Annotated in this window: 97 protein-coding genes and 3 pseudogenes (2 of these 100 only partly in view); 35 read left to right on the forward strand and 65 right to left on the reverse strand. The window is 37.6% G+C overall.

Going from position 1 to position 115343, the window contains the following annotated elements; genetic code table 11:
• The 7 genes and pseudogenes from HL290_RS05070 to HL290_RS05100 form a co-directional block, all read right to left on the reverse strand.
• Nucleotides 1-1176, reverse strand: the 5' portion of a protein-coding gene (locus HL290_RS05070) for an ABC transporter ATP-binding protein (RefSeq protein WP_198495794.1). 642 nt of this gene lie to the left of the window's left edge; the window shows 1176 of its 1818 coding nt (coding positions 1-1176); the start codon lies at nucleotides 1174-1176; its stop codon lies off the left edge, out of view.
• A 2-nt stretch (nucleotides 1177-1178) separates the two neighbouring features.
• Nucleotides 1179-2027, reverse strand: a complete 849-nt coding sequence (locus tag HL290_RS05075; RefSeq protein WP_198495795.1) for an ABC transporter permease — start codon at nucleotides 2025-2027, stop codon at nucleotides 1179-1181.
• Nucleotides 2024-3175 (reverse strand): ABC transporter permease, encoded by a 1152-nt coding sequence (locus tag HL290_RS05080; protein WP_198495796.1) that lies wholly within the window; start codon nucleotides 3173-3175, stop codon nucleotides 2024-2026. The genes HL290_RS05075 and HL290_RS05080 overlap by 4 nt, the downstream gene beginning before the upstream one ends.
• A 5-nt stretch (nucleotides 3176-3180) precedes the next feature.
• Complete coding sequence (locus tag HL290_RS05085; RefSeq protein ID WP_198495797.1) at nucleotides 3181-4752, reverse strand: ABC transporter substrate-binding protein; 1572 nt, start codon at nucleotides 4750-4752, stop codon at nucleotides 3181-3183.
• Nucleotides 4753-4762: 10 nt separating this feature from the next.
• Nucleotides 4763-5957 (reverse strand): annotated as a pseudogene (locus tag HL290_RS05090) (LLM class flavin-dependent oxidoreductase).
• 33 nt (nucleotides 5958-5990) lie between these two features.
• Nucleotides 5991-6701, reverse strand: a complete 711-nt coding sequence (locus tag HL290_RS05095) for a class II aldolase/adducin family protein (RefSeq protein ID WP_045432357.1) — start codon at nucleotides 6699-6701, stop codon at nucleotides 5991-5993.
• A 12-nt stretch (nucleotides 6702-6713) separates the two neighbouring features.
• Nucleotides 6714-7772 (reverse strand): ABC transporter substrate-binding protein, encoded by a 1059-nt coding sequence (locus HL290_RS05100; RefSeq protein ID WP_198495798.1) that lies wholly within the window; start codon nucleotides 7770-7772, stop codon nucleotides 6714-6716.
• Between the two features lie 1015 nt (nucleotides 7773-8787).
• Here HL290_RS05100 and HL290_RS05105 point away from each other — a divergent pair.
• The 6 genes from HL290_RS05105 (at nucleotide 8788) to HL290_RS05130 (ending at nucleotide 15641) form a co-directional block, all read left to right on the forward strand.
• Nucleotides 8788-9078 (forward strand): hypothetical protein, encoded by a 291-nt coding sequence (locus HL290_RS05105; protein WP_198495799.1) that lies wholly within the window; start codon nucleotides 8788-8790, stop codon nucleotides 9076-9078.
• A 492-nt stretch (nucleotides 9079-9570) separates the two neighbouring features.
• Complete coding sequence (locus HL290_RS05110) at nucleotides 9571-10104, forward strand: fimbrial protein (protein WP_198495800.1); 534 nt, start codon at nucleotides 9571-9573, stop codon at nucleotides 10102-10104.
• Nucleotides 10105-10191: 87 nt separating this feature from the next.
• Nucleotides 10192-10923, forward strand: coding sequence for a molecular chaperone (locus HL290_RS05115; RefSeq protein ID WP_005040701.1), 732 nt, complete (start codon nucleotides 10192-10194; stop codon nucleotides 10921-10923).
• A gap of 58 nt (nucleotides 10924-10981) precedes the next feature.
• Entirely contained in the window at nucleotides 10982-13543 is a 2562-nt protein-coding gene (locus tag HL290_RS05120) for a fimbria/pilus outer membrane usher protein (RefSeq protein ID WP_198495801.1), read from the forward strand.
• The gene (locus HL290_RS05125; RefSeq protein WP_005305233.1) at nucleotides 13540-14556 is read left to right on the forward strand and encodes a fimbrial protein; all 1017 of its coding nucleotides are present in this window, start codon (nucleotides 13540-13542) and stop codon (nucleotides 14554-14556) included. Before HL290_RS05120 ends, HL290_RS05125 begins: the two co-directional genes overlap by 4 nt.
• A gap of 113 nt (nucleotides 14557-14669) precedes the next feature.
• Complete coding sequence (locus tag HL290_RS05130; RefSeq protein WP_198495802.1) at nucleotides 14670-15641, forward strand: DUF4882 family protein; 972 nt, start codon at nucleotides 14670-14672, stop codon at nucleotides 15639-15641.
• A gap of 55 nt (nucleotides 15642-15696) precedes the next feature.
• On the opposite strand, the gene HL290_RS05135 is transcribed toward HL290_RS05130, so the two are convergent.
• Both HL290_RS05135 and HL290_RS05140 read right to left on the reverse strand, forming a co-directional pair.
• A complete protein-coding gene (locus tag HL290_RS05135; protein WP_003651772.1) occupies nucleotides 15697-16806 on the reverse strand; it encodes an S-(hydroxymethyl)glutathione dehydrogenase/class III alcohol dehydrogenase in 1110 nt (369 codons plus the stop codon).
• A 229-nt stretch (nucleotides 16807-17035) separates the two neighbouring features.
• A complete protein-coding gene (locus HL290_RS05140) occupies nucleotides 17036-18907 on the reverse strand; it encodes a phage capsid protein (RefSeq protein ID WP_198495803.1) in 1872 nt (623 codons plus the stop codon).
• A 184-nt stretch (nucleotides 18908-19091) separates the two neighbouring features.
• On the opposite strand from HL290_RS05140, the gene HL290_RS05145 reads away from it, so the two are divergent.
• Nucleotides 19092-20249: a catalase family protein gene (locus HL290_RS05145; protein ID WP_198495804.1), complete on the forward strand. Its 1158-nt coding sequence runs from the start codon at nucleotides 19092-19094 to the stop codon at nucleotides 20247-20249.
• A gap of 59 nt (nucleotides 20250-20308) precedes the next feature.
• Here the strand turns inward: HL290_RS05145 and HL290_RS05150 are convergent, their stop codons facing one another.
• The 3 genes from HL290_RS05150 to HL290_RS05160 form a co-directional block, all read right to left on the reverse strand.
• Complete coding sequence (locus HL290_RS05150) at nucleotides 20309-20617, reverse strand: hypothetical protein (protein WP_198495805.1); 309 nt, start codon at nucleotides 20615-20617, stop codon at nucleotides 20309-20311.
• Between the two features lie 349 nt (nucleotides 20618-20966).
• A complete protein-coding gene (locus HL290_RS05155; RefSeq protein ID WP_004642822.1) occupies nucleotides 20967-21422 on the reverse strand; it encodes a hypothetical protein in 456 nt (151 codons plus the stop codon).
• 190 nt (nucleotides 21423-21612) lie between these two features.
• Nucleotides 21613-22047: a GFA family protein gene (locus tag HL290_RS05160; protein ID WP_198495806.1), complete on the reverse strand. Its 435-nt coding sequence runs from the start codon at nucleotides 22045-22047 to the stop codon at nucleotides 21613-21615.
• 223 nt (nucleotides 22048-22270) lie between these two features.
• Between HL290_RS05160 and HL290_RS05165 the strand changes: the two genes are divergently transcribed.
• Nucleotides 22271-23836, forward strand: a complete 1566-nt coding sequence (locus tag HL290_RS05165; protein ID WP_198495807.1) for a phospholipase D family protein — start codon at nucleotides 22271-22273, stop codon at nucleotides 23834-23836.
• A gap of 17 nt (nucleotides 23837-23853) precedes the next feature.
• Here HL290_RS05165 and HL290_RS05170 read toward each other — a convergent pair whose 3' ends face one another.
• The 3 genes from HL290_RS05170 to adeR all read right to left on the reverse strand — a co-directional run bounded on the left by HL290_RS05170 (nucleotide 23854) and on the right by adeR (nucleotide 26348).
• Nucleotides 23854-24441, reverse strand: a complete 588-nt coding sequence (locus HL290_RS05170) for a uracil-DNA glycosylase family protein (protein WP_198495808.1) — start codon at nucleotides 24439-24441, stop codon at nucleotides 23854-23856.
• Nucleotides 24442-24559: 118 nt separating this feature from the next.
• A complete protein-coding gene (gene adeS, locus HL290_RS05175; RefSeq protein ID WP_198495809.1) occupies nucleotides 24560-25627 on the reverse strand; it encodes a two-component sensor histidine kinase AdeS in 1068 nt (355 codons plus the stop codon).
• A complete protein-coding gene (adeR, locus tag HL290_RS05180; RefSeq protein WP_017390702.1) occupies nucleotides 25617-26348 on the reverse strand; it encodes an efflux system response regulator transcription factor AdeR in 732 nt (243 codons plus the stop codon). Before adeR ends, adeS begins: the two co-directional genes overlap by 11 nt.
• 143 nt (nucleotides 26349-26491) lie before the next feature.
• Between adeR and HL290_RS05185 the strand changes: the two genes are divergently transcribed.
• Nucleotides 26492-27658, forward strand: a complete 1167-nt coding sequence (locus tag HL290_RS05185) for an efflux RND transporter periplasmic adaptor subunit (protein ID WP_198495810.1) — start codon at nucleotides 26492-26494, stop codon at nucleotides 27656-27658.
• Nucleotides 27655-30762, forward strand: coding sequence for an efflux RND transporter permease subunit (locus HL290_RS05190; protein ID WP_198495811.1), 3108 nt, complete (start codon nucleotides 27655-27657; stop codon nucleotides 30760-30762). The genes HL290_RS05185 and HL290_RS05190 overlap by 4 nt, the downstream gene beginning before the upstream one ends.
• Nucleotides 30763-30845: 83 nt before the next feature.
• Here HL290_RS05190 and HL290_RS05195 read toward each other — a convergent pair whose 3' ends face one another.
• The 9 genes from HL290_RS05195 to ppk1 form a co-directional block, all read right to left on the reverse strand.
• Nucleotides 30846-31082, reverse strand: a complete 237-nt coding sequence (locus HL290_RS05195; RefSeq protein ID WP_005040740.1) for a hypothetical protein — start codon at nucleotides 31080-31082, stop codon at nucleotides 30846-30848.
• 240 nt (nucleotides 31083-31322) lie between these two features.
• Complete coding sequence (locus HL290_RS05200; protein ID WP_198495812.1) at nucleotides 31323-31499, reverse strand: hypothetical protein; 177 nt, start codon at nucleotides 31497-31499, stop codon at nucleotides 31323-31325.
• A gap of 577 nt (nucleotides 31500-32076) precedes the next feature.
• Nucleotides 32077-33129, reverse strand: a complete 1053-nt coding sequence (locus HL290_RS05205; RefSeq protein WP_198495813.1) for a dipeptidase — start codon at nucleotides 33127-33129, stop codon at nucleotides 32077-32079.
• Nucleotides 33130-33146: 17 nt separating this feature from the next.
• Nucleotides 33147-34301: a pyrroloquinoline quinone biosynthesis protein PqqE gene (gene pqqE / locus HL290_RS05210; RefSeq protein ID WP_198495814.1), complete on the reverse strand. Its 1155-nt coding sequence runs from the start codon at nucleotides 34299-34301 to the stop codon at nucleotides 33147-33149.
• Nucleotides 34298-34582, reverse strand: coding sequence for a pyrroloquinoline quinone biosynthesis peptide chaperone PqqD (gene pqqD / locus HL290_RS05215; RefSeq protein WP_004792407.1), 285 nt, complete (start codon nucleotides 34580-34582; stop codon nucleotides 34298-34300). The genes pqqE and pqqD overlap by 4 nt, the downstream gene beginning before the upstream one ends.
• Nucleotides 34579-35337 (reverse strand): pyrroloquinoline-quinone synthase PqqC, encoded by a 759-nt coding sequence (pqqC, locus tag HL290_RS05220; RefSeq protein ID WP_198495815.1) that lies wholly within the window; start codon nucleotides 35335-35337, stop codon nucleotides 34579-34581. Before pqqC ends, pqqD begins: the two co-directional genes overlap by 4 nt.
• A gap of 8 nt (nucleotides 35338-35345) precedes the next feature.
• A complete protein-coding gene (pqqB, locus tag HL290_RS05225; RefSeq protein ID WP_198495816.1) occupies nucleotides 35346-36257 on the reverse strand; it encodes a pyrroloquinoline quinone biosynthesis protein PqqB in 912 nt (303 codons plus the stop codon).
• Nucleotides 36258-36332: 75 nt separating this feature from the next.
• Nucleotides 36333-36407, reverse strand: coding sequence for a pyrroloquinoline quinone precursor peptide PqqA (gene pqqA, locus HL290_RS05230; protein WP_001982218.1), 75 nt, complete (start codon nucleotides 36405-36407; stop codon nucleotides 36333-36335).
• 224 nt (nucleotides 36408-36631) lie between these two features.
• Nucleotides 36632-38707 carry a polyphosphate kinase 1 gene (gene ppk1, locus HL290_RS05235; RefSeq protein ID WP_198495817.1) on the reverse strand — a complete coding sequence of 692 codons (2076 nt, stop codon included), beginning with the start codon at nucleotides 38705-38707 and terminating at the stop codon, nucleotides 36632-36634.
• 300 nt (nucleotides 38708-39007) lie between these two features.
• On the opposite strand from ppk1, the gene HL290_RS05240 reads away from it, so the two are divergent.
• Nucleotides 39008-40786, forward strand: a complete 1779-nt coding sequence (locus tag HL290_RS05240) for a bifunctional metallophosphatase/5'-nucleotidase (RefSeq protein ID WP_198495818.1) — start codon at nucleotides 39008-39010, stop codon at nucleotides 40784-40786.
• 60 nt (nucleotides 40787-40846) lie between these two features.
• Here the strand turns inward: HL290_RS05240 and HL290_RS05245 are convergent, their stop codons facing one another.
• On the reverse strand, nucleotides 40847-41248 hold the full coding sequence (locus tag HL290_RS05245) for a transcriptional repressor (RefSeq protein WP_004642804.1): 402 nt from the start codon (nucleotides 41246-41248) through the stop codon (nucleotides 40847-40849).
• 139 nt (nucleotides 41249-41387) lie between these two features.
• Complete coding sequence (locus HL290_RS05250; RefSeq protein WP_198495819.1) at nucleotides 41388-43340, reverse strand: TonB-dependent receptor plug domain-containing protein; 1953 nt, start codon at nucleotides 43338-43340, stop codon at nucleotides 41388-41390.
• A gap of 217 nt (nucleotides 43341-43557) precedes the next feature.
• Here HL290_RS05250 and HL290_RS05255 point away from each other — a divergent pair, with 217 nt between their 5' ends.
• On the forward strand, nucleotides 43558-46719 hold the full coding sequence (locus HL290_RS05255; RefSeq protein WP_198495820.1) for a multidrug efflux RND transporter permease subunit: 3162 nt from the start codon (nucleotides 43558-43560) through the stop codon (nucleotides 46717-46719).
• 53 nt (nucleotides 46720-46772) lie between these two features.
• Here HL290_RS05255 and HL290_RS18595 read toward each other — a convergent pair whose 3' ends face one another.
• The 5 genes and pseudogenes from HL290_RS18595 to HL290_RS05275 all read right to left on the reverse strand — a co-directional run bounded on the left by HL290_RS18595 (nucleotide 46773) and on the right by HL290_RS05275 (nucleotide 51378).
• Entirely contained in the window at nucleotides 46773-46961 is a 189-nt protein-coding gene (locus HL290_RS18595; RefSeq protein ID WP_371864194.1) for a phosphopantetheine-binding protein, read from the reverse strand.
• Nucleotides 46962-46991: 30 nt separating this feature from the next.
• Nucleotides 46992-47642 (reverse strand): annotated as a pseudogene (locus HL290_RS05260) (isochorismatase family protein); the annotation flags it as partial.
• Between the two features lie 21 nt (nucleotides 47643-47663).
• Nucleotides 47664-49328, reverse strand: coding sequence for a (2,3-dihydroxybenzoyl)adenylate synthase (locus HL290_RS05265; RefSeq protein WP_198495822.1), 1665 nt, complete (start codon nucleotides 49326-49328; stop codon nucleotides 47664-47666).
• The gene (locus tag HL290_RS05270; RefSeq protein WP_198495823.1) at nucleotides 49325-50563 is read right to left on the reverse strand and encodes an isochorismate synthase MenF; all 1239 of its coding nucleotides are present in this window, start codon (nucleotides 50561-50563) and stop codon (nucleotides 49325-49327) included. Before HL290_RS05270 ends, HL290_RS05265 begins: the two co-directional genes overlap by 4 nt.
• A gap of 44 nt (nucleotides 50564-50607) precedes the next feature.
• On the reverse strand, nucleotides 50608-51378 hold the full coding sequence (locus HL290_RS05275) for an SDR family oxidoreductase (protein WP_198495824.1): 771 nt from the start codon (nucleotides 51376-51378) through the stop codon (nucleotides 50608-50610).
• Between the two features lie 267 nt (nucleotides 51379-51645).
• Here HL290_RS05275 and fes point away from each other — a divergent pair, with 267 nt between their 5' ends.
• The 4 genes from fes to entS are packed head-to-tail and all read left to right on the forward strand — an operon-like array spanning nucleotide 51646 to nucleotide 61507.
• The gene (gene fes, locus HL290_RS05280) at nucleotides 51646-52848 is read left to right on the forward strand and encodes an enterochelin esterase (RefSeq protein WP_198495825.1); all 1203 of its coding nucleotides are present in this window, start codon (nucleotides 51646-51648) and stop codon (nucleotides 52846-52848) included.
• A gap of 29 nt (nucleotides 52849-52877) precedes the next feature.
• Nucleotides 52878-53093, forward strand: coding sequence for an MbtH family protein (locus tag HL290_RS05285; RefSeq protein ID WP_198495826.1), 216 nt, complete (start codon nucleotides 52878-52880; stop codon nucleotides 53091-53093).
• Nucleotides 53094-53105: 12 nt separating this feature from the next.
• Nucleotides 53106-60260 carry a non-ribosomal peptide synthetase gene (locus HL290_RS05290; RefSeq protein ID WP_198495827.1) on the forward strand — a complete coding sequence of 2385 codons (7155 nt, stop codon included), beginning with the start codon at nucleotides 53106-53108 and terminating at the stop codon, nucleotides 60258-60260.
• Complete coding sequence (entS, locus tag HL290_RS05295) at nucleotides 60257-61507, forward strand: enterobactin transporter EntS (protein WP_198495828.1); 1251 nt, start codon at nucleotides 60257-60259, stop codon at nucleotides 61505-61507. Before HL290_RS05290 ends, entS begins: the two co-directional genes overlap by 4 nt.
• A gap of 41 nt (nucleotides 61508-61548) precedes the next feature.
• Here the strand turns inward: entS and HL290_RS05300 are convergent, their stop codons facing one another.
• On the reverse strand, nucleotides 61549-62292 hold the full coding sequence (locus HL290_RS05300; protein WP_198495829.1) for a 4'-phosphopantetheinyl transferase family protein: 744 nt from the start codon (nucleotides 62290-62292) through the stop codon (nucleotides 61549-61551).
• Nucleotides 62293-62692: 400 nt separating this feature from the next.
• On the opposite strand from HL290_RS05300, the gene HL290_RS05305 reads away from it, so the two are divergent.
• Together HL290_RS05305 and HL290_RS05310 are read left to right on the forward strand one after the other, a co-directional pair.
• Nucleotides 62693-62983 (forward strand): hypothetical protein, encoded by a 291-nt coding sequence (locus HL290_RS05305; protein ID WP_003651724.1) that lies wholly within the window; start codon nucleotides 62693-62695, stop codon nucleotides 62981-62983.
• Nucleotides 62984-62986: 3 nt separating this feature from the next.
• Nucleotides 62987-64591, forward strand: a complete 1605-nt coding sequence (locus HL290_RS05310; protein ID WP_198495830.1) for a PepSY-associated TM helix domain-containing protein — start codon at nucleotides 62987-62989, stop codon at nucleotides 64589-64591.
• A 46-nt stretch (nucleotides 64592-64637) separates the two neighbouring features.
• Here HL290_RS05310 and HL290_RS05315 read toward each other — a convergent pair whose 3' ends face one another.
• The 4 genes from HL290_RS05315 to HL290_RS05330 all read right to left on the reverse strand — a co-directional run bounded on the left by HL290_RS05315 (nucleotide 64638) and on the right by HL290_RS05330 (nucleotide 67574).
• Complete coding sequence (locus HL290_RS05315) at nucleotides 64638-65258, reverse strand: ATP-binding cassette domain-containing protein (RefSeq protein ID WP_198495831.1); 621 nt, start codon at nucleotides 65256-65258, stop codon at nucleotides 64638-64640.
• Nucleotides 65259-65262: 4 nt separating this feature from the next.
• Nucleotides 65263-65955 carry a molybdate ABC transporter permease subunit gene (modB, locus tag HL290_RS05320; RefSeq protein WP_198495832.1) on the reverse strand — a complete coding sequence of 231 codons (693 nt, stop codon included), beginning with the start codon at nucleotides 65953-65955 and terminating at the stop codon, nucleotides 65263-65265.
• Nucleotides 65952-66737 (reverse strand): molybdate ABC transporter substrate-binding protein, encoded by a 786-nt coding sequence (gene modA, locus HL290_RS05325; RefSeq protein ID WP_198495833.1) that lies wholly within the window; start codon nucleotides 66735-66737, stop codon nucleotides 65952-65954. The genes modB and modA overlap by 4 nt, the downstream gene beginning before the upstream one ends.
• A gap of 486 nt (nucleotides 66738-67223) precedes the next feature.
• A complete protein-coding gene (locus HL290_RS05330) occupies nucleotides 67224-67574 on the reverse strand; it encodes a winged helix-turn-helix domain-containing protein (RefSeq protein WP_045432433.1) in 351 nt (116 codons plus the stop codon).
• 222 nt (nucleotides 67575-67796) lie between these two features.
• Here HL290_RS05330 and antA point away from each other — a divergent pair, with 222 nt between their 5' ends.
• From antA to HL290_RS05350, 4 genes are all read left to right on the forward strand, one after another.
• Complete coding sequence (gene antA, locus HL290_RS05335; RefSeq protein WP_198495834.1) at nucleotides 67797-69212, forward strand: anthranilate 1,2-dioxygenase large subunit; 1416 nt, start codon at nucleotides 67797-67799, stop codon at nucleotides 69210-69212.
• A 2-nt stretch (nucleotides 69213-69214) separates the two neighbouring features.
• Nucleotides 69215-69706, forward strand: a complete 492-nt coding sequence (gene antB / locus HL290_RS05340) for an anthranilate 1,2-dioxygenase small subunit (RefSeq protein ID WP_003651713.1) — start codon at nucleotides 69215-69217, stop codon at nucleotides 69704-69706.
• 5 nt (nucleotides 69707-69711) lie between these two features.
• Complete coding sequence (antC, locus tag HL290_RS05345) at nucleotides 69712-70746, forward strand: anthranilate 1,2-dioxygenase electron transfer component AntC (protein ID WP_198495835.1); 1035 nt, start codon at nucleotides 69712-69714, stop codon at nucleotides 70744-70746.
• A 450-nt stretch (nucleotides 70747-71196) separates the two neighbouring features.
• Entirely contained in the window at nucleotides 71197-72255 is a 1059-nt protein-coding gene (locus HL290_RS05350; RefSeq protein ID WP_198495836.1) for an AraC family transcriptional regulator, read from the forward strand.
• Nucleotides 72256-72310: 55 nt separating this feature from the next.
• Here HL290_RS05350 and HL290_RS05355 read toward each other — a convergent pair whose 3' ends face one another.
• From HL290_RS05355 to HL290_RS05375, 5 genes are read right to left on the reverse strand one after another with little or no spacing between them, the layout of a single operon-like run.
• Nucleotides 72311-73258: a transporter gene (locus tag HL290_RS05355; RefSeq protein ID WP_198495837.1), complete on the reverse strand. Its 948-nt coding sequence runs from the start codon at nucleotides 73256-73258 to the stop codon at nucleotides 72311-72313.
• Nucleotides 73259-73311: 53 nt separating this feature from the next.
• Nucleotides 73312-73842 (reverse strand): flavin reductase family protein, encoded by a 531-nt coding sequence (locus HL290_RS05360; protein ID WP_017389597.1) that lies wholly within the window; start codon nucleotides 73840-73842, stop codon nucleotides 73312-73314.
• Nucleotides 73843-73869: 27 nt separating this feature from the next.
• Complete coding sequence (locus tag HL290_RS05365; RefSeq protein ID WP_017389596.1) at nucleotides 73870-75108, reverse strand: styrene monooxygenase/indole monooxygenase family protein; 1239 nt, start codon at nucleotides 75106-75108, stop codon at nucleotides 73870-73872.
• A 43-nt stretch (nucleotides 75109-75151) separates the two neighbouring features.
• Complete coding sequence (locus tag HL290_RS05370) at nucleotides 75152-75937, reverse strand: SDR family oxidoreductase (RefSeq protein WP_017389595.1); 786 nt, start codon at nucleotides 75935-75937, stop codon at nucleotides 75152-75154.
• 12 nt (nucleotides 75938-75949) lie between these two features.
• Nucleotides 75950-77200: a dienelactone hydrolase family protein gene (locus HL290_RS05375; protein ID WP_198495838.1), complete on the reverse strand. Its 1251-nt coding sequence runs from the start codon at nucleotides 77198-77200 to the stop codon at nucleotides 75950-75952.
• Nucleotides 77201-77571: 371 nt separating this feature from the next.
• On the opposite strand from HL290_RS05375, the gene HL290_RS05380 reads away from it, so the two are divergent.
• Both HL290_RS05380 and HL290_RS05385 read left to right on the forward strand, forming a co-directional pair.
• Nucleotides 77572-78783: an OprD family outer membrane porin gene (locus HL290_RS05380; protein ID WP_413784447.1), complete on the forward strand. Its 1212-nt coding sequence runs from the start codon at nucleotides 77572-77574 to the stop codon at nucleotides 78781-78783.
• 17 nt (nucleotides 78784-78800) lie between these two features.
• Nucleotides 78801-80144 (forward strand): MFS transporter, encoded by a 1344-nt coding sequence (locus tag HL290_RS05385; RefSeq protein ID WP_198495840.1) that lies wholly within the window; start codon nucleotides 78801-78803, stop codon nucleotides 80142-80144.
• A gap of 72 nt (nucleotides 80145-80216) precedes the next feature.
• Here the strand turns inward: HL290_RS05385 and HL290_RS05390 are convergent, their stop codons facing one another.
• From HL290_RS05390 to HL290_RS05405, 4 genes are all read right to left on the reverse strand, one after another.
• On the reverse strand, nucleotides 80217-81203 hold the full coding sequence (locus HL290_RS05390; protein ID WP_003651695.1) for an AraC family transcriptional regulator: 987 nt from the start codon (nucleotides 81201-81203) through the stop codon (nucleotides 80217-80219).
• 324 nt (nucleotides 81204-81527) lie between these two features.
• A complete protein-coding gene (locus HL290_RS05395) occupies nucleotides 81528-82313 on the reverse strand; it encodes a 3-hydroxybutyrate dehydrogenase (protein WP_198495841.1) in 786 nt (261 codons plus the stop codon).
• 33 nt (nucleotides 82314-82346) lie between these two features.
• Nucleotides 82347-83768, reverse strand: coding sequence for a GntP family permease (locus tag HL290_RS05400; protein WP_198495842.1), 1422 nt, complete (start codon nucleotides 83766-83768; stop codon nucleotides 82347-82349).
• Nucleotides 83769-84301: 533 nt separating this feature from the next.
• Nucleotides 84302-84745 carry a BLUF domain-containing protein gene (locus tag HL290_RS05405; RefSeq protein ID WP_198496392.1) on the reverse strand — a complete coding sequence of 148 codons (444 nt, stop codon included), beginning with the start codon at nucleotides 84743-84745 and terminating at the stop codon, nucleotides 84302-84304.
• Between the two features lie 229 nt (nucleotides 84746-84974).
• Between HL290_RS05405 and HL290_RS05410 the strand changes: the two genes are divergently transcribed.
• Nucleotides 84975-85238, forward strand: a complete 264-nt coding sequence (locus HL290_RS05410) for a hypothetical protein (RefSeq protein WP_198078539.1) — start codon at nucleotides 84975-84977, stop codon at nucleotides 85236-85238.
• A 178-nt stretch (nucleotides 85239-85416) separates the two neighbouring features.
• On the opposite strand, the gene HL290_RS05415 is transcribed toward HL290_RS05410, so the two are convergent.
• From HL290_RS05415 to HL290_RS18600, 4 genes are all read right to left on the reverse strand, one after another.
• Nucleotides 85417-85755 (reverse strand): hypothetical protein, encoded by a 339-nt coding sequence (locus HL290_RS05415; protein ID WP_198495843.1) that lies wholly within the window; start codon nucleotides 85753-85755, stop codon nucleotides 85417-85419.
• Between the two features lie 439 nt (nucleotides 85756-86194).
• Nucleotides 86195-86854, reverse strand: coding sequence for a YajG family lipoprotein (locus HL290_RS05420; protein ID WP_198495844.1), 660 nt, complete (start codon nucleotides 86852-86854; stop codon nucleotides 86195-86197).
• Between the two features lie 181 nt (nucleotides 86855-87035).
• The gene (locus tag HL290_RS05425; protein ID WP_198495845.1) at nucleotides 87036-87452 is read right to left on the reverse strand and encodes an energy transducer TonB; all 417 of its coding nucleotides are present in this window, start codon (nucleotides 87450-87452) and stop codon (nucleotides 87036-87038) included.
• Nucleotides 87453-87538: 86 nt separating this feature from the next.
• Entirely contained in the window at nucleotides 87539-88441 is a 903-nt protein-coding gene (locus tag HL290_RS18600; protein ID WP_227602194.1) for an energy transducer TonB, read from the reverse strand.
• 384 nt (nucleotides 88442-88825) lie between these two features.
• On the opposite strand from HL290_RS18600, the gene HL290_RS05435 reads away from it, so the two are divergent.
• Nucleotides 88826-88963, forward strand: coding sequence for a hypothetical protein (locus tag HL290_RS05435; protein WP_227602195.1), 138 nt, complete (start codon nucleotides 88826-88828; stop codon nucleotides 88961-88963).
• 600 nt (nucleotides 88964-89563) lie between these two features.
• Here HL290_RS05435 and HL290_RS05440 read toward each other — a convergent pair.
• Together HL290_RS05440 and HL290_RS05445 are read right to left on the reverse strand one after the other, a co-directional pair.
• Nucleotides 89564-89965 (reverse strand): J517_1871 family lipoprotein, encoded by a 402-nt coding sequence (locus HL290_RS05440; RefSeq protein WP_198495847.1) that lies wholly within the window; start codon nucleotides 89963-89965, stop codon nucleotides 89564-89566.
• Between the two features lie 97 nt (nucleotides 89966-90062).
• Nucleotides 90063-90890, reverse strand: coding sequence for an RsiV family protein (locus HL290_RS05445; RefSeq protein WP_198495848.1), 828 nt, complete (start codon nucleotides 90888-90890; stop codon nucleotides 90063-90065).
• Between the two features lie 188 nt (nucleotides 90891-91078).
• Between HL290_RS05445 and HL290_RS05450 the strand changes: the two genes are divergently transcribed.
• The 6 genes from HL290_RS05450 to HL290_RS05475 all read left to right on the forward strand — a co-directional run bounded on the left by HL290_RS05450 (nucleotide 91079) and on the right by HL290_RS05475 (nucleotide 96823).
• The gene (locus tag HL290_RS05450) at nucleotides 91079-91468 is read left to right on the forward strand and encodes a hypothetical protein (protein ID WP_198495849.1); all 390 of its coding nucleotides are present in this window, start codon (nucleotides 91079-91081) and stop codon (nucleotides 91466-91468) included.
• Nucleotides 91469-91584: 116 nt separating this feature from the next.
• Nucleotides 91585-92466, forward strand: coding sequence for a LysR family transcriptional regulator (locus HL290_RS05455; RefSeq protein ID WP_198495850.1), 882 nt, complete (start codon nucleotides 91585-91587; stop codon nucleotides 92464-92466).
• 245 nt (nucleotides 92467-92711) lie between these two features.
• Nucleotides 92712-93416, forward strand: coding sequence for a CoA transferase subunit A (locus HL290_RS05460; protein WP_017389585.1), 705 nt, complete (start codon nucleotides 92712-92714; stop codon nucleotides 93414-93416).
• A 1-nt stretch (nucleotide 93417) separates the two neighbouring features.
• Nucleotides 93418-94059: a 3-oxoacid CoA-transferase subunit B gene (locus HL290_RS05465; protein WP_004642758.1), complete on the forward strand. Its 642-nt coding sequence runs from the start codon at nucleotides 93418-93420 to the stop codon at nucleotides 94057-94059.
• 116 nt (nucleotides 94060-94175) lie between these two features.
• Nucleotides 94176-95585 (forward strand): short-chain fatty acid transporter, encoded by a 1410-nt coding sequence (locus HL290_RS05470; protein ID WP_198495851.1) that lies wholly within the window; start codon nucleotides 94176-94178, stop codon nucleotides 95583-95585.
• 65 nt (nucleotides 95586-95650) lie between these two features.
• Nucleotides 95651-96823 carry a thiolase family protein gene (locus HL290_RS05475; protein WP_198495852.1) on the forward strand — a complete coding sequence of 391 codons (1173 nt, stop codon included), beginning with the start codon at nucleotides 95651-95653 and terminating at the stop codon, nucleotides 96821-96823.
• A 48-nt stretch (nucleotides 96824-96871) separates the two neighbouring features.
• Here the strand turns inward: HL290_RS05475 and HL290_RS05480 are convergent, their stop codons facing one another.
• The 4 genes from HL290_RS05480 to HL290_RS05495 form a co-directional block, all read right to left on the reverse strand.
• Nucleotides 96872-97765, reverse strand: a complete 894-nt coding sequence (locus tag HL290_RS05480; protein ID WP_003651675.1) for a LysR family transcriptional regulator — start codon at nucleotides 97763-97765, stop codon at nucleotides 96872-96874.
• 243 nt (nucleotides 97766-98008) lie between these two features.
• A complete protein-coding gene (locus HL290_RS05485; RefSeq protein ID WP_198495853.1) occupies nucleotides 98009-98902 on the reverse strand; it encodes a LysR substrate-binding domain-containing protein in 894 nt (297 codons plus the stop codon).
• Between the two features lie 546 nt (nucleotides 98903-99448).
• On the reverse strand, nucleotides 99449-99670 hold the full coding sequence (locus HL290_RS05490; protein ID WP_080028261.1) for a hypothetical protein: 222 nt from the start codon (nucleotides 99668-99670) through the stop codon (nucleotides 99449-99451).
• 111 nt (nucleotides 99671-99781) lie between these two features.
• A complete protein-coding gene (locus tag HL290_RS05495; protein ID WP_004642753.1) occupies nucleotides 99782-99964 on the reverse strand; it encodes a hypothetical protein in 183 nt (60 codons plus the stop codon).
• A 413-nt stretch (nucleotides 99965-100377) separates the two neighbouring features.
• Here HL290_RS05495 and HL290_RS05500 point away from each other — a divergent pair, with 413 nt between their 5' ends.
• Complete coding sequence (locus HL290_RS05500; protein ID WP_080758426.1) at nucleotides 100378-101796, forward strand: aspartate ammonia-lyase; 1419 nt, start codon at nucleotides 100378-100380, stop codon at nucleotides 101794-101796.
• A gap of 56 nt (nucleotides 101797-101852) precedes the next feature.
• Here the strand turns inward: HL290_RS05500 and HL290_RS05505 are convergent.
• Nucleotides 101853-104055 (reverse strand): annotated as a pseudogene (locus HL290_RS05505) (TonB-dependent siderophore receptor).
• 527 nt (nucleotides 104056-104582) lie between these two features.
• Here HL290_RS05505 and HL290_RS05510 point away from each other — a divergent pair.
• On the forward strand, nucleotides 104583-105869 hold the full coding sequence (locus HL290_RS05510; RefSeq protein WP_045432497.1) for an MFS transporter: 1287 nt from the start codon (nucleotides 104583-104585) through the stop codon (nucleotides 105867-105869).
• Nucleotides 105870-105907: 38 nt separating this feature from the next.
• On the opposite strand, the gene HL290_RS05515 is transcribed toward HL290_RS05510, so the two are convergent.
• From HL290_RS05515 to HL290_RS05550, 8 genes are read right to left on the reverse strand one after another with little or no spacing between them, the layout of a single operon-like run.
• Nucleotides 105908-106189, reverse strand: coding sequence for a DUF971 domain-containing protein (locus HL290_RS05515; RefSeq protein ID WP_045432499.1), 282 nt, complete (start codon nucleotides 106187-106189; stop codon nucleotides 105908-105910).
• Nucleotides 106173-107168, reverse strand: a complete 996-nt coding sequence (locus HL290_RS05520) for a HEAT repeat domain-containing protein (RefSeq protein WP_198495855.1) — start codon at nucleotides 107166-107168, stop codon at nucleotides 106173-106175. The genes HL290_RS05515 and HL290_RS05520 overlap by 17 nt, the downstream gene beginning before the upstream one ends.
• Nucleotides 107165-108004, reverse strand: a complete 840-nt coding sequence (locus tag HL290_RS05525; RefSeq protein ID WP_198495856.1) for an ABC transporter ATP-binding protein — start codon at nucleotides 108002-108004, stop codon at nucleotides 107165-107167. Before HL290_RS05525 ends, HL290_RS05520 begins: the two co-directional genes overlap by 4 nt.
• Nucleotide 108005: 1 nt before the next feature.
• A complete protein-coding gene (locus HL290_RS05530; protein WP_198495857.1) occupies nucleotides 108006-108860 on the reverse strand; it encodes an ABC transporter permease in 855 nt (284 codons plus the stop codon).
• Nucleotides 108853-110325, reverse strand: a complete 1473-nt coding sequence (locus HL290_RS05535; RefSeq protein ID WP_198495858.1) for an ABC transporter substrate-binding protein — start codon at nucleotides 110323-110325, stop codon at nucleotides 108853-108855. The genes HL290_RS05530 and HL290_RS05535 overlap by 8 nt, the downstream gene beginning before the upstream one ends.
• A gap of 19 nt (nucleotides 110326-110344) precedes the next feature.
• Nucleotides 110345-110590: a ferredoxin family protein gene (locus HL290_RS05540; protein WP_198495859.1), complete on the reverse strand. Its 246-nt coding sequence runs from the start codon at nucleotides 110588-110590 to the stop codon at nucleotides 110345-110347.
• Between the two features lie 20 nt (nucleotides 110591-110610).
• The gene (locus tag HL290_RS05545) at nucleotides 110611-112344 is read right to left on the reverse strand and encodes a fumarate reductase/succinate dehydrogenase flavoprotein subunit (RefSeq protein WP_198495860.1); all 1734 of its coding nucleotides are present in this window, start codon (nucleotides 112342-112344) and stop codon (nucleotides 110611-110613) included.
• Between the two features lie 28 nt (nucleotides 112345-112372).
• The gene (locus HL290_RS05550) at nucleotides 112373-113116 is read right to left on the reverse strand and encodes a GntR family transcriptional regulator (protein WP_198495861.1); all 744 of its coding nucleotides are present in this window, start codon (nucleotides 113114-113116) and stop codon (nucleotides 112373-112375) included.
• Between the two features lie 250 nt (nucleotides 113117-113366).
• Between HL290_RS05550 and chrA the strand changes: the two genes are divergently transcribed.
• Nucleotides 113367-114716, forward strand: a complete 1350-nt coding sequence (gene chrA, locus HL290_RS05555) for a chromate efflux transporter (RefSeq protein WP_198495862.1) — start codon at nucleotides 113367-113369, stop codon at nucleotides 114714-114716.
• Nucleotides 114717-114735: 19 nt separating this feature from the next.
• On the opposite strand, the gene HL290_RS05560 is transcribed toward chrA, so the two are convergent.
• Nucleotides 114736-115343, reverse strand: the 3' portion of a protein-coding gene (locus tag HL290_RS05560; RefSeq protein WP_198495863.1) for a helix-turn-helix domain-containing protein. Its footprint extends 247 nt past the window's final position; the window shows 608 of its 855 coding nt (coding positions 248-855); the start codon falls outside the window, past its right edge; it ends in the stop codon at nucleotides 114736-114738.

A 115343-nucleotide genomic window follows, 5' to 3' on the forward strand; every position in this document is an offset into this window, starting at 1 on the left:
TAGCGTGGTTTTACCTGACCCCGACTCGCCGACCAATGCTAAACATTCACCTTTTTTGAGTTGAAATGAGATATCAAAAAGTGCCTGTTGCTGCCCATACCAAGCATTAATATGTTCAACTTTTAACAATGCTTCTGTATCAGTTTCTTGTTCAAGAACCTGATGATCAAGCTCTTTAAAATTAATCACACCAACATGATCCGAATGGTGACAAGCAACAAAATGCGGGTCAAACTCATCTTTTAATTGAGTTAATTCAGGTTGTTTTTGACGGCATATGTCTGTGGCGAAAGTACAACGTACTGCAAAAGCACATCCCACTGGACGTTCATTTGGTGAAGGAGCATGACCTTCAATTGGAGATAAATATTTACGAATGGCCACATCGGGAATGGCGTTAAGTAAACCTTGCGTATAAGGGTGTTTAGGGGTTTCAAATAGTTGGGTTAATACTGCATCTTCAGCAATTCGCCCTGAATATAAAACAATCACCCGATCTGCAATATCTTTCACCACCGTTAAATCATGCGATACATAAATAGCGGCAACGTTATATTCCCGACATAATTTACGAATGATATTTAGCACCAAGGTCTGTGTCGTTACATCTAATGCGGTGGTTGGCTCATCCAAAACAATTAAACGTGGCTGTAGCAAGAATGCCAAGGCCAATAAAATTCGTTGTTGTTGACCACCAGAAAGCTGATGAGGATAACGCTTTAGAAAAACATTATCATGTGGCAAACCCACTTCACCTAAAATTTTGGCAACTTTCTGGTATTTTTCAGCGCTTGATAACTGGGCCTGATGGACTTCTAATAATTCAAATAAATGTTGCCCAATACTTAATGCTGGGTTAAGCGCTGTTCCAGGATCTTGGGCAACATGACTAATTTTATGGCCACGAACCTGACGTAAAGCATGATCATCAAGACTGAGAATATTTTGATCATCTAACTCAATTATACCCTGAATAATTTTGGCACCATGCCGTGCATAGCCCAATAAGGCGCTCGATAATGTCGTTTTACCCGAACCACTCTCTCCGACCAGCCCTAGAACTTCACCTTCTCGTAAGCTAAATGAAATATTAGAAACGATGTGATTGCCGGTGTTTACCAATGCCACGGTTAAGTCTGTTACGGTCAATACTGTATTTTTAAATGTATTTGCCATGTTTATTTTTCCTCAATCCGAGCTGCTGCACGTCCAACACCCTCAGCCAATACATTCGTTCCGAGCGCAAACAAAGCAATTAAAATGACAGGAGCAAACACAGCCCACGGTTGAACCAATAAACCCGCACGGTTCTCATTAATCATGAGTCCCCAGTCTGCTGCTGGAGGTGCCACACCATAACCAAGAAAAGCCAAACCCGATAACATACCCACTGCCCAAGTCAGCATCACCCCCAGATGAATTAATAACGGCGTCAACATATTGGGTAAAATTTCACGAAATAAAATATAGGTTTTTGAGTAACCAAGAATTTTGGCGGCTTCGATATATTCTTGTTCCACTAAATTAAGTGCAACGCTTCGTGCAAGACGTATAACTCCGGGAATAAAAGCAATTGAAACCGTTAAAACAATCAGCCAAGGTTGCCGCCCTAACATCGAAACAATAAGTAAGACTAAAATGAGATCTGGAAAGGCCATAAACACATCAGTCAGCCAAGTCACAAACTGATCAATCTTGTTTCGGGCAAAAGCAGCGAATATGCCTAAACTAGAACCAATAATTAATGCAACTAAACTAGCAGCCAGTGTCATCCAAATAATAGAAGCACCTCCAGCAAGTACACGAGACCAAACATCATGACCAATATAGTCATAACCTAAAAATGATTTTCCTTCTGGTGGTCCATAAGTCATACCGACCAATGCAGTGGGCTCAAATGGAACAAATAACGGTCCAACCAGTGCAAAAATCAAAACCAAAGCAGTGACTACAAATCCAAAACGTACTTGTCTTTCACGAATTAATGTTTGAAAAAAATTTCTTTGGTACCAATGAAGTGAGCTCATTTGCCACCTCCTTGCTGAATATTCTTTAAAGCATTGCGACGGTCGACAGGTTTTACTGTAATTGGTCGACCTGACTTCCATAAACGTAACGCCTGACGTCGGCCTGGCGAACGTGCTTTATGTCTTTTTGCAGTTCGTATTTTTGGTGTGAGTAAAGTCGTGATTAAATCTGCAATTAAATTAACGACTACCACACAAATGGTGAGCAATAAAACTATCGCTTGAATAGTCGGGATATCCCTCATTTCAATTGCTGCATTAAGTGCATTACCAATACCGGGATAACTGAAAACCACCTCAATAATTAAAGCACCACTTAGTAAAACTCGGATGGTCAATGCTGTTCCCTGCACCACTGGCACCAATGCATTTGGTAAAACATGTTTCCAGATAATCCGTCGCTCAGGAATACCACGCAGCCGTGCAGAGGTCACATATTCCGACTCTAGTGCATCAATCATAGAACCACGCACTAAACGCATCAGATATGGAATGAGTGATAAAGCTAAAGTTAAAATTGGTAAAATTAAAAACTCTAATTGGCTATAAGGCGACTCATTGGGAATCAGCAACGATGCTGCTGGTAATATGTGTAAAACTGATGTTGAAAAAAACATCATTAACCAAATCGCAATCACAAACCCCGGTACTGCTTTAAACAGAATCGAACTGGAAACAATAATCCGATCTAACTTGCTGTCACGGCGGAGCGATAGCCACACACCCAGCACGACTGAAAGCGGTACAGTAATGACAATAACGAGGCTCGTGAGTGCAACTGTATTACCAAAATAATTCTGAATAATTTGTAAAACAGGCACATTGGAGTCAATCGAGCGCCCAAAATCACCTTGTAACAATTGACTTAACCAATGCCAGTATTGAACCAATATCGGATCATTCAAGCCCAATTGTTCACGAAGTATTTGAACCGTGGCTTCAGGTGCTTCTGGACCTAAAATGACGCGAGCCGGATCCGATGGAAGTGCCTGTGTAGCAATAAACACAATGAGGCTAATAACAAAAACAACCAATGCCCCTGATACCAAACGTGTCAAAAACCAAGGTAACCACGCAGGCAATTCAAATGGCTTAGTAATTGTCGGATGTTGGATTGATGCCTCTATTTTGCTGGATTGAATTGTCATATCGGTTACCCTCTACGCCAGAATTCATCAGTACGCCATGCAGCAAAGCCTGTGCGATCAGGCGTTACACCACCAATTTGGCTCGAATGTGCATCGAGTACATTATTAAAGCCCCAAATGAGTAAACCGCCTTGCTCATGCTGAATATGCTGTGCTTCATGAACAAGAACTTTTCGCTTTTCCAAATCAGGTTGTTGCAATGCCGCATGCACCAGTTCTGTAAAGCGCTCATTCTTAAAACGAGTTTTATTATTTGCCGCACCCGGCCCATCAATTTGCAAGACTGTTAATAAGAAAGGACGTGAAACGTTCGAGCCTGTACTAAATGCCCAATCTTGTTTTACTGCATCCGCAAAAGTAGCAGCTTCAACCTGTTTAACATTAACGATGACTCCAGCCTGAGCAGCATGCTGAGCAAAAACCAATGCCGCATTGCTATCTGGGCCTGTATATAAATCGATAGTTAAATTGTTATTAAAACCAGCTTCTTTGAGTAAAGCTTTAGCTTTATTTAAATCTTGCTTACGCTGAGCAATGCTATGGTCATATACGGGATCACTAAATGAATAAAGGTCATTTGCAACTCGCCCTTGACCAGCCAAAGCGCGTTTCACCAAATCGTCTCTATTGGCAATTAGTCGAAAAGCTTGTCGCACTCGTAGGTCATTGAACGGTGCTTTAGACGTATTCATATCAAATGATTGCCAAGCATCTGTTTCAGATGAAACTAGATTTAGTCGTTTATTGGCTTGAATTAAAGCAATATGCTCCGCACTTACACCAGACGCAATATCAATTTGGCCTGATTGCAAGGCAGCAAGACGCCCCGTCTGATCTTTAAAATCAATGATTTCTATTGCATCGGCGTAAGGCTGGTTTTCTTTCCAGTAGTTTTCAAAACGAACAAAGCGTGAACGCTGACCCGGTGTAAAACTTTCAAGCTTAAAGGGTCCAGCCCCCACGACATTTTTAACTGGGTCATAATCTGTAGGAACGATGCCCCCCCAACTCATCCATGCTTCTGGTAAAGCAACCAATCCCTTTCCTTGAGAAAAAGGAATTTCAACGGTGTATTCATCGCGCTTTTTAATTGCATCTCTTTGCAAAGAATAAAGATAGGCTGCAAATGGTGAGGCAAGTTTGGGGTCGGTTAACCGCCGTAAAGAAAAAATAACATCATCAGCAGTAATGGTTTTACCGTGGTGAAATTCGAGGCCTTTTTTTAGGCGAATGGTCCATTTAGTTCCGTCATTATTGGGTTCAGCAAATTCAGCAAGAGCGAGTTTTGGCTGAATATCTCTGCCCCATTCCCATAATTTTGCATACAAAGGCCAACCTCTGAACGCACTGGACATACCAATAGGTTTATGTGCATCTAAATTGCCAGCTTGATTACCATTGATTACCCCAATTTTGATAACGCCACCTTTTTTCGGCGTATCATTTTGGGCTATACCAGCAGTAGCACTCTCAGACGATGAGTCTGGTTTAGAGCACCCGATAAGGCTGATTGCAGCAAAAGCACCCACACCTAATCCAGTCTGTTTAATCAGTTCTCTACGTGTAATTTTATTCATGCCTTCTCCCTTAAACCACGACTTCTTGATTCAAAAAGGGAATCAATGGATGAATTTTTATTGAGCTTAGGTAACTCAAAGCCATGATCGAGTTCCAATAATGGGAACAATAAATCTGCTACCCGATAGGCTTCCCCAATTAAAGGGAAACCAGACAAGATAAAGGCTGATACGCCATAGCTTTCATATTCTTTAATTCGTTTGGCAATATTTTCAGCACTACCGACCAAGGCTGTCCCCGCGGCTGGGTTTAAAATATCGAAACCAAATAAAGATGGCCCAGTCCAAACATTAGGATAAATTTCAAAATCTTTAGCTTGAGGTAAAATACCTCGACGTAATTGTTCTAAATTTTTTTGAATAGATGGATTTTTACTTTGATAACTCTCAAAAGTTTCATTTGGAGGAAGCTGTCGTTTAACAGCTTCGATTGCATAATTTACATCAATCTTGTCAAGTAACGACTGAGCATATTGCCAAGCCTCTTCTTCTGTTTCCCGCATAATAATTTGCAATCGAGTGCCAAATTCTAAAGTTCGGCCAATTTTTGCAGCCTCAGCCGCAACCTTGCTAAACTTTTCTCCAAGTAATGGCGGCGTATTCGCAAAACTTAAATACACATCTAACAATTCAACAGAGTGCTGAATGCCTTTCGCTGAAGTTCCAGCTCCCCACAAAGGAACACCCTGTTCTTGAGTGGGGCCACGCCATTTTGACATAGGAGATCCACCTTCTAGACGTGGAGCAATTTGAACAAATTCGCCCTCAAATCCAGACCGATCACCTAAATAGTTTTGCTGAAATGCACTCCAATATTCTTTGCTAAAGTCATAACGTTCATCATGAGTATAGTGAATACCTAAAGCTGCTAAACCCTTATCATTTCCATTGACGACATTAAATAGCAAACGCCCTTTAGAAAATGCGTCAAAAGTTTGAGCATATTTTGCCAAAACTGCTGGCTGGACTTCTCCGGGATGTTGGGCAACCAGAAACTTTAAACGTTCAGTAAATGGAATTAAACTTGCAGCAACAGCAAGTGTTTCATACTCACTTGTACCCATGAGTGAACCGAAAAAACCAAGTCGATCTGCGGTAATCGCAATCTGTTGCAAGTGTTCATAATCGGTATCCCACCGCCCAGATTCCAACCAAGGATATGGCCCATCTGGAGACGTGAGATACCATAAAAGTTTTACAGCCATAATATTCTCGATCTTTATTTTTTAAATCTTTATCTAATTGAGGGGGAGCAATCCAAGAGATTTTGCTTTTTCAGTCAAACCGCTCATTTTCCATTGCTGATGTAAAACCCCTTGCCCGTATTCTCGGCTACCGCCTACTAACTCTGCGAGAAGCTGAATTTGAGCCCCTTCTTCTAGCAACAAGATAAATTCAGCTGTTTCCTGTAGACCTTGACGACCCCATACGGTTGCACCACCGTTGGCTTCTAAGATGGCCCGATACTCAATATCAATTTTGAGTTGATCTAAAATGAAATCGACTTCTGCCTGACGGCGGTCAATGTAAATCGGCAACTCTTTAAATAAATGGAAACGCTGCACAGGCACATAACGAATCGGTAAAGTACGATGGGTTTGAGCCCAAGCACCTAAATTCGGCGCGTGTACATGAGATATTGTGGTGACATCTGCATGTTCTTTAAAAAGCTTGTTATAGCGTCCACCTGCACTTTTTCTCCCCAATAAAACTTCACCATCAATTGTCTCCACAAGCACTTTGCTTTTTTTATCTTTAGACCACGGCCCTGCATAGTTAAAAGTGACTAAGGTATTTTCAGGCCCACGTTCTACAAAATTAACCGTTCCATTTGCTGTGATTGTTCCTGTTTCACGGAACACTTCAAAAGCAAATTCAGCTTTTTCTCGGTTCAATTCGATAAAGTCATTGAGTTCACGAGACAATGGCGTTTGAGTAAGTGTTGTCATGATCAAATCCTCTTAAAATTTTTTATTTTGACGGCGCTTTAAAACTTCGAGCAAAGGACGATGATCAACCCATGTTTCAATATCGACATCTCGCTCTAAAAAGCCATGTAACCAAAGGAAATCTTTTTGTTGTCTTAAAAGTTCTAAACGCTCTTCATTTAATGATGGATGTAAAGACTTATGAAAATTATTTCGATAGGCTGTCGCAACACTCTCTGCCCCTGCAATCGTTTCATCTTCAAGAATCACCAACACTTCATCTAAATGATCTTGTGCCCAATCCGCCGTATCAAATAGCTCTTCAAGAAAATCGACTACCACATCAAAATGATCTTCTAATAGATCTTCATGGACTGTGATTGGACGAGGCGTTCCGTTATTTACACGAGAAGTCACATCTTCAAATTTATCTAAATCAATCCCAACTTTAAGGCCGCGTTTAGTTGCAGCTTCAACAGCAGAAGCTCCTTTTACATAAACGGCGTCAACTTCACCTGTGATTAATGCATCAAGGCCTGACCAATACGTACTCGCATCACGATTCTCTTTAGGCCCTGCACGCTCAGGTACTTCAATAAAATTGACATCTCGGAAAGTGAGGTTGGCAAGTTGTAACGCGCCACGAATACCTTGCAATGACATGGCTCTAAAAATACTACCAGCACGTTTGTCAGCATATTCTGGTAAAGCCACTTTCACATTTTTTAGGTGTTCTGGCTGGCTAATGTTTGAATCAGGTCGAACAATAATTACTTGCCACTCATCAATCCAAGTTAATCCAATGAGTCGGCTGGGTGCTCCTTCAGAGCGTGCAGCTAATGCAGGTACATTTCCACCTTCTCGGAACAGAGCTGGTAATTGATGATCAAAATGATGAACCGACAAACCCTTACGCGCATCTTGCAATACAGCAACATCAATGCCGTGCTTTTCAAATTTTTTAACCAGAGTGCCGCGCTTTAAGGAAATACCTGTTGCTGTGGGTACAGGACATCGAGTAACCCAAATTTCAGACAGGATGTTTTTTACAAATTCTTTAGAATTTTCTTTTTTATCTACTACAAGTGACATACGGATTCCTTAGGATAATTCCACTTTCATCAGTCACATTGAGCAGCTTTTATGCCAATTTAATTTGTTTTTTATTTTCAATAATTTATGCAAAAACATTGGGGTTGAAAATGTTTATATTTCATCATTTTTCAATGCCAGTGTTGTTTTATCAACACTTACCTCCGACAGATACAACTTACAAAAATGCAGAATCATGCAATCAGCCACCCTAGAACTCGTTCTGTTTGAAAGTTGAGTATTTATTGCTGGAGTAGAGCTGAGTCTACAGATGGTATCTTCTGTATTAGATCTTGTAGATAATGCTCTAGTTACTTTCTTAAGATATTTTTTTCTAGAATAAATTTTTCAGCAATCAAATAATATTTATAAAACTCAATTAAAAGATAATTTTCATCAAGTTTAAATATTACTATGTTTTCTATAATTCATATTTCTACTTTATATAATTTGATCTTAAAAAGATCGTACACACTTAAATTGTTGCAAAAACCTTTAAAAACTAAAATCATCTTTTATGCCTCAATATATTTAAAATGTGTGATGAATTTCAACTTACTGGTGGTGTGATAATTGTATTTAATAAATAAAGTGAATTTGTTTTTTAATTTATAAATAAAAAGTTAAATAAATCACATTTTAAATAAAATTAGTATCTTCTTTCTCTGTAATTACCTTGCAATATAAATACTAAAATCACAAAAAATAAATTACATACTTATTAAATGTTTAATTATATATTATTAATTCTTTTAATTTTGCTCTATTGCTAATTTGAAGTTTATGTCATAAATATCAATAACTTGAATTAAAATAAATAATTTTTAAAGTGTTGTAATTATTATGTTTCTTAATATGTTTTTAAAATTCTAACTATTACATTATTTAAAACAGTTAATGTGATTTTCGTCACGTCAAAATTAATATTTTTTCTTCTTTTAAACTTAATGATTGTTTTTAAATTAAAAATATTGTATCAAATAGATATAAACTATTTTATAAATAGGCATATAAAATGAAAAATAATATATTTAAACTTCTTATTCTGATGGTGCTTTCCACTTCCCCATTATTTTGTTATGCAAATAACACAATAATGATAAGAGGAAATATTGTTGAAGATACATGTTCAACAGAACATAGCGAGATAGAATGTGTTGAGGTAAATAATTTAAATACTAAACTTGATAGTGAATATTTAAACAAAAATAGTCTTTCTAACTTAGCTCAACATACTGAGAAAATGGACACTAGCATTGAAAGCATAGGTTCTAATCACAAAGTCGTGGTTATCAACTATCATTAACTTATTAGGCATAGTATTTGAGGCTATTCCTACAATAAGCATGATTAAAGAGTGATTTGTCGAACTCATCGCACATTTTGATGATTTAAAGGATCGGTCACTCTTTTTTATAAAAAAATGACTATTTGTATGTTTTTTCTATATACATGTGCATAATTTATTCTATATAATTGTATTGTAAGAATTTAAGCTTCTTTTTCACATAATTTGTTTAATTCTTTTCTATTTACATAGTGTTCTTATGTAACTTGCTTATCTCTGCGGGTCCGCTTTTTGAAAAAATAAAAAAATCTTAATAAACAGATATATAGACTGTAAAAGGTAGCTTTTAAGTATTTATTTTTAGTGTGATGCAATTATTATTATGAAAAAATAATGTGATGTAGTTTGCATTTTGTTTGGAAAGTGTTAGTATTGTTACATTACTTTTCAAGATGTCAAACACTGGAAAAGTAAGGAATAAACTTTTATCCAGACTTTTGAGAAAACACTATGAAAAAACTTGCTTTGATCGCTGCTCTTTCGGTTGTAGGGATTGCGAATGCTCAAGCTGCTGATGGTACAATTACAATTAATGGTTTAGTTACAGACAAAACTTGTGACATCGTTACCCCAGCTGGTAAAGACTTCACAGTTACTCTTCCAACTGTTTCTAAACAAACTTTAGCTGTTGCTGGGGATATTGCTGGCCGTACTCCTTTCCAAATCAACTTAGCTAACTGTTCACAAGGTAAAGTAGCTACTTACTTCGAACCAGGTGCAACTGTTGACTTTAATACTGGTCGTTTACTTAACCAAGACGCTACTGGTGCTAAAAACGTTAACGTTCAACTTTTAGGTAGCAACAACAACTTCATCCCAGTACTTGCTGCGGGTGCAAATGGTGCTCAAGCTAACTCTCAATGGGTTGACGTAGCTGAAGGCGCAAGTGCTGACCTTAACTACTATGCTGAATACTATGCAACTGGCGCTTCTACTGCTGGTAAAGTAACTACTTCTGTTCAATACACAATTATCTATCAATAATTAATTGATAGCGGGGTTTCTATGTTCGCATGGAAGCCCTGTTTTGTGTAACACCTTCCCGAATCTTTCTTGGTTGAGAATTCTGAAATGAAATTGAACAGTTATAATTTTTTGTTAGGTCTGGCATTTGCTTCAGCGGTTGTCGCACCTGCTACTCAAGCAGAAATTGTAATTCATGGCACCCGTGTAATTTATCCATCGGATGCTCGCGAAGTTACGCTACAAGTTAGCAATAACGGTTCAAAGCCAGCACTTGTCCAAGCTTGGATTGACGAAGGTGACCCAAAAAGTACACCGGACCAATCAAAAGTTCCTTTTATGATTGCTCCTCCAATTTCTCGTGTTGAAGCAACGAAAAGTCAGACACTTCGTATTACCGCTTTACCAAATGCTTCTCAATTAAATCAGAAGCAAGAAACGGTTTTGTGGTTGAATATTTTAGATATTCCACCTAGACCTACTTCAAAAAGTGAAGATACGACACCTGATAATTTTCTGCAATTGGCAATTCGTTCAAGAATTAAATTCTTCTATCGTCCTTCATCGATTAAAGAAGATGCGAATCTAGCATCAGATAAGCTTCAATGGATTAAATCTGGTCAAAATTTAACGGTAAAAAATCCTACCCCTTTTCATATCACACTGACTTCTGTTTACCAAAAGGCAGGTGATAAAAAAGTTGATTTACTACCTCAAGGTCTAATGATTAAGCCTTTTTCTGAAGCGTCAGTTCAGCTTAAAAATGGCAATCTTCAAGATATGAGTTTTATTAATGTCAATGACTACGGTGGTCGAATTGAACACCCAATAAAACTTTAGTAATCAGATTTATCTTTTTAATAAATTTAAGCACCTATATGTGTAGGCGGACTTAGCTATGCCAAAAAAAAGGCAAGAATCTTATAAATTATTAAAACGCCATATTTGTTACTACTTGGCTTCTGGTGTTGTCACAATGACAATGCCTGTATTCGTGCATGCTGAAGAAACAGCTACGAGTGCTCCCGTAGAGGCTGAATTCGATTCTGCTTTTTTAATTGGGGACGCACAAAAAGTCGATATTTCTCGTTTTAAATACGGCAACCCTGTTTTACCTGGTGAATATAATGTTGACCTATATGTAAATGGTCAATGGTTTGGTAAACGTCGTATGGTGTTTAAAGCATTAGACCCTAATAAAAATGCTGTAACTTGCTTTACTGGCATGAACCTCCTTGAGTACGGCGTTAAACAAGACGTTTTGTCTAAGCATACTACCCTTCAAAAAGAAAATAATAGTTGTTATAAAATTGAAGAGTGGGTTGAAAATGCATTTTATGAATTTGATACATCTCGTTTACGTGTAGATATTTCGATTCCGCAAGTTGCTTTGCAAAAAAATGCGCAAGGCTATGTCGACCCGAGTGTATGGGATCGAGGCATTAATGCTGGTTTTCTATCTTATAGTGGTAGTGCCTATAAAACATTTAGTCAATCTGGTGACCGAAGCGAAACAACAAACGCATTTATGGGCGTGACTGCTGGACTAAATGTAGCAGGTTGGCAATTACGTCATAATGGCCAATGGCAATGGCAAGATACCCCTGCTGAAAATCAATCTAAATCTGATTATCAAGAAACAAGTACATATTTACAAAGAGCCTTTCCTAAATACCGCGGTGTTTTAACACTAGGTGATAGTTTCACAAACGGTGAAGTATTTGACTCTATTGGTTATCGTGGTATTGATTTCTCAAGTGATGATCGAATGCTACCAAATAGTATGTTGGGCTATGCCCCTCGTATTCGTGGTAATGCAAAAACCAATGCAAAAGTTGAAGTTCGTCAACAAGGCCAACTTATCTATCAAACAACTGTTGCTCCAGGTAATTTTGAAATTAATGACCTTTACCCTACTGGTTTTGGTGGGGAAATTGAAGTTTCTATTATTGAAGCAAATGGCCAAATACAAAAATTCTCGGTTCCGTATGCTTCAGTTGTACAAATGTTGCGTCCGGGTGTAAACCGCTACTCTTTAACTGTGGGTCAGTTCCGCGATCAAGACATTGATATTAATCCTTGGGTTGTTCAAGGTAAATACCAGCAAGGGATTAACAACTATCTAACAGGTTATACAGGCATCCAAGCAACGGAAAACTATACCGCTGTGTTATTAGGTGCTGCTTTTGCTACACCAATTGGTGCTGTTGCGTTAGATGTTACCCACTCTGAGGCTGACTTTGAAAAGCAGTCATCACAATCTGGGCAAAGTTTCCGTTTAAGTTATAGTAAGTTAATTACTCCAACCAATACAAACTTAACCCTTGCTGCATATCGTTACTCAACAGAAAACTTCTATAAATTACGTGATGCCCTGCTTATTCGCGATTTAGAAGAAAAAGGCGTAAATACCTATGCTGCTGCTGGTCACCAGCGTAGTGAATTCCAAATTACTTTAAACCAAGGGTTACCTGAAGGTTGGGGTAACTTCTATGTAGTAGGTTCTTGGGTTGACTATTGGAACCGTAGCGAAAGTACTAAACAGTACCAAATTGGTTATAGTAATAACTACCATGGCTTGACTTATGGTTTATCTGCGATTAACCGTAAGGTTGAGTACGGTTCAAATGATGCGTCGCATGATACTGAATATCTAATGACGCTTTCATTCCCAATTAACTTTAAGAAGAACTCAGTTAACGTTAACGTGAGTGCCTCTGAAGATAGTCGTACTGTTGGTGCAAGTGGAATGGTGGGTGATCGCTTTAGCTATGGTGCTTCGGTGTCGCATCAAGACTATACAAATCCATCATTTAACGCAAATGGCCGTTATCGTACTAACTATGCAACTGTTGGCGGCTCTTATAGTATTGCTGACTCTTACCAACAAGCAATGGTTAGCTTAAGTGGTAGTGTAGTTGCACATTCAGATGGTATTTTATTTGGACCTGAGCAAGGCCAAACCATGGTACTTGTGCATGCTCCAGAGGCTGCTGGTGCAAAAGTTAATAATACCGTTGGTTTAAGTGTGAATAAGGCTGGTTATGCGGTTATTCCGTATGTTACTCCGTACCGCCTTAATGACATTACCCTTGACCCACAAGAGATGTCGAGCCAAGTAGAGCTTGAAGAAACAAGTCAACGAATTGCACCTTTTGCTGGCGCAATTGCTAAAGTTGATTTTGCGACTAAGACTGGTTATGCAGTTTACATTAATAGCAAAACTGCTGATGGCAACAGTTTACCGTTTGCAGCTCAAGTCTTTAACCAAAAAGATGAAGCTGTAGGTATTGTTGCTCAAGGTAGTATGATTTACTTACGTACCCCACTTGCTCAAGATCGTCTTTATGTGAAATGGGGCGATGAAAGCAATGAGCGTTGTTCGGTTGAGTACAATATCAGTAATCAGTTGCAAAATAAGCAACAAAGCATGGTAATGACTGAGGCTGTCTGCAAATGAAAAAATTACTCTTAAATAGTGGTGCTTTAGTTGTATTAGGTTTTTGTATTAATACAGGTGCTCAAGCAGCATGTACGACTAGCAACGGTTTCAGAACAATTGATGTTGCGATGCAAGTTGGACGAGTTGTAGTTCGCCCAAGTGATCCTGTAGGTAAAGTTTTGGTTAAGTCCCTTTTTGAGATCAGACCAGATCCTAATACTATGTATACCTGTAGCACCTCGGATATGTTGACGGCACAGTTATTACAAAGTTATCCACTTAGCGTACTTGGTAATAGCATCTATTCAACTAATATTCCAGGGATTGGTATTCGTCTCTATCGCGAAGCGTTTAATGCTGGAAATTTCTCTGGTTACTATCCTTATACTCGTCGCGTCCCAAGCACTCGTTTCACCCTTGCAGAAGGCTATTTTGTTGTAGAAATTGTAAAAACGGCTGAAAATACTGGATCTGGAACTTTAGTCCCTGGTGTTTATAGTAGTTATTATGCCGGAAGCCGAAGTGATCGTCCTTTTTTAACTAGTACGGTTAATGCTAATGCAATTACGATCGCCTCTTCTTCTTGTGAATGGCGTGGCGCTATTAATAAGCAGGTACAACTACCAACAGTTACAAAAGCTGGGTTTAAAGGTGTTGGTTCAACTCAGGGAGATCAATCTTTCGATCTAAATATTTTGTGTAATGGTGGTATCAACCCAACTGGTTATGAAGAGAAAAACCTCATTAGCTTGAGTTTTGATTATCAACAAGACGGCACGAATACCCAAGTTTTAAAAAATCTTGAACCAAATGCAACTAAAGCAAATGGTGTTGGGGTTCAACTTGTATGGAATTATCAAAATAAGAATCAAGTTATTGGCTTAGGTAATAAACTAGAACTAGGAACTGTGAAATCAAATCAAACCATTCAATATGATGTTCCTTTAACAGCTCGTTACTATCAAACGGCAGCAAATGTTACGCCTGGTAAAGTTCGTGCAATGGCTACTGTAACTATTGAATATGATTAATCATATTCAATAGTCTATAAACCTAATAATTTCAAATATTTAAAAATCAATAATAAGCTTTACTTTATCAATTTTTTCTCAAAATTTAATACTTAACGCGATAGGAATATTTTATGAAAAAAATAGGCATAGTTGCCGTTAGCGCTATTACATTATGTTGGGCAATGTATGAAGTATCTTCTGACAATACGAGTACCGTATCGCGTAATGAATCTAGCCAAAAAGTAGTATCTAAAAGCATTTCATCAACTGCAAAGAATGAAGAATTAGTACCTCAAATGCTCTTGGCCCAAACGAACACTCTTAATTCTACCCCAGTCTGCCAATATAATTTTAATGCGACTCAGGAAGATTTCGATCTATGGAATAGTGAACACCCTGACTATTTGCCTATGAAAATATTTCCATTGATAAATGGTCAAAAATTTGGTTTTAAAGTGGAGCCTAGACCAGAAAGCGAGTATGGCGATTTAGATTATGTAGCTATAAGTAAAGCTAATCTTAATTCGACTAATGACATTGGAGATATAACTATACCTCATACAGGTATTATTGCATTTGAAATGGAGCATAAGATTCCAGTATCAGCTCTTGGAAACTCATCAATTGGAAATTCTACTTATTACTCCTCTAGCATTGCATTTAGTGGCATAACAAATAATGGTTATACAGTTAGATCTAATTATTGGTTTGATATGGGGAGTTATGATCCCGATTTTGGTGAGAATCCTGCTAGATTAAGCTATTCAGTAGCTTACCGACTTAGTGATAATAGCGGCCCTGACAATCCATATTATAAAGGGCAAAACATGACAAATAATGCAAATGGATACCAAAGATTAGGTATATATATTAATCAGAACACTAAACAAGTTGGCTTTATTTTAAATGGTGTTGATCAAGGCTATCAATCTACTTTGCCTGCCCCACTTGAGAATATACGCTTTTCTGCCTCAAGTGGTATATCAATATATTCTAATCAGTTATTTGGACAAGAGTTGTCTAATGAACTCATTACTGACCGTCATGCTCTACAGTTTAGCTATCCTCAGGGTACAACTGATATGTGCGGTAATGCCATTTAAGATATAAAACTATAAGTTGTAAAAAAGGGCTGAATCACAGCCCTTTTTCTTTTATTTAGAAATGAATGACTGTACGAATTGATTTACCTTCATGCATTAAATCAAAAGCAGTATTAATGTCTTGTAGAGGCATAGTATGCGTTACAAAAGGTTCAAGTTGAATCTCACCTTTCATGGCATCTTCAACCATTTTTGGAAGTTGCGAACGGCCTTTAACACCACCAAAAGCAGTACCTAACCATTTACGGCCTGTAACCAACTGGAATGGACGAGTCGAAATTTCTTGACCTGCACCAGCAACACCAATAATGACTGATTGTCCCCAACCACGATGTGCGCATTCTAAAGCAGAACGCATAACATTGACGTTACCAATACATTCAAATGAATGGTCTACACCCCAGCCGGTCATTTCTACAATGACTTGTTGAATTGGTTTATCGTAATCTTTAGGGTTTAAGAAATCTGTAGCACCAAACTGCTTAGCAAGTTCAAATTTATCTGGGTTTGTGTCTACCACAATAATTTGCCCAGCTTTTGCTTGACGTGCACCTTGTACAACAGCCAAACCAATACCACCTAAGCCAAATACAGCAACAGAATCACCTTCTTGTACTTTAGCTGTGTTATGCACAGCACCAATACCTGTAGTCACACCACATCCAAGTAAGCAAACTTGTTCGTGATTCGCTTCAGGATTAATTTTAGCTAAAGATACTTCAGCAACTACCGTATATTCACTAAAGGTTGAACAACCCATGTAGTGGTAAATCGGTTCGCCATTATATGAAAAACGTGTGGTTCCATCTGGCATTACACCTTTACCTTGTGTTGCACGTACTGCAACACACAAGTTGGTTTTTCCAGATTTACAGAACAAGCATTCTTTACATTCCGCAGTATAAAGTGGAATAACATGATCACCCGGTTGAACGCTCGTTACGCCCTCACCGACTTCCACCACAACACCTGCACCTTCATGACCTAAAATTGCAGGGAAAACACCCTCAGGGTCATCGCCAGACAATGTAAAAGCATCAGTATGACATACCCCTGTATGGGTAATTTTTATTAAAACTTCACCCGCTTGAGGTGGTGCAACATCAACTTCAACAATTTCTAAAGGTTTTCCTGGGGCAAAGGCGACAGCTGCACGAGATTTCATCTTTGGGTTTCCTTTAAATCATTCGGTATTTATAGTCGAGCAAAATAGATTATGTAACAGTAATACAAGAGATTAATTTTGCTTAAATTAAAATTGGCTTTCATGACAATCCATCACAGCATAGCCAGTCAGGTACGTCTAAGCAAGCCTCTGTTTCAAAAAGAAGAAAACCTCTTACTTGAAGAGGTTTTCTATCAAATCACTTATCTTATAAACGGTTTATGTTTACTTATAGGTAAATATCTGGTGGATATGGTGTGTTATCACTAATTGGTGAATAAAGCGTATTTTCAACAAAGAAGCCATTTGGGGCTTGAGTGGTATCGATCGTAATCGAATCAAACATGACTTGTGGATATGCCCAGATAAATTGCTTCATTAAACCCAGAGAAACATTATTTTTCATGTCACCAAAAATTCGTTGCCAGATCGGTGTTCGATATGGTTTGGTTTTATCAAAGCCATAAATATAGGCAATAGATGCATCAGGAACAAATCCTGATAAATAAATGACTTTATTTGCAGGATAGCCCAAACCTTGTATAGGTATTTGAGAAACTGCCTGATGTGCCAAGTCTAAGCGAGCTTCCAATAGCCAATCATAAGCTTCTGTCATCATGTAATCAAAATTAGGATATGAATAGTGTGTGCTTGGATAGTTAATATAAGTTGCTAGTGTCTGAATTGGGGACTGAATAGAAGGAAAGAAAATAAGTGGGCTAACTTTGGCAGTTGAATATTTTGCTTTGATAACGGTACGAATGTTTTGACAGGTTTGTCCTAATTTATTTCTAAGCCATGTTTTAAACTCATCATAAGGAGTTCCTGTTTTATTCATGGCCTCATAAATTGTACCTAAATCTGGTGCATATAAACCTGTATCTGCATTAAAAGCCAGTTTTGTTGGATAGTCATACACACATGGTAGATTCGTGTCAGTGTTATACCACCACCAAGGTTCACCAATCTGCATGTTTACATCACATCCCCCGACAACCATTGCATCTGCAAACTCAATAAAGACTTTATGTAGATATGCCAAAGCATTTTGGTCACTTAAACTAAAAAAATAACTCGGTGGTTGGTAGCCTGTTTTACCCAAATTGCTATTCCAGTCACGCTGTGCCCAATACTCATTGGCCCCCAAGGAATACATTTCAAAGCTGACCCCAAAGATGGGCTGCATATTGGCGCTATGTAAAGCCTGAGCATATTTCTCATGCCATTTACGGGTACATGAGTTAACAACAGCCTCGCCCGTCACCAACGTATCTGGTATTTGCCATTTATTAATATCGCTTTTCCATTTCATTTCAGGATAATGCGACATTCCACAATAATGGTTAACCAAACCTTGATATCCCAAAGTGACCATATTGTTGACTAGGCGCTGCGGGTTTAAATCGTAATGGTCATCATAGCTGGTACAGATACCATAATTGTGCTGAGGTACAACAACACGGCTCAAATTTAACTTCGCATTTGTTCCTATAACAACCGAGTTGGTTAGTCGAATATAACCATCTTGGGGCTGACTTAAAGGTGTAGCTGATTGGCCATTATATTGACTGGTAAAACCAGAAAATGAAATTCGCTGAATATTGGTGACGGGAAAGCTATCCGTCGCAGAAAAACCAGCTTTCACCGTATCCCAGTTAATATGAATATGCGCCGTGCGAGATGAAGGATTATTTGCGTAGTTAAACAAGACGACATATGCAATTTTATCTATGCCATTCTCATTATAGTACACCGTTAAAGTCGGTGTTAAACTCGCATTGTTAAGCACAGGCATAGAAGCCGACAATTCAATATCGAAGTCCCAAATTACCCCTGCATAGCTGTATTTGGTTTCATAAGCTAAAAATTTATGATCTTTAGTGTCATAAGAGTCCCACGTAATTCCTACCAAATCATTTGCCATGCGCGACCTAAAAGATGCTTCAAAACCATTTCCATAATTAGTAATGGCAAAAGACATCGTTTGCGGGCCGTCTATTCTCCAATAAATAGGGCTAAATCGATCAATAAGTGTATTTTGAGTGATTGGATGTGGTGATGAATTAGAATTATTTTGCACATTTTGTCGATTAGTTATCATGTCGTCATTCTCTTAATGTATTAAGAAGTTTTATATTAAATAATAATTCTTATTTTATTGTTCAGATAAGTAACAATGACGTTTAAATTATTTACAGTTAATATTTTTTATAAAGCTCAAAATAAACTTAAACAAGAACTCTTAATATTATCTTAAAATATTTTTTGCCCTAAGGAGATAATAGATGTCAAATTTTATGCAGCCTATACATTTTAGGGTGTTGTTTGTATTTACTCCTCTTGTGTTTGCACTAACAGGTTGTAGTGAAACTTTACATTCCCAAAGAACCATACCAATAAAGATATCTTCAGAAAGCATCGCTTATCCAGAAGTTGATACCGTTTTAGGGGAAAAGCTACAGCCTAATGAGGATGTGTTAGCCCAGAACATAGCTCAAGTCATTGAAAAGTCAATTCGTGAACAATATATGGCGGGAAATGCTTTACGTGATGCGCATCCTAAAGCACATGGGTGTGTGCGAGCTGAATTTCATGTCTCAAAAAATATACCTGCTCAGTTCGCTAAAGGCATTTTTATACCAGACCAAAGTTATCAAGCATGGATTCGCTTTTCTAATGCTTCTAATGACGCCTCTAGTGCTGACATTGACAAAGATGCACGTGGCATAGCGATAAAACTTTTAGGTGTATCTGGAACGAAAATTTTAGAAAGTGAAAAGCAAGCAACTACCCAAGATTTTATTATGATTAATCACCCTGTCTTTTTTGCGAATGATGCTAAACGATACCTTTCTTTTATAAATGATGTGAATAGCCATAATATGATTAGAAAACTTCATATTCCATTTGCCTTAGGTTTTAAAGGAACAATGAATGCACTCGGAGCACGTAATTCACAAATTGCAAATCCACTCTATGCGCGTTACTGGTCTATGGTTCCCTATCAGTTAGGCCTGGGTAATGATCGACAAGCGGTTAAATATTCTGTACGAGCTTGCTCAGTGACAGCAAATAATCTACCTAAAAATCCTAGTCATGATTTTTTAAGAGAGGCTTTAAAAAATACTTTACAGCAAACAGACGCCTGTATGGAATTCCTTATTCAGCCCCGAACTTCAAATAAAATGTTAGTAGAAGATTCGATGACAGAATGGGATGAGAAAGCGGCTCCTTTTTATCAAGTAGCGACTATTCATATTCCAAAGCAGAATTTTGATACGCCCGAGCAAAATAAGTTCTGTGAAAATTTGTCTTTTACGCCGTGGCATGCCTTACCTGCACATAAGCCATTAGGTGCAGTAAACCGAATGCGTAAAGTCATTTATGAAAATATAAGCAGGGTTCGACATGATATGAATTCCGCACCTAGACAAGAGCCTTAAATACCTTATTCCTCTCGGTTTAACATTTAAGTAATCTTGTCTTACTAGGAGCAATTTTTTTATTTAATGACTTCTTTACTGGTGTCTATGGTGATTCGATCAATGAAATCTGCCAGCCATAAAATAAAGTCATCTTCATTTTTATGTTTTGGAATCAAGCTTATATCTACTCTAATGAGTAATTCAATTTGCACACTAACAACAGCCCCTTCGAAGTTCACAAAGTTATATAAAAATTTTAATTCTGTACCGGCAATCGCTTTTTCAATTTCTATAATTAAATTATTTAAGTCTTTAAAGTAATTGCTTGAATGTTTGTTTTTAATATTTTTATTAATTTTTTCTGCTAATAATAAGTATTTTGGCATTTTTATCTCCTTATTAATTATTTATAAAATATAAGTATAAAATTGTAGTTGTAAAAATAAATTTATAATTTTTATTAAGATTGTTGCTGTTTTTTAATTTTAATTGATAAATTATGAATATCATAACTATTTATTGTTTTAATAATGTGATCTGGTTTTAATTTTATTCCGATTAAATTGGTAGGTATTTTAACAGCCAGCTAAAAATTTATATTTAAGAAGATCTATATTATTTTAAATATTGAAAATTTTAAAAATCACTATTAAAAAACCGCCCCAGAAGGCGGTTGCTGAATTTACAGCGATATATAGAAGTGTAGTGGACGATCACTTCTATATTTTTTTAAACTTATTTTTCTTCTTTTATAATTTTTGTAAAGGCATCTGACTTGAAATAATTAATAATCATCTCTCCATCATCACCTGTAGATGAGGACACTTTAGGAGGTTCTTCATAGTTAAACTTAAAATCAGGAGGGATAAATTGTGAGATCGGTGGAAGCTTGGCCTCTCCTCCTGTTGTAATTCTTTCAATAAAACCTGCGAGCCAAAGAATATATTCATCTTTATTTTTATGGTTGGGCATGAGGCTCATATCCAACTTAATTGCACATTCTTCTAACGGCTTGGTTAAGCACTCATCAAAATCTATAAAATTATATTTAAGTTTAAACTTGGTTCCTTTAATTTCCTTACGAATTACACCAACCAAATGATTTAAGGTCTCTGCTGAGCTTTCTGAAAATAAATTTTTGTCCTCAATCTTTTTGTACACATTCTCAGCGATGATTAAATATTGTGGCATCTCTATTTTCTCCCTTTTATTGTTTAGCTACTCACTCAGCCTTTTAAGGAAGTATGATAGATATCATGTTTTCTAATGTAATTGTTGTACTGCCAATTGTAATTAATGTGTGTTTGTGAAATCTGAAAGCATAGCTATTCCTAAAAATTAAAGATAACGCAAAGCAAGTCTCTTTTTAGAGAAAATTATTCTAATCAAAAAATATTTTTAGTTCATCTAAAGTTGGAAGCTGGTTATAAGATTCATCTGCCTCTATTGTGTTCGCCCAGTTTGACTTTGAAAACACGCAAAAATTAAGTTTTTTTAGCACAACAATGTCTTTATCTAATAAGCCTAATGGTATCCACATAAAATGTGTATTTCCAACTAGGTTGGGTACTGGCGATCCACATTTACTACAAAATGAAGATGTGAAACCTGTTTCCTTTTTATAAGTACGAATAAGTTCTAAACCTGATAACCATTTAAATTTGTCTTTACCGACTAAAGTAGCTGCGTTTGATCCCGTTCCCGATTGTTTTCGGCAGAGACTACAGTGGCAGTGATAGATAGTCTCTATCTCGTTGGTAATTGAAAATTTGACTTCATGACATAGACAAGAACCCATATGACTCATCTCGAGCATCCTTAAAAAATAATATTGAATATAGCATTAGGTTTAAAACGGTTAAATTTAACTTTATATATTTAAAAGGCTATGTTTTCTTAGAAATACCTATAAAAATAAGGAATTGCTAGCGTTGAGGCTTGGCACAATACATTTATAAGGTTTAATATGAATTTTGACATATAAATTGAATATAAGAATGCTCTGATAGGTTTAACTTGGATGCAGATTAAATGCTTACATGATCAATCAGCTATATCAGCAGTACAGTACTATAGCTTCAAGTGCTTGGGGCTTTACTGATTTACCCTCTTATACAGATACATACGATCCTAATGAGAATGATACAGTGACGAATAGCTTTAATTGGTTGAATGATGAGCAAGCTACAGAAAAAACAGAACAAGGATTAACTGCTTTTGTGGCATTAGACGATGCCTTTATTAGCATTGCTTCTCGCATGTATCTCATTAGAAATGCAAAAGAAAAAATCGATTTACAATATTATATTTGGACAAACGATTTTGTTGGAAACTTAATGCTGCATGAGTTACTAACGGCGGCAGATCGTGGCGTAAAAATCCGCTTACTCATCGATGATCAAAATGGAGTAAAGCTTGATGGAGTTCTAAGAAGCCTTCTCCACCATCCTAATTTTGAAATTCGATTATTTAATCCATATAAATTTAGATATTTAAGAATTTTAGACTATATTTTTCGTTTCAAAAAAGTAAACCATCGCATGCATAATAAATTAATTATTGCAGATGGAGCGATTGCCGTAACAGGTGGTCGAAATATCAGTAGTGAATATTTTGATGCAAGTAGTAAGTTTCAATTTACTGACCTAGATATTTTATTTTATGGACACACGGTACAGCATGCTCAGACTGTCTTTAATGATTTCTGGCAAAGCGAGCTAAGCCAAGATGCTACTGAGCTTATCGGAACTTGTGCTGTCCACCACTTACAATCGTTACGACAGCACTATCATGATTTAATTCATGAAAGTGAAAATCATACTCAAACAGAAGATAAGCTTTACGATGCTCAAAGCTATTTAAAAGAACTTTTAGAGCACTATCCCATTCAATGGTCAAAAGCGTATTTTGTTGCAGATTCACCTAAAAAAATCTTAGGAGTGGCCTCTAAGGAAGAAATGCTTTATGGGCAAGTCATGAAGATTATGGGTGAACCAAAGCAGCATATAGAATTAGCTTCTGCTTATTTTGTTCCTACACAACAGGGCGCGTATTATTTAAAACAGCTAAAGGTACAAGGAGTTAAAGTCAGGGTTTTAACCAATTCTTTTGCTGCAAATGATGTGGCGATTGTGCATGCATTTTATAGTCAATATCGAGTTGAAATGCTAAAAAGTGGTGTTGAACTATTTGAGTTTAAACCATTTTTAGAACGTAGACGTAGAACATGGTATGAGGTTGTAACTGGAAGTGTGATCCCGGCAAAAGGCAAAAATAAATCAAGTTTACATGCCAAGTTCTTTGACGTAGACGGTAAAGTATTTATTGGATCATTTAATTTTGATCCGCGTTCGACTTACTTAAATACTGAAGTTGGGCTTGTGATTGAGTCGAGTCAATTACAGGCTCAAGTTTCGGTGATGCTTGATCAGCATTTACCACAAGTTGCTTATCAGCTTAAGTTAAATAGTGAAGGAAAAATTATTTGGTTAGATTATCAATCTAATGGAAAAGTTATTGAATATGAAAAAGACCCCGATACGAGCCTTTTCCAACGTACAATGATTAAAGCCGTTTCATATTTGCCAGTTGAATGGATGATGTAACAGCACTTCAATTTTATTTATAAGATACCAATCTCTTTAAAAAAATTTTGATAAGCCTCTGCTTTTTTCTCTAATGCCAATGGATAAGCTCTAGAAGAGGATGGTAAGCGGTATAAATTAATATCTCGCCCTACAAAGCGAGTTGATGTAGATGTTCCTATAAGTGGTTTTTCAGTATGCTCTGGTAAAACAGAAATTAAAGTATCAGTCGCTTTATCACCTGTAGTCATGATGGTCTGACATAGAGGAATCTGCTGAAGTAACACAGTAAGATCTGTTGGCGTTACTATTTCAAGAAACTTATCTGCGGCATTCCCCTTCAATCGCTTAATTTGGTAAGCCGTATCAAAGATTGCAATACCTGTTTCAATCAAGAAATTTCGAATACGTTCTTCATTAAAATTTTTCTGGTTTTCACTTAAAAAGTAGGTTTTGTCTTGGAAAAAGATCAGACCGAAAATACGCCACATGTCATTTTGGAAATTTGGATAGTAAAAATCCATCTTCCATTTATTACGTGGTGGTGGAAAACTACCTAACATTAATAAACGGGCATTTTCGGGTAAAAATGGTTCAAGTGGATGTGTTTCTATCTCAATTGTCATAAAAAATCAGTATTTAATTAAAAATTTTATAAATAAATTTAACCTATTTTCGAGTTAATCACGAGTCAAGAAATGCAATTTCTCTTCATTAAATCGTTAAGGGAGGCCACTTCAGCCATCATTCTTGAGGAATGCTTATTTTAAAAATACTATGTGAATGTTGATTGAGATAATCGACCTGACCTTTATGGGCAATAACAAGGGCTTGTACAACTGAAAGCCCCAAGCCAGTACCGCCTAACTCTTTATTTCTTGATTGTTCTAACCTAAAGAAAGGGTTAAATAAATCTTTACGATGCTCCGCTGAAATGCCCGGCCCTTCATCTTCTATTTCAAGAATCCAGTTAGAATGGTCTTGTCTTGTTGAAACAAGTAGTTTCCCCGGATTTGCATATCGGGTAGCATTATCAAGTAAAGCAATTAAAACTTGTTCTATACGCCTTTGATCACACTTAACCTCTGGCGCTTGAATGTCAAAAATGACTTTAAGCTGAGCTTTTTCTAATTTTTCTTGAAACATGTGCACGACTTTGTGAGCAGTTTCATTAAAAAGAATCGTTTCGAGGTTAAGTCTAAGCTGTTGGTTTTCAAAAAGGCTTAATGTACGTAAGTCTTCAACTAGATTTGACAGACCTTCAACTTGATTAAGTAAGTTCTTAAATAAGATCGGATCTGCTTCAAAAACACCATCAATAATCCCCTGTAACCTGCCCTGTAAAATAGTGACTGGAGTTCGTAACTCATGTGCAATTGCAGCATTCCAGACATGAGCGTTTTCAACTGAGGTTTCGAGTTTTTGAGCCATATCATTAAAATTATCCATGAGCTCAGCAATTTCAGAAGAATGATGTGTCGGTTTTTCTACTCGTGCAGTTAAATCCCCATGGCTAATTTTTTTTGCTGCATCTGCTAATAGATTAATAGGCACAATAAAACGTTGAGCAAGCTTTATGCCTAAAATAATTGATAATGCTGTGCCAAACAGAAGCACGGCAAATAACCATATGCCATCTAAATAGTGGAAAAACTCATCACTTTCTTTGAGTTTTTCAAGAGAAATAAGACCCACTTCGATTGCAATATAATAGGTGCCGTAGCCTAAAATAAGCGAACTCAACGTAACACTTAGACTGGTAAAGCTCAGTGCAATAATAAGTTGTTTACTAATGCCCGTTTTATTTTTCATGAGGATTGTCCAGCCTATAACCTACACCGCGAACATTAATGAGCATATTGTGTAAGCCCAGATCTTCTATTTTCTTTCGTAGCTTACTGACGTGGCTATCGACCGTGCGTTCTAATGCATCTCGATCTGGTAAGCATTGATTCATCAGTTCAGAGCGGGTAAAAACTTTATGAGGATGAGGTAACATCAACAACAAAATTTTGTATTCAGTCAGAGTTAAATTAAGTGCTTGTTGTTTGTCATCCGAATAAATATAGGCTGTATGAATTTCTGTATTCACTTCAATATTTTTATAAATCAGATTTCGGTTAGGCGTTTGCTGATTTTGTTGAGTACGTCGTAATACTGCTTGTACACGTGCGACCACTTCATTTGGGTTAAATGGTTTTACTACAAAATCATCCGCACCAATTCGTAAAGCCATGACTTTATCGATTTCTTGATCTAAAGCAGTCAGCATAATTACAGGTGTAGCTGCTTTTTGCCGAATTTTATTCAGGACTTCCCATCCACTCAATTCGGGCATTTTGATATCGAGTATGACCAGATCAATGGGCTGCGTTGCATGTATTTCAATCGCCTGCTTACCATTCATCGCCCGTACAACACGCATGCCTTCGCGCTTAAGATAATGTTCAATAATATCGCCAATATCATATTCATCTTCTACGACAAGAATAAGCTTATCCTGACAGTTGAATGTAAAGCTTGGCTCGAACATATGAATAAAACGTGAGAAAAATTTGATTTATCATACGCGTATTTTTTGATAAATCTCCACACTTTTTCCACATATTCGTGATTTTCGTTACACACACATCAAAAATAATGTCAGCATCTAGAAGTCCATTAGGTGTTATAAAAGTGCAAAAGCATTTTTTAGTTCCATTCGTTTTATCTTTCAGTCTTGTGTTGCATGGTTGTGGGACAGAACAAGCAAGTGATCAAACACAGGTATCTACAGCTAAAGTTACCGTTATTTCAGTTCAACCGCAGCCGATTAATTTTAGCGAAAACTTACCTGCACGCGTTCAAGCTTTCAGGACTGCCGAAATTCGCCCTCAAGTTGGTGGCATTATCGAAAAAGTTTTATTTGCTCAAGGTAGTGAAGTTAAAGCTGGGCAACCGCTATATAAAATAAACTCAGAGACATTTGAGGCAGATGTAAATAGTAATCGAGCTGGGCTAAATAAAGCTGAAGCTGAAGTTAATCGTTTAAAAATACAACTCGAACGCTATCAGCAACTTTTACCAAGTAACGCAATTAGTAAGCAAGAAGTGAGTAACGCCGAAGCGCAATATCGACAAGCGATTGCAGATGTTGCCCAAATGAAAGCTTTGTTGGCTCGCCAAAATCTTAATTTACGGTACGCGACAGTGCGAGCACCGATTTCAGGACGTATTGGTAAATCATTTGTGACTGAAGGTGCATTAGTTAGCCAAGGTGATAGCAATACTATGGCTACAATTCAACAAATTGATCGTGTGTATGTCGATGTAAAACAGTCTATTGGTGAATATGAGCGTTTACAGGCAGCTTTACAAAGTGGAGAGCTATCTGCCAACAATCAAAAAGATGTGCAGATTCTAAATAGTTTAGGACAACCCTATAACGTCTCGGCAAAAATGCTTTTTGAAGACATTAATGTTGATCCAGAGACTGGTGATGTCACCATTCGTATTGAAGTAAATAACTCTGAAAGAAAATTACTTCCGGGTATGTATGTGCGCGTCACTATTGAACGTGCTTCGGTTCCTCAGGCTTTACTCGTTCCAGAGCAAGCAATTCAGCGCAATATGAACGGCGATCCGCAAGTCTACGTGGTAAATGCTAAAAGTGGTGCAGATGTTCGCGCTGTAGAATTGGGGCAACAATATGAGCAATTTTATCTCATCAATAAAGGGCTTAAAGCTGGCGACAAAGTTGTTGTTGAAGGTATAGAGCGCATTCAGCCAAACCAGAAGCTGGCGATTTCCGTATGGAAAGCAGCTTCAGCAGAAAATACGGCGAAGCAAGGAGACACGAAATGATGTCTCAATTCTTTATTCGCCGTCCTATTTTTGCATGGGTCATTGCGATTTTTATTATTTTATTTGGTGTACTCAGTATTCCAAAGTTACCTATTGCCCGCTTTCCGAGTGTTGCACCACCTGAGGTTAACATTACAGCAAGCTATCCGGGGGCTACTCCAAAAACTATTAATGATAGTGTGATTACCCTCATTGAACGGGAAATGTCAGGAGTAAAAAACCTACTCTACTATAGCGCCACAACCGATTCATCTGGTACTGCTGAAATTACCGCCACTTTTAAACCCGGTACCGATGTCGATATGGCTCAAGTCGATGTACAGAATAAAATTAAAGCGGTTGAAGCGCGCTTACCGCAAGTGGTTCGTCAACAAGGTTTATCTGTAGAAGCATCTTCATCAGGCTTTTTAATGCTTGTAGGCTTAAATTCACCTAATCACCGCTATTCAGAAGTAGATTTGAGCGACTATCTGGTTCGTAATGTGGTTGAAGAGCTTAAACGTGTTGAAGGTGTTGGAAAAATTCAGTCCTTCGGTGCTGAGAAAGCAATGCGGATTTGGGTAGATCCAAACAAGTTAGTCTCTTATGGATTATCAATAAGCGATGTAAACAATGCGATTCGCAACAATAATATTGATATTGCACCGGGTCGGCTTGGCGATAGGCCTTTAATTAACGGTCAATTAATTACCATCCCTTTGTCAGCTCAAGGACAGCTTGAAAATGTTGAGCAGTTCAAAAATATTAGTCTAAAGAGCAATATTAGTGGTGCCAATATTAAGCTGTCTGATGTGGCCGATGTAGAAATGGGTGCTCAGTCATATAACTTTGCCATTTTAGAAAATGGCAAACCTGCAACTGCTGCGGCGGTTCAACTTAGCCCTGGTGCAAATGCGGTAAAAACAGCGGAAGGTGTCAAACAGAAACTCGAAGAATTAAAAGTAAATTTACCCGAAGGTATGCAATTTAGTGTTCCATACGATACTGCGCCTTTTGTTAAAATTTCGATAGAAAAAGTAGTTCATACATTAATTGAAGCCATGGTTTTGGTTTTTATTGTGATGTATCTATTTCTTCATAATGTTCGCTATACCTTAATTCCTGCGATTGTGGCTCCAATTGCCCTGCTTGGTACCTTTACCATCATGCTTTTGACGGGTTACTCAATTAATGTGTTAACCATGTTTGGTATGGTGCTTGCGATCGGGATTATTGTTGATGATGCTATTGTCGTGGTCGAAAACGTCGAACGGATTATGGCAACCGAAAGTTTAGCGCCTAAAGAAGCAACTTCAAAGGCCATGACCGAAATTACTAGCCCGATTATTGGTATTACTTTGGTGTTGGCAGCAGTGTTTTTACCCATGGCTTTGGCGAGCGGTTCGGTCGGCATTATTTATCGCCAGTTTACTATTACCATGTCGGTTTCAATTTTATTCTCGGCATTTTTAGCACTCACTCTCACACCTGCTCTTTGCGCAACCTTATTAAAACCGATTGATGCACATCATCAAAAGAAAGGGTTTTATGCATGGTTTGATCGTAGCTTTGACAAAGTCACAAAAAAATATGAAGTTCTTCTACTTAAAGTCGTTAAACATACTATTCCGACTTTAATCATTTTTGTGGTGATTACGGGACTAACTTTTGCAGGAATGAAATATTGGCCAACTGCTTTTATGCCTGAAGAAGATCAGGGCTGGTTTTTGACTTCATTCCAGTTACCATCCGATGCAACAGCTGAACGAACTCAGAAAATCGTCAAAGAATTTGAAGACCATTTAAACGAGCGGTCAGATGTAAAAAGTAATATTTCAATTATGGGCTGGGGATTTAGTGGCGCTGGACAAAACGTAGCACTCGCTTTTACAACCTTAAAAGATTTTGGTGAACGTGATAAATCCACGACCGACTATACAAACTTCATTAATGCAGAAATGGCGAATAGTAAAGAAGGTACAACGATGTCTGTACTTCCTCCTGCCATTGATGAATTAGGTACATCTTCAGGCTTTAGCTTGCGCTTACAAGACAAAGCAAATTTAGGAATGCCTGCCTTAATTTCTGCACAAGAAAAACTTATGGAAATGGCTGCTCAAAACAAAAAGTTTTATATGGTTTATCCTGAAGGTTTGCCCGAAGGTGACAATATTAGCTTGAAAATAGACCGTGAGAAGTTAAGTGCTCTAGGTGTAAGCTTTGCTTCCGTTTCAGATATTATTTCGACTTCAATGGGGTCAATGTATATCAATGATTTTCCGAACCAAGGACGAATGCAGCAAGTTATTGTTCAAGCCAATGCAAAATCGCGAATGCACTTAAAAGATATTTTAAGTTTGAAAGTTGCTGGTGCAAATGGACAACTGGTTTCTCTATCTGAAGTTGTTAGTCCGCAGTGGAATAAGTTGCCGCAGCAATATAATCGCTACAATGGCCGTCCTTCATTAAGTATCGCTGGTGTTCCTAACATGGGTGTATCTTCTGGCGATGCGATGCGAGAAATGGAAAAACTGATTGCCAAGCTTCCTCAAGGAATCGGTTATGAGTGGACAGGTATTTCTTTACAGGAAAAACAGTCTGAATCTCAAATGGTATTTCTTATTGCTTTATCGATGTTGGTCGTGTTTTTAGTGTTAGCTGCACTTTATGAAAGTTGGTCAATTCCGTTGTCAGTTATGCTGGTTGTTCCTTTAGGAATCTTTGGTGCAATTTTAGCCATTATTTTAAGAGAAATACCAAATGATATTTTCTTCAAAATTGGTCTAATTACCATTATTGGTCTATCTGCCAAAAATGCGATCTTAATTGTTGAGTTCGCAAAAATGCTCAAAGAAGAAGGAATGAGTTTAGTTGAAGCAGCCGTTGCAGCAGCGAAATTACGCTTACGCCCAATTCTAATGACTTCCCTTGCCTTCACTTGTGGTGTGATTCCATTGGTGATTGCAAGTGGGGCGAGTTCAGAAACTCAACATGCGCTAGGTACAGGTGTATTTGGAGGGATGATATCTGCCACTATTCTGGCAATCTTTTTTGTCCCAGTATTCTTTATATTTGTGTTGGGAGCAGCAGAAAAATTCTTCTCTAAGAAGAAAATTAGCTCTTAGTGAAATGCATTGAGGCGAAACTTATCTGTGTTTCGCCTCAATAACTTAGAAATATAAAACTGTACTAGAGAAGTAAGAATCGATTAGGAGTTAAGGACTTTAAAGACCTTGCCTGTTCTTGGATGAGCAAAGGTATTATCTTGATCTAAATTAATGACCTTATCAGAAATCACAATTTTAGAAAGTGGCAACCAGTTTTGCTCTATTCCAGCTTCGACAAAGCTTTTCTCATCAATATTTTCATAAATTTGTTCAACCACAATTTCCATACCACACATACTTTTAGCATTTACTTCTTTTAAAATATGGCGCTTTGACATTCTAGTCTCCATTTTTATTATTCGCATCGATAATAATAAAGACTCCTTTGATACAATATGTAAATTTTAATAATGAAAGTGTTTTTTTATTTTAATCATACTTTTATAATAATTAAATGAATAGTTGAGTGATTATTTAATTTAAATATTATATTTAAGTTAATCTATTCAAAATAATTATTACTTTTATTTTTAATAAAAATTAAAGGGTTCATTATCTGAACCCCTTTTTATTTAACTCTAAACTTTTACAGCGTTATCAAGCTGGCCATCATCTTGATTTTTAGCACTGTCTTTACTAATCACTGAGTCAGTATCGCTATCTGTGTTAAAACTCTTACTATTTTTTTGCTTTTTCTTGTACATACACATCCCAATCGCAATACCTGTTCCCAATACTATAATTGACTTTAACATTTTGCACCTCTTCGATTAACGGAGTATTTTTTGAAAAATCAGCTTAAATTAATAGCACATAATTTGTTATTTAACGGCTTTCATTTGCTCCGCTTTTGTAAGGTATTTAATTTTTATGTTAATTAAATACCTTAATAGTTAAAAAAATAAATTTTGATACAAAGTAAAAAGCCTATTCTGTTTTTGAATAGGCTTTTACTGTATTTCAGGATTAAGCAGTATTATGAATTGCTTTAAAACAATCTTATTATCTTTAAATACACTATAAATGTATTTAATGCTGAACTTTTAGTCAAGATGGGATTGAAGGGTTTTACCAATAATTAGTAGTTATTGTGATGGAAATCACGTTTATATAATTTGGATAAGAAAAAACCCATTTCTACTTCTCATGAAGAAATGGGTAATGTGAAAACCACAAAAGACCTGAAATACTAAATGTTCTTACATTCAGTAAGGTTGAGTTTAGTGAATTTACCGAACGGTTGACAATTAAACCATTTGTATTTTTTTTAGTCATTTCAGCCAATCAAAAAACGCAAATAATTAGTTATGTTCAATACGTTTAGCTCTAAAACTATTCACCCAGAATCCGATAAAGCACGTTTATCCAATTCGTAAAACATAGTTTTTCAATGAGTTCGCTTGAGTAGGCTCGCTGTTGCATGCGATGAATAAGTTTATGTAAGCCCATAACATCTTCAAGCTCAGTCCCGATGAGTGCACCATCAAAATCGGAACCAAAACCAACATGTTCTTCGCCAAGTCGATCTATCAAATAATCTAGATGGTCTAAAATTACATCGATGGATGTATCCGCATTACGTTGCCCATCCGACCGTAAAAAAGCGACATCAAAATTTACGCCTACCATACCTTTACTTTCTCGGATTGCTTTAAGCTGCGAGTCAGTTAAGTTGCGTGCTTGAGCACATAAAGCGTGCGCATTTGAGTGCGTTGCTACAATTGGCTGCTGCAATATATCTACCGTATTCCAAAAAGCTTGTTCATTCATATGTGAAACATCAATCACCATTTTTTTATCAGCACATCGCTTTATAAAGGCTTTGCCGTCTTGGGTAAGACCAGCTCCTGTGTCGGGTGAGTGAGGAAACTTAGCATTTAAACCATGTCCAAACCGACTGGGCCTATTCCAAAGTGGGCCGATACTACGTAGACCTTTATCATAAAATACATCAAGTAAATCGGAGTTTTGCTGTAAAGCTTCTGCACCTTCCATATGCAGCACAATGCCCAGTTTCTGCGTGTCTGCACAACTCTGAATATCCTGAACTGATGTGCAAATTTGAATGTCCGTAGAACGCTGCGCGAGTTTGTGAGCTAAATCGAATTGTTCTAAACAAATCTGCTCAATTTGCTGCTGGGTAAAATCAGAAGCATTTTGATCAAATAATTTATTGGGATGATGTTGTTGAACATAGCTAAATGGAGGTAAAAAAATGGCAAACATTCCACCAACAAAGCCTGCTTGCTGGCAGCGTTTTAAGTCAAGATGACCTGCTAAACGTTCGTGCAGAAAAGCATGTACAGGATCTGCATGATCACTTAGCCATAAACGCGTTAATGCATCATTATGTCCATCAAAAACTGGAATATGGCTAGGCTTCATGGGATTCCCGCTGCTTGCTATTTATCTGTAATCGTGTGGACTGGAATATTTTGTGTAGCACTTAAAGATTTAGAGTTTCTACTGTTCCGAAAAACAAGTTGTTGTAGTGGAGCTACTACATGACTTTCTGTGCGTGCTTGCTCAATAATTTGATGATACGGCGATTTTCCACATACAGGATCAGCATTAGCAGCATCTCCGGTCAACATATACGCCTGACAGCGACATCCGCCAAAGTCACGATCTTTATCGGGGCAACTGCGGCAGCCTTCTGGCATCCATGCATCGCCACGGAAATGATTGAATCCAGTTGATTTGTACCAGATATCTGACAATGTATGTTCACGGACGTTTGGAAACGAAATTGGTAATTGCCGTGCTGCATGGCAAGGCAGCGCCATACCATCTGGAGCAACTGTAAAGAAGATTTTACCCCAGCCATTCATACAAGCTTTTGGACGTTCTTCATAATAATCAGGCACTACAAAAATGAGTTTGCAGGGATGATTTTGCGCTTTTAATTTTTCTCGATATTCATTGGTAATACGTTCGGCACGTATCAGTTGTTCTTGTGTTGGTAGCAAACCTTGGCGGTTTAAAAAAGCCCAACCGTAAAACTGACAAATTGCTAACTCGACTGTGTCTGCATTGAGCTCTAGGCAAAGTTCAATAATTTGTTCAATCTGGTCAATGTTATGTCGATGAATTACAAAATTGAGCACCATTGGATAATCATATTTTTTAACCAGTCGGCACATTTCATACTTTTGTTCAAAAGCATGTTTTGAACCTGCCAAGGCATCATTTACCACAGGATCACTAGCTTGAAAGCTCACTTGAATGTGATCTAACCCTGCTTGTTTTAGATCGGCAATACGTTGTTCGGTAAGGCCCATTCCCGAGGTAATTAAGTTGGTATAAAACCCTTTTTGATGAGCATGTGCAACGAGTTGTTCTAAATCCTGACGTACCAGTGGTTCACCGCCAGAAAAACCAAGTTGGACAGCTCCCATCTGACGTGCCTGATCAAAAACATCAAACCACTCTTGGGTCGTCAATTCATTTTTATGCTGAGCGTAGTCCAATGGGTTTGAGCAATATGGACATTGTAGTGGACAGCGATACGTGAGCTCCGCTAGTAACCATAAAGGTAGGCCAACACCTTCTGTCATACTAAATCAATCCAGTGTTGTTGCTTTGCGACCAGCATGTAGTCCACTACATCTTGATCAATTTCAGCAATATCACCAAATTTTTGCTTTAACTGAGCAATAATTGCAGAAACATTCTGCTGCCCATCAATATATTGTCCGATTGCCCCCGCACTTTCATTTAGCTTTATCATGCCTTCCGGATATAAAATCACAAAACCATTTTGAGCTGGCTCGAACTGAAAACGGTAACCTTGTCGCCATGTCGGCACAAGGTTTAAATCAAACTGCTCTTTATTCATTTAAATAGTCCTTTGTGCCAAACCCGTTTGCTAGTCACACTGTGATATGGTGCTTCATTGTGAACATATGCAAGTGTTAAAGCATCTAAAATGCTCCATAAAATATCCAGCTTAAACTGCAATATTTCAAGCATTCGTTCTTGTTGCTCATGAGTCGTAAATGAATCAAGCGTAATCGTTAAGCCATGTTCAACGTCACGGCGTGCCTGACTTAAGCGTGAACGGAAATACTCATAGCCTTTATCATCAATCCATGGGTAGTGCTGTGGCCACGACTCTAGACGTGATTGATGAATTTTCGGAGCAAACAACTCAGTTAAAGAACTACTTGCCGCTTCACGCCATGAGGCACGACGTGCGAAGTTCACATAGGCATCTACGGCAAAACGAACACCTGGTAATACCAGTTCTTCAGAAATCACTTGTTCACGACTCAAGCCCACAGCTTCGGCTAACCGTAACCATGCTTCTCGACCACCGCCATCTGGATATTCACCATCTTGATCGATCATGCGTTGAATCCATTCTTGACGGACTCGTTGGTTGGGGCAATTTGCCATAATGGCTGCATCTTTGAGCGGAATATTAATTTGATAGTAATAGCGGTTTGCAACCCAAGCCTGAATTTGTTGCTGGGTGGCTTTACCTTCATACATCATCACATGAAATGGATGATAGATATGATAATACTGGCCTTTATCAATAATCGCTTGTTTGAATTGCTCTGTTGTTAAAGCTTCAGGTGTTTGAGTCATGGTTCACCTTAGAGTTCAATCTGCATGCCGTCATAGGCAACTTCTACATTGTTTGCTTTAAGTTCAGCAAACTGGCTAGAGTTTTCATTTAAAATTGGATTGGTATTGTTAATGTGAATAAGCACTTTTTTAGGTGTACTCAGCTGATTTAGATAAGACAGCGAACCACCTTCGCCACTAATATATAAATGCCCCATTTCACGGCCAGTTTTTTTACCAACCCCTGTTTGTTGCATTTCATCATCTGTCCAAAGTGTTCCATCAATCATGACGCAGTCTGAACTCTGCATAATCTGCATGATGTGATCATCAATTTTTCCAAGACCTGGTGCGTAAAATAACTGTTTTTGTGTTTTATGGTCTTTGATAATTAAGGCAATGTTGTCGCCGTCATGTGGGTCATTGCGATGTGGCGAATATGGTGGTGCAGCACTTTTAATAATGAGTGGTAAAAACTCTAAATTTTCAAAACCATCAATTTTAAAAGCTTGTTTAGGGTTAATCTCGTGATATTGAAGACCACCATTCCAGTGTTTGAGCATATTAAAAACTGGAAAGCCGCTCGTTAAATCTTGGTGGACCATTTCTGTACACCACACATTCATTGGGCAACCTTCACGTAAGGTTAAAAGCCCAGTCGTATGGTCTAACTGACTGTCCATTAAAATAACGCTCGTTATTCCTGTATCACGCAATTTACGAGCTGGTTGAGCTGCTTTAAATTCGAAAAGCTGCTGACGAATATCAGGTGATGCGTTTAATAAAACCCAGTCTACGCCGTTTTCTGAAACCGCAATTGATGATTGAGTACGGGGTTTGGCTAGGATTGTACCTGTGCGCACACCATGGCAATTCGGGCAATTACAATTCCACTGCGGGAACCCGCCTCCAGCAGCTGAACCTAAAACATAAATATACATAAAATTAATATCTTATTAGAAAGAGATAAGCCCTAGAACAAGACTAGGGCTTATGACATATTTGGATGAAGCTGATTAACGTGCTTCGAAGTACATTGTAACTTCAAAACCAATGCGTAAATCAGTGAAAGCGGGTTTAGTCCATTGCATAAATTATCTCCGGTTCATATTAATCTTGTGAAATTAATCACTTGATTAAATCTTATAAGGCAATTAAAAATTTATTCTAAATAAAAAATTGGGGTTTGTAGACAACCTCTAGCTAAGATATTGTTCGATAATTGTGTTTTTTGTCCAAATTTTAATATTTCGAACATATTCAAATAAACTTCTAAAAAGACACAACAGTTTAAAATACTGTTGTGTCTACTGTTTTACCCAGACAAATTCATTAAATGTTGTTGTGCAATATAAAGTTGCTGTCCACGTTTAGGCTGGCATTGCACCCATGTACCATCTGCTTGTAATTCCCAAGCTTGACGATTGTCTTTTAAATAATTATTTAAACCATCTTCTATGATTTGTTTCTTTAATTTTTTATCTTCAATAGGGAAACACGTTTCTATACGAGAGAACAAGTTACGACCCATCCAGTCAGCACTCGCACAATAAACTTTTGTATTACCATCATTATAAAAATAATAAACGCGAGTATGTTCTAAATAACGACCAACAATTGAGCGTACACGAATATTTTCGGATAAACCCGTAACTTGTGGTCTTAAGCAGCAAATCGAACGAATAATTAAATCAATTTCTACGCCTGCTTGTGATGCCTTATAAAGTGCACTGATTAGCTGTGGTTCAGTGAGTGCATTCACTTTAATTATAATGTGGGCTTTTTTGCCTGCGAGGCTGTTTTTAGTTTCTTGATCAATTAACTCAAGCAATTGTGAATGTAAGGTAAAAGGTGCATGGAATAGTTTTTTAAGCTTTGCCATTTTGCCCATACCAGTGAGTTCTTGGAAAATTTTATGCACATCTTCACAGATTTCAATATCACTCGTAAGTAAACCAAAATCTGTATAAATCTTGGCATTCACGGCATGGTAATTGCCTGTACCTAGGTGTACATATCTTTTGATTTTATCTTGTTCACGACGAACAACTAAAATCATCTTGGCGTGAGTTTTATAACCCACAATTCCATAAACGACGACAGCACCAGCTTCTTGTAGTACGTTAGCAACTTCAATATTGGACTCTTCGTCAAAGCGTGCGCGTAACTCAATAACAGCAGTAACTTCTTTTCCGTTGCGAGCAGCTTCTGCAAGAAGTTGAACTATTTCAGAATTTGCGCCACTCCGATACAGCGTTTGTTTAATTGCCAATACATTTGGATCTTGTGCCGCTTCTCTAAGAAACTTAATAACAGGTGCAAAAGAGTCAAATGGATGATGTAGTAAAACATCCCCTGCTTTTAATACACTAAAAATCGGTTTCTTATTATAAAGAAGCTGAGGTAAAACCTGTTGGTAGGGTTTATAGCGTAGATCTTGCAAATCAAAATTCGAAATAAAACGGGCTAAATTGACAGGACCATCTACGTAATAAAGATGTTCAGCATCTAAATCAAATTGTTCCAATAAATAATTTGCAATGTCGGCAGGACATTTTTTGCCTACTTCGAGACGGACAGCTTGCCCAAAGCGACGTGAAGATAACTCACCTTTTAAAGCTTCCGCTAAATCTTCTACATCTTCAGATACGGTTAAATCAGCATTTCGTGTTACGCGAAATTGATAACACCCCGTTGCTTTCATACCAGGGAATAAATCTGAAATATGTTGATGGATAATGGCTGATAAAAGAATGTAATGCTCGGCACCACTGGAAATATGTTCCGGAATTTTAACAAGTCTTGGTAATGAGCGTGGGGCTGGCACAATGCCTAAATCAATCTGACGGCCAAAAGCATCTTTGCCTTCTAAGGTAACAATAAAATTAAGACTTTTATTGACCAATCGTGGAAATGGATGTGCTGGATCAAGACTAATTGGAGTAATGACAGGTTGTACTTCTTTAAAAAAGTATTCTTTAATCCATTCTTTATGTTTTTCCAATATGTCAGCATGTTGAATAAAATGAATACCATAGCCTTGTAGTTGCGGCAACAATGTATAATTTAAAATTTTATATTGTTCTTCAACTGCCTCATGCACATTTTTTGAAATTTGTTTTAATACTTCTACTAATGGCAGTCCTTCTGGGCCAGTTGCTTGACTCATTAGGCTAATTTGTTGAATTAGACTTGCTACACGAATTTCAAAAAACTCATCCAGATTGCGTGAAAAAATAATTAAAAAATTTAAGCGTTCAAGCAAGGGATGTTCAATATCTTTTGCTTGAGCAAGCACTCGCTTATGGAACTCTAATAAGGACAGTTCTCTATTAATATAAGTTTCTAAATTATGCTGGGTTGAGCTAGATAAAGTGGGCAATGATGTCATTATTGACTCTTATACTTGGAAAAAAGTTAAAATGAATAAAAAAGAGAAATTTAAAAACCGATTTTACTCACCTATATTTTGTAGATGTTTTATTGCAAATTAATGAATTATTTATGAAAAAATTTAGAATCAGCATTTATTTTAAGCACTTTATTTATTTACTTCCTTACTAGAAGCTTATAAATAATTTTAGCACTAATTTTTTAAAATCACTCTATCTGTAGTTATATTCATTTTTCATCAAATATTCACACTAAAAGCGTATTTTTTTATCCGTCATAATTGATCAAATGATAAAAAATGAAAAATTTAACAACACTATTTAAAGTAACAACACTTTCTCTGGCAGTAACGTTGTTGGCTGGATGTAATGACGATGATAACGACACAGCACCACCTGCCCAAAGAAGCAATCAGACCGTAAATATTTTAGCTTTTAATGACTTTCACGGAAATCTTGAGCCACCTAAGCGTTATGTCGAAGCACCAAATCCAAACGATGCTGCTCAATCTGTTCGTATTCCTGTTGGTGGGGTAAGTTACTTTGCTGATGCAATTAAAAAACTTAAAGCAGAAAATCCAAATAATGCAGTGGTTTCGGCAGGCGATTTAATTAGTGCCTCTCCTCTGACCTCTTCTTTATTTTTAGATGAACCGACCATTGAAGTAATGAATGATATTCAAATTGACTTTAATGCTGTGGGTAATCATGAATTTGACCGTGGTACAGATGAATTACGCCGCTTAAAAAACGGTGGATGTCAGCAATATACCAGCACTGCACCTTGCCAAATTAATAAAAACTTTAGCGGTGCAAAATTTGATTTTCTTGCAGCTAACGTAGCAATGAAAAATGATGCGAGCAAAACGATCTTTCCTGCCTATAAAATCAAAACTTACGGCGGTATTCCAGTCGCATTTATTGGTTTAACCCTTAAAGCGACGCCGAGTATTGTTTCAGCGGCGGGTATTAAAGATGTGGAATTCCGTGATGAAGCTGATACGGTAAATGCTTTAATTCCTGAGTTACAAAAACAAGGAATTGAAGCAATTGTAGTTGTGGTACATGAAGGCGCAGCTCCGAGTACTAAGTTTAATGAAAAAACTTGTGACGGCTTAAGCGGCCCGATCGTAGGTATTTTAGATAAATTAAATCCGGCAGTTGATATTGTTGTTTCGGGGCATACGCATCAATCTTATATCTGTGAATATTCTACAAAAAATCCGGCAAAACCGTTCTTGCTTACCTCAGCTGGACAATATGGCACGCTTATTACTGATATCAAGGTTGAGCTTGATGGTAAAACTGGTGATGTGATTAAAAAGGATGCCAAACAGGTTCCTATACAAAGTGAAGCCTACACATCTGGAACAACCACTGTAAGCCTTACAGATCTCTATCAAAAATTTAGCAAAACCCCAAGCATTGAGGCTATTTTAGATAAGTACCGCCAAGCTGTGACCACCATTTCAAGTCGTGTGGTTGGAACTGCAACAGCGGTTGTAAGTCGTACTCAAGTCGAGAGTGGTGAAAGTCCGCTCGGTATTATGATTGCCGATGCTCAGCAAGCGGCTGCCTTAAAAGCAAGTAACCAAGGCTCTGACTTTACACTCATGAACCCAGGTGGTGTACGTGCAGACCTACTGATTAACAGTAGTAACCAGATTACCTTTGGCGATGTGTTTGCGGTTCAACCCTTTGGTAACTCTATTGTGACTTTGAGCTTGACTGGCAAACAGATTAGAGATGTACTTGAACAACAATGGTCTGGTGCAAATGCAAATTCAGCTAGAATTTTACAGCCATCTAAAGAATTCACTTATGAATATGCAGCAAATACTTCTGTTTCACCGCGAGCAAGTAACATCATGGTTGCTGGTTCACCGTTGGTTGACAGTAAAGTATACCGTGTGACGGTAAATAGTTTCTTAGCAGATGGTGGCGATAACTTTACAGTATTAAAAGAAGGCCAAAACCGTGTAGGCGGTGGTCAAGATATTGATGCTCTTGAAAGCTATGTCGCTAAGAACTCGCCGTTAATTATTCCAGCTACAACTCGAATTAAAGTAATTAAATAATAAGACTCATCGAATAAAGGACAGCAAAAGCTGTCCTTTATTTTTCTCTATATAAAGGTTTTATTCAGTATAAAGGTTAAGCTCAATACTGCTAATGTCTGCTCCAGTATTTGCAAAAATAATTTCCATAACTTCATGAAGTAATTCATTAACTTTCTCATGCTCAAAGTTAGAGGCTTCTGATGTTTTAAGACAAATCAGATTACAGCTCATTTTATCTTTTCTAATTTTGTAGATACTTTTGCTTTTACCTAAGAATACTCTTTTGATGAGTTTACGATTTTCAAATTCAGATAAAATTCTATAGATCGTTCCTAACGTTATTTTATATTCATTTTTAATTTGAGCATAAATATTGTCTGCGCTTAAACCTTGTGGATTCTGATTTAAGATTTCAAAAACATGTATTCTCGATTTTTTTATCGGTAGTCCGTTTAATAATGATTTTGAAGTTGTCGTCATGATTAATTAGCCTGAATGTTTAGAAGCATAAGATTTATTAAAATTATTTTGTCTATACTTGCTTGAAAATTATGGGTATTTGTTTATAAAAAAAGCAAAGCCTATTCCCCTATGAATAGGCTTTGAGCTTAGCTTTACCTTAGAAACTATAAGTCGCTTTTACAAAGTAATTACGTCCATAGAGTTTCGTATTGAATGATGCATCTTCATTTTCAAGATCAACATCGGTCAGATTTTTTACGCCATAGTCCAATGTTAAACGTGGTGAAAGTGGTGAAGTAAAAGTGACATCGTAAGTTGTATAAGCTGGTAACTCTTTACCACTAGACAACATTTGATTACCTACATAGCTTGCACCTAAATTCATACGATAACTTTCAACAATAGCCCATGAAAGTGAGCTATTAATTAACCATTCAGGGCGTTCTGTAAGGTCTTTACCTGTTACTTCATTTTTAGCATCTAAATAGGTCGCATTAGCAGTTATACCTACAGCATCACTAAAGTCATATCCTCCGTTGAGTTCCACACCTTTTAGTTTTGCTTTAGCAACATTGTCCCATTTATATGGATATTTGATTAGATTTGGAGAATTAGGATTAGAAACACGTTCAATTAAGTTCTCAACATCATTTTCAAATACTGTAACACCAGCATTCCAGTTTGGTTTTCGAACGATTAAAGATGCTTCGTAATTTGTACTTTCTTCAGGTTTTAAATTTGGATTTCCTGTAATAAAACAGCTGCCCCCACATGAAATTAATTCATAATTTGCATCTAACTGATATGGCCCAGGGACTTTGTAGGCTTGTCCAATACCACCTTTAAGAATAACTCCGTCTGCCAGTTGATAAGCTAAATATGCTTTACCAGTTGCTTTACCATCAAAATTGTCAAAATCATCATAACGACCACCTAAAGTTAATGTCAGTGCATCGTTAATGTGGGTATCGTTCTGAACAAATACCCCATAACTTTTTTGTTCAGATCCACCTGATGTATACCCCACAGGGTCTGTCACTTTCTGGTCTTTATAATCCACACCAGCAGTGGTGTTATTCATGAGCCAGTCAAAGTTAGCAAAAGCACGTCCTAGTAAATTTTCTTGCTTATAATTACGACTTTGTGGAGCATTGTATTCACTGTCATAGTCATAAATTTTAGCTGTTTCTTTACCAATATAAGCTTCTGTTTTACCCCAGCTCCATTTCCCTCGATGAGTAATACCAAAATTGGTTCGCTCATCTTCACCTTCTTGAATAGAGGTTGCAGCATCTTGAGTCAGTGGTCGCTTATCTTTGCTATAACCTAAATCTAGATCTAAAGTTTGCTGGTCATTGATATCCCAACTTAAAGTACCGTGTAGATTCTTAGTGTCTTTTTCTACAAAGTAAGCCCCATTTGAGTCCGGTTTACCATTTCGATACCATGCATCACGGTTATAAGAATCTCCAGCAAGAGAGAAACTGAGATTATCTGTTAAGCCACCAAAGAGATTAAACCCGTAACGAAATTGATCTTTACCATTGCCACGATCTGCTCGATTATATTGCCCAAAGATCGAACCATGAAGCTGCCCATCTTCTGCTTTTTTGGTAATGATATTGATTACCCCACCCATAGCATCAGACCCATATAGAGATGACATCGGCCCACGAATCACTTCAATACGTTCGATACTATTTAAAGGAATAGAACTCCAGTCAAAGTCATTGCCTCGCCACATTGCTCCTAAGGAAGATGTCCGTTTTCCATTAAGTAGGATGAGTGTGTAACTACCAGAGGTATCTTGCATCCCTCGAATAATAATTTTGTCCTGCCCACTATTGTAGTTATGAACCCCAGCTTGTTTTTGTAAAACATCAGCAAGACTAAGTGCTGCACTACGCTCAATCTCTTCACTCGTGATCACACTAATCGATGCGGGTGCTTTATCAACATCTTGTTCTTTTAATGCTGCTGAAACCACAATAGTTTTAAGTTTTTGAACTGGTTCGTTATTGCCCTGCTGTTCACTATCTGTATTTGCTTGAACGGCGAACGGAAGCAGTGTTGAGATGGCGACCACCAGCGCCTTTTTAGTTAACGTCATTTCTCAGCCCTTGTTTTGGATAATGATTACCACATGATAATTATTATCATTTATGATGTGCCGAGCATCATATACGTATGACTTTTACTGATCAAGATAAAAATAATTATTAGTTATATAATGATAATCATTATTGTTTGTGCTGTAAAAAAGCGTTACCATTACACATTCGTGTGCCTAAAAACCTATTTAAAACAAGCTTAAAGTAGACATAACAATGCTCTCTCGATTTTTTATATATCACCCTATCTTTGTTTCTGTCATTGCAATCACTATTCTTATTTTTGGTTTTTTTGCCACTTTAGCAATGCCTGTTGAACGGTATCCAAACCTTGCTCCGCCCAGTGTCACTGTTGTTGCAAACTACCGTGGTGCAGCTGCTGACACTGTAGAAGAAAGCGTGACCCAAATTTTAGAACAACAAATCAAAGGTCTAGATAATTTGCTTTACTTTACGTCCTATAGTGAATCATCGGGAACGAGTAGCATTGATATTCACTTTAAAATTGGTACAGATATTGATAAAGCACAGTTACAAGTACAAAACCGAATTAATGCTGCGTTAAACCGTTTGCCTGAAGAAGTTCAAAGACAAGGCGTAAACATATGGAAAACCACGGGTGATATGCTGCTTATTGTTGGGCTATATGATGAAACAGGAAAAGCCAGCAATATTGAGTTGTCTGATTATATGGTGAATCACTTTGAACAACCTTTAAGCCAGTTACAAGGAATTGGTGAGGTTGATGTTTTTGGTTCGAGTTATGCCATGCGAATTTGGTTAAATCCAAATCAGCTTAGAAATTACCAACTTGTGCCGAGTGATATTGAACAGGCCCTCGAAGATTATAATACCCAAATTGCTGCGGGTTCGATTGGTGCAATGCCTTCTGCTTCTGACCAGAATATTTATGCAAAAGTAAAAGCAGGTTCACGTTTAAAAACAATAGATGATTTTAAATCGGTGGTGGTTAAAGCAAATATTGATGGAAGCCTTGTTTATTTAAAAGATGTCGCGAGAGTCGAATTAGGTGCGGAAAATTATGAAAGTATTAATACGCTTAATGGTTATCCATCGGCAGGCCTAGGTATATCTCTAAGCCCCGATGCCAATGCAATTGAGACTTCTGCTCTTATTAAAGAAAAAATGGCTCAGCTTAGCCAGCATTTACCAGCCGGATATAAAATTGTCTATCCAAGAGACAACACACCATTTATTGAAGAGTCAATTAAGCAGGTCATTATCACTTTGCTTGAAGCGATTGTACTTGTTGTTATTGTGATGTATCTCTTTTTACAAAATTGGCGCGCGACACTGATTCCAACCATTACGGTTCCTATTGTAATTAGTGGCACATTTGTGGTGTTGTATTTATTTGGAATGAGTATTAACACCCTTACCCTATTTGCACTGGTTTTAGCCATTGGGTTGCTGGTGGATGACACGATTGTCGTGGTCGAAAATGTTGAACGACTTATGCATGAACAACAGCTTAGCGTGCGTGAAGCTTGTTTAATGTCCATGCAAGAGATTAGCGGTGCCTTGGTTGGTATTACACTGGTATTAACCGCAGTATTTATTCCAATGGCTTTTTTTAGTGGTTCGACGGGTATGATTTACCGCCAGTTTTCTATTACTTTAGCAGCAGCTATGTTGTTATCGCTATTTGTTGCAATGACCATTACACCAGCAATGTGCGCAGTTCTATTAAAAAAGCACAATAAAAAACCAAAATGGGGGCAAGCACTTGAGCTGATTCTTCAAAAAGTCAGATCAACTTTTAGCTTTTTATCCGTTCGACTAATTCAATTCAAAGTTTTTTCCAGTCTGTTAGTTGTGGGCATAGCGGTTATTTTATTTATGATTTACCGTGGCTTGCCTACAAGCTTTATTCCTAACGAAGACCAAGGACTACTTGCTGTTCCCTATAGTTTGCATAATAGTGCTTCGATGAGTCAGACCGAAGAAGTTGGAAAGCTCGTCAATAATTATTTTTTTGAACATGAATCCAAAAATATTAATACAGTACTTGTAGTTAATGGGCAAAATTTTTCAGGAAGTGGGCCAAATTTAGGTATGGCGTTTGTTTCGCTCAAACATTGGAATGGGCGTAAAGGTGAAGCCAATACGGCAAGTGCTATTCGTGAACGTGCTCAAACTTATTTGCAAAAAAACTTGCCAGCGAAAGTCATGGTAGGAATGCCACCAAGTGTATCTGGTTTAGGACAGTCTGATGCTTTGGAACTTTGGCTTAGAGATGTAAATGGTCAAGGACGTGATGACTTAATCAAACAATATAAAGCCTTAGAAAAAGAGGCGCGGAACTATTCGGCCTTTGAAAATCTAAGTCCCCTTGTGAGTGAAGATAAAGCCGAAGTATTTATTCAACTCGATCAAAATAAAGCCAAAATGCTGGGAATTGATCAGCAAGCGATACGTTCAACTTTATCTACCGCTTGGGGTGGAAACTATGTTGGTGATTTTGTTGAAAGAGGTCGAATTAAAAGAATTATTATGCAAGGTGACTCTGAATTTCGCTCTAAACCTGAAGACTTAGCTTACTGGCATGTGCGAAACAATACAGGAGGAATGCTTTCCCTCGCCCATTTTGCTCAAAGTCAATGGACTGGTGGACCAGAAGCTTTAACTCGGTTTATGGGATTAGCTGCTATACAACTTGAAGCAAATATCAGTCCAGGCTTTAGTTCAGGCCAGGCAATGCAAGAACTTACGGATATGGTTGCTAAACAATCTGGCGTAGACGTTGCTTGGAGTGGCCTCTCGTTACAAGAGCAGCAGTCTAATCGGCAGGCTATCTTTTTATATGTCATTTCTATTTTATTTATCTTCTTATGTTTGGCAGCTTTATATGAAAGTTGGAAAGTACCATTCATCATTTTATTAGGTCTACCTTTAGGAATTACGGGCACTATTATTTTTGCCAAGATCTTTAACTTACCTAATGATGTTTATTTTCAGATTGCCCTATTAACGGGTATTGGCTTGTCTTGTAAGAATGCAATTCTAATTGTGGAGTTTGCGACTCAATCACTCAAACAAGGAAAAAGTAAAATCGACGCTGCAAGTGAAGCGTTAAAGTTGCGTTTACGCCCAATTTTGATGACCTCCCTTGCTTTTGGTGCGGGAGTTATTCCTTTAATCTTTGCAACAGGTGCAGGCGCTGCTAGCCGTTATGAAATTGGCATGAGCGTATTTGGAAGTGTTGTGTTTGGTACTTTACTTGTACCGCTATTTACGGTGTTTTTCTTTGTTATGATTCATAGTGTGCCAAGTTTTCAGTGGTCTATCAGCAAACTCAGGTTTACTCGAACTTTGAAATTTAACGGCCGTATTAAAAAAGATAATACCTCGTTCTAATTATTCAAATAAAAAATGGCAGATATTAAATCTGCCATTTTTATTCTTTGAATTTAAGCGACTAGCTTATCAATCCACACTTCTAGAGTTGGTTGTTCGGCTAAATCTTCAAAGCTCACCTGAGCGCCGTAAGCTTGCCATTTACCCACGAGTGTCATAAGGCGTACTGAATCAAGTCCAAGCATGAGTAAATCATCATTTAACTGGATGTCTGATACAGGAATCTGTAGCTGTTCACTCACTGCCAAGACAATACCTTCTTGGGTTAACGGTGATGCGGCTTGTTCAAGTTCCCACGAACGAGTGACTTGTTGAGTTGTCATGATTTGCCCACAACGTGTACTGGCATATTTCAAAGCCATATCGTGTTCTTCACGGCTAAAGTCAGCAAGTGCATCTCCACATAAAAATGGTTGAATGTTCAGCATAAATGCCTCTGCTGCGCTCATTAGACAACCAATATGTGCATAGACACCACAAATGATGAGCTGATCTCGGTTTGACTCACGCATAAGTTGCTCAAGTGGAGAAAATTTAAATGCGCTATAACGCCATTTTGTTAAAACAGTATCATTTTTCTGAGGCGTAATTTCCGGCAATATTTGGGTAATATTTGGATCATCTTTTAGACCAGTTCCCCAGAAATCAGTTAGTAACTGGCGATGTTCTGGCGTCTGGTTACCAGGCTGGGCGGTATAGACCACAGGGATATTAAACTTGCGTGCAGTTTCAATCAGTTCTTTGGTATTTTTAATCAATTCTGGAATAGGTGCTTGGGTCTGATCATAAAAGTCTAAAAAATATTGCTGCATATCATGTACTAATAAAACAGCACGATTGGTATGTAACTGCCAATGTGTTTTATTCGCCGTAAATTCGTGTGCTTGGGGCATGCTGTAACTGGCAATCTTTGGAATACTCATCAAATTTTTCCTTTTTTATCTTTAAGCAAGAACATTGGTTTTAGTTTCAAGTTGTTGACGCAATCGTTTTTTGTCGATTTTTCCAAAGGCTGTATATGGAAATTGCTCGATAAATTCCACGCGATCTGGAATTTTGTAGGTCGCAAGGCCATAGTCTTTAAGGTGTTGGCGTACTGACATCGCAAGACGAATTGGACTTGGATCATCGCTTTGAGATTGCCACGCAACAAAGGCACAGCTTTTTTCACCCATGATTTCATCAGGCATAGCGACCAGAGCCGCTAGGCGAATTTGCGGATGGGTTAATAGAGCTTGTTCAACCTCTTCGGTCGCAATTTTTTCCCCAGCACGATTAATTTGTTCTTTAGAACGGCCTTCGACAACAATGCAGCCATCTTCACGAATACGAACTAAATCGCCAGTACGATAAAAACCATCAGGAGTAAAAGAGCGCTCATTGTGCTCTGGTGCTTGGTAATAACCGCGAATGGTATATGGGCCTCGTGTAAGCAAATGCCCCACTTGCCCAGCTTCTACTGGTTGATCGTTATCATCTAGCACTAAAATTTCATCATCTTCAGAAATTTTTAAGCCTTGTGTATGGATGATTTGCTCTTTCGTCATATCAAAACGGGTGTAGTTCACAAGCCCTTCAGCCATTCCAAAGACTTGTTGCAGATTGACCTTAAACTCATCAATTAAACGTGAAGCAACTGCATCAGGTAATCGAGCTCCGCCAACTTGTAAGCAACGCAATGTTGATAAGATTGGGGCTTGATCTTTTGCAGCTTTATCCATCCAAGGTCGAACTAATGCGGGAACTAGGCAGGCATCAGTAACACTATGTTTTTTTATTAAGGGAAATGCCGTGTCAGGACTTGCGTCAGTTCCTAAAACAACCGCTCCGCCTGCATAAAAAATACCTAAAGAACCAGCTGAGCTCATTGAGAAGTTATGTGCCGCAGGTAAAACCATGAGTAAGCGTGATGACTGGTCCAGACAACAGATTTTGGCACTCTCACGAACACTGTATAGGTAGTCGTCATGGGTACGTGGAATCAGTTTAGGAACACCAGTACTTCCACCTGAAAGTTGTAAAAAAGCAACCTGATCTGCTGTAGTTGGCGAGATGGCTTCATCCAAAATATTGGTTTCTTTAAATAGGTCTTGAATGGCAACAAAGTTACCTGCATTTCCAAGTACAAATACATGTCGTAAGCAAGAAGCTGTTTGCTGAAGCTTTTCGGCAAGCTCTCGGTAGTCAAATTTTTGTGCACCAAAATCAGCACAGAAATAAGCTTTTGCTTGAGTTTGTTTGAAAAAACTGCTGAGTTCAGCATAGCGATGTGCGGGTAAAGACATTACCGGTAGTGCACCAAGCCGAATAAGTGCAAAAAATAAAACGTAAAACTGATAGTGGTTCGGCATTTGTATAACTGCCTTGTCACCCGCACGTAAGCCATGTTGATATAAATGGCTTGTACAGCAATCGACTAAATAATCAAACTCAGAGTAACTAACGGCTTTGTCACCATCATAGATTGCAATATTTTTCGGGTATTTTTGAGCACTTTCATGTAAGAAATCACTCAAGTTTTGTCCAAGCCAATAACCCTTTTTACGGTAAATCTCAGCGAAATCTGCTGGATATGGCACAGCACCATCCAAATAAACCTGTGTTGTCATATGTTTGATCCCTGAATTGGCAATTGGTTTGGTGAAATGTGGAATCCATCCAGCACAGTACGAAATTTAGCGGCAGTTTCAGCATGTTCAGCTTGCGGACGAGAAGCCTCCACAATGCCTGCACCGGCAAATAAACGGGCAATATTTTGATGAATTCGGGCACAACGGACCGTCACCGACCATTCACCATTACCTTGTTCATCTGCCCAGCCCATCGTTCCTGCAAATAATTCACGGTTAAATGGTTCAAGTTGTTGAATTAAATCTTTGGCTACTGAGCTCGGTTCACCACAAATTGCGGGCGTTGGATGTAAACGTTCAATGAGATCAAAAACATGTGTGTCGGCTTGTTTTAACTCGCCAGTAATGTGCGATGCTAAATGCCAAAGACGTTTGGTACGAATGAGAGATGGTTGCTTAGGAACATGTAATTGTTTGCAAAAAGGTGTGAGCTCATCTGCAATCATTTCGATTACGAGCGCATGCTCATGCTGATCTTTTTGTGAGGCAAGTAAAGCTCTAGCATTGTTTTGGTCTATAGTTGGATCATCATCACGAGCCAATGTACCTGCAACGGGTTTACTCCAGATTTTTGTATTTTGCTTTGCAATTAATAGTTCTGGACTTGCACCAACAAACCAACCTTGACTTTGAGGATGCCTTGCGACTGCATAGTTATAACCTTCAGGATTATGCTTCGCTAAATTATAAAATAAGTCTGAGACTGGAATATTTTGTTCATATTCAAGTTGTAAAATGCGGGCTAGAACGGCTTTATCCAGTTTTTTTGCCTGCATTTGCTGAACTAGATATTCAACTTGCTGCTGATAATGTTCACCTAACGGGAAGTAATCAGCCTTGTTTAATCTTAAAGAACTAAGATCTATATCAGATTGTGCATAGAGGACCTTCTGACATATTTTTGCATTTTGCATGAGCATTAAATTGACATCTGCTGCCGAGCAAAACGGCAGTCCGCCCATAATCTTGACGTCTTTATAACCGTCGGTAATCGCCTGCTGTAGTTGAATTCGAGCTTCTTGTAGCCAGTCTTTTAAAAGGCTATTTTCAGCGACCTGAATATCTTGTAATTTCTCATGACTATTGATTGTGTATTCTGGCGTGGTAAAAATAAAACCCGCATCATGTCCGCACTTTAGAACCTCTTGAGCAAGTGCAACATGGCTTTCAGTAAAATTTTCTCGTTGGATAAAATACGGATGCTGTGCCGACATCTCGTGACTCCTTATACCGTTATTTTGTTGTAATGAATGAGTGTTTAAACGCCTAAAGTGGCTCCCCCATCAACCACAATTTCTTGCATGGTAATTTGTGCTGCTTGATCGGAAAGTAAAAAGCTGACTGTATTTGCAATGTCTTCAGGCTGGGCTAATTTTCTTAAAGGAATGCCTGTCCGGTATTGGCTTAAATCGCCATCAATTACCGCTGGTGGCGGCGCATTGTCCGTCCATAACTGCTGCTGCATTTGAGTTAAAGTTGAGCCAGGTGAAACAATGTTGAGTCGTACCTGATGAGGTGCGATTTCAAGCGCAAGATTACGACAGTAATGGCTGAGCGCAGCTTTACTAGTTGCATACATGCCAAGTTGTATCCGTGGCATACGTGAACTATTTGAGCTAATCGTGACAATACTTCCCTGTTTTTTCTCACAAAAATGTTTGGCAAGTTGTTGACTAATCGCAATAGGAGCCATGACATTTACCGCAAAAAGTGTTTCCCAGTCTTCTGTTTTTGCTTCAAGCATAGAACGCATAATCAAGACCCCTGCCGCGTTCACTAAACCTGTAATGTTGTGCTTTTCTAAAAGATCGGCAATAAGCTTTTGAGTGGCTTGTTGCTGTGTAATGTCCTGTGAAATGCCTTGCCAACGTAAACATTCATCTGATGTCAGATTTTTGCTGATTTCCCATTGTTCTGGGTTTTCTTGCTGATCAATACCGATCACTTGATACCCTTGTTGCAATAATTGCTTTGCAATAGCAGCTCCGATACCTCTTGCAGCGCCTGTGACTACGATGGTAGAGCTCATGTTCTTACTCCCGTCTGATTTGATCACTAAATTGCGCAATATAATTGCAAATAATTATCATTATTATCAAGAGCGATAAATATCAAACATAAGATTACAATCTAAATTAAGTTATTTATTAACCACAATTTCAACTTAAAATATTGTTTTTAATAAATATTAATAAAACTCATCTTTTTTTATTGATTATAATGATAATTGTTTTCATTTACTAATGATAATCATTCTGATAATTTGACCGCGCTTTCTTGTCGAGATGGACTCAAAATGAAGCCATTTTCTCATCCTTTACATCCACTATTTCAACAATCAAATGTTGGAAGTGAAACTTGGTGGAATACCGTTAAAAAATTAGGTAATCCCCTTGTTACTGTGCAAACAAATAATAAAACTTCTTGCACTTTTGTTTGGCACAAGCCCAAGCACGAAGAGCGTTGCTTCGTTTATATCGATGTCTATTCACAAAGCCCATCTATCTATCAAAAGTGGAATCGTTTTAGCCATATAACTGGGACAGATGTGTACTTTTTTGAAATAGAACTTCCTGTGGCTTGGGCTGGTAGTTATGTTGTAGTTACAGCTAGTGAGGAAGCACCACAAACAAACTGTGCGGCAACGCGACGATCATGGTGGCAAACCCAGCTTAAACAGAATGCTCAGATTGATTCATTAAGTCATCAGCAGTTTTATAGCGGACACTTGGCTCGTTACATTAATCAAGTTCAACTCGAAAAGACAAAACAATTACCCACCACCCTTTGCCCTATTACAAAGACATTTCAGTGGTCAAGCGTGTTATGTCAACAAGATTATTTAGTTGATGTTTTTATTAGTGGTCAGGCAGTTCAAAAAACATTACCGCTCGTTATTTTTCTTGATGGCCAAATCTGGAGTCGAGAGCTTTCAATTCTTCCCGATCTTCAGCACTTAACGGATTTAAAAAAGATCCGTCCAGCTGCATACATATTTATCCATAGTTTAAACAGCCAACAACGTCGACAAGATTATGGTTGCCATGATGTATTTAGTCAGGCGCTTGTAAACGAATTATTAGAAATTCTTTTAGAACAATATTCATTTATTTCAACAACGAACATTACCTTATGCGGTCAAAGTTTAGGTGGTTTATGCACTTTGCATAGCTCACTGCTTTTCCCAAAAGTTTTTACATCGCTGATTTTGCAGTCTGGCTCTTATTGGTGGTCAGATTTTTCTAACAGCGCGTTGGGACGAAACCATAAGGGTAGCCTTTTAGAACTACTAAATTTATCTCATCCATTACCCAAAACAACTCAAATTTATATCAGTGCAGGCACGTATGAAACCGATATGCGGGACGATGCCCACCAGCTTTATCAACAATTGCAATCATTCAATCAAGTGAGTTTTCGAACTTTTTCAGGCGGCCACGATGCGGTGAACTGGCGTGCAGACTTGCTTAAGGCATTGCAAAAAATTCTTTCACTATAACCATTTGTTTCATCAAGGATAACAATATCATGAGCAACTTACAGGAAAACTATATTAATCCTTTCGATAATGAAAGTTTGTCTTTTCAGGTTTTAAAAAATCAGCAAGGTGAATTCAGTTTATGGCCGGCCCAACATGAGGTGCCATCAGGTTGGGACGTTCAACATGGTCCAGATACACGGGCTTCGTGTATTGCGTATGTAGAAAAGCACTGGGTTGCGATTAACCCCTTTCAGCAAGCGTAAAGGAGTATTGTCATGAATCAAGCATTAAATAATGAATTTACTTCCGATATTTCACAACCAGCTCGTTTTGAATTGGCCTCTACCCAGCTCGGTATTTTTCTTGCCGATCATTTAAGTTCTATTGAAGATTTATATACGATTGCACACTGCTTAGAGTTACCAAAATCTATTGATATTTCAATGTTTAAGCAAGCCATTCAAATGGGTTTAAATGAAGCTGACACAGTGATTGCTTCATATTCATCAGATCCGGCAGAACCATTTATTGAGCTTAATAACCAAGTCCAGATTCGAATCGAAGAATTTGATTTTTGCCATTTAACCCCTCAAAAAGCTCAGCAACGGTTATGGGATTGGATGCCATCAGATCGTCAATGTGCTAAATCACTTAAAGCTGGTGAATCTCAACTGTTCCGTCAAGTACTGTTTACTACACACGACAAAGTGTATTGGTATCAACGTTATCATCACATCATGCTTGATGGTTTTAGCATGATTAATCTCACAAAACGAATTGTTGAGTTATATCAACAATTACAAGCTGGAAAAGATCTTAGTTCTTCACCTTTTATTGATGTTAATGAGGTCATCTTAGAGCGCCAAGCTTATGAAAATAGCCATCAATTTAAGATAGACCAAGCTTTTTGGAAGGCTTACTGTGAAGACTTGCCTAGTCCTATTAGTTTAAGTACACACCACTTAGCCTCGAAAACAACAGCCCAATTTGTTAAGCACCAGCTGCGTTTTTCTACAGGAATTTTAGAGCAGATTCAGACCTTAGCTGCGCAATCTAAATTAGCTTTGAATGACATGATGATGTCATTGTCATTACATTATATTTACAAAATGACAGATAAAGCCGAATTGGTTAATGGCATTCCATTTATGCGCCGTTTAGGCTCAAAGGCGATTCGCTCAACATTACCCACAGTAAATGTACTGCCTGTGAAGTTTAATGTTGCTGAAAAAGACAGTTGGGTTAGTTTGGCTCAACATGTTCAAAAACAATTACAACAAGTTCGACCACATCAAAAATACGATGCTGAACAAATTTTAAGAGATTTAAACAGTATCGACATTCATGAACGGATGTATGGTCCAATTTTAAACTATAAAGCTTTTGATCAAGACTTGGTGTTAGATGGCGAAAAGGTCAAAACACATCATATCTCAACAGGACCAATTGATGATTTTGAGTTTTCTTTTATTGTTCAAGATCATGAACTCATTATCGAATTACGTGCGGATGCACAGCGTTATACTCAAGATGAGTTACTCATGCATGGTCAGCGTATAACACTGCTATTAGAGCAGACGTTATTACAACCAGAGCACCCATGTAGCAGTTTTAATATTAGTACACCACAAGAACTTAGTGCGCTCACAAAAAGTGGTATAGGCCCTCGTGTTAACCATCCTGAACAATATAATAATGTTCTAGATATCTTCTATGAACAAGTTCAAAAGTATCCGGAACGTATTGCAATTATTAGTGGTGAACGTCCACATCTACAACAACTTAGTTTTTCTGAACTTGCAATTCGGGTGAACCAACTTACCCGTTTTTTACAGAAAAATGGTGCAAAGAAACACACAGTTATTGCTGGTGCTATTCCCCGTTCTATCGATTCAGTGGTTGTGATGCTATCGGTGTTAAATTCGGGTGCAAGCTTCTTACCACTCGATTTAGATTATCCAATCGATCGTATGCAAATGATGTGTGAAGATGCCAATCCATTGTTTGTTCTTACAACGCAGGCTCTTTCAACCCAATTGCCTCAAAATATTCAGCAAGTACATCTTGACCATATGGATATTCAAAAACAGATTCAAAAACAAGAAACAAGTGATATTCCTACCCAGAGTCGTAATTTCGATTTTCAGGATGTGGCTTATGTGATTTTTACATCAGGCAGTACCGGTCGTCCGAAAGGTGTTATGAACACACATGGTTCGCTACTCAACCTGATTTTATCGCATAAACCTACAATTTATTGGCCTGTACTTAATGCTGTAGAGCAGCGTTTTCCTGATCGTCCATTACGCGCAGCACATACACATTCTTTTTCTTTCGATTCATCTTGGTTGCAAGTTTTCTGGATGTTATGGGGACAAGAGCTGCATATTTTTGATGAAAACATGCGCCGCGATGCATTTGGCTTAGTTCAGGAAATTCAGCAACGACAAATCGATACATTAGATTTACCACCATCTTTTTGCGCGCAAATGATTACCAATGGCTTATTTGCGGATGGTCAGCATCACCCAAGCCTGATTTTAATTGGTGGTGAAGCTGCGCCTTTAGCTTTATGGCAACAGCTTAATGCTCAGCCAGATCTTTTTGCACATAACTTATATGGCCCAACAGAGTATACGGTTGATACTTTCCGTGCAGAATTAAAGCACACATCACGTCCGGTGATTGGTAATCCAATTGGTAATACTCAAGCATATGTACTTGATCGACATTTACAGCGATGTGCCACTGGCGTGATTGGTGAGCTTTATATTTCTGGCTTTGGTATTGCTAATGGTTATTTAGGTCGTGCTGACTTGAGTGCTGCTCGTTTTGTTGCCAATCCATTTGAACATGGACAGCGCATGTACCGTACAGGTGATTTAGTGCGTTGGAATACGGCTGGCAAGCTTGAGTTTATGGGGCGCTGCGATGACCAAATTAAAATTCGTGGTTATCGGGTTGAAATTGGTGAAGTAGAAAATGCGCTTTCCGTTTTACCAAATATTGAAAGTGTTGTCGTCATTGCAGAGCCAATTAATAACAGCCATCGTTTGCTCGGTTACTGTGTTGTCAAAGACATCGAACTCGATGAAAAAATAAGTGAGCAGTTAAGTCAGCAATATTTAAGTCAGTTACGTCAAAACTTACCTGAATATATGGTGCCTTCAGCCCTCACAGTCATGGCTGAATTTCCCCGAAATGTAAGTGGTAAGGTTGATAAAAAAGCCCTACCGCGTCCGAAGGTTCGCAGTCATAGTCGTATGGCAGAAACACCAGAACAGAAGCTTTTATGTCAGATTGTCGCATCTGTGCTCAAACTAGATACTATTGGGATTGATGACGACTTCTTTATGACAGGTGGCGATAGCATTTCTGCCATCATGGTGTGTACTCAACTACGGCAGCATGGCTACAGCTTAAGACCAAGTGATGTATTCCAATTCAAAACAGTTGCTGCTCTGGTACCGCATCTGACACGTTTAGATGAGCAACAAACGGCCATTTCAAAACCGTTATTTTCAGCAGACCTAGAACAAAAGGTTCAAGAAAAATATGAAAAAAACAGCATAATTCTACCTTTACTTCCTTTGCAAAAAGGCATGCTGTTCTTGTCTCAAATAGAAAAACAATCGAATTATAATGCCTTTACTCGTCTTAGCTTAAATGGAGACATTGATCCGGTACGTTTGCAGCAAGCGCTGATTGCCGTACTAAAACGTCACCCTCAATTAGGTGGACATTTTGATAGCGAATTAGCAGAAGAACCTGTTTTTATCTATTCATTACACCCTACCCAAGCTTGGCCAGTTCAATTTTGTTCGGTCACTCCCGATTTGCTTGAGCAAACCATTCAAGAGGTATTACAACAACCGATTCACCTTGACCAACCCTATGGTCTGATTCAGGCAACTTTAATTCAACATGCTCCTGAACAATCAGAACTATTGATTATGGTACATCACTTGCTAACTGATGGCTGGTCAACTCCACTGTTCTTACAAGACTTTATTAAGGCCTATCAGCAAACTAACCAACAACTGCCGGCGCTTAAACATAGCTATGAAACGGTGATTAAAGCCTTATCTGGACGTGACCATGAAACGTCAAAAGTAATATGGCAACGTGATTTAGCTGATTTGCAGCCACTTATTTTATTTAATCAACCACAGCAAGCTGTACAGGAAACTTCATATCGTTTAAGTGCTGAGTTGGGTGCGAAACTTCAACATAAATTACGCCAACAAGGCATCACGCTAAATGTCTTCATGCAAATGATTTGGGCAATGACTTTAAATATTTATGCTCATCGTGAAGACATTGTGTTTGGCACACCTGTTTCTGGGCGTTCAGCGCCAATCAATGGCTTAGAGCAGCAGATTGGATTGTTTTTAAATACGATTCCAGTACGCGTACAGTTGAACATGCAGCAAACACTTTGGGAACAATTAACTCAGTTACAGCAATTGCATGTTGAACATTTAGAACACGATGGTTTAGGACTGGGCGCAATTCAGCAATTAATGGAGCAAGGTAATCTTTTCGATAGTTTGTTAGTCGTAGAAAACTACCCAGATAACCAGTATTTACAGCAAAAACTTGGCGATGCGGCTATTTCTAAGCTCACAAATCGTGGTTATAGCCATTACCCGCTTGCTTTGTTAGTTATCCCTGATCATCAAATTGAATTACTACTCGAGCAACGTGGTGTAATCGATCAGCCTGAACATTTCCTACAGCGTATGGTTCAATTTATTGAAATTTCACTAAATGAACCAGAAACTGCTTTAGGCCATTATCGTCTACAACTTGCCGAAGAACGTGAATTAATCCAGAAAACAAATCAAACTCAATATTATGTTCGCCCAACAACATTACAGCAATTACTCAGAGAGCAAGCTCGTATTACTCCTGAACAAACGGCGTTATGTGATGAAACTCATCAGCTCAGTTTTAGTGAAGTGCGTTTGCAAGTTTGTGCTTTAGCACAGCAATTGCAACTTGCAGGTGTACAGGCGGGAGATATTGTTGCCCTTGCCCTACCAAGGTCGGTCAAACTGAGTATTGCTATTTTAGCGGTGATTGAAGCAGGTGCAGCTTATTTACCACTCGATTTGCAACACCCAACTGAACGTATCAAGTTTATGTTGCAAGATGCAAAATCTAAAATTTTGATTGGTGAACAAAAAGATCTAACCACTATTGCTCAACCATCAATAGCCACCTTTGCTTTTGATGAGTTGTTTGATGAAATAAAGGTTGATTTAAGTAGCTATAAAACAACAGTTATTACCCCACAACATCCGGCATATTTAATTTATACCTCTGGTACAACTGGCCAACCCAAAGGTGTCATGGTTTCTCACCAAGCCATTGTGAACCGTATTTTATGGATGCAATCGGAGTATCCACTCTCAGCAGCCGATACGATTTTGCAAAAAACACCATGTACTTTTGACGTTTCTGTATGGGAATTTTTCTGGTCGTATCTGGTCGGTGCTCGATTGGTTATGGCACCTGTGGATGCACACCGTGACCCGTTGGCATTATTAAATCTCATTCAAAAATATCAGGTAACCACATTACATTTTGTACCATCAATGCTGGCTGTTTTTGAAAATGCAGCAACAGAAATTTTGTCACTTGCTCAAAGACAAAGTTTGCCAGTTCGCCGAGTGTTCTGTAGTGGTGAAGCTTTACCAACAGCTTTAGCAAAATCATTTACCGAGCACTTTAGCTGTGAACTACATAATTTATATGGACCAACCGAAGCTGCCGTAGATGTGAGTTATATGGATGCAACGCAAGTGCTAAATCCTGAAGAAAATAGCATTGCGATTGGTTATCCGGTCTGGAATACCCAGCTTTATATTTTAGATCAATATTTACGTCCAGTACCTGTTGGGGTGGACGGTGAGCTTTATTTGGCAGGCCATCAACTCGCCATGGGTTATTTACATCGTGCAGACTTAACAGCAACTCGTTTTGTGGCAAACCCGTTTGTCGCAGGTCAAAGAATGTATCGCACCGGAGATGTTGCTCGTTGGCACGCAGATGGCAGTATTCAATATATAGGCCGTGCAGATGATCAGCTAAAAATACGGGGTCAACGGATTGAGCTTGGTGAAATTGAGCAACAGCTACGTTTAGCCAGTGGGTTAGATGATGTGATTGTCCACCCTATTGTTTCTGAGCAAAATAAAGCAGACATTCAACTAGTTGCTTATTTGCAAACAGCGACATCTGTGGATATTGATCAATTAAAAAAACGCTTAGCTAAACAGCTTCCTGCTTATATGTTGCCAACACACTATATGTTAGTTGAGAAATTCCCATTAAGTCATAATGGTAAGCTGGACCGTAAAGCACTACCGCGACCACAACTTGATACTTCAAATACAGAAAAACAGTACGCCACAACTGCCTTTGAACATGAACTGACACGTATTTTCCAACAAGTTTTAAATACGGATCAGAATATTGGTGTGAACGAAGATTTCTTTGCCATTGGTGGACATTCCATTTTGGTCATGAAGCTTGCAATTGAAATCCGAAAAGTATTTAAGCGGACCATTCCAATTGGTCAGTTAATGAGTCATGTCACGATTCAACGTTTAGCGGCTTTGCTTCTTACACAAGAACGTTTAGAAGAAGTTGAACAAACTGGTATGCAACCTGTTTTACCAATCCGTTCTGGTTCTGGGCATCCATTGTTCTGTTTCTTCCCAGGTTCTGGTTCTGCATGGCAATACACGGTGCTGAATCGTTATTTGCATTCCGACTTACCAATTATTGGGTTGCAGTCACCTCGACCAGATGGCCTATTGGCAAATAGTACTGATATGGCCGAATTGGTTGAAAAACAACTTGAGATTATTCGTAAGCAACAACCAACAGGACCTTATACGTTACTAGGTTATTCACTTGGCGGCACTGTGGCTTATGCGGTTGCAGCGAAGTTAACTGAACAAGGTGAACAGGTTGATTTTCTCGGCTTGTTAGACACTTACCCTGCCGAAATTCATCAGTGGTTAGATTTATCTGTAGAAGAAATGAATGCTGAAGCTGAACAGGAACAGCTTCAATTCTTCAATGATATTCTGGCCGATGCAGATACGGCGCTAAACGAAGAAACTCGCCGTTTACAAGAGGATATTTTCGCAAACTATCGCGATGCAGTCCGTTTATTAAAACCTTATAAGATGCCGAATTTTGAAGGTGAACTACATTTAGTTGTTGCTGAAAAAGATTTACTTCCATATATCCAACCAGAACAACAATGGTCTCCTTTAGTTAAAAAGCTCAATATTGTTCGCCTAAGTGATGCAGACCATACTGATTTATTATCTCCGCAGCAGCTTGAAACCCTTGGCCCAATTTTAAATCGCATGATTTGTCAGGCACGCGGTTTAGAGGAGCAAATGCCATGAGTTTTAAATCAATATTGACCGATTTCAGTCTTTTAAAACGAAATGCTCATTTTCGACATGTATTTATTGCACGCACGCTCTCATTACTAACTATTGGTATGCTCGTGGTTGCCATTCCCAAACAAGTCTATGACTTAACTGGTAGTTCGTTAAATGTTGCTGTTGCAATGGCCTTTGAAGGCATAGCCATGTTTATTGGTTTGCTGCTAGGCGGTTTGCTGTCAGATCGCAAAGATCGAAAATGGCTGATTTTATTGGCCCGTAGTGTTTGTGGTTTAGGTTTTGCGGGGCTTGCGATTAATGCCATGTTTGAGCAACCTTCGCTCTATGCTATTTATTTCCTCTCAGCATGGGATGGGTTTTTTGGTGCTTTGGGTGTAACCGCAATGATGGCGATCATGCCTGTGATTGTAGGGCGCGAAAATATTGTACAAGCCCGTGCAATTAGCATGGTATCCGTACGACTTGCTACCGTTATTTCACCTGCAATCGGTGGTATTTTAATTGCGGTCAGTGGCGTTGCAACCGTGTATTGGGTCTCAACGGTAGGTACCTTGCTTACCGTGTTTTTATTGATGGGACTACCTGCTCTTAAACCACAACATGCAGCTAATGGTGAGAGTCCTCTTCGCCAATTAGTTCAAGGGTTTAAATTCGTTTTTAAAAATAAAGTGGTCGGCAGCACAATTTTAATTGGAACATTGCTTAGCTTTAGCAGTGCTATTCGCATTATTTTTCCGCAAATGGCAGATGAAATCTTTCACGGCGGTGCATTTGAGCTCGGTCTTATGTATTCGGCCGTACCTTTAGGTTCGACTTTAGGTGCCTTAATCAGTGGATGGACAACACAATTACTGCGACCAGGCTTGGTCATGCTCTACACGTGTTTAGGTGTCTTTAGCTGCATGATTATGATTGGGCTTTCACCTTGGTTAATCGTGACTTTGCCAATTTTATGTGTTTTCGGATATTTGATGTCGATTGCCAACTTACTTCAATACAGCATTGTGCAAGGACATACGCCTGATGAATATTTAGGGCGTATTAATGCAATCTGGCTTGCTCAAGATGCCTTAGGCGATTCGATTGCCACAACAACTTTAGGACTTTTAACGCGGTTTTTACCAATATCAGGAAGCATTCTCTTCTTCGGCATATTAAGTTTTGCGGTAGGATTTATGTTCTTATTCAATTCTCAAGATATGCGTGAAACAGGATTCCAAGATCCTAAATTACAAGAAAATTAAGCTATAATTTTAAAGAAGGCAATTCGTTGCCTTCTTTTGTTTCAAGCAGATGTATTCGCTTTAAAAACCCAAGTCATAATATGGTCTTGTTCCACTTTCCAGCCGCCTTGATAATGTTCTAAGAGTTGATGCCGATTTCGTATTTCTGATGTAAAAACTAAAAATAATTTTTGGTTTTCAAAATCAATATCCACTACAGAAGCTTCTAAAAAATCGATGTATTGTTTAGCAATAGGATATACAGCTTTATATAAGCTTTCTTTAACAGAAAAGATTAAGCTTACAAATTGAGAAAAATCAAAAAACTCAGAGGCTTTAATCTTCCAAAGTTCAAGTTCAGAAGGCGTTAAAATAAGATGTGCACTCTCTTGAGCAAATTCAGAGCTTACCCAGTGCTCAATATCAATTCCCAAATAAATCGCATTGTGAGATAGCGCAACGATCAACTTATTTTGTGAATGACTAATACTACCCAAAACATGGGGTGGCCAGATGGGCAAATGTTCGTGCATAGATGTTAGTGGCTGATCTAAATCTAAATGATGTTTTAAAACAGCTTGAGCCAATATCCTTCCACATAAATATTCATGTTGGCGTTTAGGATGGGCTTGAATAATTTTTTGGGGATGCTCTAATTGCTGATCTATATGTAAATTCAGTGTTTTTAATAAGTCTAAACCATAACAATAGAACGGCATTTTAAATAAAATTGGTTTAGAAATTTCGAAAATCAAGCCACAAAGAGACTCAGGAATATATAAATAATCACTTACAGCATTTGACATCAAATAAAGAATTTTTAACGAGTTATCTCCTATCTTATCGCATGGCAACATATCTATAAATAATTATATTTATCATTTGATAATAATTATTATTTACTTATACTATTGGATAAATTTTCCCCTTAATTTATTTAAAAATATTGATCATGAAACTTATAGGACTTTTTTTGACCCTGTTGGGAGCGGTCAGTGTCTATTGTAGTCATAGCAACCAAAACCTGTTATCTCAACATCTTCCCACTCTATTTAAGTATTTAGGCCTGTTGTTTTTAATCATTGGATTAATTGCACTCTTTGCCAGCTTACCCAAAGTTGTTGCCGCTTTTTGTTGGTTCATGCTTATCATTTTTGCATGGTCGTTCCTTCCTTTTATGGCGCTTTTTAAACGGAAACTGGTTTCATGAAAGCTAAAATTCAGTCTCCTATTCAGCCAGACTGGTGGAGTAAAACCTTTGCTGGTGGTGTTCTAGGGTTAAGCCTTGCCATTGCTTTTGGCAACCTGATTGTTTTATTGGGGCAGCCTTATATTTCGATGGATCTTTTGGCCCAATTAGGCATGTGGAGTGTTCCTTGGGTTTGGATGCCAATTATGTTTGGCACCTATTTCTTTGTGACAGGAAGACAAGCAATGGTTTATTTATTTGTTGCCAACGTACTGGCTTATAGCTGTGTGTTTCTAATTCGGGGTTAAACAATGAAAGTACGTTCGGATATCATGAAACTTGCAAAAAGCATGCATACTTGGGTGGGTGTATGTGCAGGGATTTTGCTTTTTATCTGCTTTTTTGCTGGCGGCCTCAGCATGTTTCAGCACCATATTAGTAAGTGGGCTACGCCAACGCAGCAAGTTTTACCTAAAGTCTTACCCAACCAATATAATGAGGTTATTCAGAAAGTACAGGCTGCCTATCCTGCTGCACAAAAGAACTTCACACTAAATTTATCGTCGAATGAGTTTCACTATGCGCCCATTACGTGGAGTGAACATGAACGTGGAGATGGCTTTAATGCTGCTCAGACCACGTGGATGGCAAGCTTAGATGACAAAGGTCAATTAATTGTTGCTCAAGAAAACTTATCTAAAGCAGGTTGGCTGATAGAACAGCTGCATGAAACAGCAGGTATACCTGGCATGGCAGGCCATCACGGATTGGGTCTCTATGTGATGGGTGTGGTTTCGATTTTATATTTTCTTGCTCTGCTTTCGGGTGTAATCATACTTTTACCAACATTAGTGAAAGATTACTTTGTCATTCGCCCTGGTAAGAATAAAAAGCGCTTTTGGTTAGATGCGCATAACGTGATTGGAATTACCAGCCTACCGTTCCACATCATTATTAGTATTAGCGTAATTGTCTTTGCTTTTCATGACTTTTTTTATGATGCTATTGGACAACTTGCTCTAAAAGGACAGCCTGTTTTTCAGCGTTCTCCCCCTGCGCTTATTCAGCCTAAACAAACACAAATCGATGTGCAGCAAATATTAGCTCAAGCCAAAAAAGTTGCGCCTGAATATTCAGTTGACTATATCCAGTTCAGTGGCCTAGATAAACCTGAAAAAGCCAATGCACGTATAGCTTTATATAGTTCAGATCAGATGTTACGTGGTGCGAATCAAGACTTTATGCGTATGAACCCGTACGCGGTTGAGCACTTTAATCATAAAGGTATTAACACACAGACTGATGCTGGTAATAAGTTAATCAATGCAATGTTTAGCCTACATTTTGGGAGTTTTGGTGGCACAGGCGTACGTTGGATCTATTTTGTTTTAGGTGTTGGTGGTGCTTTCTTATTTTATACGGGCAACATTCTTTGGGTTGAAACTCGTGCACGTAAGCAAAAGCGTGCTGAAGATCCTATTCCCGTGCAGCGTAAAGATGTAGTGTTCCTTGCGAACTTAACCATTGGTGCGTGCTTAGGATGTGTTTTAGCAGTAGTGGGCACAATGTTGGCCAGTCGTTGGCTTTTCGCAGCATTCAATATTGAAAGTATGAATCACCTCTTTATGTATGGTTATTATGCAATTTTCCTACTGACCTTGGCTTATACCTTTGTCATTGGCTATGCAAAAGCTTTACCTCAACTGCTGTTAACCTTGGTTTTGGTGTTATTTGCGATTCCTCTTACGTCTCTTGCGGCCTACTTAATTCCACAAAGTGGTTTATGGGTACATGGTGGAGAAATTTTGCTGGTTGATTTCTTGGCTGTCATTTTTGCTTTGGCTTTCTGGCGTTTTTATCAACAAGCCCAAGATCGTCTAAAATCTGCTCCAACTGGCAGTTTATGGGCTAGCTAACAACCATAAAGCGACAAGACTGAAATAATGTGTGAAATATGAAAATTTATAAAATCCACATTGTTTCGGTCAGTTGTTTAATTTCTTGAATATCATGACTCACATAAATCATCGGAATTTTTATTTCCTCTTTTACTTTCTGAAAAAAAGGAATAATTTCAGCTTTATGGTTCGCATCTAGTGCTGATAAAGGCTCATCAAGTAATAACAGCTTAGGTGAATATAACAATGCTCGACCCAGTGCCACGCGCTGTTTTTCACCTCCTGAGAGCTTGATTGGCATACGTTGTAATAAGTGCCCTAACTTTAATAACTCAATAATGTAATCTGCTTCAAAGTGACGTTCTTGTTGGGAAAGATGCTTAAAACCAAATAATAAGTTTTGCTTTACCGTTTTATGCGGAAAAAGTTGAGCATCTTGAAAAACCAGTCCAACATGGCGCTTTTGCGTGCTCAAATTAATTTTTTGATCTGAATCAAACCATGTTTGGCCCTGTATTTTAATGAGTCCACTACGTGGTGTATTTAATCCTGCAATGGCATGTAATATTGAAGTTTTACCAGAACCAGAGGCACCAAATAAGCCAATAACAGAAGCATCTGACTGGAAACTAGGTTCAATAAGAAATTGACCCATTTGAAGCTGAAAACGGCAATCAATCAACATAACTCTACCGCCCTAAGCGCTTTTTTTGATAACGATGAAACCACTGTGCAAACCATAGCGCTAAAAATGCCACGCTTAAAGATAAGACAATCAGCCTTTGAATCACAGTCTCTGTATCTGGTTGTTGCATCAGGCTATACATGGCCAAAGGTAAGGTTCTTGTTTCATCAGAGATATTGCCAACAAAAGTAATGGTGGCCCCAAACTCACCTAAACTACGACAAAAACATAAAATGGCACCAATTAAAATACCACTACTAGCGAGTGGTAAAGTGACATGAAAAAATGCCCCTAAAGATGAAGCACCTAATGTCTTTGCTGCCATTTCTAAACGTTGATCAACTAGCTCAATCGCTAGGCGAATTGATTGCACCAAGAGTGGAAAACCCATCACTGCCGAAGCAAGAACTGCCCCTTTCCAGTTAAATGCAAACTCCAATCCTAAAGGTGCTAAGTATTGCCCAATAATGCCGCGGTTTCCAAAGACTTGTAATAGCAAATAACCTGGCACAACCGGGGGCAGTACCAATGGTAAAAAGACCAATGTTTCAATGAATGACTTACCCCAGAACTCTTTACGTGCCAAAAACCATCCCACACAAATTGCAGGAATAATGCTGATCACAAGACAACTTGCCGCTACCTTACAAGAAAGTTGTAGCACGCTGAGCTCTTCTGGGGTTAAAGAGAACATCATGGTTTTGCTGGAGCCAACACGCTAAAGCCATATTTTTTAAAAACAGCTTTGGCTTGATTGCTTTGTAAAAACTGGTAGAACTTTGTTGAGTTCGAATTCTTTTTAATCATCCCTATAGGATAAATAATTGGTGAATGTGTATTTTCTGGAAATACGCCTGCTACCTTCACGTCTTTACTAATCGCTGCATCGGTTGCATAAACAATACCAACCTGACACTCACCACGCGCAACAAAGTTTAATGCCGCTCGAACATCTTCTGTTTCAACTAACTTTGGCTCAATACGGCTCCACCAACCTAAATTGGTAAAAGCTTGTTTAGCATATTTGCCTACAGGCACACTTTTGGTATCCCCTGTACAAATCTTGCCTTTAAACACTTTGTTTGGGTCGGTGGTTTTATCTAGTTTTACATTTAGTGACTGCCCTTTAGGGGTAATTAGAACCAGACGGTTGCCTAATAAATTTATACGGTCATTTGCAGCAACTAATTTTTTATTTTGTAGATAATCCATCCACTGGGTATCGGCTGAAATAAAGATATCGGCTGGTGCCCCAGCTTCAATTTGTTTAGCTAATGTCGATGAACCTGCATACGAAGTTTTGACTTCTATATTATTTTGTTTTTCGTAAATTTTTTCTAAATCGTTAATTGCATTAGTTAAGCTCGCTGCTGCATAAACAGTAACCGATTCAGCTTTGGCTGGAATATTAAAAACCAATCCTATGCTGAGCACCGAACAAGCTAGAGCCAATTTTTTTATCTTCGTATTACTTACCATTATGTTTTACCTTTTTTGTCTTTTTTTGCAGCGATATATACCCAAGAATATAGCGCTACACAAAGATTATGAAAAGCATAATTCGTTAAATATAGATGACCGGAATGAAGGTAAATAGTGCAATTCGTATTTTGATCTTCATTTTGGTGCACTCTGTGGCGGCGTTAACCATTTAAGAGCACTATATAAAACTCATTTTCTTTAAATATTAGTGAATAATTTCATTAGTTTTATGGTCATCACCATGCCAAAAATCACATAGCGATGACCATAAAGATCTGTAAACAGATCAGTCGTTTATGCCAGCCACTTTTTTAGATACACAATAAAAAACGCCTATTCCCGACCATCTTTTACGATAGTACAGAATAGACGCCATTGTCTGTGTAACTGAAAATTGCAGCAGTGCTTTTTCAGCGTGCACTTTTTATTAAGCAAAAGTTATACCAAATTAAAAAAGATTCAGTCACTACAAAGTCTTTTAATTTAATTTTTTAAATAGCTACTCATAATTTGATAATCATGTTCTAAGGCTTGTCGAGCATTAATTTCCATTTGTCGGTAGTGTTGTAAGACTTTCAAGCCTAAAGCTGTGACCGCTGCCCCACCACCATGTGTTCCACCCGTTTGAGTTTCAACTAAAGCTGTTTCGAAGCACTGATTCATGGTGTCTACCAACTGCCATGCACGGCGGTAGCTCATATTCATAGATTTTGCCGCTTGTGAGATCGAACCAGTTTTCTCAATTGCCTCAAGTAAGTCTGCCTTTCCAGGACCAAATGCGATGTTCTGCTCTAAAAGAATTCTAATCTGTAATTTTAAGTTTTGTTCTTTCATAGGCTTAACTCACAAGGTTTCACTTTATGCTCTTTAGGATTATAGGGAAGTTTAAGAAGATAAGACACCATACAAATTTAGAATCCTCATTACTCCCTTGAAAATAATTTTATTAAAAAATCAAAACTGCACAAAGTGGATAAAGATCTGGAAAAAACGGATAGAGGTAAAGGTCTAATCGCGGTTCAATCAGTTAAAAGCTGAATGAATAGGATTGAGCAAATGACCTCATCTAATTTAAAACAATGGAATGATTTTGTAGATGGATGTATCGACTTCCGTCCTAACGATGGTGTGTTTCGTATTGCACGTAATATGTTTACTGAGCCTGAACTATTTGACTTGGAAATGGAACTTATTTTTGAAAAGGTTTGGATTTATGCATGTCACGAAAGTGAGATTCCAAACAATCATGATTTCCTAACAGTTCAAATTGGTCGTCAGCCGATTATTGTGAGCCGTGATGGTAAAGGCGAATTACACGCCATGGTCAATGCTTGTGAGCACCGCGGCGCAACATTAACACGCGTTGCTAAAGGCAACCAATCTACATTTACTTGCCCATTCCACGCATGGTGCTACAAATCAGATGGCCGCTTGGTGAAAGTCAAAGCACCTGGTGAATATTGTGAAGATTTTGATAAATCAAGCCGTGGTTTAAAACAAGGCCGCATTGCCAGCTACCGTGGTTTTGTATTTGTAAGCCTTGATACTCAAGCAACAGATTCACTAGAAGACTTTTTGGGTGATGCAAAACTGTTCCTTGATTTAATGGTTAACCAGTCACCAACAGGCGAACTCGAAGTATTGCAAGGCAAATCATCTTATACCTTCGCAGGTAACTGGAAACTACAAAACGAAAATGGCTTAGATGGGTACCATGTAAGTACTGTTCACTATAACTATGTCTCTACAGTCCAACATCGCCAACAAGTCAATGCATCAAAAGGTGCTGAACTTGATACGCTTGACTATAGCAAGTTAGGTGCGGGTGATTCCGAGACTGATGATGGCTGGTTCAGCTTCAAAAATGGTCATAGCGTATTGTTTAGTGATATGCCGAACCCAACAGTTCGTCCGGGTTACAGCACAGTTATGCCTTATTTAGTCGAAAAATATGGCGACAAATATGCTGAGTGGGCAATGCATCGTTTAAGAAACTTGAACTTGTACCCTAGCCTATTCTTTATGGATCAAATTAGTTCACAGCTTCGTATTATTCGCCCTGTCGCTTGGAATAAAACTGAAGTCATCAGTCAATGTATTGGTGTTAAAGGTGAATCTGTTGAAGCACGCCGTAACCGTATTCGCCAGTTTGAAGACTTCTTTAATGTATCAGGTCTTGGTACACCAGACGATTTAGTCGAATTTCGTGAACAGCAAAAAGGTTTTCAGGCACGACTTGAACGCTGGAGCGATATTTCTCGTGGTTGTCAGTCTTGGGAATATGGAGCGACCAAAAACTCACAAGACTTAGGCATTGAACCTGTCATTACTGGCCGTGAGTTTACCCATGAAGGGCTCTATGTAAATCAACATGGACACTGGCAACGTCTAATGCTCGATGGCTTAAACAAGAAAGCGCTGAAAATGCAGGATATTACTTTCGAAAACAATGCCGTAATGGATGAGGTGTAACCATGTCACAAGAACTATATTTTGCTGTATCTCAGTTTTTGTACAAAAAAGCAGAACTTTGTGATGCTTATGACTGGGATGCCTATTTAGAACTTTACGATGAAGATAGTGAATATCATATTCCGCAATGGATTGATGACCATAACTATGTTCAAGATCCGAATCAGGGCTTGTCTTATATTTATTACGCAGACCGCACTGGACTCGAAGACCGTGTATTCCGTATTCGTACAGGAAAAGCAGCTTCGGCAACGCCATTACCACGCACGTTACACAGCATGAATAACATTCGAGTTAAAACACTTGATGATGGCCTAATTGAAGCAAAAGTTGCATGGCAAACACTGTATAACCGTCAAGGTCTAGAAGGCTGTTTTTACGGACACGCTACTTATCTTTTACGTCAAACAGCAGATGGTTTCCGCATTCGTCGTCAGCACAGCATTTTGCTTAATGACAAGATTGATTCCGTTTTAGACTTCTATCACGTTTAAGGGGAATGAAAATGGGACATTCAGTTGCACTCAACTTTGCCGATGGCAAAACCTTTTTCATTTCGGTAAATAAGGACGAATTGTTGCTTGATGCAGCAGTTCGCCAAGGAATTAACCTACCGTTAGACTGTCGTGAAGGTGTTTGTGGTACCTGTCAGGGACAGTGTGAAACAGGCATTTATGAACAAGAATATGTTGATGAAGATGCATTAAGTGAACGTGATTTGGCCGAGCGAAAAATGTTAGCTTGCCAGACGCGTGTGAAATCCGATGCAGCTTTTTATTTCGATCATGATTCTGCCATTTGTAATGCTGGCGATACCTTAAAAATTGAAACCAAAGTTACCGCGGTTGAGCTGGTCTCTGAGACAACAGCAATTTTGCATCTTGATGCAAGCAGTCATGCTGAGCAACTTCAGTTTTTGCCGGGACAATATGCTCGTTTGCAAATTCCTGAAACTGAAGATTGGCGTTCTTATTCTTTTGCCAATAGACCGAACGCAACCAATCAATTGCAATTCTTAATTCGTCTATTGCCAGACGGTGTCATGAGCAATTACTTGCGTGATCGCTGTCAGGTTGGACAAGCCCTATTCATTGAAGCACCTCTAGGTAGTTTCTATTTGCGCGAAGTACAGCGACCATTGGTTTTTGTTGCTGGTGGAACAGGATTATCAGCTTTCTTGGGAATGCTTGATAACTTGGTTGATCAACCAAACTCACCTGCCGTTCAGTTGTATTACGGCGTAAATAGTGAAACCGATTTATGTGAACAACAGCGTTTACATTCCTACGCAGAACAGCTTCCAAACTTTAGCTATCACCCGATTGTGACTAAGGCAACGGAAACTTGGCAAGGTAAAGCGGGTTATATTCATGAGCATTTAAATAAAGATCAACTGGCTGAACAGGCTTTTGATATGTATTTATGTGGCCCACCGCCAATGATTGAAGCCGTAAAAAATTGGTTAGATGAACAAGCCCTGCAAAACTACCGTATTTACAGCGAGAAGTTTTTACAGAGCAATACCTCACGTTAAAAGTATAAATAATTTAAAAACCACTGAAACCTGAAATGATTCAATATACTCTGTAAAGGGTATATTGAATTTTTATTTAAAAAATAAAAAACCTTTATATTCAATAATATAAAACAACAAATTCCGACAAAATAAATTGACCAGTTCGCTCGGATTTGCTATAAATTTTGATAGATCTTAAGGAATAAGATCATGATGAGATTAGCTTATAGCGCCTTTTATATCCCTCTATTCTATTTCTCGAATTTATTAAATTAATGGACAAAATCCGAATTAAAAATTTGAGAAAATCACATTAATTAGCGGTTAAATTGGTCTATATTTTGCTTATATCTTATTGTAATTTGCGAGTAACTTAATTTTTTAAGTGCCGTATTTACTTGCTGCACAGCGAAGTTTTAGAGCTTCTGCAACACAAGTAAATACAGGAGTGAGCCAAAAGGGATAAATATGAACCAAGCCAACTCCCCAGAACTCAGTGGACGTCATTTTCAAAATGAGTCTATCTTTACCAATCATAATTTGGTGTTTGATCATCACGATTTAAGCGAAACCTGCCGAAATGTAGGGCAAATTTTTAAACCGCATGATCTTAAAATCTCTCAACAGAAGCGAGATTTCAGTGCAACCATGCACCATGTTAAAACAGGTGCCCTGTCTATTAGTCGCTTGGAATATGGTGCGGATGTCATTATTGAACCTGATCATCTTGATAACTTTTACTTAATTCAAATCCCAACTCAAGGCTACGCAGAAATCGAGTTTGGTTCGCAAAAGTTTATTTCTTATTCTCAAGTTGCTTCTCTTATTTCCCCTCAGCAATCTTTACGTATGCGCTGGCACGCGAACTCACCGCAGCTCATTCTAAAAGTTTCAAAGGATGATTTTACTTACCATTGCCGTCAGCACATTGCCGATTCAGAAAACAACTTACTCGTTTTCGACCCAAAATTAGACTTTGCAACACAAAGTGGAGCCTATTTTTTACAACTCGTTAGAACATTGATGGATGCTTTAGCATGCGAACAACATCCACTCCATCACCCTCTAGCCTTTAAACAATTTGAGTCAAATCTGTTTAATGCACTGATTTATGGTCAACCTAATAATGCATTACATAAAATTGATCATTATAAAGAAAAAACGATCTCTCCTTATTTCGTGAAACGCACAGAAGCCTATATTAAAGAACATTTACATGAACCGCTTAATGTTGAAATTTTGGCTGAACATGCAGGTGTGAGTGTTCGAACGTTATTTACTGGTTTTAAAAATTATTTGGGGACGACCCCAATGTCTTATCTAAAAGAATTACGTTTTGAACAAGCTCATTTAGAGCTTATGCATAATGAAAATCTATCAGTAACAGATGTCGCATTTAAATGGGGATTTACCCATTTAGGCCGTTTTTCTCAAGAATATAAGCGCCGTTATGGTGAATTACCTTCTTCTACTCGCCGCTCTGGTCAAAGTGAAGGTACAGGCTTAATTACTTCAAATTTTTCTTAAAACAAATAGATAAAAGCCCTTTATATTTGTTGATATAAAAGGCTTTTCTTATGGCTTAAAAATGATGAACATAACGAACTTGTAGTCGCGTACCTTCTGGGCGGTTTTCAGCATCTTGCTCAAAATAAGCATTTGCAACCAAGTGGTCATTTTTAGAAAAACTATACATCGCACCTGGACCAATCGCCCAGACTTGCTCACGTCGACCTTTGACTTTTTCACCATCAACTTCGGTGTCCGTGACTTGTTTTAGCCAATAGCCATTTAGTCCTAAGCGGAACTGTTCGGTAATGGCATAGTCCGTTGCAAAGTTTGCATGAATTGCTTGCCCAGCTTGCATATCATTTGCTCCAGCAAAAGCATAGCTTGGGTCGTCATTTTTAAAGTTGTAGAGATAATGGATGCGTGTTGAAGCAGTCCATTTGGGGTTAAACCAATATGTTGCAGCCCAATAAGGATCAAATGAAACAGCGTTATTACTTGGGTTAATATCTTTTTGCTGATCATACTCGCCAGTGGGTAAATTTACCTGAAACTCAAAACGATGCACAAACTTCGGCCCTTGTGCGCCCATGACTGGATCGAACTGAATAAAAGGCCCAATCATAATGTCCCCAAAACCGCTTTGGGCCTTAATTCCAGCATTATTCAAGCCATCATCCATGTCCATTTTGCTGACAAAAGGAACCAGAAAATTTATGCCTAGACTGGCTTTATCTTTTACTCGGACATTCGATAAATAACTAATCTGCTCAACCAGTACTTGATAATTTAAATCTGTTTTAGGTAAACCGAGTTTTTGCCCCTCGCGATCAACCAATTTATTGCTATCGTAATTTTGAAAGTAGGTTTGAGCATACCAGCCGGGTCCTGCGGGTAATCCGCCATCGAGAAAGCTGGTCATACCTAAGTTTACGGTCGGTAAATCATAGGCATGTGTAACCAAAGGCAAACCCAATAATGTCCCTGCTAAAAAGCCATGTTTAATTAAAGTGCTTTTCATCTTCTTATTTCCTATAAAAAAATCACGACCGGATTGATCGTGATTATGGTGAATTAATGTGCTAATTCTGGATGCTCTGCGGCAATCCGATACTTTCCTGCATGAAATACCAAAGGTTCGCCTTGACGTTGTTGGTACTGTTCAATTTGTCCAATAAAAATCAGGTGATCTCCGCCTTCATACTGATTTACATTGCGGCAAACCAAGGTTGCGAGTGCATCGGTCAAAATTGGAACGCCCGCATTACATTGCTGATGTGCAACGCCGGCAAATTTGTCTTCAGCACCTCGAGCGAAATGTCCGGATAACTGATGATGCTCTTGTGCCAACATGTGAATGGCAAAATATTCAGCTTCTACAAAATCAGACAAACTTGGCGCTGTTTTTGAAAGACTCCACAAAATTAATGGCGGATCTAAAGACAGCGATGAAAATGAATTGGCTGTCATTCCTATTTTCCGACCATCTTTACCACGAGTTGTAATCACGGTAACGCCAGTTGCAAATTGTCCAAGTAAGTTACGGATTTCTCTTGGGTTTTCAGCATTAATCGCTTGTAAAGCTAAAGTTTCAATTGCGTCCATTTTTAAATCTCCCTTTGCTGTTTGCCCTTAAGCCACTTTTGCTATGGTTTTTGAAGCTAAGAATGCTTGAGCCTGATCTGCATCAAACCACCAAGGGGCAAAAGAGCGCGGGTCATCAAAGTTATTGGCCATAATTGAAGCAATGCTCTGGTTTTGGCTTGCAGCTCCTAATAGCTCAACCACATGCGGCTCTGGAGGTACTAACAGACTATTGGTCCAAGCCACCACTTTTTCTGCATAAGCCCAATAGCGTTCAAAGGTTTGAATCATCCATTGTTCGCTAAAGCTTTGATTATCATTGGCTAAAATGGCATCGAAATAGATTCTGCTACACTTAGCAGCATTGTTTGAGCCTTGACCGGTAATTGGGTCATTGACCACTAAGGCATCTGCCATACCAAAAATTTTCTTGCCAGAGGGTAATGTCAAAATTGGTTTGCGTACGGTCGGTGGGAAACGCCCTGCCAAATATCCATCTGCATCGGTTAACTCAACATTTGTGCAACGTTCATATTCCCAAGGCACAAATTTCTTGAGTAAGTCCAAACTACATTGCAGGTGCTGTTCAGGTGTTTTGACATCTTGCCAGCAGTCCATTGGACCATTTGGAATACCTTCAAACACCATAATGTCGCAAGGACCATTTACAGTGAGTGCAGGAAATGAAAAGTATTCACCGACTTCGGGAATAATGTTAAAAGTCACACGAGAGTATGGAGAAATTGGCTTCATGTTTTTGACGTAGGTCAATGCCAAAGCACGTTGAGGTTTATCAAAAACACTACGTGCATCATCACGCTCAAATTGTTTAACGACTTCGCCTTTACCAGCCGCAAGTAATACAAGCTCGTAGTCGTTTGCGAGTTGTTCTAATTCTTCTATACCCACATCTTGAATCACTAATCGACCGCCACGGCGTTCAAACTCTTCCATCCAATATGGCATTTTGACGCGTTGATCGACCGATTGAGCGTAGCGCTCAAGACGAGCACTCCATTCAAATGCTTTACCACCATTTTCAGGGTTAACTAAAGCCAGCCCAATGCCTTCCACCGCTGGACATTGTTCTTCCCAAAAATTTAAACCTAAGTCACGTTCAGTTTGTAAAGCGCTATGAAACATACACTGGCTTGACATGACTTTACCTTGACGGATTTCATCGGCAGTTCGGTTTGTGATCATTGTCACGTCGTAACCTGTATCTAGTAAGCCCAAACCAAGCTGTAAACCAGACTGTCCTGCTCCAACAATTGCAATACGGCGCATAATCTTCTCCATAATTTTCTAAATGTGCTTTTAAAACGCTGTGCTATTCGGCTAAACGTGGAATAGCGGGCTGTGATCCTTCAGGGCCCATCACTGAATATCCACCGTCGACGGCATAATCTGCTCCGGTGACGAAACTCGCAGCGGGTGACAATAAAAACAAAACAACATTGGCGACTTCTTCGGGATGACCCAATCGGCCTAGTAAGTGATAATCGGCTGCCACGCTATCGGCTTTTTCACGGTTATTGCTACTGACTTCTGCAATCACACGAGACCATGTCCAACCCGGTGAAACGGAGTTAACACGAATACCATCGGCAGCAAAATCCATTGCCATACTTTGTGTGAGTTGACGTATTGCGGCTTTTGAAACTGGATATAACCAACGCCCTGTTTGTGCCACTTTGGCCGAGATTGAAGTAAAATTAACGATTGAACCTTGCTGCTTTTTTAGGTCATTGTATAAAGCACGGCTCAGCTCAACGGTAGAGACCAAATTAATATCGAGTGCTTGTAACCAGTCCTGACGTGAAGATTTAAAACCGTCATCTAAATATGTACATGCCAAATTCACCAAGTAACTCACTTCACCTAAATGTTGGTGAATATCTGCCACAGCTTGTTGAATAGCCGCATCACTGGTTAAATCTGTTTGAATAAACATCACATCATGGTTAAAGCTTTCGGCAATTGCTTTGCCTTTGGCATCAATATCTAAAATAGCGACATGAGCGCCTGCACTAACTAAGGCTTGCACAACGGCCTTACCAATGAGTGTTGCGCCACCGCTCACCACAGCGATTTTTCCTTTTAAATCTATATTCATTGCAGATTCTCCTTAATTGACTGGCTTGCCTTCACTACTTGACCAAGATGGCATCAAGGTATTTGAAGGAATATCTTCATCAAGAAGTTTTCGTGCTGTCTGTACGCCTGCAACTGGTAAGCTTGTTGGGTCTAATAATCCAATTTGAACAAGTACAGACGCTTGATCCCAGTAAATATGCTCATGGCACAGCTTTGACCCTCTAAACTGGATCACACCCAACATTGGAATCTCGACATATTTGCCAGTTGGCTTTACACCCGGTAATAACCAGTCAATTTCAGCATCGTGGGTAAAGCTCATAATGAACTCGTCTACCACTTGCGTTGAGCCAACGGTACGAGAGACCGAGGTGATCTTCATATCTTTCGGGTTTTGATGAACAAAATGGTACTGATAAAAACGGGCAAGCTGGCTGTGGCCTACACCACCCGTTAAGGTAGGAATATGGTTGACATACGGTTCTGCGACCATCGTTGCCATAGTTGCTGGCACGTCACGCGTATCGAACTCATGTCGAATATGTTCTTCCCACAAGGCAACTAGGTCATATTTCGGTCCAATCGTTTCATGTAGCGCGGTTACTGTACGCTCGTGCGCAAAGCGCGCTGAAGGTTTGTGATAATGATTGCTTTTTGGACGTGCAAATGCATGGTCGACACCTTCGTAAACATAAGCTTGTACATTTGAATATTGGTGTGCTGCATCGACAATCGCTTGTCTAGCATCTGGCGGCGTAAATTGGTCAAGTTCTGCAATATGTAAAACCAAGCGCCCTTTTACATTAGCTAACTCGTCCAACGCTTTTTCGATGCCTACGCCGTAATAACCTACGGCACATGCCACTTCCGGAAGTCGACAGCCTGCAAGATAAGCAAGCTTTCCACCTAAACAGTATCCCACCACACCAAGGCCTGTAGAGGTGTCACATTCTGGTCGAGTCTTTAAAAAAGATAAGCAGTCTTGAATATCTTCAACACCGAGGTTTTCGTCATATTGCTGATAAAGCTCGAAAGCTTTTTGAAAATCTTCTGGTGTATAACTCAGTTCAATATTAGTTGCTACACGCCAAAATAGATCAGGAACTAAAACGGTATAGCCTTCTTCTGCAAGAAAGTCTGCCTTTTCCCGCATGGCTGAATTCACCCCAAAAATTTCCTGACAAAGTACCACCCCTGGCCCCTTTCCTGTTTCTGGTGTTGCTAGATACGCACTGAACTGTTTTCCAGATGCAGTTTTAATTTGAACGGTTTGACCAGCCATAGTGTCAACTCCTGACATTGTTATGGCTTTATCTTCTATCCGAATATTTTTTTAGACTGTCCAAAAGCTGCAAGCACTATCCAATCTGTGCGCAATTATGAAAAAAGATAGCAATGGATAAAACATATAAAAGAATAAAGTTAATGAATTTCAATATTTTAATATAAAAAATAAAAATGCTGCTTTTTATCTAATTTGGAAAAAATGGATGAAGATTAGGACTTATTGGATAGTGAGTACTGGCTAAAAATAGTTCAATCAAAGTCATGTAATTAGTTTGATTACATAAGAAAAGCTCAGTCATTTTTCTAAATTAAGGCACTTTATTTATGCATCGACCAAAGCCAATTTATGGACACAACAAAACGTTAATGCTCATCAACATTTTATGTTGTAGTGCATTTTCTACTCAGGCTTATTCAGCGGATGAAGAATGGAAATTTACATTAAAAAATGCATATATAGATAGAAACTATGACAACCCAGATGTAAAAGACACGGGTAGCTGGTCACAATCCGTCTCTCTATTTTATAACTCTAATATGCACGACACGCCGTTAGAAATTGGTGGAACTCCGATTCAAATTGGAGCAAATGCCTCAGCACAATATGCGGTTCGTTTAAGCCAAGATAAACATGTTGCAGATACGGTATTACCTTTTGATAAAGCGACGCAATCCCAAGCACCTGATTATCTAAAATATGGCGCGACCTTAAAGTTGGGCTATAACAAGACGCTACTAAGCATTGGTGAATTATGGCTGGATTTACCCGTAACCACTGTAGATGCAAGTCGTCAGCTACTGACCTCTTATTGGGGAACCAACCTTAAGTCTCAATTGAGCGATAACCTTTTTGCCGAAATTGGTCGAATCGAAAAAGTATCGCCACGAAATGAAGAAGACTTTCATCGATTTTCTTTTACCTCAAAAGGCGTGACTGGCTACTCCGATGGCCTTAACTACATAGACCTGCGCTATCAAATCACTCCTACTTTGAAAGGCGAATATTACTTCGGAAATATGGAGGATTTATATAATAAACATTATGTCGGCGTTGACCACATATGGAAGAACTCCAATTTTTCGATCAATTCAAAATTCAAATATTTCAATGCCAAAGATAATGGAAATCTTTTCGACATCGATGCGCAAAATGTAGGTTTATTAGAAACGCTCAAAGTAAAAAATCACAGCTTTGGTTTAGGTTATCAACAAATTATTGGCGAGTCTGCCTACCCACTACCTGATGGGTTCTTGCCTGAAACTTATTTTATTAACTGGAACACGACTGGTTTCTTCAAACAAGATGAAAAGTCTTATCACTTCATCTATGGCTATGACTTTAAAGATTATGTACCCGGTTTAAATACAACTTTGAAGTATGTATATGGCGATCACTTTAAAACAGCCGATGGCTTAAAGAACAAAGAAAGTGAAGCAAACGTTATTGTCAATTATGCCCTTCAACAGCCTTTTCTCAAAGGTCTAGCTCTTCAGTACATCTTTATCAATTACGACGTTAAGCATGGAAACGATTTTTCAGAAAACCGTTTCTTTGTTAATTACAGCAGAAAATTTTAATGAGTTAAGGAATACATATGAAAACGATAGATGCAAATTCGGTAATCAACCGCGAAAAACTGTCCCCATTGCAGTGGATGGTTTTTATCCTAGGATTTTTTGTCTTCTTCTGTGATGGCTTAGACACAGGAATTATTGGTTTTATTGCTCCCGCATTGCTTGATGATTGGGGAATTACCAAGCCTCAACTTGCTCCTGTTTTAAGTGCCGCTTTAGTCGGCATGTCAATTGGTGCCATTATTTCAGGGCCGTTGTCTGATAAATTTGGGCGTAAAGGCGTCATTGTTTTTACAAGCCTTTTATTTTCAATATTTACGATTTTGTGTGGCTTTGCCGACTCGACTCAAGACTTAATGATTTATCGTTTTATTACAGGTGTAGGTTTGGGAGCAGCCATGCCAAACATCAGTACCATTGTCTCTGAATATATGCCTGTAAAACGTAAAGCATTCCTAACAGGATTAGCAGGTTGCGGTTTTATGCTGGGTATTTCTTGTGGCGGTGTGTTATCAGCTTATCTGTTAGAAAGTTATGGCTGGGCCAAAGTCATTATTATTGGTGGAAGTATTCCCCTCATTTTAGTGGTTGCCTTATTACTTAAATTACCTGAATCAACTCAATACTTAATTACGCGCCAACAACAAGATAAAGCACAACGAATTTTAGAAAATATTCAAGGGCATCCATTCCAAGAACCAGTAAAACTTGTCTTGGCTCAAACAGAAACAGCATCAGAGGAAAATCCGGTTAAAATCGTTTTAGGAAAATACCTTTGGGGTTCAAGCATGCTTTGGTTGTGCTGCTTTACCAGCCTATTGGTGTTTTATCTTTTAACAAGCTGGATGCCAACAATTTTAAAAACAGCTGGTTTTACGACGCAACAATTTAGTTTAATTGCAGCTATTTTCCCTTTTGGTGGTGTGATTGGTGCAACCATTATGGGTTGGTACATGGATAAACTGAACCCAACCACAGTGATTAAATACTCTTATTTAATTGCTTTTGGGCTATTCATTGTCGCAGGCTTAGTCAGTTCAAATATTTTCTTATTGGGTATTACCATTTTCTTAATTGGTGCATTACTTGCTGGTGCTCAATCTTCTTTACTTCCACTTGCAGCTATTTTCTATCCAGCGGTGTGCCGCGCGGTTGGCGTTTCGTGGATGCATGGTATTGGTCGTATCGGTGCAATTATAGGAGCTTTCTTTGGATCGCTCATTTTCACGTTTAACTTAAGTTTAAGCGGTATTTTCTTTATTCTTGCATTACCAACCTTCATTTCATTTATTGCCCTTAGTCTTAAAGTCATTTATGAAAAATCTAAAAGTAAGCAAGTATTGAATCTTGAAAATAGTATTTAAAATATAGAGATAAATAAAAACCCTGATTGAATTAATTCAATCAGGGTTTTTATTAGTTAAGAGGTTAAATGCTTAAAAAATTTTGCCCTTCGTTTCACTTGGTTTTTCACCAAACTCTTCGCGATATTCTTGAGAAAAACGACTTAAATGATTAAATCCCCAGTCATAAGCAAGCTTAGAAATAGATACTTTTCTATCCGCTCCTGTGGTGCTCAAGATTTTATAAATTTGTTGGAGACGATATTTTTTTAAATACGACATTGGACTGGTGCCGTAGTATTGTTGAAATTCATCATACAATTTTGATTTTGAAACTCCAGCTAGACGTTGCAAGTCTTCTGCACAGATTTCTTCATGCGCATGTTCAATAATGAAATTCCGCACCTTTCGGATATAGGCTGGTTCATCCTGATGCGAAAGTAACTTTAAACTTTCGGAATAATTATTTTCTTGAGATAAAAGTAAGGCTTTAATTACAAAATTTTCATAGTCTTCAGATAACATCTGCAAACCATAAAAATTGCTATATTGAGATTTTAACTGTAAAAAATTCTGAATATTTTTCCACCATGCACCAATCAGTTGTTCCGAGTCCAGATGCATTTCTGGATTAAAAATGATGGGAGCATCTACCGGTTTGTTCAGTAGATCTGCAAGAACAATTTGCATGCTTCGTTCTGGAATAACCACCTGAAATTTTCGACAATCTTTATCAATAATCAAATCTTGCTGATCGTTATTTGAAACAATAAGTCCTCTGTTTTCATCAGACTGATAATGAGCACCACGAATGTTGAGAGCTTGTCTTCCTTGTATCGGTAAGCTAATGCTATAAGCTTTTAGATTAGAGATGTTAATGGCAACATTTGCACCATAACTGATTGTGCCAATTGCCATTTTTTTATTAGGCAGGCGCATTCCATCATAGTGAAAATCGAGAGTGTCTTTGTAAATTGTGTCTAGACGGTGTTCACCACAAATCGTGGACATCAAATTCTGCGCAAATTCAGCTTTACGCGAATAATGATTGAGTTCCGTCTGTTGGCTGAGTGATATCATATCCTTTTCACCTAGCTAATAACTTATTGCTAAAAAAGCAACTTGTATGCCAATTAATATCCTTTAATTGACGAATTTTCCTGAAAAATATCTAATCAAGAAAGAGAGTAAAGATTACTTTCTCATACTCTATTAAATTTTAAAATTGGAAATAAGTTAAATACCTTTAAAGTATAATTTCATACCTTAACAAACTTATTTTATTGGATTTTTTATAAGCAACTATAGTTGAGATAAATCATCGTTTTGAACACTAAACTTACATATCTTTTATTTATAAAAAACCGCTTATTAAAGAATAAGCGGCTTTTATAAAACTCTAAATTATTGTGCGGTATAACCACCATCCATAACCACAGACTGACCCGTTACCCCACCGGCTTTGTCACTCGCAAGGAAAATTGCATAATCAGCAATTTCTTCAACAGATAACAAACGTTTTTGAGGAACCATTGCCAGAATTACATCTTCAAGTGCGCTGTCTAGACTCACATTACGGGTTTTAGCCAAATCTGCAATTTGACCGCGAACCAATGGTGTATCTACATAACCTGGGCATAAGGCATTTACCGTAATACCGTCACGTGCACATTCTAATGCGGCAACTTTTGTCAAACCAATTAAACCATGTTTAGCACTGTTATAACCTGCTTTCCCAGCGAAACCAATCAAGCCATTAATTGAAGCCATATTAATAATACGACCCGATTTTTGAGCTTTCATAATTGGAAAAACATGTTTAATGCCAATAAATGAACCAGTGAGCATGACCTGAACTAGCTTTTGAAAAACAGCGGTTGGAAACTCTTCAATAGGTGCAACGTGTTGAAAACCAGCATTATTAATTAAGATATCTACAGTGCCAAAGGTCTGTTGAGTTAACTCAATTGCTTGTTTATAAGCATCTTCGTCAGTTACGTCACATGGTGCAGATAACGCTTCAAAGCCTTGTTCTGTTAGCAGCTTTGCCGTTTCTTGGCACTTTTCAGCATTCATATCAGAAATGACAACTTTTGCACCTTCTTGAGCAAATTTCTTAGCAATCTCTAGACCGATCCCACTTGCAGAGCCTGTAATAAAGGCTACTTTTCCGTCTAAAAGTTTAGTCATCTATTTACTCCTTAATATTTTTAACTTGTTGGTTTAAACAATACCAGTCAGTGTAAAGACCGTAATCACCACAAATACCGCTAATGTTTTAATTACTGTGACTGCAAAAATATCCTTATACGACTGTTTATGGGTTAAACCCGTAACAGCAAGTAAGGTAATCACGGCACCATTATGAGGAAGCGTGTCCATACCACCCGATGCCATTGCAACCACACGGTGCATGACTTCTGGCGGAATACCTGCTGCTAAAATCGCGGCGTTATAGTGTTCAGCCATCGCACTTAAAGCGATACTCATACCACCAGAAGCTGAACCGGTAATACCTGCTAAAACTGTTGTCGTCACAGCCCCATTCACTAAAGGATTTGTAAAAGTACTGCTCATTGCATGACTAATCAGGGCAAAGCCCGGTAATGACGCAATAATTGCACCGAAACCATATTCAGAAGCTGTATTCATCACTGCTAAAAGTGAGCCACCAATACTGGCATTAATGCCCTCTTTAAAGTTGGTCACTACACGTTGGTAGTCAAATAAAATTGCAGCAATAATTCCGACAATAAGTGCTAAACCAACAGCCCAGATCGCCCCCGTTTTTGCGACATCAACTGTGTAATCGGCTAAACCTACAGTGGCAAAATCAAAGCCATTTGGATACCACTCTTTAATTGCCTTAGACAAATACTTGTTCATTACAGCAACAAGAATGAGAGGTACAAATGCTAAAAACTGACGAGCTGTGCTTCCATTATTTTGCATAGATATATCGGCTTCAATTTCTTGAGACGACGTATTGTCTACTCTAAAACCAGAAAAGCCTTCACCCGCTTTTGCAGCAGCACGACGACGCCACTCCAAATAAGCTAAACCTGCACATAAAACGAAAATAGCGCCAATAATTCCTAAAAATGGTGCAGCATAAATATTGGTACCAAAGAATGTAGTTGGAATAACGTTCTGGATTTGCGGCGTACCTGGCAATGCATCCATGGTAAATGTGAATGCACCAAGCGCGATTGTGCCTGGAATTAAACGTTTTGGAATGTTAGCTTGTCTAAAAAGCTGGTTGGCAAAAGGATAAATTGCAAATACAGCAACAAATAAGCTGACACCGCTATATGTTAAAATTGCACCTAATAACACAACGGTTAAAATTGCTTTTTTTGCCCCAATCCATCTCACAATAGTTCGAGCGATAGATTCGGCAATTCCAGACATTTCAACGACTTTACCGAAAATTGCCCCGAGCAAAAATACAAGAAAGTAATCTTTAATAAAGTTAACCATTTTGGGCATAAAAACACCCGAATAAAACGGTAAAACATTGGCTGGGTTAATGAGTAAAACCGCGAGTAAGGCACAAATTGGTGCCATCAAAATGACAGAAAAGCCCTTGTAAGCTGTGTACATTAACAGCCAAAGCGAAAGTAGAATTACAAATAATTCCCACATATATTCTTTGCTCCTTAAAGAATAAATATTAGGTTTAAAATTACCAAAAGATATTTAGGTTATCCCGAACCTATAATTATAAAAATCAAAATATCTATGCTTGGTAATAGGTAAATGTGCCTAAAAATAAAATATCACTAAAATATTTAAAAACAATGTAATTTATTTAAATATTTAAATACCTATAAATTACAAATAGTTGCTCAATCTAATTGGTAAAATTTAATTATTTAAAAATGCTATTGTTTTATAAAACTTATTAATTATTGAGTAAATTAAATTAATACCTCTATATTATTTAATAAAGGAAATTAAATAATATATTTTTTAAAATAATTTAATAAATATTTCTTAATTTTTTTTAGAAATATCATCTAGACAAATTTTCGTATAAATTAACTTTCTAGGTGAGCCGCAGTCTCAAGGACTGTGGGGCTGTGGCTCACTAATACAAGTTAACTAAGAAAAGCCCTCTTTAGAGGGCTTATATTTTTAAGTAGAAAAAACTACTCTAGTTCAGATCCTATCGTTGATTAAATTTGATATTGATCAGCTTTAAGATTTGGTTGATCGACAAGCAATTCAATAAAAGATGGAATTGATGTAGTGTTAAGCAAATACGGGTTAAACTCATCGACATGATGATGAAAAAAGAAATCTTTTATTTTCGTATTTATAGGAGCAAATTTCATACTCCAATGCTTAAACAACCGCTGTTCGGACGGCTCCGAAAAGATGATTTCACAATTCTGATGTCGCGAATCTTTCAAAATTGAATTATAAAATAGTGATTCAACTTGTTCTTTCTCGCCTTCCAAATACTGCAAGAAATATCCATTACCATAGTAAAGTACTCCCGTAATATCATTATAAGAGTTGAATTTGACTGCTTCTGTGAGGATATCAATTAAATCTTGTTTTACTTGACTATGTTCACTATTGGTTTTACTTGCATACATAAACCCTATTAAACTCATAGCGATAACTCGAAGATAGATGTCAGCTAGGCATTCTGACATTTACGCCTACCGCTTACAACCGAACCTATTTAAAACCTTGTATTTCAAGAGTAAAGATTATTATCATTTTGAAAATGACAAACTTTAACAACCAGAAATCTTTTGTAAATTAAAGCCAACTAACAAACTCACAAGAAAGTATCAATTTCAGTAAAATTGAAAATTGTCTTTAATTTGTGGATGTCTAATGGAGAACCATGAAATTATTCTTCAAGACGAACATCATAAACAACTTAAGATTGTCAAAGTTCAGGATGTGCGTTTTGATGTAAATACGCTTAACAATAGTCATCAATGGTTATGGGTATTTGATCATAGTTCAGAGTTTTTCCCATTTGAGTTGTGGGATCAGCTCGACAATGCAACTGTTCATCAAAAGATAAAACTGGGTGAGCAAGTTTTTAAAATTATTAAGATTTTGACAAAGAAAACTAAAGTCAGGCCCTCATGACATATAGCTGTACACATACGATGGAAGCCAAGAAAAGGGTAATTATTCAAGCTTTTTAAATCACTACTTGATTAGCAAGCTAATCATATGGAAATTGTTCGTGGAAATGAATTTGTTGATTTTCTTCAGCTATAACAAACCCACTCATTGAGTAGGTTTGTTCAATTAAATTTTGAGACTAAATAGCCTCTATGACGATATATTTTCCTTCATAGAAGACACCTTCGGTACTTGTTTCTTTTAATTTGCAATAAATCGCAATTGGATGTGTCAGTTTTTTATTTTCGTCACTAGGAACATGTGTAATTCCAGATAAAAAATTTGAATTATCATTTTCTAAACTCCACGAGGCACCTCTGTCTTTATGCCAGTTGCTATTTGGATATTTAGAATCTAGCCATTCAATACATTGCTTCATTGTTGAAAACTTTTTTGTTTCCTCTTTTTCAATTTTCGATGCTGCACTTACCGAGGCTCCAAATGTTAAGAATAAAGCTCCAATTAAAGTTTTTCTCATAAAATTACCCTTTATCATTAATAATTAAAATTTAAGAGCTTAGGGTATAAAAAAAACCACCCTTAGGTGGATTAGTTTTTGGGAAGAGTTTTGTTAATTTCACTACTGGCAGTTTCTTGAGGTTTTAATAAGTTAAAACTTTCATAGTTCGCTAAAATACAAAAAAGAAGAGCGGCTAGCAAAATTAGGGTTATCTTATTCATTTCATTTTACCTTAGAGATTTTATTTTTTTAATCCCGCAATGGTACATGAAAATACTGTCAAAACCTTAATTGTTAATAATCTACCACAATTTATTACAAAAGTTGTTTGGAATACTTAATTACTTTTCTAAATCACTTGATAGTAATGCAATTGGCGAATAAACAACGATGAGATATAAAAAGCACCCTAGGGTGCTTTTTAAACTTAAATATATTTCAAAGATTTAAATAAAAACTACTGACTTTTCTTAGAAAGCTCAATAATTAACTTTTCCTCGTAGTCATTGAGTACTTTGTCAATATTCTCTACCCATTTCGACTCGTTCGCTACCTGTGCTGATCTAGTTACCTTGCTATAGATTTTAAATGGTGGGCGATTAGGGTGTTTGGCATCTAAAATTTCGGTATCAATTTCAGAATTGATTTTGATTGAGGCAAATCCAGGCTGGAACCATGACCAAAATTTATTAATTTTAATATTGAGTATCAGATCGGCATTGGCTTCATTAGTGGTGTTATTAGCAAGAACTCTATATCCCGACTGCTGCAATGCTTCAGAAACACGTTTATCAACCAAATGCGATACAGTCTCATCCTTTAAAAGGATATCCCCTAAAGCCTTTCCATATCCATTTCTTTTACGAGCAACAGCTCGGGCTTTTTCTTCTGCTGTTGCATTAGATTGCTCACCTTTTAAAGATGGAATATCAGCTGATGCGGGTTTATCTTGAAATTTTCGATCATCCTCAACCTTCACTATAATCGATTTGCCTTGTGCTACTATATTTTGGGATTGATTTAGTTTTTGACCTTGAGGTATTTCAATTAAGCCCCTTGATGTTGCACACCCAACTAAACTTAAAGCAATTAAACTTGTAACCAATATTTTCATCATGAGTTTTTAACCGTTTGTTATAAAGTTCACATAATTTAACAAATTATTTACTAAATGTCACATAAAGAAATACTCAGCTACATGGTTTAAAAATTTATATAATTATTTAAAGACATGTGAATAGCCTTTCCTTCTATTAAACAAATAAATTATTTTTTTATGAAAACTTATTAATATTAGACTAGTTCTCAAGTGTAAATAGCAGAGGTAGAGTTACATCGAAACGAACATGTTTTCCATTTATTTTATAAGGCTTCAATTTAGCTAACTTGACAGCATTCATAGATTTTTGATCAAGCTCTGCTAGACCACTGCTTCGAGTTAAAACAACCTCTGTAATTACTCCCCATTCATCAGCTTTAACATCTAAAAGCACAAGTCTATTTCGTCCTGCAAGCTCTGCTCCCGAAATAGTAAGCGATGGAGCTTTTAACCAATAAACTTTAAATGATTCAGGAACCTTATAGTAAGAATTTTTTGAATCAAAATTTGGAGGAGTTTTAACATCTAAATCTAAGTTTCTATTTAAACTTTCTACAGGTTTACTTGCACACCCCAATAAAATAAGGAACAAGCTAGTTAAAATAATCTTTTTCATAAAAGTAACCAATTTAATAATAATTAAAATTTAACAGCTCAAAAAAAACACTAATGAGTTCTTTATTTTAAATTAATATCAAATAACTATGTTGCCTTAAAGCTAATTGATAAGTTTCTTGCTATTTTTCTAACATCAGTATTTTCAGGCAAAGTAAACGGAATTGATTTTTTAATCGCTCGCTCAATACTTAACTTAAATTCTTTAGAGACTTCATTCAAAAATATTATTTGATTTACCTCACCTTTATCCGTTAATAAAACCCTAACTCTTGCACTAGTTCCCGCTGAGTTAGGAGGAACATCCCAAGCTTTAAAAATTTTTAACTGGTACTCTTTTTTATATCTTTCAGCTTCACTTGAGGTAATAGATGAGGGAAAATTATAAGCAACAGTTTTACGAATAGGATAAGGTTTTCCATTAACATTTAATGGAAAAAATTTTGCACGTTCACGAAATTCATCAAGCACGAAATTATCTAATTTAATAAGCCCACTACTTTTTTGAATTTCAGATCTAGTTAGAGTTCCGTTCACATCAGCTTCTGTAAAAATAGATACTGATCTATTTTTACCATACAGATCTTCGTCATTTACTTTTATTTCTGGATAGACCTCGAATTCAGGTTCTCTAGATGCTTCTAAGTGGAAGGGTTGTAAAAATCTGACTGGATAGAAAACTCCATTTTCTTGATAAGGTGAAAATCTAGCGTTTTCCACTGCGGTTATTAACTTTAAATCTATACTATTAATCCCACTGCTTTGCATCAATTTAATTGCTGTAATTTTACCACTTATATTAGTTTCTGCTGCTATCACAACATTTCTATCATATCCTTGTAGCTCATCATTACTGATGCTAATGCTTGGAGGTTGAATCCACTTAACCTTTTGATATCGCAATTCTCTAAAATTTCCAGCTTCTTGCGCATACGTATTTAATGCAAAGTAAAATAAAAAGCTTAAGATAAATTTTATTAAAATTTTCATAATGAATTTCATTTAATCCTAATTAATATAGGTCCATATATTTTAACTAGAAAATATAAACCACATTTAAATAGCTTAAAAGCTATCCAACAGTACAAATTTTACAAACAACTCAATTAATTTAAGAAAGCTATCTTAATAGACTTATTTTCTTATTATTCATAAAATTTTCGCTATCTCAAAAATGTATTCTATCAAACTTACTAAATAGACTACTCCAATACGTTACCAATAAATTACCTTTAACAAATGATGATGCAGTAAGTAGGTTTTACAGGTCTAAGGATCAAGCTAAGAATACGACTCCTGATCAAATCATAGGAGCAATGGACAGTGAATAACAAATACAACAATGTCTTTAGTGATGGTGAAGGATTACAATTATTGAATGAGCTAATAGAGCTATTCCATACTAAGCTTCCTTGCGATAAAGACTCAGCAACACAGTCAGCCTTCAATCTAGGGCAACAAGACTTAATTAACTACATCTTGAGCCGTATAAAAGAAGCTGAAATGGATTAGGCAGATACTAGATTCTTACCTTTAAAGTAATAGATAGCAGTTCCAATATTAAGACTTACAAATAGAGTCAGAATATTTAATACAACTTTCTCTACAGGTTCTATGAATAAACTAATAAGAGGAAAAAAGGCTATAAGTAAATGTAACTTTAAGGCTGTCTTCACCTTAAAACCTACAGCGGTCTTAGTATTATAGTAACCGATCCAAATGACTATAAGGATCGCTGCTGCGTAGAAAATTGCCATAGCAATGTTACGTGGAAATATCATCCTCGCTAACCCGCCAATCAAGGCACTAACGATAGTTTGTACAAAGAATACTAGACCAAAAGCAATCAAAATATATTTTAAGTTCATTTTTTTAAGTTTTAAAGATATTAAAAAATAATTATATATCAACAACATTATACAAATAAAGATAATATTTAGATGAAGTCCAATCTAAGAGAGAAGAAAATATAATTACAAATGCGGAAAAGTCATTTCAAAATCTATAAGTAGGAAGTTTTTTTCATAAAAGATGAAATACCTATCAACTTCTGCATCAGGCTTCCTAACATTTCATCATGTCAACACCTCTGCTAACTTATAAGGTAGTTATCTATAATTCTTTGGCACACTTCAATGACGTTGCGTTTAAGTCATTATCGGCTTTATAGACCATATTTGAATTGGAGGCACTTAACGTTATTCTAGATTCGAGTATATCTTTATTTAGAAGCTTCACTTCTAGAGTCATACCATTTTGAATGTAAATCATATTATTTGCATACTTAACTTTGTTGAATACAACATGCCCATTAGTATCGTCACAAAGTATTCCATTGCCATCTGAATCAAGTTTTATTGTTGATATGCTTGGGCCGATCGAAATCGTCCATATACCTGACACTGAAGGTATTGAAGGTTGTACTTCACTAAATTTATTATTAATCATTTGAGTAGCGGGAGTTACACACCCACCTAATAAAACCACCACTCCTAATAAAATTATCTTTTTCATGAAATTATCCATTTTAATAATGAGTAAAATTTAACAGTTCAGAAAATGAAAAACCACCCGAAGGTGGTCTAAGTAATTTATTTAGTATTTATTGCTCTTACATTTCAGTTTTTAAAGTAGGCATTGGCGGTAAAAACTCTGGTTTTATCAGCTGATTCGTATCATAAATCTCTAAACTCACAGGACCTGCGGCATATGGAGCCAATTCGTAAAGCTGAAAATCAAAGGTCACCCCACCCGACTGGTTGATATAAAAATTTTCACTTACTTTAAAGTCCTCTTTGCTAATAAAGGGCTGCATATCATTTTCTTGGCACCAATATTCGTAATGTTTCCATAAAGCATCTTTAAGCGCATTCATTTTTCCATTCACTACAATATCTTTTAATCCAATGCGCTTTTTGCTTTTCAAGTCAAAAACATAATCTTCAAAAGTTGCTATACCATGTGCTCCGCCAGAATATTCTGAGCTAACTTTTGAAATTTGCACATATTGACCAAACTGTCCATTAAAGCGATAAACCACACTATCTGACCAGTTATTAAGCCCCTCAGCTTGTGCTTGATTTAACTGCTTTTGCTGTTCTGATGCAGGAGTAAGAGCATCTGCATAATTTTTACGGATTTCCTTATCGATTACTTGATCAATCCAGTCAATATTACTTTTAAGTGCAATGGCTTCTTTAGAAGTACATACAATACCCTCGACATCTGGATTAGGCCCACAAATTTTGGGTTGCTCAAACTTCACGAGAAAACTGTGCGCTATTATTGCAGGAATTTGATTTTCTTTTGTTTGGGGTTGTTCGGTCGTTTTTATAGTTGAAGTATTTTCTGTTTTTTCTACAGGTTTTTCTTCAGCTTTTTTCACACAGCCACTTAATATGAGTGGAACCAGCACTAAACCAAGAATAGTTTTATTCATTAATTTTACCCTTACATAATCTCATTTATCTTTTAAATTAAGTTTTAATGAATTTAAAATTCACAAATATTTTAATTGAATTAAGACCAGCTTTATATTGAGATATAGTTTTTTTGAAAAAACAGTATTTATTTAATCTTTGTTATTCAATAGAATACTCTTATAAAATATTGATAAGAAAACAAAATATGATGTGGATTAAATTTGTATTGTACCCTCTGGGCATGTTTCTACTGTGGCAAATCATTTTTATAATCGAACAACTCTCTTTAGAATATCTAAATGTACCACAAGTCATTGTGGGTATACTTTCGCTCATCATAAATTGCGGTATGCAAATTTTGATTGGATATAAAATTCCTCAATTAGCACCAAAATATAAATTTGTAGCGAGTGTTACATACATCATCATCTTCACCTTTTTATTAGCAATTTATTCAACAACTATTTTATTAGAAGGCTTAAAAGTTGCTCCTCAAGTAATTTGGTTAGGTCATTTATTTTTCCATGGAGTTGGAATGGCTCTATACTTTGCAAACAACAGAGATGAATTTTGTTGGGAAAATTTACTAAAGTAGTTCAGTAGCTCGTCCGCTAATTCCTTTTTCTTAAATTTTTGTCAAAAAACATCTTATTAGACAAATTTTCGTATAAATTACAGCACTAGGCGGGAACAGTAATCTAAAGGAACGAAATGACGCTTAAACAACTAAAAGCTTTTTTGGCCCTCGCTCGTACGCTCAATTATGCTAATGCATCTTTAGATTTACATCTTAGCCAGTCCGCTTTAAGTCTCACTATCAAAAGCCTAGAAGAAGAATTAGGTGGGAAACTATTTAACCGTAATACACGCCGTGTTGAACTTACTCAGGAAGGCAAATCACTTATTCCCTATGCAAAAAAATTAATTGCCAATTGGGATGAAATGGAAAATGATGTTAAACAAAGGTTTAAGCTTAATCGTGGAACCTTAAGTATCGCCTCTATGCCATTTGTGACTCATGCAATTTTGCCTCAAGTCATTCATGAGTTTTTGAGTCTCCATCCTAACCTTAATTTTTCAATTCATGATATTCCTAATGAAACCATCATCGAAAAAGTACAGGATGGTATTTTTGAGCTTGGCCTATGTTTTGAGCCAGATCTTACTGAAGGTTTAGAGTTTAAACCGCTTTTTGAAGAAGATTTTTTAGCTCTATTACCAAAGACTCATCCTCTTGCCCAAGCCTCATCAATTACTTGGCAGCAGCTTTGTTCTAACCCATTTGTCACTTTGCAAAAACCTTCAATTGTTCGTTATTTGGTTGAGCAAAATTGTTTACGAAATAATATAACTCTCGATTTGAAAGTTGAATGTCATCAAATTTCATCACTTTCAAGTTTTGTTGCTTATGGAATTGGGGTAAGTGCAATTCCAAGACATTTTGCGATGCACATTGATAAAGAACATAATGTATTAATTGAGCTACAAGACGAAGCTATTCATAAAACAGTTGGAATTGTCTACAAAAAGAACTTTGAAATTTCAAATATTTCAGCTCAATTTATTGAGGCATTGCTTCAATATAAATTTTAAAAAATTAAATACTGTATTTTAGGATGAGCTAAGCTTACGGCTAAGGTGAATTTCTTAATTATTATAAATTTCAATGCTATGAAATGATTTTTTTAAGATTTTTTACTTTTGTGCTTCTTATCTTTTGTTGTTAATTTGATGCGATTCATTGATTATACTTATTAATCCTTTTAAAAAATTAACTTCTATAACATAAAACTAGATGCTAAAACTAAAACCACTAAGGGATATAGGATAACAATAGAATGAATAAAGTTTATGCCAATGCAGAGGCAGCACTGAAAGATGTTATTGCAGATAATCAAACACTTGCCGTTGGCGGTTTTGGTTTATGTGGAATTCCTGAAAAACTGATTGTTGCAGTTAAGCAAAGTGGTGTCACTGGTCTCACTTGTATTTCTAATAACGCAGGTGTAGATGACTTTGGCTTAGGTATTTTGCTTCAAACCAAACAGATTAAAAAAATGATCTCTTCTTATGTTGGAGAAAACAAAGAATTTGAGCGTCAGTATTTAAATGGTGAACTTGATGTTGAACTCACCCCACAAGGTACTTTGGCTGAAAAGTTACGTGCTGGTGGTGCTGGAATTCCCGCGTTTTATACTCAAACTGGCGTAGGTACACTGATTGCTGAAGGTAAAGAAGAACGTACCTTTAAAGGCAAAAACTACATTTTAGAAGAATCTTTAACAGCCGATGTAGCTCTTGTTAAAGCATATAAAGCCGATAAAGCGGGTAATTTAGTTTTCCGTAAAACTGCTCAGAACTTTAACCCTGAATGTGCAATGGCTGGAAAAATTACAATTGCTGAAGTTGAACAGGTTGTTGAAATTGGTGAATTGGATCCGGATGAAATCCATTTGGCGGGTATCTATGTAAATCGCATTGTACTTAATGCATCACCTGAAAAACGCATTGAGCATAAAACTTTAAGCACGGAGGCAGTATAAAATGGCTTGGTCACGCAATGAAATGGCACAACGTGCTGCAAAAGAACTTGAAGATGGTTTTTATGTCAATTTAGGTATTGGCTTACCTACCCTTGTTGCTAACTATATTCCTGAAAATATTAATGTTTGGCTTCAATCTGAAAATGGTTTATTAGGTATTGGCGAGTTTCCAACTGAAGAAACTGTTGATGCCGATTTAATTAATGCTGGCAAACAAACGGTTACTGCTCGCCCTGGTGCTGCCTTTTTCTCAAGCTCAGCGTCATTTGCCATGATCCGTGGCGGCCATGTAAACATTGCAATTTTAGGTGCAATGGAAGTTTCCGAAAATGGTGACTTGGCCAACTGGATGATTCCGGGTAAGAAAGTAAAAGGCATGGGCGGCGCAATGGATTTGGTTGTTGGTGTCCAAAAAGTTGTGGTTCTTATGGAACATTGTGCAAAAGATGGTACGCCAAAAATTGTGAAAAACTGTAGTTTACCTTTAACAGGTAAAGGCGTTGTGCACCGTGTAATCACTGACTTAGGTGTAATGGACATTACCCCACAAGGTGTTGAACTGATTGAACTTGCTAAAGATGTCACTCTTGAACAGATTCAAGCTGTTACAGGCGTCGAATTCTATAAAACCTTAGTTGCTTAAATTTTAATTTTTAGTTAGCCAGACAAGACTTAAGTTAGAAAGTGAGCTTAAGTCTTAGCCTCTTTAAGCACCGGATGTGCTGTCAACGAATAAGAACGAGAAGGATTTTTTCAGCTATGGAAAAACAGCAAGGAATTTTTGAAAGATTTGCCCTTCGGATTAGTGACTGGTCTGAAAAGTGGTTTCCAGATTCATATATTTTTGCTCTACTCGGCGTCATTATTGTCTCTATTGCCGCTTTGGGTATTGGTGCTCCAATCCAAGATGTAGCGACGTCATTTGGTAATGGTTTTTGGAGTCTTATTCCATTTACTTTGCAAATGACCATGCTCATTATTGTGGGTTATGTCGTTTCCGTATCTAAGCCCGTAAAATTCCTGATTCAAAAAATGGCGCGTATTCCAAATTCTGGGCGTGGTGCTATTGTTTTAGTTGCGACCGTTAGCTTGTTAATTTCGCTGGTCAATTGGGCGGTAAGTACGATTCTTACTGCGCTTTTGGTGATCGCATTGGCAAAACGTAAAGAGCTGAATATGGATTATCGTGCTGCCGCCGCAGCTGCGATTATTGGTATGGGTGCAACTTGGGCGTTGGGAATTAGTTCGTCAGCAGCACAACTTCAAGCGAATAAAAGTAGTTTGCCTGAGTCGATTTATAATTTGACTGGTGTTATTCCATTTACCGAAACGATCTTTCTTTGGCAATCAATTGCGATGACCATTATTTTGGTGATTGTTTCAATCGCAATCGCATATTGGTCAGCTCCAAAAGGTGATAACGTTAAAACGATTGATAGTTTTAATGTGCAATTTGAAGAAGAAAAGCTACATGAAGAGAAATCTACCCGTCCGGGTGACTGGTTAGAAAACTCGCCTATTTTAACGATTATTGTAGTGGCTTTAGGTTTAATCTGGATGTTTTTTGAATTTTCAAAAAGTAATCCTATCATTGCCATTTCAAGCCTAAACACCTACAACTTTGTCTTTTTAATGCTAGGTCTAGCATTACATGGAACGCCACGAAACTTTTTAAATGCTGTTGCAAAGGCAGTTCCAGCTGTATCAGGAATCTTAATTCAATTTCCACTTTACGGAAGTATCGCGTTTATTATGACGCAAGCTTTAAATAGCCAAGATTTATCACTGTCACACTATGTTGCCGAATTTTTCGTCTCTATCGCTTCAAAAGAAACCTTTGCGATTGTGATGGGAATTTACTCTGCCATACTCGGGTTCTTTGTACCTTCTGGCGGTGGAAAATGGATCATTGAAGCCCCTTATGTCATGCAAGCGGCAAATGATTTAAAAGTTCATTTGGGCTGGTCTGTACAGATTTATAACGCAGCCGAAGCTTTACCAAACTTAATCAATCCATTCTTCATGCTTCCAATGTTGGGCATTTTAAAACTAAAAGCAAAAGATGTGATTGGTTTTACAGTTACTCAGCTCGTCGTACATTTTCCCTTAGTTTTATTTTTATTGTGGTTCTTTGGAAAAACGCTTAGCTATACCCCACCGACTTTTTAATTTACTGGCGCCTTTAGTTTCGGCTAGAGGCAAATTTAGCAAATACACCAATAAGAGATATTAAGATGAGTTCAATTGTTATAGTTTCAGGTAGTCGTACTGCAATGGGCGGTTTTCAGGGCAGTTTATCTTCTTTAACTGCTCCAGAGCTTGGTGCTGCAGTAATCTGTGAATCGATTAAACGTGCAGGTGTTGCACCAGACCAAGTAGATGAAGTTATTTTTGGTTGTGTATTAAGTGCAGGTATAGGCCAAGGTCCCGCTCGTCAGGCTATGCGTAAAGCTGGTGTGCCCGATCATGTAGGAGCAGTCACCATTAATAAACTGTGTGGCTCTGCAATGAAAGCTGTGTTAATGGCATCAGATACCTTAAAAGCTGGTAGTGCCAACATTATTGTTGCGGGTGGTATGGAATCTATGACCAATGCGCCTTATATTTTGCCCAAAGCTCGCGGTGGTTACCGTATGGGACATGGCGAAATTAAAGACCACATGTTTTTAGATGGTCTTGAAGATGCTGAAACTGGCCGATTAATGGGTTCTTTTGCTCAAGACATGGCAAATACCAAAGGCTTTACACGTGAGCAAATGGATAATTTCGCGATTTCTTCACTTAAAAAAGCGCAAACTGCGATTACAGAAGGTTACTTCAAGGAAGAAATTGTTCCTGTTGAAGTAAAAACACGTAAAGGTGTTGAAATTGTTGATCAAGATGAACAACCATTAAAAGCGAATCTTGAAAAAATCCCAACTTTACGTCCTGCTTTTAGTAAAGACGGTACAATTACAGCTGCAAACGCAAGCTCAATTTCTGATGGTGCTGCTGCATTAGTACTCACCACTGAAGAATATGCTCATTCTCATGGTTTAAATACTTTAGCAAAAATTGTGGCGACTTCTAGTCATTCACAGCATCCAAGCGAGTTTACAATTGCTCCAATTAGTGCAATTCAAAAAGTACTTGAGCGTGCTGGTTGGTCTGTTGACGAAGTAGATGCTTGGGAAATTAATGAAGCTTTTGCAATGGTCGCAATGGCGCCAATTCATGAGCTCGGCATTGATGAAGCAAAAGTAAACGTACATGGCGGTGCTTGTGCTTTAGGACACCCAATTGGTGCAACTGGTTCAAGAATTATCCTTTCTCTTATCTATGCTTTAAAACGCCTAGGTAAAAAGAAAGGTGTTGCTGCACTATGTATTGGTGGCGGTGAAGCTACAGCTGTCGCAATTGAAATCTAAAAATCAATCCACACAGAAGATGTAGGGGTTTTCTTACATCTTCTTTTTTTAGACTTTAAAAAGTTCATAACAGGTTTGGCGAAACCATTTATGGCTACTTTTATGATGACAAGACATATGCCAATGTTGTTTAACATCATAAGTTGGGAAGTCGAGAGGTGCCGGTAAAATCTGTAAATTTTCTCTGACTAATAAGACTTGGCTCAAATAATACGGTACGGTTGCAATCGCATCTGTTTCTTGAACGACTAAACCCACCCCTAGATAACTTGGTAAGCGGATTAGAATATTTCTATCCAATCCTTTGTTCTGTAATTCATTTTTAATGTGGTAGTGACCGATTCCTGCATCAATATCGATATGATATTCCCGCATATAATCATCTAAAGTAAAATTATTTGGGTCTAAACGAGGATGGCTCTTAGAGCTAATCACCACATAATGTTGTTTGAAAAACTTTTGTTGATAAAAGCCTTCTTCTAATTGAGGTAAAAAACCAATTGCAAGGTCAATTTCACCATTTGCCATTTGATAGCTAGTTTCTGGTGTAATCGGCCGAATATTCAAGCGAATTAAAGGAGCTTTCTCTTTTAAATAGTTTGTTAATTGTGGCAATAAGACCAGATGAGATACATCAGTCATCGCAATAGTAAAAAGTTGATCCGAAGTAAGTGGGTCAAAGTTCACACTAAAGTTGTTAATACTTTCAACTTTATCAATCACTTCACTAATGAGTGGAAAGATTTCTTTAGCTAATTCGGTTGGAATCATCTCATTCCCAACACGAATAAAAAGTGGATCATTAAAATGCTGACGGATTTTGTTTAGTCCATTACTAACACTCGGTTGGGTAAGACCAATAGCATCAGCAGCCATTGAAACGCTTTTAAACCGATAAATATGATAAAAAATATTTAGTAATCTACTATCTAGATCAAACAAAATTGTCTCCGTCTGGATCAAATAATCCATTCAAAAGGAATGAAATCGGGTACAGCATATATAAAAATGCTTACTAGATTTCTGAATTATTGATATATGGTCTAAATTAACAAAGAATCTAGACCATGAGCAATGCTTTATAAAGCCTTTCGTCATAAAGACAAAGGTATGGGCGCTTTAATTGATTACTTTGTATGTAAATATGTTGAATACAATACATATCCTTACAAGTTTTTATAAATTTTAATCAGGCTGAGTTTGGAAGCCCTTCCAGATTTGCTGGACAGCTTTGTTATCACTCAAATTATTTTTAAAAATGTAAATATCTTGAGGAAGACAATATTCATGATGATCCAACATGACCAGTTTTCCGTTAGAAAGATCTTCCTCTACATTAATTTTTGGAATCCATGCCACCCCTAGGCCTTGCAATACCAGCTCTTTCAAATTAGTTGCATTATCAGTCTCGTATAAGGTTTTATAAATTAGTTTACCTTCAATCAGTTGGTCGACCAATTTTCGCAAATAAGCGTGTTTACTGTAAGCAAGCAATGAAAAATTATTCTGAATTGTATGCTTAGGCGTATGGTCGGCTTCGGTAGCTGATACAGGAACAATCTCTGTTTCCGCAATCTTGATCCCGCTTAAAATATCATCACCAACACGATTAATATGAGATCGGTCTGCATAACAAATCATAAAATCGCAGGCACCTTCTTTTAAAAGAGATAAACCCTCACCACTATTGGTCGCTACAATTTCAATTTTTAGATCACGCATAAACGTTGGGAATTTTTTCAAAAAAGTCGTTAAAAAACCAGAAGCTAATGAATGAACAACACAAAAACGAATAGTAGATTCGGTTTCATTTTTAATATTTTTAATCAGCTTAGCGGTCTCTTCCACCTGCTTTTCAATATTTTTAGACATAACCAGCATAATTCGCCCGATGTCTGTAAATTCAATATTATTTTTATTATTTCTAATAATAACTTCAGCTCCTATCATCTCTTCTAATTGCTGAATTCTACGCGTAAAAGCAGATTGACTAATAAATCGCTTTTCGGCTGCCTTTGAAATAGAACGCTCACGCTCTAATGTCAAAAGATCTTCTACCCAACGTACTTCTAAGTTCATTTTATGCATTCCCTTTTTATATTTATGTCCTTAATTTGTCTTGTTGGGAAGCTGGATAAATAGCTGAATAGATGAATGAAAAATATAAAACATGGGAGTACCTGCAAAAATGCGATGGAAGAATGGCAAGGCCAAACGATAAAAGTATGTATTTAATAATTCTGACATAGAAAAGAGTGTAAGAGAATAAAAGACTTTGATTTAACTCATCAACTCATACAAATATAAAATTATTGCAGTAAAAATTATTTTAAATCAATGATTAAATTAAACATAACCTAAGTAAATGAACACTTCAATCTTAATAAAAAATAAAAATAATCTTATGTTTTCATCATGTTTTTAATTTTGATAAAAAAAGTCCGTACCTTGGGGAAGAATACGGACTGTAAAACTAAAATGTTACTATTTTGATTATTTCAGGATTTAAGCTTTCTGACCTAATAAAATCATTCAAATCAGAAGATATATTTGCAGTATAATTCAACTAAATAAACCTGACTATTCTACTAAAGTATCTATCCGAGATTGAGCTGAAACAAATTTCTAATATTCACCAATGAGATAATATAGCTTTCTTGAAATTTCAACCATCATATTAGAAGTATATTGAGTGATTTCAAAAACTTGCTTTTTCTGTGGGTTAAACACCATATTATCTTTTTCATCGCTAAAAAAGATATAAGTGGTGTATTTGTCCATTTGATGGATATGCTCTTTTAAGCTTACTTTTTCCCCAGAATTGGGATCATAGGCGATAAACTTCATTCTCATGAATTTTGTCTCTATACATACGGTCTTTTACCTAAAGTTTAATAAAATTTAGGTAAAACAATATTTTGATGGATAATGTAAAATAGTTAGGCTGAGTAACCGTGGCTATTTATAAGATATTGCTACGATACTATTTGCCTTGTTTACAGAGGTTTCCGCAGAAGCAATAGATTGCTCGGCTTCTTTAAGCAGACGAGAAGTTTTTGACTCTCTCTTCTCTTCACCCTGAAAAAGTACATAGTATGTAAAACTACCCAAAATAATTAATGCAGCTGTGACTTTTAACATAAACTTAAAACTAGGATTTTTTCGTATTATAGTGATTTTTATGTGAAATGCATCACATTTTTATATAAATTTGTTAGATAGACTACACTCTCTGTGCTGTAAACCTTATTAATTTACTTGATATTTCACTTAAATTAATGAATCTATAATTTCGTATTCGTTTATTTTTTAATTACATGGCCATTTTGTTCATCAAAGAATTTTTTCATATTAAATTTATCTAAATAGTAAACTGTTAATTTAAAAAATAAAATTTAGATTCAATGAGTGCAGGAAACAGAATTTTTTATTTTTAAATTTAGAAAAGAAGAAAACTGATATGCAAAAAATGCATAATTAACTTGATAAATGCATTAGAAGTGAAGCATTTCGAAATCTAATATGAATTATCTACTCTACTAATTCGAAGTTTAATGATGAACGCTGAAATTACCACCCGTATTGAGAAGGATCTTATTGGTTATAGAGAAATCAACAATAATGATTATTACGGAGTTCAAACATTACGTGCTCTAGAAAACTTTAACTTAACCCAAAGCAAAGTTGGAAATTTCCCTCATTTAATTAAAGCATTAGCAATGGTAAAACTTGCTTGTGCTGAAGCGAATCATAATCTTAAAAGCTTAGATCAAACTAAATTTGAAGCAATTGAATATAGTTGTAATCAACTTATTCGCGGTAATTTTCACGATCAATTCCCGATCGATATGTTGCAAGGTGGTGCTGGTACTTCAACCAATATGAATGCAAATGAAGTATTGGCGAATGTTGCTTTAGAATATATGGGACATGCAAAAGGCCAATATCAATATTTACACCCTAATAATGATATCAACATGTCACAGTCTACAAATGACGTGTACCCTACTGCAATTCGCTTAGGCTTATTATTAAATTTAGACGAATTGAATCTCCCTTTTAATAACTTAATTTTAAGTTTCCGTAACAAGTCTCAAGAGTTTGCTCACATCTTAAAAATGGGTCGTACTCAGTTGCAAGATGCTGTACCAATGACATTGGGTCAAGAGTTCGGTGCTTTCGCTGTAACTTTGCAAAAAGACCTTGAGCAAATTAATACGCTTATTCCAAATGTTTTAGCTTATATGAACCTTGGTGGCACAGCGATTGGTACGGGCATTACCACTGAATATAATTACCGTGAACTTGCGATTCAAGCACTTGCAAAAATCTCTGGTAAAAAAATTAAATCATCTCCTGACTTAATCGAAGCAACTTCAGATATGGGTGATTTCGTTCTTTTATCTGGTTTATTAAAACGCACGGCAACTAAACTATCTAAAATTGCTAACGATTTGCGTTTACTTTCAAGTGGTCCACGTACTGGTATCAATGAAATTAACTTAGAAGCACGTCAACCTGGTAGTTCGATTATGCCGGGTAAAGTAAATCCAGTTATTCCTGAAGCAATGAACCTTGCTTGCTTCCAGATTATTGCAAATGATTTGGCTGTAACTTTAGCTGCTGAAGCTGGTCAATTACAGTTGAATGCAATGGAACCACTTATTGCATTCAAACTATTTGAATCTATGGATTTGCTTGGTAACGCGATGGCAATGTTCCAAAGTAAATGTATTGATACGATTACGGCGAACCCTGAACATTGCAAAGCTTTAGTTGAAAACTCAATCGGGATTGTGACTGCACTTAACCCATATTTAGGTTATGAAACTACAACTCGTATTGCTAAAACTGCAAACGAAACTGGGCAAAGCGTATTGGCTTTAGTTCAGAACGAAGGCTTATTATCGGCACAAGTGCTTGATGATATCTTGTCGATTAATAATATGGTTAAACCAAAAATGTCGGCTTAATTCCTGAAATAAAAAAGGAGCTTTTATAAGCTCCTTTTTTATTTGTGTTATAAATTTTAAAAATTAAAAGTTGTAGAGAATTGAGCTGTACGAGGATTACCCAAGAATAGATAGTCATCCCCCATGAATGGACCAACATCACGCCAATATTTCTTATTAAATAAGTTGTCAATATTGAATCTAAACGTCGTGTCATGCCCAGCAAAATTTGTTTTATAGGCAGCACCAATATTAAAGACGCTATATCCACCTACTTTTGCAGTTGCCTCTTTGTTTGCATATTTACTACTACTATATTGCATGCCACTTAAAAGTCTTAAACCTTCAACTGAAGGTACTTTATAAGATAACTGAGCAGTTGCCCGTAATTTTGGTACATTTTGAGTTTGGTGGCCTTTATAACTGTCAGTATCAACATCAACAAGGCGAGATTTGGTATAGGTGATACCTGAGCTTACGTCAACTGTATCAGTTAAGGCGCCAGTCAGACCTAATTCAATACCTTGATTATGCTGTTCACCTTGTTCAACAAAATCGAAAGATCCATCGGCATTGACTTTACTGTATTGATTATCCTGTTTTAAATCAAAGACAGCAGCCGTTAGCAAGAAGTTTTGTACTTGTTGCTTAACACCAAGTTCAAATTGTTCAGAGTTTCTAGGTGCTAAAATTTCAAGAGCATTATTAGCAAACCAAGGTGCTTCACCACCGTCCGATAAACCTTTGGCATATGAAGCATACAAATTAGTCGTAACACTTGGACTATACATAAGTGCTAATTGCGGTAAAAACTTATTTAGGTCTGTATCTCGGCTTTGTTGTCCATCTGAATTATAAGCCTGTTCATCAAGGTGAATAAGTTTTCCACCTAGTAAAGTTGACCATTGCTCGTTAAATTGAACTCGGTCAGATATCGTGAAAGCAGTCTGATCACTTTCTAGAGCTTTGTAACGATCGCCTAAGCTTTCTGATGATGGGATGTAGTCAATCGTATCTTGATAGATATTGCCTGTTCCTACCGCTACATTAAGAGGTGTATGGTGCTTTAAGGTCTTATAAGTACGTTGTAGTTCCAAAGCAACTTGATGTTGAATGTTAGCTGTGTTGAATTGTCCATTTAGCCCAGCAGCAAATTGATTAGTAATACGTGTGTCATCTGGGCTACGGAAATCGTAAATATCATAATTACCGTGTTTATCAAAAGTATTGCCTAAACCAGTAACTTCACAATTATCGTTATAACATCCCCATGGGAAAGCACTATTATCATCAATCACAACACGGCTTTGCGATGCACTTAAGCTGCCATTCCACTGATCGTTAAAGGCATATTGATATTTCAAGCTTGCATTTACGCTGTTATTTACAACAGGTTTGCTCCAAGACTGATACCCCAACAAACGGTCTTCATCAACATTTGTTGGTACTTGTCCATCAAGCAGTTGATACCCCGGAACTGAGCGTTGGCTTTGATGCTGAGCTTCAATATCAAACAGTAGTTTAGAACGATCATTAATTTTCCAATCTAAAGCAACTGAACCAAACTCACGTTTACCATTTGCATGATCGACATTTGGGTGAATACTTTCATGGGCTAAATTAATTCGATATCCAAAGTTATCATTCAAAAAGCCGCCTACATCCGTTGCAAGTGTATAACCACCTTCTGAGTTTGCATCGACGGTAACACTCTTAACATCGGTAGGTCGTTTGGTTACATAGTTGATAACACCACCTGGAGTCGACATTCCACTTTGAATAGCGGAAATCCCTTTTAAAATTTCTACTCGCTCTTTGTTTTCTAAAGCAACGTTTTGTTCACCACGAATGTTATGGCCATTAATAAGATAACTTGAACCTAAATCGAGCGAAAAGCCACGAGCTACGAAATTAGGGTAATAACCAATTGCAGCATAGCCATCTCCTAACGATGAATCATTCTTAACAACATCAGTCAGTGTTTTTGCGTGCTGATCTGCCATGCGTTCAGATGTAATTGTTGTGATAGATGCAGGAATCTTTTTTATATCGCCTGTTTGAAAACCAGATAAATCAACTTTTTTTGAGGAATATAAATCGTCAGTGTTTTGGGTAGCATTCACGGTAATTGTAGGTAGTTGAGAAACCTCCGCCTCATTTGCATAGACAACAGACGTCATCAGTGCAATAGATGATGCTAATGCTGTTTTAGAACATGTAATGAAGTGAAGATTTAATGAGTGTCTGTCCATTGAATAACTACCTGCCCATACCGTGCATAATATAAGTATGCTAAAAGTCGGAGATCTTCCATATTTTTTAGCCTCGAAAGAATACAGTGACACATATCGAGAAACAACAAATTATGTAATTTTCAGATCAAGTAAATTTTGTGTAATAAAGCGTCATCATTATATGAATTTCATTTATTTTCTTTGAAATTGGTACTATAACTTTTTAAGTATTACCAAATAGTCAAAATAAAACTAAGCTCAAAATAAGCTTAAAACCAAGGAGGAATACAATAAAGAATATGGTTGATAAATTAGATGTCTGATTTTAAATAAAGTTTATGGTGCGATGATCTTCTAACCAAATTAAGGAAATGTTCGATAATCGGCAAAAACATCTTTAAATCGAACAAAAGATCATACAATCACTAGAATGGAAATTTAAAATTATAAAAAATGCATGGAGAGGAATTCTAAGGTAGTACTCAGGATTGAGTGATATTTAAAAACTCTTGCGATTTCCTGCTCAGTACACCTAAAAATTTCTATTTTTTTCTGCTAACTGACGGAATATATATGACATACACTAAGGAAGAAAAACGTAGCAGAATACGCGGTATTGTTGGTGCGGCCTCTGGTAACCTTGTTGAATGGTTTGACTTTTATATCTATGCAGTCTTTGCTACTTATTTTACACAAGCCTTAACTGCACCCGACATGGATAGTTCGACCAAAGCTATTTATGTTTGGGGTGTATTTGCTGCAAGTTTTTTCATGCGTCCTATTGGTAGTTGGATATTCGGGCGCATTGCAGATCGACATGGTCGAAAAAAATCAATGGTCATTTCTATTTGCTTAATGGCCTTGAGTTCCTTCTTATTTGCGGCCTTGCCTACCTACGATCAAGTCGGATTATTTGCCCCATTTCTATTACTGGTAGTGCGCTTACTTCAAGGTTTATCTGTAGGTGGTGAATATGGCGCCGTAGCAACCTACATGAGTGAGTTAGGATTAAAAGGTCAACGTGGTTTTTACTCCTCTTTTCAATACGTCACACTCTCTGGTGGTCAATTACTGGCAAGTTTGCTCGGCGTAATTTTATTAGCATTTTTGAGTGAGCAACAATTACATGACGGCGGTTGGCGTATTCCGTTTGTTATTGGTGGTTTTGCTGCAATTTTATCCTTACTTGCTCGTAGTCGTTTGGAAGAAACCCTTTCTCATCAAGACAGTGAACGTGAAGAATCTGGTAGCTTAAGAGAACTCTTTAAAAAACATTGGAAGACCTTTTTATTGGTGGTTGGTTATACCTCTGCGGGTTCATTAACTTTCTATGTTGAAACTGTTTATTCAAAAACCTATTTAACTAACTTAGGTATGGATGGAAAAACCGTTGGTTATATTATGACCTTCGCGTTATTTGTCTATATGTGTGCTCAACCTGTATTTGGTTCAATTTCCGACCGCATTGGGCGACGTTCTTCAATGCTGGCATTTAGCTTATTATCCGCAATTTTTATCTATCCAATTATGGCGATTGGAATGCCTAATTATATAGATTCACCGATTATCATTACCTTGCTACTCATTTTTATGATGATGATCCTGAGCTTCTATACATCAATTAGTGGCTTAGTCAAAGCAGAGATGTTCCCTCCTCATGTGCGTGCACTAGGTGTAGGCTTCTCTTATGCGGTAGGTAATGCTATTTTTGGTGGATCGGCTCCTTCAGTTGCACTACAGTTTAAAGCTGCTGGAATTGAAAACACCTTCTTCATCTATGTCATTGTTATGCTGATTATCTGTTTCTTATGTAGCCTTGCGCTCCCGAAAAAACCAGATTATTTAGAACATGACCATTAAATAAATGAGATGCCTTTTGTCCCAAGCAAAAGGCATCTTTAACACTTAACAAACTCTTTTAAGAAAACCCAAGGATAAATTCCTTTGTCATGCCCATCACTAAAACAGATTTGGGCGCCATATCCTTGATCAAACATTGCGGTAATTTCAACTTCCTGCTGTTCAATTTTTATTTGTTTTATACGTTTTGATCTACAAAAACCGCAAGGACAAATTTCCCTAAGATGTTGGTGGCTCAAGCATAGGCTTGAACCATCATTCCAAATAAAATGAACTTGTTTATTTAAAATATCTACACGGATATCAGGTCTGGTTTGCATATTTCACCTCACCAATTTGATTTAATCCAATACGAATTGCTTTTCGGACTTCAGGATCAGAATCATGTTGATGCTGTTCTAATAGCATTTGAGCTTTTTGTGTGCCAATTTCCCCAAGTGCTAAAGCAACTTCTTTACGTAAATTGCTAATATCATGTTTAAAATTAACTGCCAAATCTGCAACTGCCAAACTCGATTTTAACAATCCCAAACTACGTACAGCTGCTATTTGTACTTGCCAGTAAGGATCAACTAACGCCTTAATCAAGGGTGCTTCCAGTTCGAAAATACGTAATTTCCCAATAGTTAATGCAGACTCCACTCTTAACTGCCAACTTTCAGCATTTAGTGAATGATTAAGTGCTTGAATCACATCAATTGATAATTTTTTACTATAAGCCAAACCACCTGTTGCAATACGTCGTACTTCATCATCTATATCTGTTTCAACAATTTTTGCCAATATTGCAATGGCTTGATCTTGTTGCAACCAGCTTAAAGCACTCACAGCTTCACGGCGTACAAGAATATCTTGATGCTGTACCAAAGCTGATATTTCTGCAAAGAATTGCTGCGCTCGTAAAGGTTTTAAAGCGCGTAAGATTGCACTTTGTACAAAAGTATCTTGATGCTGTAAATATGGTGCAAGTACATCGGCTGATGCAGCTTCTTTGATTTCACTTAAACTCTGGCTCGCTGCGAGACGCACATTAAGATCGGAATCAGTTAAAGCCTGAGCCAATGCCTGCAAGCTGACGTGATCCTCCCAGCTTTCTAGTTTTTTTGCGGCCTCTTCACGCACTAAGGTTGATGAGTCATGTTGCAGTGCTGTATGTAACCAAGGTAGTAGATCTGGATTTTCTTCGTCACCGATGTTCATTAAAGTAACAAAACGAACCTTCTCATCTGGATGGTTCAACTGACCAAGAAATTCTTGATTATATTCATCTTGGTCATCTAAAGTTTGATAAAAACTCATTCGTATTCCTTGATTTGTGCTTTCTTTCCAAGCCCTAAAGGGTTTAAGCGGCTTAACTCTTCTTGTTGAGTGGCTTCCTTTAAAGTTTGCATGCAATGTTTTTTAATGGCGGTAAATTCACTACTCGTAACAAGTTCGATATCACGTGGACGTTCAAAATCAAGGTTGATTTCCTCAATAATTCGGCCCGGTCTATGGCTCATAATCAGTACTCGATCTGCCAGAAAAAGTGCTTCATCAATATCGTGGGTAATAAATAAAACCGAAGTTTGAATTTCTTGCCAAATGTCGAGCAATAGCATTTGCATCTTCAAACGGGTTTGCGCATCTAATGCACCAAAAGGTTCATCCATTAATAAGATGCGAGGTTCGTTAATAAGTACTCGTGCAATTTCAACTCTTTGCTGCATGCCACCGGAAAGTTCAGCTGGAAATTTCTGCTCAAAACCTTTGAGCCCCACCAGATCAATCATTTTCTTTGCCTGATCTATACGGTTTTGTTTACCAACACCCTTCATTTTTAAACCGAAAGCAATATTTTCAAGCACACTTTTCCATGGGAATAACGTATGTTGCTGGAACACTAACCCTCTGTCTGGATGCGGTTCCAGAATAGATTCATTATCGACCGTCAAAGAGCCTGAACTAATTGGTAAATGCCCTGCCAAAGCACCTAGTAATGTTGATTTTCCGCAACCTGAAGGACCAAGTAGACAAATAAACTCACCAGGTTGTATTTCGAAATTAACCCGATCTAATGCTTGAAAGCGATTTTTGCCTTGTCCTAAATGTAGAGATAGGTTTTGAATGCGCACATGGCCATGTTTAATCGACATTTTAAGACTTCCTCAATTGATACCATGGGGTAAATCGATTACCAATCACGCGTACCAAGGTACTGCTAAACATACCCAATGCTCCAATCAGCACCATGCCAACCACAATATTGCTGTAATTTTGCAAGGTGAATGACTCCCATGTGAAATACCCAATTCCATGTTGACCGGAAATCATTTCAGCGGTGACCAAACAGAACCAGCACGTGCCCATTCCAATGGATAAACCCGTAATAATGTTCGGTAATGCCCCCGGAATAATGACTTCATAAATAATGGCAAGATCGGAAGCCCCTAAACTTTTTGCCGATGCAATTAATCTTGGGTCAACTGCGCCAACGCCATGTACGGTGTTTAATAAAATTGGGAATAAAGCCCCAATAAAGGTAATAAAAATCATGGAAGCTTCTGATGATGGAAAAATCAGAATCGCCAAAGGAATCCATGCAACTGCTGGAATCGGGCGTAAAACCTCTAATGGGGGCATTAAAAATGCAGCGAGTTTTTGATAACGTCCAGCTAACAAACCAATGTCTGCGCCAATCAGTGCAGCCAATAAAAAACCAATTACAACTCGAAAAATACTAGATTCAACATGTTCAAATGCGGTGCTGAGTTGAAAAAATGACCACAATGCATGTACGACATCCAAAGGTGTCGGTACATTGCTAAAGTTCACAATGCCTAAATTTATTTTAAACTGAGCAAGTCCTTGCCAAATTACTATCCAAAAAGCTATAGATGTAAAAGCGATGACATAGTTTTTAAAATGTGTCTTATATGCTCCCAACTGCTGAAAAAATTTAATTAAAAATGTACTTTGGTTTTTGGGTTTTGTCTGGACTAAACTACTCATTTGTCACCTCCTGATCATTAGCTAAAACAACACATCGGCTATGTGTTACAAGCTGAATAGCTTTAAAGTCATATACTTTTCCGCCTTGTTGTTTAGCCCATTTTTCAGCATCATCTTTTAATAAAAAGGCCTCAATTTGCCCTGATTTATCTGTGGCATACCATGCTAGATTGGCAAGTAACTTAATGTCGGACTGATGATCTTGGCTATAAACCACACGTACGATTTTTCCTGCCGCTTGGATTTTCTTTAAATCGGAAAATGCATGTTCAGGTTTTTCATAGCTACGAACTTTTTCTTCACCCTTTACCCAAATTTGAGTCACACGATTAAACATTTTGATGGGTTGGCCCGTTAAAGCATCATTTGCAACCAAAGGTGAGTTTGCATAGTCAGTGAGTTGCTGGCTGTAATTTAGCCCAGAAGCCTGAAATGCATCTTTAATATATTTATCATCAATAAATTTATTTACATCGAGAGTGCCATCGTTTTTGCCTAGAACTTTTAAAGTATCAACTGCAATTTGAGTTGCTTTTCGATATTCAGGTTTCCAAGTCAAGTCACGGGTTTGTAGACCTAATGGACCATGAAACAGATAGACCACCTCGGCAGGAATACCTGTTTTTTCAGAAATAAATTCACTATATTTTTCAGGTTGTTCCCGAATCAGGCGATTTGCTTCAATGATTGCTTGTAAATAAGCTTTTATGACTTCTGGATGTTGCTCTGCATAATCCTTACTGGCAAGTGAACCATGAAATGTCGGTGATTTTGCTTGTGAACCATCATAGATTTTTTTGGCAAAACCTTGGTAGGCAAATAACTCTCCAAAGGGTACAAAGTCAGCATGCGCAGCAATCTTATGACTTTTTAATGCAGGCCCCGCCACTTCTGGAGCCTGAGCAATCACTTTAATGTCTTTATCAAGTTGCCAGCCCTCAGCTTGAATCGCTCGCAGTAACAGTCCATGGGCAGTTGAGGCAAAAGGTACAGAAATAGTTTGTCCTTTTAACTCTTTTAAGGACGTTACTTTTGAGTCAATAGGAACAACAATCGCATTACCACTGCCATTAATGCTGCCTGATAAAGGCGCTAAAAAGATGCTTTCTTTTCCAGCCTTTTTAAAAGCCGCTAAATTATTTACAGCAGGAAAGTCGGCCATTGCTCCCAAATCTAGACGCCCAGCGACCATTTCACTGGTTAGTGGTGCACCAGAGGTGAAGTTTTTCCATTGAATGTCGTATTTAACATGCTTGTATTCACCATCTTTGGGTAAATATTTTGGTAATAAATTCAACTCACGAACAAGTAATCCACCCGTTGCACAGTTAATGGTTGTGTCTTGTGTACCAATCGCTACACGAACAGTTTCTGTTTTACTGCCGCACCCCAAAGTGCCAAGTACAATGGCACCAATTAAGCTACTGAGTAATAGTTTTCTATTGATCAATTTATTTTGTCTCATGTTGAGTATTCCAAATTAATTATTTGAGTAGGTATGGGATATTTACTTTGACTGCATCTGTTGGGCAGTCCTTTTCACATGGCATGCAGTACCAACACTCATCAAATTGCATATAAGCGTTTTGAGTTAGAGGATCGATTGCCAATAAGTCCATTGGACAAACATCCACACAGACTGTGCATCCTTTGTCGGCAATACATTTATCTTCATCAATAATGACGGGTGCGACAGTACGATGCTGAATTTCTTTAAAAATAAAAGCCATTGTTTGAATTCCTGATTTATTTAGTCTGCAAGAGCAACATCTTTTTGAATGCGTAAACGGTCATAAGACACAGCTTCATCTTGATTAATTGGAACCACATAAGGTTCGATTGTTTTTTTGAAGCTGGTCATGTTGCCCTGTTCATCTTTTTTCAAATGTGCGTGACAGAACCAATCCGAATTATTTTTTTGAGGGAAATCTGCTCGGTAGTGATAAAGTCCCCAACGGCTTTCCTCTCTAAAAAGTGAGGCTCTAGCTGCCATTTCCGCACAATCTCGGATAAAAGAAACTTCGGCAGCGCGCATCAATTCATGTGGATTTCTTGCAGAGATTCGAGCAATATCCTGTTTGATTTCTTCAAAACGTTTCAGGCCAATTTCCATTTTTTGGCGAGTTTTGGGTGGCTGCAAATAGTCATTTACAAAACGGCGCAGCTTATATTCCACCTGTTCGGCTGGTAAACCCTCAGAACAGCCAAGTGGCGCAAAGATTCGTGCTTTCTCTGCTTCTATTTCACTTTGGTTTAATTCGCTATCTTCAATTGCATTCACGTATTGCGCGGCATTTACACCCGCAAACCATCCGTAGGTAAATGCACCAAGCATATAGTTATGAGGTACAGCTGCCATATCGCCAGCGCTATATAAACCTTTAACTGAAGTTTCGGCTTTTTCATTTATCCATACACCAGAAGCACTGTGTCCACTACAAAAACCAATTTCTGAAATATGCATTTCCACCATATCTTGACGATAATTGGTTCCTCGGCCTTCATGAAAACGACCGCGACTTGGGCGCTCATTGGTATGCAAAATCTCTTCAATGGTCTGAATCGTTTCTTCAGCCAGATGATCTACTTTTAAATAAACCGGACCATTACCACTTTCCAGCTCTTGATAAAACTCCCACATCATTTGACCACTCCAGTAGTCGCACTCAATGAAACGTTCACCTTTACTATTGGCGGTATAACCTCCTAAAGGACCGGTCACATAGGCACAAGCTGGACCGTTATAATCTTTAATCAGCGGATTAATTTGGAAGCATTCTAAATTGGCAAGTTCAGCACCTGCATGGTATGCCATTGCATAGCCGTCACCCGCATTGGTTGGGTTTTCATAAGTGCCCATTAAGTAGCCTGAAGCTGGCAGACCTAAACGCCCTGCTGCACCACAACATAAAATGGCAGCTTTAGTTTTAATGACATAGAAATCACCACTACGACAATCAAAGCCAAGTACGCCATTGATTGCACCTTGCTCATTTTTTAAAAGCTTTGTAGTCACAATTCGGTTGTTAATTTTGACTTGGGCGCGTTTTAACTGACGATATAAAACCTTTTTTACATCATGGCCTTCCGGCATCGGTAAAACATAGGCACCCATGTGATGTACTTTTTTTACTGCAAATTCACCAGTTTCATCTTTTTCAAATTTAATCCCCCATTGATCGAGCTGTTGAATCGTTTTAAAACTATGTTTGGCATAAGCATATACGGTTGCTTGGTTCACAACGCCATCATTGGCAATCGTAATTTCTTTAGTGTATTGCTCTGGTGTTGCGTACCCCGGAATGATGGCATTATTAAGCCCATCCATACCCATTGAAATAGCACCGCTACGTTTTACATTCGCTTTTTCGATCAGTAAGACTTTTAAATTAGGGTTTTCTTGTTTTGCTTTAATTGCTGCCATTGGCCCAGCAGTTCCACCACCAATAATCACAATATCAAACTCAAGATATTTAGTTTCCATTGAATATTCCTTATTTTTATTTCTGTTATTAACGATGAATACGTAAACGGTACTGGAAGGTATCGCCCGAAAAATAGAGATATTCATAGTCAATCGGTTGCCCGTTTGCATCGTGAGTCAAACGTTCGACCCGTAATACCGGAGTTCCGATTTCGACTTGTAATAAAGCCGATAATTCTTCATCTGCTACGGTTGCATCAATACTTAAATCAGCATGCCCTAAAGGAATGTCACACTCTTCTTCTAGGGCCTTAAAAATATCAGTAGTACGTAAATCAATCGCTTTTTCTTTAAGTTTCAAACCAATGTGTTCTGGTAAATAGGTCAATTCATAAGAAACAGGTTGTCGGTTAAGTAAGCGTACCCGTTGAATTTCATACACGTTTGCTTTAACAGGTAACTTTAATTTCGGTACAACATGCATCGGGATCTGCTTAAGCTCAGCCGAGATAACACGGTTTAAAATTTCGTGACCAGCAGATGACATTGCTTCAGCAAAGCCTTGTAAATTTGAAATGTTCTGGAAGGTTTTTGGCTTACTTACAAAAGTTCCTTTACCCGGAACTTTAAAAATATAACCTTCTAACTGTAATTGATTGAGCGCTTGGCGAACTGTAATTCGACTCACACCGAACTGTTCAGCAAACTCATTTTCAGATGGAATTTGGCTAAGAACAGCATATTCACCATTTACGATTTTATTGAGAATGAGTTCCCTTAATTGATCGTAAAGAGGCTTATGATTTTTTTGATCTTGGGGTAGCTGGCTCACGACTTGCAACCTGTTATAACAACTTGAGCAAATAATGTTTAAAATGTTTCCTCTTTGGAAATAATTTAAAGCGATAACTTTAGTTTAAAAAATAATTTCTATTAATTTCAAAGTATTAATATATACAAAAACGTAAGATTGAAGAAATTATCATCAAAAGTACATCTGGCTTTGCTATGCTGTTAAAAATAATTTGACCTTTCTAAAGCAGATATTTTTATAAATTAAGTTCTATTTTGAAGAGATGGACATGCAAGAAAAAGAACAAATCATGGCAGATGGGCCAGTAAAAAATGTCAGTTTCTGGCAAGCTTTTTTATTTTGGTTGAAGTTAGGTTTTATTAGTTTTGGGGGGCCAGCTGGACAAATTGCTGTGATGCATCAAGAACTGGTTGAACAAAAACGCTGGATTTCTGAGAAAAGATTTTTACACGCGCTTAACTACTGCATGTTGTTACCTGGCCCTGAAGCACAGCAATTGGCGACTTATATTGGTTGGCTTATGCACAGAACGGCTGGTGGGCTAGTCGCAGGTATTTTATTTGTATTGCCCTCCTTATTTATTTTAATTGGACTGTCTTGGATTTATATAAAATTTGGAGATGTTCCTGTTATTGCAGGAATTTTTTATGGGATTAAACCTGCCGTAACTGCAATTGTTTTTCATGCAACTTATCGAATAGGTAGCCGCTCACTTAAAAATAAGTTTTTATGGGGAGTTGCAGTTGCTGCTTTCTTTGCGATTTTTGTTTTAAAACTTCCATTCCCTCTTATTGTTTTATCGGCAGGTATTGCAGGCTATTTAACGAGTAAGAAATACCCCGAACTATTTTCTTCAGCAGGTGGTCATAAAGCCAGCCAAAAAGATTATGGTCGAGCATTTATTGATGATGATACACCCACACCAGAGCATGCTAAATTCCAATGGTCGCGTTTAGCTAGACTTATTTTTGTGGCTATCGGCTTATGGTTATTACCAATTTTAGCTTTAGGTTCATATTTTGGATGGCACCACTCTTATACTCAAATGGCATGGTTTTTTACTAAAGCAGCCTTGCTTACTTTTGGTGGTGCATACGCCGTTTTACCTTATGTGTATCAAGGTGCAGTTAATAACTTTGGCTGGCTTTCACCTACTCAAATGATTGATGGACTCGCTTTAGGTGAAACCACACCAGGCCCACTGATTATGGTCGTTGCTTTTGTTGGTTTTTTAGGGGGTGTGAATCATGCACTACTTGGCTCTGAGCATCTATTCTTTGCTGGAGCACTCGGTGCTGTCATTGTCACTTGGTTTACTTTTCTCTTTTCATTTGTATTTATTTTTGCTGGTGCGCCCATCATTGAATCTACACATAATGAAATTAAGTTTACGGCGCCACTCACTGCGATTACCGCGGCTGTGGTCGGTGTGATTTTAAATCTGGCACTATTTTTTAGTTACCATGTTTTGTGGCCACAAGGCTTTTCTGGTCACTTTGATGTTGTTGCGGCTTTAATTACCATTGCAGCATTTATTGCTTTGTTCCGTTTTGAAATTAATGTGTTATACGTGATTTTTACATCTGCCCTTATTGGCTTGTCGGTTTATCTTTTATAGAAAATTAACCATGAGTCCTTTAACGCAACTGTGAAGGACTCATGCCATAAAACTGTTTAAAACGATGGCTCAAATGGCTTGCTGAACTAAAGCCACATACCAATGCAATGTCTTGTAAAGAAAAGTGTGAAGACTGAATTAGTCCTTTTGCCTTGGTTAAACGTCTTTGCATGACGTATTGGTGAGGTGCCATATTCATGGATTGTTTAAACATATGGGCAAAATGGTATTCGCTTAAATTCACAACATTTGCCAAATCTGACAAAGTCAGAGCTTGATCGAGATGATCTTCAATCCATTCTTGAATATATTTGAGCTTATGAGGCGCAAGTCCGCCTTTAATAGTAGGCTGTTGCCATTTAACATTGCTATATCTTCGAATTAAATGATTTAGCAATAAACTTGCTGTGGTACTCATTTGCAAATGGTTTGACGAGTCTTGCCAGTCACAGTCGAGTAAGAAAAACTGATATAGCGCTCGAATCCGTTCGTCGTCATTGAATACAACTTCGTTTAGTTCAATTTGATTAGGCTCTTTGTCCCATATTTTTTCAGCAACATCACGCAAATGTTGGTCGGTATAGTACAAGTGAACGAATTTAAGCCCACCTCGTATATCCCAAGTCG

Source organism: Acinetobacter sp. AC1-2 (assembly GCF_016124155.1).
Lineage (GTDB): Bacteria > Pseudomonadota > Gammaproteobacteria > Pseudomonadales > Moraxellaceae > Acinetobacter > Acinetobacter calcoaceticus.

Bases quoted from the DNA above. Each gene is read 5' to 3' on its own strand.
- HL290_RS05130 (WP_198495802.1), top strand. From the start codon at position 14,670: ATGAAAAAAATAGGCATAGTTGCCGTTAGCGCTATTACATTATGTTGG.
- HL290_RS05385 (WP_198495840.1), top strand. From the start codon at position 78,801: ATGAAAACGATAGATGCAAATTCGGTAATCAACCGCGAAAAACTGTCC.
- HL290_RS05310 (WP_198495830.1), top strand. From the start codon at position 62,987: ATGAAAGTACGTTCGGATATCATGAAACTTGCAAAAAGCATGCATACT.
- HL290_RS05300 (WP_198495829.1), bottom strand. From the start codon at position 62,292: ATGTCAAATGCTGTAAGTGATTATTTATATATTCCTGAGTCTCTTTGT.
- antA (WP_198495834.1), top strand. From the start codon at position 67,797: ATGACCTCATCTAATTTAAAACAATGGAATGATTTTGTAGATGGATGT.
- HL290_RS05520 (WP_198495855.1), bottom strand. From the start codon at position 107,168: ATGAGTTTTTATCAAACTTTAGATGACCAAGATGAATATAATCAAGAA.
- entS (WP_198495828.1), top strand. From the start codon at position 60,257: ATGAGTTTTAAATCAATATTGACCGATTTCAGTCTTTTAAAACGAAAT.
- antC (WP_198495835.1), top strand. From the start codon at position 69,712: ATGAAAATGGGACATTCAGTTGCACTCAACTTTGCCGATGGCAAAACC.
- HL290_RS05490 (WP_080028261.1), bottom strand. From the start codon at position 99,670: ATGAAGTTTATCGCCTATGATCCCAATTCTGGGGAAAAAGTAAGCTTA.
- pqqD (WP_004792407.1), bottom strand. From the start codon at position 34,582: ATGAATAAAGAGCAGTTTGATTTAAACCTTGTGCCGACATGGCGACAA.
- HL290_RS05255 (WP_198495820.1), top strand. From the start codon at position 43,558: ATGCTCTCTCGATTTTTTATATATCACCCTATCTTTGTTTCTGTCATT.
- HL290_RS05125 (WP_005305233.1), top strand. From the start codon at position 13,540: ATGAAAAAATTACTCTTAAATAGTGGTGCTTTAGTTGTATTAGGTTTT.
- ppk1 (WP_198495817.1), bottom strand. From the start codon at position 38,707: ATGACATCATTGCCCACTTTATCTAGCTCAACCCAGCATAATTTAGAA.
- HL290_RS05350 (WP_198495836.1), top strand. From the start codon at position 71,197: ATGAACCAAGCCAACTCCCCAGAACTCAGTGGACGTCATTTTCAAAAT.
- HL290_RS05535 (WP_198495858.1), bottom strand. From the start codon at position 110,325: ATGAGACAAAATAAATTGATCAATAGAAAACTATTACTCAGTAGCTTA.
- HL290_RS05425 (WP_198495845.1), bottom strand. From the start codon at position 87,452: ATGAAAAAGATTATTTTAACTAGCTTGTTCCTTATTTTATTGGGGTGT.
- HL290_RS05140 (WP_198495803.1), bottom strand. From the start codon at position 18,907: ATGATAACTAATCGACAAAATGTGCAAAATAATTCTAATTCATCACCA.
- HL290_RS05405 (WP_198496392.1), bottom strand. From the start codon at position 84,745: ATGAGTTTAATAGGGTTTATGTATGCAAGTAAAACCAATAGTGAACAT.
- HL290_RS05080 (WP_198495796.1), bottom strand. From the start codon at position 3,175: ATGACAATTCAATCCAGCAAAATAGAGGCATCAATCCAACATCCGACA.
- HL290_RS05360 (WP_017389597.1), bottom strand. From the start codon at position 73,842: ATGGACGCAATTGAAACTTTAGCTTTACAAGCGATTAATGCTGAAAAC.
- HL290_RS05440 (WP_198495847.1), bottom strand. From the start codon at position 89,965: ATGAAAAAGATAATTTTATTAGGAGTGGTGGTTTTATTAGGTGGGTGT.
- HL290_RS05530 (WP_198495857.1), bottom strand. From the start codon at position 108,860: ATGAGTAGTTTAGTCCAGACAAAACCCAAAAACCAAAGTACATTTTTA.
- HL290_RS05375 (WP_198495838.1), bottom strand. From the start codon at position 77,200: ATGGCTGGTCAAACCGTTCAAATTAAAACTGCATCTGGAAAACAGTTC.
- HL290_RS05190 (WP_198495811.1), top strand. From the start codon at position 27,655: ATGATGTCTCAATTCTTTATTCGCCGTCCTATTTTTGCATGGGTCATT.
- HL290_RS18600 (WP_227602194.1), bottom strand. From the start codon at position 88,441: ATGAAAATTTTAATAAAATTTATCTTAAGCTTTTTATTTTACTTTGCA.
- HL290_RS05160 (WP_198495806.1), bottom strand. From the start codon at position 22,047: ATGCTCGAGATGAGTCATATGGGTTCTTGTCTATGTCATGAAGTCAAA.
- adeR (WP_017390702.1), bottom strand. From the start codon at position 26,348: ATGTTCGAGCCAAGCTTTACATTCAACTGTCAGGATAAGCTTATTCTT.
- HL290_RS05455 (WP_198495850.1), top strand. From the start codon at position 91,585: ATGACGCTTAAACAACTAAAAGCTTTTTTGGCCCTCGCTCGTACGCTC.
- adeS (WP_198495809.1), bottom strand. From the start codon at position 25,627: ATGAAAAATAAAACGGGCATTAGTAAACAACTTATTATTGCACTGAGC.
- modB (WP_198495832.1), bottom strand. From the start codon at position 65,955: ATGATGTTCTCTTTAACCCCAGAAGAGCTCAGCGTGCTACAACTTTCT.
- HL290_RS05370 (WP_017389595.1), bottom strand. From the start codon at position 75,937: ATGAATATAGATTTAAAAGGAAAAATCGCTGTGGTGAGCGGTGGCGCA.
- HL290_RS05395 (WP_198495841.1), bottom strand. From the start codon at position 82,313: ATGACTAAACTTTTAGACGGAAAAGTAGCCTTTATTACAGGCTCTGCA.
- HL290_RS05330 (WP_045432433.1), bottom strand. From the start codon at position 67,574: ATGAAAGAACAAAACTTAAAATTACAGATTAGAATTCTTTTAGAGCAG.
- HL290_RS05270 (WP_198495823.1), bottom strand. From the start codon at position 50,563: ATGTCGGCACAGCATCCGTATTTTATCCAACGAGAAAATTTTACTGAA.
- HL290_RS05145 (WP_198495804.1), top strand. From the start codon at position 19,092: ATGTCAAATTTTATGCAGCCTATACATTTTAGGGTGTTGTTTGTATTT.
- HL290_RS05165 (WP_198495807.1), top strand. From the start codon at position 22,271: ATGATCAATCAGCTATATCAGCAGTACAGTACTATAGCTTCAAGTGCT.
- HL290_RS05365 (WP_017389596.1), bottom strand. From the start codon at position 75,108: ATGCGCCGTATTGCAATTGTTGGAGCAGGACAGTCTGGTTTACAGCTT.
- HL290_RS05470 (WP_198495851.1), top strand. From the start codon at position 94,176: ATGGAAAAACAGCAAGGAATTTTTGAAAGATTTGCCCTTCGGATTAGT.
- HL290_RS05445 (WP_198495848.1), bottom strand. From the start codon at position 90,890: ATGAATAAAACTATTCTTGGTTTAGTGCTGGTTCCACTCATATTAAGT.
- HL290_RS05150 (WP_198495805.1), bottom strand. From the start codon at position 20,617: ATGCCAAAATACTTATTATTAGCAGAAAAAATTAATAAAAATATTAAA.
- HL290_RS05460 (WP_017389585.1), top strand. From the start codon at position 92,712: ATGAATAAAGTTTATGCCAATGCAGAGGCAGCACTGAAAGATGTTATT.
- HL290_RS05170 (WP_198495808.1), bottom strand. From the start codon at position 24,441: ATGACAATTGAGATAGAAACACATCCACTTGAACCATTTTTACCCGAA.
- HL290_RS05495 (WP_004642753.1), bottom strand. From the start codon at position 99,964: ATGTTAAAAGTCACAGCTGCATTAATTATTTTGGGTAGTTTTACATAC.
- HL290_RS05485 (WP_198495853.1), bottom strand. From the start codon at position 98,902: ATGAACTTAGAAGTACGTTGGGTAGAAGATCTTTTGACATTAGAGCGT.
- pqqB (WP_198495816.1), bottom strand. From the start codon at position 36,257: ATGTATATTTATGTTTTAGGTTCAGCTGCTGGAGGCGGGTTCCCGCAG.
- HL290_RS05205 (WP_198495813.1), bottom strand. From the start codon at position 33,129: ATGAAGCCTAGCCATATTCCAGTTTTTGATGGACATAATGATGCATTA.
- HL290_RS05155 (WP_004642822.1), bottom strand. From the start codon at position 21,422: ATGCCACAATATTTAATCATCGCTGAGAATGTGTACAAAAAGATTGAG.
- HL290_RS05380 (WP_413784447.1), top strand. From the start codon at position 77,572: ATGCTCATCAACATTTTATGTTGTAGTGCATTTTCTACTCAGGCTTAT.
- HL290_RS05420 (WP_198495844.1), bottom strand. From the start codon at position 86,854: ATGATGAAAATATTGGTTACAAGTTTAATTGCTTTAAGTTTAGTTGGG.
- HL290_RS05120 (WP_198495801.1), top strand. From the start codon at position 10,982: ATGCCAAAAAAAAGGCAAGAATCTTATAAATTATTAAAACGCCATATT.
- antB (WP_003651713.1), top strand. From the start codon at position 69,215: ATGTCACAAGAACTATATTTTGCTGTATCTCAGTTTTTGTACAAAAAA.
- HL290_RS05540 (WP_198495859.1), bottom strand. From the start codon at position 110,590: ATGGCTTTTATTTTTAAAGAAATTCAGCATCGTACTGTCGCACCCGTC.
- HL290_RS05265 (WP_198495822.1), bottom strand. From the start codon at position 49,328: ATGACAACACAGGTTTATTTGGATGGTGCTGTGCCATATCCAGCAGAT.
- HL290_RS05305 (WP_003651724.1), top strand. From the start codon at position 62,693: ATGAAAGCTAAAATTCAGTCTCCTATTCAGCCAGACTGGTGGAGTAAA.
- HL290_RS05355 (WP_198495837.1), bottom strand. From the start codon at position 73,258: ATGAAAAGCACTTTAATTAAACATGGCTTTTTAGCAGGGACATTATTG.
- HL290_RS05290 (WP_198495827.1), top strand. From the start codon at position 53,106: ATGAATCAAGCATTAAATAATGAATTTACTTCCGATATTTCACAACCA.
- HL290_RS05510 (WP_045432497.1), top strand. From the start codon at position 104,583: ATGACATACACTAAGGAAGAAAAACGTAGCAGAATACGCGGTATTGTT.
- HL290_RS05390 (WP_003651695.1), bottom strand. From the start codon at position 81,203: ATGATATCACTCAGCCAACAGACGGAACTCAATCATTATTCGCGTAAA.
- HL290_RS05245 (WP_004642804.1), bottom strand. From the start codon at position 41,248: ATGACGACAACTTCAAAATCATTATTAAACGGACTACCGATAAAAAAA.
- HL290_RS05200 (WP_198495812.1), bottom strand. From the start codon at position 31,499: ATGTTAAAGTCAATTATAGTATTGGGAACAGGTATTGCGATTGGGATG.
- HL290_RS05240 (WP_198495818.1), top strand. From the start codon at position 39,008: ATGAAAAATTTAACAACACTATTTAAAGTAACAACACTTTCTCTGGCA.
- HL290_RS05465 (WP_004642758.1), top strand. From the start codon at position 93,418: ATGGCTTGGTCACGCAATGAAATGGCACAACGTGCTGCAAAAGAACTT.
- HL290_RS05105 (WP_198495799.1), top strand. From the start codon at position 8,788: ATGAAAAATAATATATTTAAACTTCTTATTCTGATGGTGCTTTCCACT.
- HL290_RS05450 (WP_198495849.1), top strand. From the start codon at position 91,079: ATGATGTGGATTAAATTTGTATTGTACCCTCTGGGCATGTTTCTACTG.
- HL290_RS05415 (WP_198495843.1), bottom strand. From the start codon at position 85,755: ATGAGAAAAACTTTAATTGGAGCTTTATTCTTAACATTTGGAGCCTCG.
- fes (WP_198495825.1), top strand. From the start codon at position 51,646: ATGAAGCCATTTTCTCATCCTTTACATCCACTATTTCAACAATCAAAT.
- HL290_RS05285 (WP_198495826.1), top strand. From the start codon at position 52,878: ATGAGCAACTTACAGGAAAACTATATTAATCCTTTCGATAATGAAAGT.
- HL290_RS05085 (WP_198495797.1), bottom strand. From the start codon at position 4,752: ATGAATAAAATTACACGTAGAGAACTGATTAAACAGACTGGATTAGGT.
- HL290_RS05110 (WP_198495800.1), top strand. From the start codon at position 9,571: ATGAAAAAACTTGCTTTGATCGCTGCTCTTTCGGTTGTAGGGATTGCG.
- HL290_RS05515 (WP_045432499.1), bottom strand. From the start codon at position 106,189: ATGCAAACCAGACCTGATATCCGTGTAGATATTTTAAATAAACAAGTT.
- pqqE (WP_198495814.1), bottom strand. From the start codon at position 34,301: ATGACAGAAGGTGTTGGCCTACCTTTATGGTTACTAGCGGAGCTCACG.
- HL290_RS05250 (WP_198495819.1), bottom strand. From the start codon at position 43,340: ATGACGTTAACTAAAAAGGCGCTGGTGGTCGCCATCTCAACACTGCTT.
- HL290_RS05400 (WP_198495842.1), bottom strand. From the start codon at position 83,768: ATGTGGGAATTATTTGTAATTCTACTTTCGCTTTGGCTGTTAATGTAC.
- HL290_RS05100 (WP_198495798.1), bottom strand. From the start codon at position 7,772: ATGTCACTTGTAGTAGATAAAAAAGAAAATTCTAAAGAATTTGTAAAA.
- modA (WP_198495833.1), bottom strand. From the start codon at position 66,737: ATGGTAAGTAATACGAAGATAAAAAAATTGGCTCTAGCTTGTTCGGTG.
- HL290_RS05115 (WP_005040701.1), top strand. From the start codon at position 10,192: ATGAAATTGAACAGTTATAATTTTTTGTTAGGTCTGGCATTTGCTTCA.
- HL290_RS05135 (WP_003651772.1), bottom strand. From the start codon at position 16,806: ATGAAATCTCGTGCAGCTGTCGCCTTTGCCCCAGGAAAACCTTTAGAA.
- HL290_RS05410 (WP_198078539.1), top strand. From the start codon at position 84,975: ATGGAGAACCATGAAATTATTCTTCAAGACGAACATCATAAACAACTT.
- HL290_RS05525 (WP_198495856.1), bottom strand. From the start codon at position 108,004: ATGTCGATTAAACATGGCCATGTGCGCATTCAAAACCTATCTCTACAT.
- HL290_RS05475 (WP_198495852.1), top strand. From the start codon at position 95,651: ATGAGTTCAATTGTTATAGTTTCAGGTAGTCGTACTGCAATGGGCGGT.
- HL290_RS05500 (WP_080758426.1), top strand. From the start codon at position 100,378: ATGATGAACGCTGAAATTACCACCCGTATTGAGAAGGATCTTATTGGT.
- HL290_RS05315 (WP_198495831.1), bottom strand. From the start codon at position 65,258: ATGTTGATTGATTGCCGTTTTCAGCTTCAAATGGGTCAATTTCTTATT.
- chrA (WP_198495862.1), top strand. From the start codon at position 113,367: ATGCAAGAAAAAGAACAAATCATGGCAGATGGGCCAGTAAAAAATGTC.
- HL290_RS05075 (WP_198495795.1), bottom strand. From the start codon at position 2,027: ATGAGCTCACTTCATTGGTACCAAAGAAATTTTTTTCAAACATTAATT.
- HL290_RS05545 (WP_198495860.1), bottom strand. From the start codon at position 112,344: ATGGAAACTAAATATCTTGAGTTTGATATTGTGATTATTGGTGGTGGA.
- pqqC (WP_198495815.1), bottom strand. From the start codon at position 35,337: ATGACTCAAACACCTGAAGCTTTAACAACAGAGCAATTCAAACAAGCG.
- HL290_RS05095 (WP_045432357.1), bottom strand. From the start codon at position 6,701: ATGACAACACTTACTCAAACGCCATTGTCTCGTGAACTCAATGACTTT.
- HL290_RS05275 (WP_198495824.1), bottom strand. From the start codon at position 51,378: ATGAGCTCTACCATCGTAGTCACAGGCGCTGCAAGAGGTATCGGAGCT.
- HL290_RS05195 (WP_005040740.1), bottom strand. From the start codon at position 31,082: ATGTCAAAGCGCCATATTTTAAAAGAAGTAAATGCTAAAAGTATGTGT.